The organism is Streptomyces phaeochromogenes, from assembly GCF_001418655.1.
GTDB lineage: Bacteria > Actinomycetota > Actinomycetes > Streptomycetales > Streptomycetaceae > Streptomyces > Streptomyces phaeochromogenes.
On the sequence record NZ_LIQZ01000067.1, the window covers coordinates 1 to 115,343 of the forward strand.

Genomic DNA, 115,343 nt, shown 5'->3' on the forward strand with positions numbered 1-115,343 from the left:
GGGAGAGGGAGGGGCAGGGGGAGTTGACTTCCGAAGGCGCTCGCGGGGGTCTCACACCCGCACGGCAGACCCGCGTTCGCTCATCTGCGGCGCACACAGCACCCGCTTCTTCCGTACGCGCTTGCCCTCGATCGCCGCGACCGTCAGCCGTGCCGCCTCCGCCGCGATCTGGGTGAGCCCCCAGTCCACGGTGGTCAGCGGTGGAGTGAGCACCCGTGACACCGGATGGTTGTCGAAGCCGACCACGGAGACGTCCCGGCCGACCTCCAGTGAGGCATCCGCGGCGGCGGCGTACACCCCGTACGCCAGTGAGTCCGAGAAGCAGAACACGGCGGTCGCGGGGCGGGCCCCGTCCAGGACGCCGCGTGCCACCGCCGTCGCCTCGCCCAACTCCTGCGGGCAGGGGACCAGTTCGGCCTGGAGGCCGAGGCGGTCGGCCGCCTCGCGGACATACACGTCGGCGGGCCGGTCCGGGGTGCTCGGGCGGGTCGGGGTCAGAACGGTCACCCGGCGGTGGCCGAGGCCGTGCAGGTACTCCAACACGGCGTCGATACCGGCCCGGTTGTCGAAGATGACCTGCCCGGCCGTACGGGCCCGGCTCAGCGAGTCGCCGACGGCGACCACCGGCAGCGAGTCGGCGATCGCGGCCCAGCCCTTCGCGGACGGATTCACGGGAGACACCAGCAACGCGTCGACCCGCTGGTCGCGCAGCTGCTTGGCGAGGGCCAGTTCACGGTCGGGGTCGCCACCCGCGTCGAGGATCAGCGCGTAGCGGTCGCCGGCCAGCAGCTCCCGGCCGATGGCCGCCATCAGCTGCTGCTGCCACAGGTCCTGGAGGTCGCCCGCGAGGACGCCGACCATGCTGGTACGGCCGCTGACCAGTGCGCGGGCGATGGGATCGGCCTCGTAGCCGAGTTCGGCCGCGGCCTGGCGCACCCGTTCCTCGGTCTCCTTGGAGACGTGTTTGCCGCGCAGGGCGTACGAGACGGCGGCGGTGGAGAGGCCCGTGGCCTCGGCCACCTCCCGAAGGGTGGTGCGCTTGCTGGGCCTGGCCATGCCCGGAAGCCTACCGGGACGCGTCCGCATTGTGGGCACACGGCCCGCCGGACGCCGCCGTGGTCCCGTCCGTACTCGGCACCGCTCCTCAGCGCGGGCCCTGTCGCCGCAGCCGACGCATGCTTGACAGCTCCGCTTGTTAATCGCTTAAGTTAACCGTATAAGTGAAACGCTTAACCTGGGTTGACCGCCCCTTCCTATCCCTTGCCAGCGTCTTTGCCAGCCCGAGGACCGCCGCGTGCCCACCGACGTCCACCAGCACATCTGGCCACCCGACTTCATCGAGTTGCTGCGCTCCCGCACGACACCGCCGTACCTCGACGGCTGGACCCTGCACGCGGGCAGCGAACCGCCCTACGAGGTCGACCCGGCCGACCACGACATCCCGGCCCGTACGCGTCTAGCCGCCACCGACGGCCTCGGCCTTGCCCTGGTGTCCCTGTCCAGCCCTCTCGGCATCGAGTACCTGCCGCCCGCCGAGGCCGCCCCGTTGCTGGCGGCGTTCCACGACGGCGCCCTCGCGCTGCCGGCCCCCTTCGGCGTCTGGGCCTCTCCCTGTCTGTCGGCACCGGACCCCGAGGCCGTCGAACGCGAACTACGGCGCGGCTGCGCGGGCCTCCAACTGCCCGCCACAGCCCTCCTCGACGCGGCCGGCTGGACCCGTTGCGCCCCCTTCCTCGACGTCCTCACCCGCCACGGCAAACCCCTCTTCATCCACCCGGGCGCGGTCCGGCCCACCGCCGACGCCCCGCCTTGGTGGCCCGCCCTGGTCCCGTACGTGCATCAGATGCACACGTCCTGGTTCGCCTTCCGCGCCTTCGGCCGCGCCCGCCACCCCCGCCTGCGCGTCTGCTTCGCCGCACTCGCGGGCCTCGCCCCGCTCCACGGCGAGCGGCTCGCGATCCGCGGCGGCGGTCGGGGGCAGGTCGACTTCGACGCGTTCTACGAGACCTCCTCCTACGGAACTCGCGCCGTGGACGCGGTCGTTCGTGCCGTCGGCATCGACGTGGTCGTCGGCGGCAGCGACCGCCCGTACGCACCTCCCGTCATCCCCGACCTCGGCGCCGCTGCCGCCGTCCACGCGCTGCGCACCACCAACCCCGCCCGCCTCCTGTACGGCCACGCCTGAGCCGTGTCCCCATGGCGGACCCGACCCGAAGGGAGCCACTCATGACGTACGAGTCCCTGCCCGACCGCACCCTCGACAAGCGCGAACTCCAAGTCCTCGTCGACGACCTCGCCACCCGCCCCGACCTCTGGCGCGAACAGGTCGCCTTCTCCGACGAACAGCGGCACTACGCGTCCTTGTACCGCGACGAATACGTCGACGTCTGGCTGCTCTGCTGGACCCGGCAGAACGACACCGGCTGGCACGACCACGACATCTCCTCCGGGGCCGTCGGCATCGTCCAGGGCGCGCTCCACGAGTCCAACCCGCGCATCGGCGGCAGCCACCTGTCCGTCACCGTCACCACCGGCGAGTCCTTCTGCTTCGGCCCCGAGCACATCCACCGGCTCACCGGCGCCACCGACGACGCCGTCTCGATCCACGCCTACTCACCACCGCTGTGGCGCCTCGGCCAGTACGACATCACCGAGGACGGCCTGATGCGCCGCATCTCCGTGTCGTACGCCGACGAGCTCCGCCCGCTGGACGCCCCGGCGGCCTGAGGCGGACTGGCCCGACCGATCGGCCCTCAGCTCCGACCCAGGTCGAGCGGAGCACTGAGGGCGAGATCTTCATCGAGCTTCGCGACCACGGCAGCGGCGATGGACGGCGTGTGACTCATGGCCCACGCCTCGACCGCACCGAGGAAACCGACAAGCCGATCCTGAACCGAGCCCAGGAGTCCCGGCAGTTGAGCCAGAGGGAGATCGACAGGGGGACTCTCCGGCCGCTCCCCGTCGGGCCACAGCCGGGCAACCGCCCCGGCATGCTCGACGCGCGGCGCGGGATCGTGGCCGAGCCACGGCTCGGCACCCTTCATCAGATCAAGCCAGTCCCGCCAGTCCTCCAGACCGAAGCAGCACCCGGGCACCGCTGTGACCCCGGTGGCCGTGTCCCGGATCCGCAGCCCACCGGGAGCGATGACGCACTCGGTCGCCAACAGACGGCCAACCTGCTCCAGGCTGTCCTCGGGTGCGCGTGGCCGGCGTTCACGCTGCCCCTTGTTGTAGCTCGTCAGAACCGCCATGGCGGTGCCGACTTCAAGCGAAGACAGCTCGCCGGACAGGGCCAGGAGCCGACCCGGAGGCGAATCGGCAACAGGCCACAGATCGAAGTCGGCGGCCACGTAGGTCTCCAGTACGGCATCCATGATCAGCACACCTCCAGTGTCGCCCGTCGCCGTCGGGATGCGGAGGCCGCAATCAAATCCCCCGTCTTTGCCCGTCCACCACTGCTCCTCGGCTCCGACCGCGGGGCATGTCAGTGGCAGGGGCGATGCTTCACCTGTGACGACCCATGATGAGCACCCGATCGCCGGTCCAGCCCAAAACTGCGACCTACCTGATCCGCGTTCCGTGATCGAGGACACCGACTGGGCTGCGTTGGACCATGCCTATGGGGCGGCGCACGACACGCCGATTCGCCTGTGTCAGCTCCTGGACGAGGATCCGGATGTCCAGGCCTATGCGTTGGAAATGCTGGACATGTCTGTGCTGCACCAGGAGTCCTTGTACAGTGCGACGCCGTCGGCCGCGCTGTACGTGGCCTCGATTCTGGACGACCCCCGCACCCTGGCCCAGCACGAGAACTACTCAACCTGGGACGACCGTCCTCGGCCGTTGCGTGCAGCCCTGCTGGACTGGCTGGGCCAGGTCGCGGAATCGGCAGCCTACGGCGAGACGACCGATGAGGCGGACGGCAACGCCCCGGGAGTCTCCGACGCCGTCCGGGTCGTCCGCGGCACGCTCCATACTGCCGTCTCCGCACATCTGTTGGCCCTGGACTCCACCGTCCGAGAAGCCGCCCTTGCGGCCGCCTCCGCACTTCTCCAGGCACCCGATCTGGCCGGGCGGATCACCGGAACCACCCGGCACCTTCGTCGGCTGCTGACCGAGAGCACCGACCGGCGTGAACGCGCCGCCACTGTCCTGACGATCGGCTCCTGGGGCGAGGACACGACCGGCTGGCTCGCCGACCCCGACCCGGCCGTCCGCGCTTGCGCGGCCCTAGCGCCCGGCTGTACGGGCAACAGCCAGGCAACACAGGTGATCTTCCACGCCCTGCTCGAACCCGCCGCCGTCGACGCCTGGTTCCGCGAACCCACAACCGTCGCCCCCTGGGTCGAGGACCCACTCCCGCAGATCGACGGCCGCCTGCGGTACGCCTTGCTGTCCGCGGCAGTCGAACGCGCCAACCACTTCGAGGAACTGCTCCCGGTCGCCATGGCCTCGGTGCCCTTTTGCAGCAACCTCACTGTCGCCGACGACTGGGGCCCGCTGCTCGCCGCGGCGTTCCCGACCGGCTACAGCCGGCATGCCGACCTCACGCCGGCCCAGCACCGCTACCTCAGCGCGCTCGCCGCCCGAGACGTCTGCTGGCGATACACCCACCTCATAGCGTCGTGGCTGCGGGACGTCGGCCTTCCCGCGGACCGGGATGCCATCAAGGCGCTGCTGGGGCGGGCCCGGTGAAGGGTCCTCGCTGTCATGTCGGAGGCTGCCAGGTCATCGGTCCGGTCCGAACTTGCTCGCCCCGGCGGCAGCGGCTAACGTACAACCTAATGATTGTACATCAAGAGTCTGCCGAGCGAGCCGATCGCATCTTTCATGCCTTGGCCGATGCGACGCGGCGCGAGATCGTGGCTCTCACACTGGCCGGTGAGTACTCGGTCTCGGACCTCGCGCGGCGGTTCCCGATGAGTTTCGCGGCCGTGCAGAAACATGTGGCGGTCCTGGAACAGGCCGGGCTGGTCACCAAGGAGCGGCAGGGCCGGGAGCAGCGAGTTCGCGGCAGCGCGGACTCCCTGCGTGAGGCCCATCGGCTGCTGGACCAGCTGGCAGATGTGTGGCGTGGACGCATCGACCGGATCGGCGCGATCCTCGCCGATCCCGATCCCGATCCCGATCCCGATACCCATCCGCATCCCCGTCCCGTTGCGGATGCCGGTGCCCACCTCGACCTCCGAGACGGCAAGGAGCATTGCCATGACCGTGATCGACGTTCAGAAGAATCCTGAAGCCCTCGCGCTGACGATCACCGCGCGGTTCGACGCGTTGCCGGCGCGGGTGTGGCAGGTCTGGGAGGACCCCCGTCAGTTGGAGAGGTGGTGGGGGCCGCCGACCTACCCCGCGACAGTCGTCGACCATGACCTGAGCCCCGGCGGCGCGGTCACGTACTTCATGACCGGGCCGGAAGGTGACAAGCACTACGGGTGGTGGCGCGTCCTGACCGTCGATAGCCCGCACGGGCTGGAGTTCGAGGACGGCTTCGCCGACGACACCGGCAAGCCCAACCCGGACATGCCGACCATGACCGTCCGCGTGCGGCTCACGGCGGACGGCGTGGCAGCCACCCTGATGACGGTCGAGAGCACGTTCCCCACGTCCGAGGCGATGGAACAGCTGGTGTCCATGGGCATGGCCGAGGGCATGACCGCAGCCATGGGCCAGATCGACACCCTGGTGGCCGAACCCGCAACCTGATGGCGGGCCGAGTCAGTCTTCGGTCGGCACGCACAGGACCGGAACGCTCGACAGGTGCAGCAGCTTGTGGGGAGTCGAGCCCAGCAGCGCTCCGCGCATCGGGCTCTCCCCCCAGCTGCCCACCACGATGAACCTCGCCTCGTGGCGTGACGCGGCGTCGATCAGCGCCTGGGCCGGCTTCTGGTCGATGATTTCGACGGTCGTCCGTACGTCGGCCTCGTCGGCCACCCTGACGGCGTGGTCGAGTGCGACGCGTCCGGCCTCGCGAACGGCTTCGTGGTGAGCCCCGTACTCCTCACCCAGGGTTCCCGGAGCCGCGGCGCCGTAGACCAGCACGAGCGGCTCGTCGAACGCGGCGGACACCTCGATCGCGACACGGAGTGCGCGTGCCGCGCCCGGTGACTCGTCGTATCCGAGGACGACCGACATCTCAGGACTCCTTGCCGTGGACGAGATCGGCGTCGGCCACACCTGGGCGTTCCGACCAGAAGACCGGCGACATCAGCCGCCGTACGACCATGAGCACCACACCGATGAGAGCGATCCCGATGCCGATGACCAGCGGGGGACCGAGGCCGAACCACGAGACACCGCTGTAGGAGTTCTCGGGGTCGGCCATGTCGGAGACCGATTCCACCAGCAGCCACGCCAGCAGCCCGGCGCCGACCAGCGGGCCCAGGCCGATGAGGACGAAGTAGCGCACGCTCTCGGTCAGATGGCGGCGGTAGTACACCGCGCAGGCGACACCCGTGAGCGCGTAGTAGAACGCGATCAGCAACGACAGCGCGGTGAGCGAGTCGAAGAGGGCGTTGGTGCTGATCTGGTTGACGACGAGGTACCAGGCGATGGCGATGCCGGCGACCCACCACGTGCTGACGTCGGGCGTACGGAACCGCGGGTGGATGTGGGCGAAGTGCTCGGGCAGCGCGTGACGGCGGGCCATGGACAGCGCCGTGCGCGACGCCGGGATGATCGTCGTCTGCGTCGACGCCAGCGCGGACGTCGACACCGCCAGCAGTACGACCCAGTCCCAGCCGCCCATCACCTCGGTGGCGAGCAGGGCGAAGACGAACTCCTCCTCGTCGGCGTTCTCGGCGAGGAAGGTCGTACCGGCGTAGGCCACGACCGCGAAACCGACCGACAGATAGGTCACCAGCAGCACGACCGTCGACCAGACGCCCGCCTTGCCGGGAGCGGTGGCGGAGTTCTCGACCTCCTCGGTGAGATTGACCGCCGATTCCCAGCCCCAGTAGATGAACACCCCCAGCAGCAGGGCTCCGGTCAGCGAAGCGCCGCCGGCTCCGAAGGGGTTGAGCCACTTGAAGGCGGGGTCGATGGAGTCGAAGGAGCTGGTGCCCGCGTAGACCCGGTAGAGCGCCACCACGACGAAGGCGATCAGACAGGCGACCTGCGCCAGGATGAGGACGTTCTGCACCTTGGCCGACACCTCGGTGCCGACGACGCACACGGCCGTCATCACGAGGATGAGCAGCACCGCGAGCGACTGGCGTACGAAGTCGTTGTCGGCCCAGCTGTCGAGGCCGAAGGCCAGCAGCGCGAAGCTCACGGCTACGTCCGCCAGCGATCCGACGACCAGAACTCCGGTCATCGCGATGGCCCATCCACCGAGCCACCCGGCCCACGGGCCCATGGCCCGGGTGACCCACGAGAAGGTCGTACCGCAGTCCTGGTCGACCTTGTTGAGGTAGTAGAACGCCGACGCGATCAACAGCATCGGCACGAACGACGCGACCATCACGCCCGGGGCGTAGATGCCCACCAGCGCCACGATCGGACCGATGACCGCCGCCAGCGAGTACGCCGGGGAGGTGGAGTTGAGACCGATGACGAGCGCGTCGACGAAGCCGATCGCGTTGGCCTTCAACCCGACAGGTGGGGGTGCGTCCGCAGTGTCGTTGGCCATGTTCCCTCGCTCCGGTTGTGCGTGAATCCATACAACAGGGCGTTGTGGAACTTTTTACGCTATTGAGGGCCTCTTGGATACGTATGTCACCTGGGCAGACGTCTCCGGGTACGTGAGCGGTGGCGGGAGGTCAGACGGCGGGGTCGTCGGACCCGGGCCCGGGTACGGGCGTGTCCTCGCGCATGCCCCACGGTGACCCGTACTCCGTCAGCAGGTCGAGGAACGGGCGGGGCGGCAGTGCCTCCGGGCCGAGTACTCCGCTGCCGTGCCACGCTCCAGACGCGATGAGTTCCAGAGCGGCCACGGGGTTGATCGCGGTCTGCCAGACCACGGCCTGGGAGCCGTACTCCCGCATCGACCACTGGTTGTCGACCACGTGGTAGAGGTACACCTCCCGGGGCCGGCCGTCCTTGGTGCCCTTGACCCAGGTACCGGCGCACGTCTTGCCGTGCATACGGTCCCCGAGGCCGGCCGGGTCGGGCAGGCAGGCGGCGACCACGTCCCGCGGGGAGACCGTGACCTTGCCCGTTCCGGCGCTGGTGCCGCCGTTCACGGTGACTGGGTCCGTGCGGTCCAGGCCCAGTTTGTGCAGGGTCTGGAGGATGCCGATGAACTCGTCGCCGAGCCCGTACTTGAAGGTGACCCGCCGGGCCTTCAACCACCGGGGGACCAGCAGCACTTCCTCGTGCTCGACGTTGACGCACTCCACCGGCCCGATGCCCTCCGGGAAGTCGAAGACCTCGGGCTCGCTGAAGGGCGGCGTGGTGAACCAGCCCCGCTCCGCCTCGTAGACGACCGGTGGGTTGAGGCATTCCTCGATGGTCGTCCAGATGCTGAAGGACGGGGCGAAGTCGTAGCCGTCCACGACCAGGTTGGCGCCGTCGCGGATGCCGATTTCCTCGATCTCGTCGAAGAGGACGTCGGCGGCGTAGCGGGCGAAGACGTCCGACATGCCCGGCTCCACACCCATGCCGACCAGTGCGAGCCGGTCCGCCGCCTCCCACTCGGCGGACCGCGCGAACTGCGCGTCACCCAGTTTCACGCCGCACTCCTGGTAGGGGCGGGTCGGGTGCGGCCGGGACAGGGACATCGCCATGTCCAGGTAGTGGGCGCCGTGGGTGAGTGCCGCGTCGAACAGCGGCAGCACGAAACGGGGGTCAATGGCATTGAGCAGGACATCACAGCGGTGCTCGGCGAGAGCGGCCCGCACACCGGCCGTGTCCGAGGCGTCGAGCTGCACCGCCGTGAACCTGCGTTCGTCCTCCCCGAGCGCCGCGACGGCCGACTCCGCCCGCGCCGGGTCGTAGTCGGCGACCACCATGTGCTCGTAGAAAGAACGCCGGGCCGCGATCCTCGTGATCGCGGTCCCGACGCCTCCCGCTCCGACCAAGAGAACTCGCATGGCGCGCACCCCTTCGTCCCGCCGTCACAGGGGGAGCCCCCTGCCTGTTCGGTGGGCCAGGACGATATCAGCCGGACCGCCCGGTGAGAGGTGACTGATCCGGAGATGTCGCGCCATGCTCGTTCGACTTCGTATGGGCAGGTCAGAAGCGGATTCTGCGGTGCCGCGTCGCCTAGATCACCGCTGCGCCGCGTGTGGCTGAGCGGGGCGTGGTGCTGGGCGGCGGTGTGGTGCTGTGGGCCTGGAGTTCGATGGCCAGGGGTGCGGCGGTGAACATCGAGGAGTACGTGCCCACGACGATGCCGATGAGCAGGGCGAGGGCGAAGTCGGTCAGGGAGTCTCCGCCCAGCAGGGTGAGGGCGGAGAGGATGAACACGGCTCCCATGCCCGTGTTCACCGTGCGGGGGAGGGTCTGCAGGATCGCGGTGTTGGCGAGGCGTGCGAAGGGTGTCCTACGGTCGCCTGCCGACAGTTCCCTGATCCGGTCGAAGACGACGACGGAGTCGTTGACGGAGTATCCGATGACGGTCAGCAGGGCCGCGAGGAACACTCCGTCGATCGGTTTGCCGAGCCAGGCGAAGACACCGACGAGGATCAGGGCGTCGTGTGCCATCGCCGCGACCGCGGATGTGCCGAAGGTCCAGCGGAAGCGCACCGCGAGATACAGCAACTGGGCGGCCAGTGCCGAGGCGAGGGCGATGAGAGCCCCTCGGCGCAGTTCGTCCCCGAGGCTCGGGCCGATGAGCTCGTCCCGGATCTTGTCGGCACCGCCCGCGAGGTCGCCGATCGTCTTGTCCACCTTCGCCGCCTCGGCGTTGGACAGTTGGTCCGTCCGTACGGAGAGGTCGCCGTCGCCGGAGGTCTGGACGACCGCGCGGGGCAGACCCGCGTCGGCCAGTGCGTCCCGGGCGCGGTCGGCGTCGACCGGGGCGGAGGTCGCGTACTCGATGAGCCGTCCGCCGGTGAACTCGACGCCGAAGTCCAGCCCCCGGAGCGCGATGCCCGAGGTGGCCAGGACGAGGGCGGCGGCGGATGCGGCCAGCCAGGTGCGGCGCCGGCGCATCAGGTCGGGATTGCGGCGGACGAGCCAGTCGCGGACCTTCCCGGTGTCCGCGATGCCGGTCAGACGGGGACGGCGTCGTACGGATCGACGGGCGACCGCGTAGTCGGCGAGTACGCGGGTGATGACCAGGGCGCTGAGCATGGAGGCGAGGACGCCTATGCCCAGGGTGACGCCGAAGCCGCGGACAGGTCCGGAGGCGAGGAAGAAGAGCAGGCCCGCGGCGATGAGAGTGGTGATGTTCGAGTCGGCGATGGCGCTGAACGCGTTGCGGAATCCGGCGGTGAGGGCGGCGCGCAGGCCCTTGCTCTGGCGGGCCGCGTACTCCTCGCGGGCCCGTTCGAAGACGAGCACGTTGGCGTCGACGGCCATACCGATGGCCAGGACGAAACCTGCGAGCCCCGGGAGGGTGAGGGTGGCGCCGAGCGCGGCGAGAGCCGCGTAGGAGATGACTCCGTAGCAGGCGAGGGCTACGGCGGCCAGGGCGCCGAGGAGCCGGTAGACGGCGATGATGAACAGGGAGGTCAGCGCGGTGCCGATGACGGCGGCCCGGGCGCTGGCCTCGATGGCCGATGCGCCCAGGGTCGGGCCGACGGTGCGCTGTTCGACGGTCTCGACCGGTACCGGCAGGGCTCCGCCGTTGATGAGCAGGCCCAGTTCGCGGGCCTCGTCACGGCTGAAGGAGCCGGTGATCTGGGTGGACCCGCCGTCGATGCCCGTACGGCAGGCGACGGAGGAGTTGACCTGCGGGGAGGAGATGACCTTGTCGTCCAGGACGATGGCGACGCGGCGGGCGGGATCGCCGGCGGGACGACACGCCGCCTCGCCCGTCAGGCGGGCCCAGGCGTCGCCGCCCGCTCCCTTGAAGTCGACGCCGACGTACCAGCCGACCCCGCTCTGCTGGTCGATGCGCGCCTCTGCGCTGTCGACGTCCGCGCCGGTGAGTGCCGACGGGCCCAGGCGCACAGGCTGACCGGATTCGTCGGGCAGGACGAGTTCCCCTGGCTTCTTGGGCAGCGGCTGACGTGAGGCTTCGCCGGCGTCCGCGGTGCCGAGGACCGGATGGAAGGCGAGTTGGGCGGTACGGCCCAGGACGTCGGCGGCCTCACGCGGGTCCTGGATGCCGGGCAGCTCGACGATGATCCGGTTGTCTCCGGAACGGGCGATGCTGGGTTCGGCGACGCCGAGCGCGTCGATGCGGTGGCGCAGTACCTCCAAAGTGCGGTCAGTGGCCTCCGAGTCGGCCTTGGCTGTGGGTGAATCCCGGGTTTCCAGGACGATTTGAGTGCCGCCGCGCAGATCGAGTCCGAGGCGGACCGGCACGGACAGGGTGATGTAGAGCGACAGGGCGAGAACGGCAAGGGCGAAGAACGCCCGCACGCGAATGGCGCGCGTCAAGGGTGCCTCCAACAGGCATACCGCAGCCGTGAGAAGGGTGCGGTGGGGATCGACTGGGTGACGTCAGATGCCGTTGGAGGGCGGCGGGCCCCGCCCGCTGTGACGCTCGGAGTGCTGTGGAGGCGTGAAGGTGCCCTGGGAGAGCGGCAGTTGTGGCCCGGACTCCGGCAGAGGGAGCACCAGGCTGGGCGGGACGGACACCCCGCCCGGAGTCAGAGTGTGCCATTCGCCCGGCGTGGTCCTGCCGACGCGGGGCTGCTGGCCGCAGGTGGTGGTGCACTTGTCTTCGGCGTTGCTACGGGTGTCGGCCTTGGTGGCGACACTTGTGGCCGGGGGGATTTCCGCGGCCGGTGCCGGGCTCTGGTGGGCGGCTGCGACCGACGCCGGTGTGACAGGGGAGGCCGCAGCCGGGATGCCCTGGAGGCCGAGTACGCCGAGGAGTGCGAACAGCGCCGACAGGAGCGCGCCGGCGATGGGGGTGAGGTTCCGGCTGTCGGAGGCGGAGGACGCACGGGTTTGCTGTGCCATGCGATGCCTCCTCCTCCACTGCTTCTGGTGGAACCTCCGGGCCCGGTCAGGGGCAGGGCCGCCACGGGTGGCGGCCCTTGAGGACAACGCATGAGGAACGCATAAGGTTCGCGCGGGACGGTACGGATGGCGAATCCGGTCCGGGGCTTCCTCAGCCGTCGTTCGTGTCGTCGTCGGGTACCCAGCGCAGTACGTCACCGGGCTGGCAGTCGAGTGTGCGGCAGATCGCGTCGAGGGTCGTGAACCGCACGGCCTTCGCGCGGCCGTTCTTCAGTACGGCGATGTTGGCGGGCGTGATGCCGACGGCAGCGGCGAACTCGCCGACCGACAGGTTGTGTCTGGCGAGCTGGACGTCGAGGTCGACGACGATCGCCATCAGACGACCGCGGCGATCTCGGTCTGCAGATCCGTCGCCTTGCGCAAGAGGCTTCGCATGATGACGGTGAGCATCGCGAACGCCGCTCCCACGCCGACGCTGATGATCGCGGCGCCCAGAGCGCTGAGTTCTTCCATACCGTCGTCGGGAGACGGGATGTCGGCCACGAAGAGATGTCCGGCGACCCCGATCGCCAGCAGCGTCGCCACGACGGAGGACCCGATGACGATGTCGACCCACCGGAAGGCCAACGGCGAGAAGATCGCGCCGCGTCGGACCATGGCGAGCAGCATCCACACTGCGACGAGGGCGACCTGGACACAGACGACGCCGACGATCGCCACCGTCACATACGGCGTTGCGAACGGTGCGTAGGGAGGGAAACGGTCGACCTCGTCCGCCGCTGTCGTCGGAATGACTACGATCTGGCCGAAGAGACCGAACAGGATCGCTGCGGCGATGCCGGCGCGGAGCGCGGCTATGAAGAGACGATGCATGCATCGATTATCGATTGGTATCGATCGAAAAGCAATCGATTCTGTTCGGATCTGGAGGCGTTGCGGGTGGAAGTCGATCTCGCGCGTCGGATTCTGACGGGAACTCACTCGGGAGGTGCGCCGTGTTGAGGGGACCTGGGTGGCGGATGTCGGGCCTGGCCGGGCTCGCCGTGACACGGCGCTCCTTCCGGCGACGGCGTCCTGCCGCACGTCCGATGCTCGATCTGCTCGAGCCGTGGGAGGAGGAGGTCGACGAGCAGGCCGCGCGCGTCCAGGTACTCACCGGGATCCGCGGGTTCCCGTACCGGCCGCGCCGAGCCGAGGACGTACCCGGCGATGCTCTCGCGGCACTTGGTCAGGCCGTTGGGGCCAGGAGGGTCGAGGACCTGTTCGTCGTTCCGGCCCAGGCCAGGCCCGGCCGTCTCGGAGGCGGCCGTCGGCAGATTCTGACGCCTGCCAGTGTGCTCGGGTTCGGATCCGGCGGTGTGGCGATGTGGGTCGGTGCTCCCGCTCTCCCCGGAGTGCGAGTAGTTCTCCGCCCGGAGCAGGTGGCCGCGATCGAGACCGAGCACATCCTGCTGTACGCCCGCCTGACGATCCTCGCCACCGACGCGCGGCTGAACATCCACTACAACGCCGTCGCCGATCGCGAACTGCGGCCTCTGCTGCTGTCCTTGCGCCGCTGTGTCGCCGGCACCGCGCTGGACCTGCCCGCTCCTGTGCCGAACGCCGGGCTTCCGTACAAATGGCGCCGACTGCTCACCTCGGGTGCGGCGTGCCTGGACGACGACGATACGGTCGCTGCGGTCGCCGGGGCCCTGCCCGTGCCTCGGTGGGGCGAAGCCGCGTACGCAGCTGTTGTGCTCACGTCCCGCGAGCTCGTCGTCCTCGCGGACCCCGTACACGCCGAGGGGGCCGGTGGCCGCCACGGCGTGGACACCCACTGCATTCCCCGCGCGAGGATCGAGCAGGTACGCGCGGATGGCCCGCTCCTGCGAGTCCGGGTTTGCGGAGCCGATCTCCAACTGCCGTTGGGCGGGGAGCTGTCCGCCCGGGTCGTTCAGGCCTTCGCTCGGCATCTGCCCACCGCTCAGTGACCTTCGGCCGAGGCGGGCATGTCTCGGGGCGGGCGAATGGGCGGGCGTACGGCTGCTGGTGTCCAAGGCATGTCGTCGCTACCGATGAGAACGTGCCCGGCGCTCAGTCTGCACTTGAGTACGCCTGTGGACGACGACGGGAGACGAGAGTGAGCAGATGTGCGAGCGGGGTGGACCGGTGGCGTCGACGGACGGCCCGGGTGGGGCTGGTGGGTGCGGCTCTGGCGGGGTTGGTGGCCGGGCTGGTCGTCGGAGGGCCGCCCGCCGGGGCGTCGGCGGAGGCGTCGGCCGCTGCCGGAGGACGGAAGACGATCACCGGTGAGATCGACGGGGCGGAGTACCGCGTCGAGCTGCCCGCCCGCTGGAACGGGACGCTGGTGCTCTACAGCCACGGGTACTTCCTGGCCGAGTGGGTGCCGGAGGGCGTCCAGGTGGCGAACCGGGTCGAGACCGAACAGTGGCTGATCGAGCACGGCTACGCGGTGGCGGCGTCGAAGTTCAAGAACGACGGCGTCGGCTACGGCGTCCAGGACGGAGTGACCGACCAGGTCGCGCTGCTCGACTGGTTCGAGGAGCACGTGGGCGAGCCGCGGCGGACCGTGTCCAGCGGCATGTCGCAGGGCGGTCTGATCGCGGCGCTGCTCGCGGAGCGGAACCCGAAGCGCTTCGACGGGGTGGCCGCGATGTGCGCGGAGTACGACACGCACGCGACGTGGAACTCCGGTCTCGACATCACGTTCGTGGTGAAGACCCTCCTCGCGCCCGGCGAGGACATCGAGTTGGTCCGGGCCGGCGAGGACGCCGCGGCCAGCCGGGACGCGTTGGCCGCCGCGATCGACCGTGCCCTCGAAACGCCGCAGGGGCGGGCCCGGCTGGCCCTCGCCGGAGCCGTGGCGAACATCCCGGGGTGGTACGCGGCGCACGAGCCGAAGCCGAGGACGACCGACGAACTGGTCGCCGCCCAGTCTCTGTGGACGAAATGGGCGTACAGCTATGGCATCGGCCCGGTCGGCCGGACCGAGTTGGAGGCCCGTGCAGGCGGCAACCCGTCCTGGAACACCGGCATCGACTACGGTCGGCTGCTCGCCCGGTCGAGCCAGCGAGACCTGGTCCGCGACGCGTACGCCGCCGCACCCGGCGGCGACCTGGGCGCCGACCTGAAGCGCCTGGCGAAGGCGCCGCGGATCCGGCCCGACGCGAAGGCGGTGGCCTACCAGTACCGCCACGGCATCGTCCGAGGTACGACGCCGGCTCCTGTCGTCACCCTGCATTCGACCGGAGACGGCGGCGCGGTGACCGACCAGGAGCGGTGGTACGCCGACCAGATCCGCCGCCACGGCAACTCCGCCTCGCTGCGGCAGCTGTGGGTCGACCGCGGTGGGCACTGCTCGTTCAGCTCCGCCGACGAACTGGTCATGCTGCGGACGCTGCTCGACCGGATCGACGACGGGCAGTGGCCGAGCACCACACCGACACGGCTCAACGCCTCGGTGAGCGCGATGGGCCCGGCGTACCAGAAGGTGCTGGACCTCGGCACCGGTGCGGACCTGCCGTTGGAGCCTGCGTACACCAACTTCACACCGCCGCGGATGCTCCGCCCGTCGCGGTGACTTCGGAATAACGGCTGATCAGCTCAGGGCTGCCTCATCTCCATGAGGCAGCCCTGGACGAGATCTCCGTGAGGGCAGCCCTGGACGAGGCACGTACCCTCGTCCAGGAACTGCCTCGGCACGGCACCCACAGGAGCTCTCGTGACGTATGACATCACCGCCCTCCGCGCCCAGTTCCCGGCACTGAGCGCCGGAACCGCGCACTTCGACGGCCCGGGTGGCACGCAGACCCCGCAGCCCGTCATCCGTGCCATCGCCGACGCGTTGGCGCAGCCCCTGTCGAACCGGGGGCAAGGGACGCCGGGGGAGCGGAACGCCGAGAGCATCGTCACCAAGGCCCGCCAGGCGATGGCCGATCTGTTGGGAGCGCAGCCGACAGGGATCGTCTTCGGCCGCAGTGCCACCCAGCTCACCTACGACTTCTCCCGTGCCCTCGCCAAGACGTGGTTTCCCGGGGACGAGGTGGTCGTCACCCGTCTCGACCATGACGCCAACATCCGGCCATGGATCCAAGCCGCCGCCCAGGCCGGGGCCACCGTGCGCTGGGCCGACTTCGATCCCGCCACCGGAGAACTGACCGCCGCCGACGTCCGTGCCGTCCTGTCCCCGCGCACCCGGCTGGTCGCCGTGACCGCAGCCTCGAACCTCATCGGCACCCGGCCCCCGATCGCCGAGATCTCCGGCCTGGTGCGCGATGCCGGAGCGCTCACCTATGTCGACGGCGTCCACTACACCGCCCACACGCTGGTCGACCTGGAGCGGCTCGGCGCGGACTTCTTCGTCTGCTCCCCGTACAAGTTCCTCGGCCCCCACCACGGAGTCCTCGCCGCCCGGCCGGAGTTGCTGGAAACGTTGCAGCCGGACAAGCTCCTGCCCTCCACCGACGCGGTCCCGGAGCGCTTCGAACTGGGCACACTGCCCTACGAGTTTCTCGCGGGCACGGAAGCGGCGGTCGAATTCCTCACCGGCCTCGCCGGCGTCGATACGGAGACCGCAGGAACGCGACGACAGCGCCTTGCCTCGGCATTCATGGCGCTTGAGGCGCATGAACAGGCCCTGCGCACACAGCTCGACAAGGGCCTGTCCTCGCTCCCGGGTATTCAAGTCCACTCCAGGGCGGTCCATCGCACTCCCACCCTGTTGCTCACGTTCGAGGGCCGCTCGTCGACTGAGGCCTATCGGTTCCTCGCGGAGCGTGGCGTCCACGCGCCGTCGGGGTCCTTCTACGCGATCGAGGCATCCCGTCGACTCGGCCTCGGCGACACCGGTGGCCTCCGGATCGGCCTGGCCCCCTACAACAACGGTGAGGACGTCGAACGGCTCCTGGAAGGCCTGTCCGAGTTCCTGACGCACTGAGGGGAGCCCTCGACCTCGTTCACGGGGCAGGCGGTAGCGCCGGATCCGCTCCCCACGCCGCCGCGCACAGTGACCGGTCGACCTCCTCGGTGTAGTGGGCCGCCGCGAGCCAGGCACGGGCGAACCGGTTGATGTCGGCAGGGACGAGACGGCCGAAGACGTCGCGGGACCGGTCCGCCGCTGCCGAATGGAGTTCGTCGAGGAGGTCCCCGGCGCAGGCGAGACCGTGGCGGCCCAGGCGCCGGCTGTCGGTTGCGCTGTCTCCGGGGAACGCGAGCACGCGACGGCCCGCCGAGGCCGCCTGGTGGACACGACGGCGCAGGAGATGCAGCGGCGCCTCGTCCGGGGCGGGTGAGGATCCGGCGGGTGCCGTCGCCGGGGCCGGCAGGTCCGCGTGCTGGAGGCGGTCGAGACCCAGGTCGAGATGGGTCCCGGGATCACGCGGGTGGTCGGTGGCGAGGAGCAGCGCCCGGGGCAGGGGAGACGGGTCGAGCCGGGCGACGACACGCAGTCGGGTGCCCGGAGCGGCCGAGAGGAGACGGAGGTTGTCGCGGTAGGGCAGCGCGGGGTGGTCATGGGCGGCGGAGAGGCGGAGCGTCAGTCCGTCGCAGTCGGCGAGCAGACAGTCCCCCGCCGCCTCGCGGACCGTACCGATGAGGGTCACGTCGAGGAACAGCAGGCCGTCCCCGCCGGTCAGGGCACGTGATACCTGATCGGTGACGGGCAGTTCCCACAGGCCGGCGAGAGGGTCCTCGCGCCAGGCGGCGCCGGACGCGCGCACCGCCCGTACGCCCGCTCCCGCACCCAGTCGGCCCGTCGGGGAGACGGTCGCGCCGGACACGGCGAGCCCGGCCCGTGACAGTTCGCGGTGGGTGAGAGCCGTGTCCCCGATGCGTACGGACCGGTCGGCCGCACCCACCGCCCGGCCGGGCCCTCCCGGGACGACATCCGACACCGTGTAGAGGCGGCCCTCGGCGTCGGCGGTCCAGGTGACCGCTCCCGCGTATCCGGTCGCCGTGAGGACGGGCTCGGAGAACAGCCCGTACAGCCGCAGGGATCCGTCCGGGGCGTACGGCTGTCGTGCCGTGCCGCGAAGGGTGGCGAGTTCGGGGCCGGTTGAGCCCGGAAGGCGATGGGCTGTCACGAGGACTTCGCGGAGAGCGGCGGTCAACTCGGCGAGACGGTACGCCGGATCGGCGCCGCGGGCGGCGCGCAGTTGCGTGACCACGGAGACCGCCGAGGCGGCGATCCGGGGCAGACCGCTGATCCGCGCGGAGTGAGCGGCGCGCAGCAACTCCGCCTGCAGCACGGCGCCTGACCCGTCCGTACCGGCTTCGAGTACGGCGGCAGCGGCGTCGTACATGGCTTGCGCGGCGGCGCGTTGGTCGGGGGTGGGCAGCTCGGGCTCCGTGGGTGACGCGGACCGGGTGTCCGGCGTGCCGGGCGCCTCCTCGCCGACCGATGCAGGCTCGGCGTCCGGTAGCGACTGCGACTGCGACTGGGGCTCGGGCTCGGGCTCGGCGATCGGTGCCGCCGAGGCCGCAGCCGCGCGGTGCAGGCAGTCCGGTGCCAGCAGGCAGCCGCAGCGGATGGCGTCCGTGCTGGTCACCGTGCCGCCGGGGGCGTGCAGTTCGAGATGAGTGTCGTCGTCGACGGCGATGCGTACGGTGTCGCCGTCGCGGACGGACGGTCTTCCCGCCAGCTTGGTGATGCCGGCGTCCAGCCGCTTGCGGAGCCGGGGCGTGAGCCCTTGGACGAGTTCGGCGGTCACGGCCGGGGCGACCGGAGGCAGGTCGAGGCTCAAGAGACTTTCTCCCCTACCCAGCGGGCGAGTTCGAGTGGGCTGAGGGCGGCGACGGGCATGCCCGCGGCGACGAGTTGGCCCGCGACGCCGGTCGAGTACCGAGGGCGGCCGGAGTCGTCCAGACTCGCGCAGCCGAGTACGTGGCAGCCTGCCCCGACGAGACTGCGGACTTCGGCGAGCAGACCACCGATGGGATAGCCCTCCTCGAAGTCGCTGATGACCACGACGAGGGTGCGGGACGGCACGGTGACGAGTTCGCGGGCGTGGCGCAGCCCGGCGGCGATGTGGGTGCCGCCGCCCACGCTGACCTCGAGGAGCAGCGACAACGGGTCGTCGACATGGCCGGTGAGGTCGATGACCTCCGTGGAGAAGGCCAGGAAATGCGTGGACAGGGTTGGCACTCCGGCCAGGACGGAAGCCGTGAGGGCCGCCCAGACCGTCGAGGCCTCCATGGACCCCGACACGTCGGTGACGAGGATCAGCCGCCAGTCCGCGGCGCGTTTGGCGCGCGAACGGAAGACGGGGTGCTCCGGGATGACCTGGACGGTGCCGTCCGGGCCGCGGCGCGCGGTCGCGAGGTTGGCGCGCAGTGTGCGGGGCAGATCGAGGCCGCCGCCCGGCCGTCGGCTGGGGCGCGGCAGGACCGCGCCGTGCAGCGCGGGACGCAGTTGTGTCGCCAGTTCCCGCGTCAGCGCCTCGACCAGGCGGCGGACCAGCGGGCGCAGGGCGGCCAGTTGCGCCTCGGGCAGTCCTCCCGCGTGCTGGAGCACGGTGCGCAGCAGGTCGACGGAGGGCCGCACGACGTCCGGGTTGAGCTCGGCTATCACGTCCTTGCGGCCCGACGCCGCTGCCGCCGCCAGCACCTCTTCCCGGATGCCCGGTCCGAACAGGGCGGCCAGTTCCTCGGACCACTCGCGCACTCCCGGGTACGAAGCCTCCCGGCCACCCCCGTCGCGTCGGCGAGGTCCGGTCAGGTCGCCCCTGCTGCCCTCGCCGCGTCCGCTGCCGTACAGCTCGTCCAGCGCGGTCGCGAACGCCGAGGCCGAGTGCGGCAGTTGATCCGTACGACGGCCGAGTACGAGCCGCCAGCGGTCGGCGGACGCGAGGACGTGATTCTCGGGGGAGTGCTGAGCACCTCGCTCGGTTGCTGAGGTTGCTTCGGTTGCCTCGGCTGGTTCGGTTGCCTCGGCTGGTTCGGTTGCTTCGGGGTTTTCGGGCGCCGGGACGAGGTCGTCCCCCTTGTACTGAGGCAGTAGCCCGAGCGTGCGCAGGGCGGCGCGGGCCGCGAGGTCCGCGCGGGTCCAGGTGGCGAGTGCGGCGGGGTCGACGCCGCCGGTGTCGGTCAGATGCGTGGTGGCGAGGCGCTCCTCGACGGTGTCGAGGAGCCGGTCGCGGGCCGCCGGACTGAGGCTGTCGAAGCCTCCCCGGAGTGAGGGGAGCCGGTCGAGGAACTGTCGGTCGGGCATCCCGACGATGCGGTTGAGCAGCGGTTCCAGGGCGGGAGCCGCCGCCTCCAGGAGCGGGCCCGCGGCGGTCAGCACCCCGATGAGCCGGTCGGTGAGGGCGGTCCGGGCCTCGGGAGTGTTCGCCGAGTCGACCCAGGAGGCGATGCGATCGCCCAGAACATGCGGGTCCTCGTGACCGAGGAGTACGCGTACGGCTCCGGCGGCGCCGCGCATCAGCGGGGAGCCGTCGGCGGCCAGCCGGGCGAGCGCGTCGGCGAGCCGTATGCCGCCCAAGAGGTCCGCGCGATGGGCGAGTTCGAGCAGCGCGTGCGCGTCGGCCCGGTCCTCGGAACCCGTGAGACCGTCCACCTGCCGCACCGCCGCGGCGGTCAGCAACTCGGCCACGGTGGTCACCGTGTCGGTACGTTCCTCGTCGGCACCGAGGCCTGCGACGTGACCTGCCCGCAGTCGGTCCAACAGGGCCAGGCCGGCGAGGAGTTCCGGCAGTGTGGCGGACTGCGGGAGCACGTCGCGGACGTCGGCGAGGCGTTCGTCCGTGAGCGTGGGCAGGCCGCACTCCGCCGCCTGCCGAAGGCCGTGCAGGGTCTGCGCGGCCGTGGGCCCGCCCTCGTCCCGCTCCGCGCGCCGGCGTTCGCGCAGCATCCCCTCGGCAGCCTGCGCGGGGGTGACTCCTCGGACACCGGCCGCGGTCAGCATGGCCGCCGTGGCGGGCGTCCAGCGCACCTCCCAGCGAGAGGTCAGCGCCTCGGACCCGCCTGCCCCGACGACCTCCTTTTGATCTCCGTACGGCACACCGCACACGGTCAGGCGCTGCAGCAGGAGCTCACGGCGGCTGTCCAGGTCGGAACGCAGCGGATCCAGACGCAGATCCCGCGTGGTGTCGGCGCCACGGCTGTCGGGTCCGGGCAGTCCCAACGCCGTCAACTCCGCCTCCACCGCCGGAGCGAGTCCGCTGCGGGGAGCTCCGGGCGCCGGGCGGCCCCCGCGTGTTCCCACGAGCACCCGCTCCATCGCCTGTGCGACGGCTCGGCCGCGCCCGTACGGCTCACCCTGTGTGAGTACGGTCTGCACCGCTTCGACCAGCTCGCCCCGGCCGGCCGCGGGAAGTCCACGCAGCCGGGCGAGGTCCCCCGCGAGACGGCAGATCTCCCGGGCGTCGGCGGGGCCCGACGGGTGGCCGAGGGCGCGCAGTTGGGCACAGATCTGTACGGCGGCACGGGTCAGGGCGTCCTCCAACGCGGCAGGGTCGCCCGCCGCGCCCAGGACCAGGTGCTGCCATTCCGGGTCCCGGATGCCCGCCGGGTAGCCGGACCGCTCGTCGAGAAGCGCGTATGTGTAGGGGATGAGCGACGTCGTCCATGCCGGGGCCTCGGCGTCCGGGCCGACGGGGACGGGCGATCGGGGTTTCGCCGGTGTGCCCGGTGACGTCAACGCCGGGGCGTGGAAGGCGCCGACGAGCACGGCGGCGCGTTCGCCGTTCGCGGTGGCTGCGGCCAGCCGGGCGCGCATCCACTCCTCGCGCCGCAGGTCCAGCTCGGGCACGCCTCCGGATGCGGCGGCGTCCTCACGCAGCGCCCAGCCCGTCAGGAGGGCGGCCCGCCGCAGCGCTTCGGGCGGCGAGCCAGGGGCGGTGGCCTCGACAAGGCGGTCCCACAGGTCGTCACCGGTACGGCCCGTGAGCCGGGCTCGTAGCGCGGTGGCGAGGCCGGTTCGGTGGGACGTCTCGTGGACGTCGACGGGATCGGGAGCGGTGGGTGTCTCGCCGGTGGTGCCTCGGTCGGAGGCGGGTGTCTGCGTTGATGGGCTGCCGGGGCCGCCGGGCGGCTGTGCGGACGTCGGATCGGTGGTCGGGCCGGGCTGCTCCGGAGCCGAGCCCTGGTCCGTACCGTCGTCCGGGCCTGCGGAGGCATGCCGTTCGGTACTCCACGCCCGGTCGGCGAGCGGCAGGTCGCACGCGACGACCGGCACGTCGTGCCGCGCGGCCCAGCGCACGGCGGCGAGTTCGGGCGAGAAGTCGGCGAACGGATAGAAGGCCGGGCCCCGGCCGCCGCCCCCGTCGCGGGGAGCGGCGGCGAGGGCGACCGGGGCCCGCGTCTCCTCGTGACCGAGCCAGGGCAGCCATTCCTGCATCTCGTCGGGGAGTTCGACGAGCAGCACGTCCGGCTTGGCCGCGTCCAGCAGCGCGGGCACGGCCGCGGCCAGGGACGGCGCGTGGTGCCGTACGCCGATGAGGTAGGGCGCCGCCGGGTCGGTGAGGGCCGCGACGGCTTCGTCGGGGGAGAGGGGCACGGTGGTCAGTCCTCCAGGACGGTGCGCAGGTCCCACAGGGTGCGCCAGGTGGCGGAGCCCTGCTCGGCGCGGCGCCTGACGGGGCCGTCCCAGTAGCCGCGCAGCCGGGCCGCGTCGGCGGGGTCGTCCTTGCGGACCACGCCGAGGAGGTGACCCGGCAAGAGTCCGAGGACGTCACGGTCGCCCGGGAAGTAGGCGGCGGCGAGCCCCAGCGCGCCCGCCACGGACACGGCTTCCGCGGTGCTCATCACCGTGGAGGGCCGCTCGACCTCCCACCCTTCATCGGACCGGCCCTCCCGCAGGTCCCGGAAGGCCGTGATGAGCGCTTCCAGTACGGCGTCGTCGACCCGGAAGGGTGCTCCGGCCCGCTCGACCGAGGCACGTGCCTGACTGCGTACGAGCGCGGTCTCGGCGTCGAGGTCCGCGATGGGACCGACGGTCTCGAAGTTGAAACGCCGCTTGAGCGCGGCCGACATCTCGGATACCCCCTTGTCGCGCAGGTTGGCCGTCGCGATGAGGCTGAAGCCGGGGGCCGCGTGGGCCAGGGAGTCCTCGGTGCCCGCCAGTTCGGGTACGGCGATGCGCCGCTCGGAGAGCAACGACACCAGCGCGTCCTGCACTTCGGGCAGACAGCGGGTGACCTCCTCCACCCGGGCGACCGCTCCCCGGGTCATGGCGGTCAGGACGGGCGAGGGCACGAGGGCCTGCCGGCTGGGCCCCTGGGCCAGCAACAGGGCGTAGTTCCAGCCGTACTTGAGCTGGTCCTCCGTCGTGCCCGCGGTGCCCTGGACGACCAGGCCGCTGGTGCCGCAGACGGCGGCGGACAGCAGCTCGGACAGCATGGACTTGGCGGTGCCGGGCTCGCCGACGAGCAGCAGTCCGCGCTCGCCGGCGAGGGTGACGACGCACCGCTCGACCAGGGCCCGGTCGCCGACGAACTTGCCTTCCACGACGAGGCGCCGCGGCACACCCTCGGGCGTCGGGGCGTCGTCGGGCAGCCGCAGGGCCCGGCCGTCGCTGCCCATGACGAACGTGACGACGGCACGGGGCGTGAGCCGCCACGCCGGTGGGCGCGGCCCGTCGTCGTAGGCGGCGAGGAAGGCCAGCTCGGTGGCGTGCCGGTCCTCGGGCGGGGTGATCTGGCGGGCCGTGTCGGCGGCCAGGGTGGTGGTCATCGGTGGTCCGTCCGGTCGGGTCGGGAGGTCGTCAGCAGGGGGGTCGTTGTACGGGGAGCCGTCATCCGGGGAGCCGCCGGCAAGGGTTCGTCCGGTCGGCTCGGGCGACGGCCGTCGGCGGCGGTCATCGGCGGCTGCCCTTCCGGGTGGCGCGGGTGGTGAGCTTCTCGTAGGCGGGCGCGTCGCCGTCCTGGACGCGCTGCCAGGCGCGGGCGAACAGGTCGGGCACCGGGAGGCGGGGCACGGCACGCGAGCGGTCGGGCACCGGGTAGAGGCCCTCCTTCCAGGTCTCCACCGGCAGGGCGGGGGACTTGAGGTCGCGCCAGCCGCAGGGCAGGAAGAGGGTGCGCCCGGCGCGCGGTCGCTTCGCCTCGACGACCAGGTCGGTGGCCGCCAGTTCGGTGCGGGCCTTCTTCAGCCTTGCGGGCTTCCAGCCGGTCCAGCGGGCGCAGTTGCGGTCCGTCGGATCGGGCAGGGCCAGCAACTGGAGGTAGAGCGCGGCCGCGTCCTCACCCAGACCGTGTGCCGAGGCCACTTCGGCGACCAGCGCGGGAGCGACGACGGTGGGGTCCTGTGCGTGACCGACGGGTCCCTCCGGGGCGAGACCGGCCGCCAGGACGCGGTCGAGTCCGTCGTCGAGGATCGTGCGCAGGGCCTGGAGGCCACCGTCGCGGTCCGGACCCACCAGGCCCTCCAGGAGCCCGAGAACCGCGTCGTCCGGACCGGTGATCGCGGCAGGGCGGAGCAGGACCGTCTCCTGATCGCCGTACCAGGGGCGCAGCACGAGAGCCTCCCCGACAGGCGTCAGACCGTGTGCGTCGGCGCCTCCGGTGGGGGGAAGCCCGTACGCCTTGCGCAGTTCGACCGCCGTCGAGCCGCCCTTGTCCGTCCACTCGACGTCGAGGTCGAGCAGCAGCCCGGGGTCGGTGAGACGGCGGCGCAGTGCGGCCAGGCCCTCGGGCAGGAGGGCGCGCAGCGGGTCCCCGTACGGCAGGCCGTAGGCGAGTGCGGTCAGCGAGGCGACGGCACGGGTCAGGTCGTACCGTCCGGGCAGCGCCGCGGGGTCCGCGGCGACGAGATTGCCGTCCTTGTCCGGCCGTTGCACCGTCGTGCGGCTGAGCCAGGGGGTGAGCCCCGGATTGAGCACGGCCTCGGCGGAGCCGGCGGGCAGACCGGCGAGATCGGCCGCGAGGTCCTCGGGCAGGCGGACGACGGAACCGAGGCGCTCGGCCCACACCCGGCCCGCTGCCGCGATGTCCGGTCCGGTCGTCCACAGATCGGCAGGGTCCTCGGGCAGCAGGGCGCTCAGGAGGGCGAACCGGTCCTCCCGGCCGAGCGACGACAGGCGGCCGTTGCCCAGGTCCATCTGCCGGGGCTTCAGACCGATCGTGGCGAGTACGTCGGCGCTGGGGTTCTGCGGACGCGCGGCGAGGAGCACGGTGGCCTGGACGGGGCCCAGACCGCCGTGGGTCGCGGCGGCGAACGCGGCGGGTGCATCGGAGTGCCAGGGGGCGGCGCCCTTGTCCCGGATCATCCGGGTGAGGGCGGCCAGCCCGTCGGCCGGGAACGCCGACGGCACTGCGGTCTCCTTGTCCAGGGTGAAGTGGGCGACGGCGCCGAACGCACCCGAGGGGTCGTGGTCGAGGGCGAGCCAACTGACCCGGTTGCGCTCGGAGTCGACGTTCTGGCAGCCGAGGAGGACCACGGTGCGTCCGTCCCGGCGGAGTACCTGACCGGCACGTTGCTGCTTGGTGTGCGGCTCGCTCAGCAGGATCTCGCGCAGCCCGTTTCCGGGTGCGGCCAGCGGTCCTTCGGCGACCGCCTCCAGCAGCAGGAGCAGGGATTCCCGTTCGGCGTCGGTCAGGGTGGGTGTGGCGGTCCGGAAGGCCAGCGGTCGCAGCACGGCCAGGATCGACGGCCACACGATGCCGATGTCGGGGATCGTGCGCTCCTCGCTCCGCCAGCCGTCACCGAGGGCGCCCGTCTGTGCCAGGTCGGGCAGCGGCTTGCCCTCGGCGGGCCGTCCGGACAGCACGTGGTTCACGGACCGGATCTGGCGCAGGGCGGTCCACGCGTGGTTGCCTCCCCACCATCCCCCCAGATCGGCGATGCCGGCGGTGACCGCGCGCAGGGTGCGGTCCTCGCCGTGCTTGGGGCGGTAGTCCGCGAACATCCCCTCGTTCTGGCGCTGTTCGGGCCGCTTCTTCTCGACCGGCGGTGCCACGAACGCGGCAGCCGTCCCGGCGAGGTGGAGCGCCGCACGGACCAGGGCGGACACGCCGATGAGCAGCCGCTCGTCGGTGAGGCCGGACAGGGCCCGCGACACGGCAGGCCGAATGAAGTCGTCCACCGACGGGACGACGGGCTTGCCGTCGACGGTGGTGTTGGCGGCGTCGCCGGCCTTGACGATCTGTGCCTCACGCTCGGTCAGGGCCTGGGCCGCGGCACGCAGCACGTCGGCCGCTGCCTCGTCGGTGAGCGCGCGCAGCACGGCGGACGCCCGTTCGTCACGGGGGCGCAGCGAGTGCCAGAAGGCCAAGGGCGGTACGAGCCGTGTGCCGGCGGCGTACTCCCCGCCCCGCTGACCGGGTGTCACCCGGCCGAGTTCGCCGGTGGCGGAGGTGTCCTCGGAGGCGAACAGCACAACATGCTGGTGGAGGTACGCGGCGACGGGCTCGGCACCTCCGGGCAGTCGGAGCGCCCCGAGAGGGAAGCCGGCCGCCCGCAGGGTGACGGTCCGGCCGTCCGGCGTACCGGCGGTCGTCCGAGCTTCGGCGCCTTCGCCCTCCGAGCGCACCCAGCGGCCGAGCACCGAGCCGTCGGTGCCGAAGGGGCTGTGTTCGAGGCCGGGTTGCAGCGGCAGGACCTCGCAGTGGTGCTGAAGGAGCGCGGCGTCCTCGCGGATGCCGGACCGCAGGAACGCGGGCAGGGACGCCCGTCCGTGCGTACCGGTGACCGGGTCGTACTCCAGCCAGACCTGCTGTCGGCCCTGCCTGCCCTGGCGCCAGCAGGTCGTGCCGTCACCTATGACGGACCGGCTCGGCGGCAGGACGGTGTCGCCGGCGTGCAGGGTGCGTCCGCCGGTGGCACGGCCGCCGCCGGTCAGGGGGATGGAGGGGGCACCGGCATCGTTGCCGTACCAGTGGGGCAGTTGCTCGCCGCCGAGGGTGAACACCTCGGACGGCCGGGCCGACCAGTAGCCGAACTGCTTGCTGTCCTGCCGCCACATCACCAGCAGTTCGCCGTCGGTGTAGCGGAACTGCGGTTGCTGCCAGCGGTCCAGCTCGACGGGCAGGCGCAGGTCGTGGTCGAGCAGCACCTTGTCCGGTCCGACGACGACGGCCTTGTGCCTGCGGGAGAGGATCAGCGCGGGCCAGGCCTCGGTCAGGCGCAGTGGGTCGTCGTCGCGGCTGCGCCTGCGCCCGCTCCTGGTCTTGGTGTTGGAGTCCGTGTCGGTATCGGTGTCGAGGAGGTGCAGCGCCTCGTCCAGGGCGGGCCAGCCCAGTTCGTCGGGGATGCCGGACCGCAGGGTGCGGCCGAGCAGCGGCGCGATCTCGTGCTCCGCGATACGCGCGACCGCTTGGGGGCTGACCCGGGCGGCGACCGGACGGAAGGGGCGCAGGCGGTTGAGTGCCGTGCGGGCGCCGGGCAGACCCGTCGAGGCGCGGAACGTCTCGGCCGCGTCGTCCAGCCACTCGCGCAGCACCTCGCCCAGTACGGGATGGGAGGCGAGGGCCTCCAGCACTCCGGCGAGTGTCCGGTCGTCGCTCAGCGCATCGATGGCCCGGTGCAGCAGGGGCCGGAAACGCGGATCCGCGGCCGTGGCGGTCAGGTCGCGCCCACCGGACTCACGATCGCGAAGCCAGCGGTCGAGGGACAGATACACGTCCTTGTCAGCGTCGGGCATGGCGAGGGGAACGCCCTGTGCCACGCACAGGTCCAGGAGGTCGAGGTCGGCACCGGCGTGCCAGCGGCCCGTGAACAGGTCCACGGCCCGGCCGTCGGCACGCAGCCGCGGCGCCATCCGTTCGACGAGCTGGAGAGTGAGCGGGGAGCGGCTGCTGACCGTGCCGCCGTGCTTGCGGTGGGCGGCCCAGCGGCTGAGCCACTCCGCCGCGTCGACGGCTCCCGTCTGCTCGCCGTCCTGACTGGCCCCACTGTCCTGACTGCCGTCGCCTTCCTCGCCGTCCTCGCCGGTGAGGAGGCGATCGGCGCCGCTCTCCGCGAGCAGCGTCAACCAGAACTCGTCGTCCTTGACCTCGCGTCCCAAGGTGGTCGGCATGATCTCCAGCAGCCGGGCCCGTACGGCCGGTTGCCGCTCGGCGAGGACCGCGAGGGTGGCTCGGTAGGCGGTCCAGAAGGAGACGGGCGCGCGCACAGCGGCGGGCGAGGCGACCAGGTCGGCCACCAGGGCACATTCCTCGGTGACCCGGGACAGCCCGGCGGCCTTGATCAGACCGCGGGCGTCCTGCGGCAGCGACGCGTACGGAGGCATGCCCGCCGCGCAGCGCTCCACACACAGCTGCCGGAACTGCGACCACGCCGTGGCGGCGTCGAGCCTGTGGGCCAGATCCTTCACATACTCCTTGAGCGCCTTGACCGTCAGCGCTCCGGCGAAGGCGAACTCCAGGAACACGGCGCGCTGCCGATCCTCGTCGACGGCGAGTGCGTGCACCCGCTCGGCCTCGCGGGCCTTGCCGAAGAAGGCGGCGGCGTACGTCGTGTTCTCGTGCTGGAGGAAGATCCGGGCGGCCTGCTCGTAGAAGGTGGGCAGGAAGTGCGGCACTGCCCGGCCGAGCCGCTCGCCGAGCTCCTCGAAGCCCTCTTTGGCGGTGCCGGGGCGGGACTTGGCCTGGCGTGCGAGCCGCTCGACGTCCTTGACCAGGGCCAGTGCGTGGTGGCCGTTGGCCGGGTCGTTGACCAGTGCCCAGGCGGGGAAGCCGAGGGTCTCCCGGCGCACCTGGCCGACCTCGGGGGTCTCCGGTTCGCGGGCCAGACCGAGGAACTCCAGGGCCAGGTCTTCTGCCTCGCCGAGGGTGCCCGGCACGAGACGGACGGCGAGCCGGCCGTCCAGCGCGGGGTGGGTGTACGTCCGTACGGTGAGGGAGTCGGCGTCCTCGCCGGTGGTCGTGCCCACGGGCAGGACTGCGCCGGCTTCCAGCAGCGCGGTCGCGGTGGTGTGTGCGTAGGTGGTCATGCCGCCTGCTCCTCGTCCTCGATGTCACGCCCGGCGAACAGTGCGGCAGCCATGCGCATGCCCTCCGACCAGGCGACGGGCCCCACCTGACCGAGCTTCAGCACCTTTCCGGAGCCGTCGGTCCACATGAGGGGGCCGGTCTCGGTCTCCTCGTAACCGTCGTAGTCGCCGATCCAGACGCGGGCCTCCACGCCGCGCGCGTCCTCCCGCACGGAGCAGACGGCGTTGCCGCCGCGCACGCGGTAGCCGAGCTGGGTGGTCCTGCCGTGCAGGAAGCGCAGTTGCTTGAACGCGCCGCCCGCGTAGTCCTCGACGGTGGTGGCCTCGGCGTCGAGGCCCGCGGGGCGCCGCCACACCTCGCGGAAGAGCTGCTGGGCCCGCTGCTCGACGCCGAGTTCGACGGCGAACTCCCGCAGATCCTCAAGGTCGTCGAGAAGGACGGGGTGGGGGAGGTGGACGAGCTCGGGGGCGATGCGGACGCTGTCTCCGTCGAGGTCGACAAGACCGAGCCCGCGCTCCAGGTCGGCGTCCCGGAGGAATCCGGCCACTTCGCCGTCCGGACCGGTGACGACGAGATCGCGCAGCGCGCTCTGCCAGGCGGGATCCGGCCACACCCGGGCGATGACGGCGAGGGGCACGGGAAGCGAGCGCACCATCCACTTCTCGACGTCGGCGAGGCACTGGCGTTCGTGCCGTTCCAGCCACTCGGCGAGCTGCCGCAGTCCCATGACCGCGGGATCGTCCGCGAGTTTGGCCGGTACCGACTTCAGCTGCCGCCCCGCGGCGTTGCGGCACACCACCTTTCCGCCGTCGAGGCCGACCTCGTAGTCGCCGGCCATGACCCACCCCATATGTGCCTCCCCGCACTTCACTGACCCGCATTTCACTGATCAAGTGACCGGAACTCTAGGTGAGACCACTGACAACGCCTGCTCCGAGCCCCCTGGGACCTGTCTCCGGGCCGACTTCGAGTCCGAAGTCGGTAAGTCCCCAGTACCCTGCGGACTTTCGAGGTGTCAGGGGAAACGGGGGGCGCGGGATGGGACGTCAGGATCTCGCGGACGCGCTGGACGACGAGCTGGGGAAGCGGCTGCTGCCCCCAACCGCGGTGCGGGCGCTGGGACGTTGGCTGGCCGGATCCGGCGCTCAGTACGTGACAGGTGCCGGCGGCCACGCCGTGGAGTACGTGCCCGCGCAGTGGTCAGGCATCGAGCCATGGCCCGTTGAACTACCCGAGCGGTCGCGGACAGGAACAGCGAGAATCAGCCGCGACCAGGTGGCCGCCTCGACCCGCGGGGCGGCAGAGCGCTCGCAATGGTCCGAGGCCCTGGTCGCGTCGTACGTATGGGGGCAGGGCCGGACCGGCTACGGTCCGCACCGTCTCAAGGAGATCCTGGCGGAGCCCACTGTCGACGACGCGTTGGCCGCGGCCGGTGCCACCCTTCGCGCGGAGGGAGCCGTCGCGGCGTACCACGGCCTCCGCGGGGCGGTGAAAGGACTGGGACCGGCGTTCTTCACCAAGTTCCTCTACTTCCTCGACCAGCGCCGCGTCCTCGACCATGGCTGCTCCCTCAACCTGACGGCGGATGCTCCGGCCGCTCCCCGCGCGCTGATCCTGGATCAGCGGGTCGCGCGGGTGATGAGGGCTCATGCCGCGTGGGTGGGCGCGGACATGGGACTGGCCACCGCGTCGGACGTGGCCGCCTGGATCTGGTCGGACAGCGGCTGGACCTCCCATCGGTACGGGGTGTACCTGGGGTGGATCCACTCCGCGACCGGGCAACTCGCCGCCGCGGGGATCGGATGGCCCGGGTCACGCCCGGACGTGCTGGAACTGGCGTTGTTCGACGGTGTCTGGATTCCCGCGTCCTGACATCTGGCACATCTGGCGCGGAGGAGTGCCTGACCTGCCTTCTTTCGCCCTGTTCGAATCTCGTGGACCGGCGGTCGTGTTCACACGCACTCTTCATTCGTCACAACAACCACACACCTCGGGAGAGACACCATGCGTACCCGCCGCCTAGCCCTCCTGTGCAGCACCGCCGTACTGGCCCTCGGAGGAAGCCTCGCGGTCGCGCCCTCCGCGAGCGCCGCGGTCGCCGAGACGAACTGCAACTACATCTCCGACACCGCCCGGCCCACGGTCCGTCCCAACGACGAGGGCAACGCGGTTCGCCAGGTGCAGTGCCTCATCAACTACTACAGCAAGTACTCCGACTGGCTCGACGTGGACGGGGACTACGGCCAGGCCACCGCGCGGGGCGTGTACTACGTGCAGACCTGTAACGCCACCGACGGCGGTGCCGACGGCATCGTGGGTCCCAGCACGTGGAACCGCCTCTACAACCCGAAGCCCGCTTGCGCGCTGTAGGGCACTCCTCCGTTCCACCGGCTGCCCGCTTCCCGACCGAAGGAGCGGGCAGCTTCGACCGGCCCGGCCCCCCCCCACAGGAGGAATCACGCGATGACGGTCCCGGACTCGAACCCCGAAGGCTCCCGGAGCACAGCCGGCACGGCGTCCCCGGTGTCGCGACGCGTGTTCCTGGGTGCGCTCGGAACCGCCGCCGCGTTGAGCGTCGTGCCCCGCCCATCCGAGGCCGCTGCCGCCTCCGCCGCGTACACCTTACGCACGCGCGCGGCCTGGGGCGCGAACGAGACGCTGCGGTACGCCGCCGACGGTACGGAGATCTGGCCGCCGGAGTACTACCCGGTCCAGACCCTCACCGTGCACCACACCGACGACGGGAGCACCGACCCGGACCCGGCCGCCGTGGTGCGCGCGATCTACCGCAACGACACCGTCGGCAAGGGCTATGGGGACATCGGCTACAACTTCCTGATCGACAGGAACGGCCTTGTGTACGAAGGGCGTTGGTCCGGTACCGACGGCGTGCCCGCGCACGACGCGTCGGGGCGGATGGTCACCGGAGCGCACGTCCAGGGATACAACAGCGGAAACCTCGGAATCGCCCTTCTGGGGACGCTGACGACCACGCCCCCGACGACCGCCGCACGCACCGCGCTCATCCAGCTCCTGGCCGAACTGGCCGAGCGTCACGCGATCGCCCCCTTGGGGAAGGTGTCCTACGTCAATCCGGTGAGCGGAGCCGCCCGCGTCGCGCCTGCCATCGGCGGTCACCTCCACTGGGCTGCCACAGACTGCCCGGGTACGGTCTTCGCAGACATGCCCGCCATACGCGCAGAGGTGGCCGCCCTGATCCAGGGCTGACAGTTCGGGCGTACACGGCACTGACCCCGCTGTGTGCGCCCGAAGGATGATCCGTTCCAGTCATTGTCTTCACGAGGGCCGGCGCGGCATCGTCTGCGGCACCGGGCAGGAATCACGCATGGGGGGACCGTGCTGCGTATCCACTTCACGTCGGAGGATCTCGTCCGAACGCGGCTCGCCTGCCGCCCCGACCCCTTATGGGAGATCGCCGCCAGTCTGCACCGGTTGCAGTCCCAGCTCGGGCGCTGGGCCCATGCCGCCTGGTACCGCGACGCCCGCGCCGCCATCTCCGCACAGCAACTGGGCTCCGTCGTACGGACGTTGCTGTTTCCGCTGTTCCCCCGAGCGACGTACTTCCCCGACTTCCTCACCCCGGCCGAGGCGGGCCATGGCCTGAAGAGCGGGCTGGACGCGATCCTCGATACACCGCCCGGCCGGGTCCGGCACGAGATCGGTCTGCTGGCACAGGTGAGGAAAGTGCCGACGGACATGTACCGCCTGGCCGACAAGGACATGCGCGGGGACCTGGTCGCGGCGCTGCGCAAGTACCACAACGCGGCCATCGCCCCCTACAGCGACCGTATGCAGGCCCGCGTCGACGCCGAGTGCGCCCGCCGGGGCCGCGATCTGCTGCTCGGCGGACCGGAAGGGCTGCTCGGGGGACTGGGTCCCGCCATGCGCTGGAGAGCCCCCGTCCTCGAAGTGGAGTACGTGGGCGGTGTCGATCGCGATCTGCACCTGGGTGGCCGCGGCCTGGTCCTGATCCCCTCGTACTTCTGCTGGCAGAAGCCGGTCTCCTTCGCCGACCCCGATCTGCCGCCCGTCCTGCTGTACCCGCTGGCATCAGGCGGTCCCATTCCCCAACAAAGCCCGGCCGAGGCGCCGTTGTCGGCGTTGCTCGGACGCACCCGCGCCGCGGTTCTGCTCGCGGTGACGTACGGCGCCACCAACTCGGAGATCGCTCGCGCGGTCTCGGTGTCCCCCGCCAACGCCAGCCACCACACCACGGTGCTGCGCGACTCGGGACTCATCGCCAGTCACCGCCACGCGAACACCGTCCTGCACACCCTCACCCCGCTGGGAGCGGCACTCCTCCGCCTTCCCGACCAGGACCGCCAGATCACGGCGCAGGACGGCTGAATCCCGGAGTTCGGTTCTCCCGGGGCGGCCGTGACGCCACCGGGCCGTCCACAGTACGGTCGCACGCAGGACGGGAGACGCCGGAAGAGGAACACCCCATGAGCCCGAACGCAGCTGACACCGCACGCCTGGAGGACGCGGTGCTCACGCGTGCCGCGCAGGCGGGTGACGTCACTGCCCTGGGGCAGCTGCTCGAACGGCACCGGGCAGGCATGCGCGCGGTGGCACTGAGCATCCTGGGACCGGGGCCCGATGTCGACGACGTACTCCAGGACGCGGCCGTGACCGCGCTCCGGCGGGTGGGCGACGTCCGCGATCCGGCGGCCATCGGCGCATGGCTGCGGATGATCGTGCGCAACGGGGCCCGTTCCCTGTTGCGGGGCTCCGTGGCCTTCCGGCCGATCGACGATCTGCACCTGCCCTCCACGGACGCCGGACCGGAGCGCCTGCTGGAGCACCATGCGATGCGGGACTGGATCTGGGAGGCCGTCGAAGAGCTTTCCCCCGCACTGCGACTGCCCCTGGTGCTGCGTCACTTCAGCACAGGGGTCACGTCCTACGAGCGGATAGCCGACGCGTGCGGAGTCCCGGTGGGCACGGTCCGCAGCCGGCTGAACCAGGGACGGGCCAAGCTCGCGACCGCCCTCGCCGCCACCGCCGACGCCCCGCACGGCGACACCGCGCGACGCACCCGCGCGAGCCGGGTCGAGGCGCGCGAGACCCTGGCCGCAGCCGAGAGCGGACGGTTCGGTGCGCTCCTGACAGAGCGCTGGTCGCCCGAGATCGCCCTGCTCAGGGGGAACGAACCGGTGGGTGACCGGAGCCTCCTCGTGCGCGGCATGGACGGCGACCTCGATGCCGGCGTACGGCAGCGCCTGGCCCATGCCGTGGCCGGCCGGTCCCTCGTCGTGTGGGAGATGGACCTCCTCGCCCCCGCCGACGATCCCGATCACTGCCCGCCCTCGGTGGCCTGGCTGATGACCCTGGACGACGCCGGCCGTCCGCACCGGCTGCGCCTCGTGCACCCCAGGCCGGTCCAGGCCCTCCAGGCGCTCGCTCCGATGTGACGGGCGTCACGTAGGCCGGGTCGAACTTCGTCCTCCCTCCGGCGTCCTGCCGGTGTCATCGACACCTGCCGGAAACGGAGACCCCATGACCACCTCCTCACTGACCAACCCCCTGGACGCCGGAACGCACACCGTCGAGATCGACGGAGTCGTGCAGCGCTATCACGTCCACGGCACCGGACCGGTGTGCGTCGCGCACCCCGGCGGACCGGGCATCTTCTGGGAGTACCTGCGCATGCCCGCGCTGGAGCGGCACCTGACGATGGTCTACCCGGAGCCGGTCGGCACCGGCGCCTCCGGCACACTGCCTTCCCACCCGCACGGCTACACCCGGCCCCGCTACAGCCGGTTCCTCGGGGCGCTGATCGACCACCTCGGCGTGCCCGAGGTGCACCTCCTGGGGCACTCGCACGGCGGCTTCGTCGTCCAGTACCACGCCCTGAACCACCCGGAACGCATCGCCGGGGTGATCCTCTACGACAGCGCCCCGCTGACCGGTCCCGAACATGGGGCCGAGGCCATGCGCCTGGTCCAGCTGTTCGCCGAGCGGCATGCGGACCACCCCGGACTCCCCGAGGTCCTCGCGGCCTTCCAGTCCATCCCCACGATCTCCGACGACGCACAGATGACAGCCGTCGCCAGGGGACTGCTCCCCTCGTACTTCGCCGACTACTGGGGCAGGGAGGAGGAGTTCGCCCCCCTGCGTGCCTCCGTGCGGGCCACGCACATCTCCGGGCTGGACGAGAACCTCGCCCCGCACGTCATCGACGACCGTGCGGACCTCGGCTCGCTCACCGTGCCCGCCCTCGTCGTCGTCGGCCGCCACGACGTCATCTGCGGGGTGCGGTGGGCCGAGGAACTGCACGCCCTGATCCCTCGATCGGAACTGCTGATCCTGGAGAACAGCGGGCACTTCGGTCACATCGAGGAACCGGAGGCCTTCTCACGGGCAGTCACACGCTTCGTGAACTAGGCCATTTGGCAGAAGCCCGTGCGGACGGTCCGACCTAGTTTGTACCTGCCCGGAAGCTTCCGACGAACAAGGAGCAATCGCATGAGCACCGTGAAGAACATCGTTCTCGTACATGGAGGATTCGTCGACGGCTCGGGCTGGCAGGCGGTGTACCGCCTTCTCACCCGCGACGGCTTCAACGTCAGCGTCGTGCAGAACCCGACCCACTCCCTCGAAGGCGACGTGGCGGTCACCCACCAGGTCCTCGACTCGCAGGACGGGCCGTCCGTGCTCGTCGGCCACTCCTACGGAGGGGCTGTGATCACCGAGGCCGGCCGGCACGACGGTGTGGCCGCGCTCGTCTACATCGCGGCCTTCGCACCGGACAAGGACGAGTCGGTCGGCACCCTGATCGCGGACCCGGCTCCCGGCGCGCCCGTTCCGCCGATCCTGCCGCCCCAGGACGGCTTCCTCTTCCTGGACCGCGAGAAGTTCGCCGCGTCGTTCGCGGGCGACGTGCCGCCCGAGGACGCGCAGTTCATGGCCGACTCGCAGGTTCCCTGGGGCCTGGGAGCCCTCAACGGAACGGTCACGGAAGCCGCCTGGCGTGCCAAGCCGAGCTGGTATCTCGTCGCGACCGACGACCGCATGATCCCGCCGCCGGCGCAGCGTGCGATGGCCGAGCGAACCGGAGCCACCGTCGGCGAGGTCGCCGGCAGCCACGCCATCTACGTCTCCCAGCCGGAAGCCGTGGCGGAGCTGATCAAGCAGGCCGCCGCCCACCAGGCGTAACCCCCGCACGGGACGGCCCGCCGCAACGAGCGAGAGCTCTCACGAATCCCGACGGGATTTCGTGCCACCAGAGATGCCGGCAGAAAGCAGAGAACCGAGAACATGCGCAAGAAGGTCGTACGTCGAGGAATAGTCGCCGCGGGCACCGCGGGTGCCGCGGCGGCTGTCCTCCTGACAACGTCGGCGTCAGCGGCGCCGACGGCCACCCCGAAGGACCCTGCCAAGCCGACGGTGGTGCTCGTGCACGGCGGCTTCGCCGACGCGTCCGCGAGCTGGAACGACGTGATCAAGCAGCTCCAGAAGGAGGGCTATCCGGTCGTCGCCCCCGCCAACCCGCTGCGTGGACTGCCGACCGACGCGCCCTACCTGGCGAGCGTCCTCAAGTCCGTCAAGGGGCCGGTCATCCTGGCCGGCCACTCCTACGGCGGCGCGGTGATCACCAACGCCGCGGCCGGCAACCCCAACGTCAAGGCGCTCGTCTTCGTCGCCGCGTTCGTGCCCGACAAGGGCGAGCAGGTCGGCGAACTCCTCGGCAAGTACCCGGGCAGCGAGATCCCCGACGCGGTCGACCCCGTGCCCTTCCCGAACCAGGACGGCAGCACCGGGTCGGACCTCTACCTCAAGGCCGACAAGTTCCGCAGCGCCTTCGCCGGAGACCTTCCGGTGTCGGTCACCAACGTCATGCACGCCGCCCAGAGGCCGTTCAGCGCGTCGTCCCTGACCGATGTCACCCAGGATGCCGCCTGGCACACCATTCCCTCCTGGGGTCTGGTCGCGACCTCCGACAAGGCCATTCCGCCGGCACTGCAGCGCTTCGAGTACCAGCGCGCCCACGCCCGTGGCACGGTCGAGGTCCGGGGCGCCTCCCACTCCGTCATGATCAGCCACCCGGAAGCCGTCACCAAGCTCATCGAGCGGGCCGACCGCGGCACGCGCCGATAGACAGTCACCACCGAGTGGCGGCCCGCCTGTTCCCCTCCGCAGGCGGGCCGTCCGGCGACGAGCAGTCACGGAGTCGAAGGCGTGCTGTCTTCAAGCGCAGGCGGCGAAGTCGACCGGGTCAGGCCCGTCAGAGCGTCGCGCAGTCCGGCGCGCGAGGTGACGTTCAACTTGCGGAAGACACTGCGCAGATGGGCGGCCACGGTTCGGGGAGACAGGAAAAGCCGCGCGGCTATCTGCTTGTTGGTCAGCCCGGTGGCGGCCAGTTGCGCCACCTGCCGTTCCTGCGGGGTCAGTTGGGAGGGCGGGGCCGTGCCGGGTATGACCGTCCTGATGGGGATGCCGCTCGCCCGCAGCTCGTTGCCCGCTCGCGCGCTCCAGGGAGCGGCTCCCAGGCGTTCGAACGTGCGAAGAGCGGCTTCGAGGTGCACGCGGGCCTCGACGCCCGCCTTGGCCCGGCGCAGCCTTTCCCCGTACGCCAGACAGATCCGGGCCCAGTCGAACGGCCATCGCTCGGCGCCGGGCGTGGCGATGGCGGCCTCGAACAGTTCATGGTCCACGAAGTCCGGGGTGGCGATCGCCTCGGCGGCATCCGTCAGCATGGCCAGGCGCGGCGAGATCGACGGGATGTCGGTCTTTCTGACCGCCGCGACGTGCGAGGCCGCTTCGGAGTGGCGGCCGGAGTGGGCGGCGGCCTCGGTGAAGTCCAGCAGGAGCCACAGGGCATGCGGCATGTGCGGCGGCAGTTGCCCGGGGGTGCCCACTTCGCCCAGGAAGCGGTAGGCGGCATCGAAGTCCGCGCTGCCGAGCGCCGACAGCGCCCGGATGTGGGAGGCGTAGACGCGGAGCATGCCCAGGCCCCGCGGGTTCCCCCAGGAGATGAGGCGGTCCGCGACCTGTCGTGCGGTGGTGCTGTCTCCTTGTGCGGCGGCCACCAGCCCTTGCAGGAACCGGGCAGTGCATCCCAGCACACGGTAGTTGTAGGTCGCGCACCACCCGAGACCTTCGTCCGTGGTCCTGCGGAGTTCGTCCCACTGTCCGCTGGTGTACGCGTCGTTCGCCAGGAGGAAGAGCGCCTCGATCGCCGAGGTGATGGCGCCGCCGTTCCGGCCGTCGTCGATGACGCGCCGCAACGCGCTGCGGCAGCCCGGCAGTCGGTCGACATACGTGGCGGAGACGGCGGCCCGGACGATGCGCGTGGGGTCGGTCTCCTGGTGCAGGCCGGAGATGAGCCCGTCGAGACCGTCCAGTACGGACAGTGCCGCGTGGGCCGGATCGCCGAAGGCGCCCCGCATCACCGTCAGCAGGGGATCCGAGGAGCACGGCCGGCATCGCGCGACGGCACGGTCGAAGGCGCGCCACAGATCGGGCCGTCCGCCGAAGAAGCACACCCCCAGCAGGGCGTGCAGCGCCTCGCGGAGGACGGTGTCGTCCGCCCCGTCGGGCAGGTCGCGGTGGTCGACGGCGCCGACGAGAAGCCGGTGGGCGGTGTCCACGTCGCCCTCGCCGTTGAGGAGTTGGCTGGCCGCGGCGACGGCGGCGGCCAGGGAGTCGGCGCCGACCGGATCGGCGCGGCCGGCCCGGTCCAGCAGCGCGCGTACGTTGCGGAGGTCGCCGGTGATGTTGGCGCCCAGGTAGGCCGCCTCGGCCAGCCTTCGACCCTTGGCCGTCCCCGTGCTGCTCAGCTCCGAGGCGCGCAGCAGGGTGGTGACGGCACCGACGGCGTCACCGCGGTGCAGGGTGCTGTAGGCCACCTGGTGCAGGAGGGCGGCCACCTGGTCGTCGGGGCCCACGGCCGCTTCGGCGAGATGCCGGGCCCGGCGTTCGGATCCTTCCGGGAGTTCCGCGGCCAGCGCCAGATGTCCCCACCGGCGTTCCGCGCTGGTCGACAGATCCATGACCGCGGACCGGGTGAGCGGATGCCGGAAGACCAGCCGGCCCGTCAGGGTGTCGACCTGCACGAGCCCGTTCCTCTCGGCAGGACACAGTTCCGTCAGACCGTCCGGGTCGCCCATGGCCTGCCGGAGGATGTGCAGCTCGCCCGAGCCGTCCAGCACGGCGAGCAGAAGCAGTTTCCGGGTGGCGTCCGGGAGCGCACCGACCCGCGTGGAGAAGATCCTCTTGAGACGCTCGGTCAACGGCAGCACCGTCGGCAGCGTTCCTCGCTCCGACTGCTGTGCGTCGTTGAGCGAGACGGGCAACTCCAGCAGCGCCAGCGGATTTCCCCGGGCTTCCGCGACAAGACGCCGGCGGACCCTGGCCGCCATGGCCGGAAACCGCTCGGTCACCAACTCGTTCGCCGATACGTCGTCCAGGGGCTGAACCTCGTACGCAGGTATCCCCGTGCTGCTCAGGAACGACTCGTCGCCGGTCCGGGACGCGGCCAGCAGAGCGATGGAGCCGGTGGGAATGTAGCGGGCGACCGCACTCAGAATCGCGGCGCTCGGGCGGTCCACCCAGGCCACGTCATCGATGACGAGAGCAAGAGGACTGCTCTCGGAGGCGGCCCGGGACAGGAGGATGTGCACGGCGTTGGTGACGGCCGGCAGTTCGGTCGGCCGCCCCTCGGACAGCCCCAGGACCACTTGCAGCGTTTCCGCCTGCCGCGCGGGCAGGGCGGCGATCTCTCCGGCCAATGGCTGCAATATCTGGTTCAGTGCCGAGAAACTGACACCCTCCTCGAACTGGGAGCCGACGACACGCAGTACGCGGAAGCCGGATTCGGAAGCGCGCAGTGCCGCGGCTTCCAGCAGCGCGCTTTTGCCTACTCCGGCCTCTCCGGTCAGCAACAGCGCGGTACCCCTCGCGATCGCGGTGCCGAAGAGCCCGTCGATGATCGCCATTTCCGCTGACCGTCCGATGAGGCGACCGACCGAGTTCACACAGGAATTGCCAGTGCGATTCCTGTCGCCTTCCGGGACAGGCGGTGAAGGGGGTGCCATGAAGCCTCCCGTGATGGTCGGGCACGGTCTCCCGCTTCGGCGGCATTCGTCTCCGTTCGGGAGGCGTTGCCGCCGAAGCGGGAGGGAAGTGAGTTCTCAGCCGGCCGCCGGAGGCGACGGAAGGCCCCACTGCGAGAAGTCCGTCTGGCCGTTACCGCTCTTCGTCAGGAGGTCCTTCTTGCCGGACGTCCAGGCAATCGCGATCTTCTCGCCACTCGAAATTTCGACGGTGCCCTTCACGCGGTCCTTGTTGTCCTCGACGCATTTGAGGAGGATCGACTTCTGCTGAAGAAGGCCCTCGCACGCCTGCCGCTTCTGACCGTCCGCGGACTGAAAGGCGAGCATGACCTTTTTCTTCTGGACGATCATCGCGACCTTGTCGACGTCGGATTCTCCGAGCCATCCGCCCTCAAGGCTGTCCGTCTGGCCGCTTGCGCCGGCCTTGCTCGGAGTTGCGGGGGTGCTCGGGACTTCCTGGACCGCGCTCGTCTCCGGCGTCGACGGCTTTTCGTTCGACGCGTCGTCGGTGGAATCGTCGCTCTGGCAGCCGGTCAGCAGGACGACACCGACTCCGGCGGCAACGCCGATCTTCATGAGGTTACGCATTCCGTGCGGACTCCTTCATTGGAATTGATTCGACTCCCGCGGTGGCGTGGCTGCTTGCGGGGCCGTTCTCACTGATTCCGAAACGTTGGTGGAACCTACGAAGCGGCCCCGGCGCATACCAGGCCGAGCGGCCGAGCAGTCGCATGGCGGCAGGCAGCAGCACTCCGCGTACGGCGATGGCGTCGATGAGGATGGCCAGACCGCTGCCGAGGCCGAACATCTGCATGAAGCTGACCTTCGCCGTGGCGAAAGCGAAGAAGCCGACCGCGAGGAGACAGGCCGCGGCGCTGACGATCTTCCCGGTGTGGCCGAGGCCGTGGACGACGGCGTCCTTGGTGCTCTCGCCCTCGTCGTGGAGCTCCTTGATCCTGCTGGTGACGAACACCTCGTAGTCCATGGACAGACCGAAGGCGATGCAGAAGAGCAGCACCGTCATGGACGTGTCCATCGGCTGGGCAGTGAATCCCAGCACGGAGCTGAGATGGCCGTCCTGGAAGATCCAGGTCATCGCGCCGATCGCCGCGGCCAGGCTGATGATGTTCAGGGCCAGCGCACGGACCGGCTGGACGATGCTTCCGGTGAAGAGGAAGAGCAGGATGAAGGTGGTGACGGCGACCAGGCCTCCGGCCAGGGGGAGCCGGCTCGCGATCGAGTCCTTGGTGTCGAGCAGCTCAGCGTCTCCGCCTCCGACCAGGACCTCCTTGGCGCCGGCGGGCGCCGCGACGTCCCGGACCGTCCGGACGAGAGACTGCGCGTCGTCCGACTTGGGCGGAGGGGTACCGATGACGGTGACCCGCTGCGCGTCGGGGCGCTCCAGGGCTTCGTTCGCCGGGCCGGGGGCCTGCGCCTTGCCCTGCGCGTAGGTGCCCGTCGCCGCCTCGACGCGAACGACCCCGTCGAGGAGCGACAGCTTCTCCGCGTACGCGTCGACAGCCTCGTAGTTCACGGACCCGTCGGCCACCACTTGGATGGCCGCCTCGTCATCGCCCGCGAAGTCCGCCTCAAGTGCCGTGGACACCTGCCGGCTCGCGGCGTCCTCGGGAAGGACCCGTTCGTCGGGGGTACCGAACGTGACGCCGAGGAGTGGAGCAGCGGCGAGCAGGAGCACCGCGAGCACCGGCACGCTGGTCAGCACCGGCCGGCGCATCACGGTCCCGGCCAGCCGGCCCCAGAACGGTGCGCGTCGGCGATGACGGTCGGCCTTGGGCCAGGGGAGCCTGCCGCTGTTGATGCGATGTCCCAGCAGCATGAGCAGGGCGGGCATCACGAAGAGGGTGCCGACGGCCGCGATGACGACCACGCCCACACCGGCATAGGCGAACGAGCGGAGGAAGTACTGCGGGAAGACCAGGAGCGCGGTGAGCGCCACCGCGACCGTGCCGGCCGAGAACACGACCGTGCGTCCCGCGGTGTGCACCGTCGTTCGCACCGCGTCGGCAACGCTCGTCCCCAACGCGAGCTGCTCCCGGAAGCGGCTGATCATCAACAGTGCGTAGTCGATGCCGAGTCCGAGCCCGAGGGCGGTGGTCAGGTTGATCGAGAAGACCGACACGTCGGTGACGCTGCCGAGGAGGGCGAGTTCCGCGAAGGTCCCGGCGACCGCCACCGTGCCGATGGCGAGCGGCAGCAGCGCCGCGACCACGCCACCGAACACGATGAGAAGGAGCAGCAGCGTCAGGGGGACCGCGATGATCTCCGCGAGGAGGAGGTCCTTCAGTACCTGCTCCGACAGTTCGGCGCCCACCGCCGTACCGCCGCCGGCCTTGACGGTGAGTCCCTCGTACCGGCCCGTGTAGGTGTCGATGATGTCGTGCGCGTGCTCTTCCCGCGTCGACTCGTCGCCCTTCACATGGGCGAGGACCATGGCCGAACGGCCGTCACGGGCAAGGAGCGAGTCGCTCTGCGTGTCCCAGTAGGAGACGATGTTGCCGAGTTCGGGTTCCTTGCGCAGATCGGCCACCAGTTGTCGGCCGTCCTGCTCCACCGCCGGGTCGGTGACGCGCTGCGTGCCACTGCTGACCAGCAGCACCAGGTTCGCTTCCCCGCCGAACTTCTCGTCGATGACCCGACTGGCCTGTGTGGACTGCGAGTCCGGGTCGTCGAAGCCGCCGCCCACGAGCTTCCCGAAGGCGCCCACACCCACGACGCTCATCGCAGCCACGAGGACGGAGGCCACCACAAGCACAGCTCTGGGCCACCGAACCGTCAATTCCGCAACGCGGTCAAACATGTCCATCCTTTGATCGAGGGGATCTCGCGGAGGCGGATCCCGGTACGACGCCGTTCGGCTGCGCGCAGACAAGACGCGGGACCGGCCCGGGAGTTCGATCCCGGCGACGTGAGCTGGCTCACAGCTGCGGGGTGGTCCGCGGCCGGCCTTACGATGAGGCGTGTCTTCCCGGAGCCAGGACCTCACGGTCTCCTCGGCGAGCGCCTGGGACGAGGTCTTCACCGGCCTCCACGGCGCGAGCCGCATCAAGGTGCCGGATCGCCGCGCTCCGTGGGCCGGTCGCCTGGAGTGGCAGCGGTCGAAGGTCTACGGCCTCGCCCTGTGCGCCGGCGGTGAGGAAGTGATCGACAGGGACACCCGGCACATCCGGTCCGACCCCCGGGGCACGTACGAACTCCTCGTACCGCTCGCCGGGACGGCCTGGGTGGAACAGGGGTCGTCGTCCGGTGAGATCGGGCCCGGCACCATGGTGCTGTGCGACATCGACCGCCCGCTGACGTTCGCGCACGGTGACGATCTCGTGGGGCTCTCCTTCCTCATGCCCGGCCAGAACGTCGTCGGACGCAGCCCGGTCGCGGCCGAGGGGCCGCACATACTCAGCGGCGCCGGCGGACTGGGCCGAGTCGTGCGGCAGTTGACGACCACACTGCACGAGGAGCGTGAGCAACTCTCCGAGTCGACCTTCGACATCGCGTGCGACCGGCTGCTGGACCTGGTGTGTCTGGCAGCGGAGGGCGGCAACGATTCGGCGCCCACCGGGCAGCGAGCGACGGTCGAGGCCGCGATCCGGAGTTACATCCGCGAGCATGCCTGCGACAGGGACCTGGACGTCGTCGGCGTCGCGCGGGCGCTCGGCTGGTCCGCGCGCTATGTCCAGCAGGTGCTGCAGGCGGCCAACACCACCTCGCGCGACCTCATCCGCCGCGAACGGCTGAACGTCGCCCGAGCCCGTCTGGCCGGCGCGAGTTGGGCCACGTACTCGATCGCGGAGATCGCCCATTCCTGCGGCTTCGGCAGCCATGCCTCGTTCGCCACCGCGTTCCGGTCGGAGTTCGGGATGACGCCCCGCGAGGCCAGACGCGGCTAGCCGTTGGACGGGCTGAAGTACCGGCGGGGATTGTCGACCAGCATGGTGGTGAGCTGCGCCTCGGTGACGCCGGCGCGACGCAGCGCCGGAAGCACCTCGTCGTGCAGGTGCGTGTAGTGCCAGTTCGGCGCGATCTGCTCCCGTACGCCGGGCGGGAACCAGTCGATGTGGCACGACGCGTCGTGCGACAGGACCATCCGCTCGGCGAACCCTTCGTGCGCGAGCGTCGCGACGGTCGCCACTCGCTGGTCGCCGGGCAGCAGGATGTCGAGGCCGAAGCGGTCCATGCCGACGTACGAGCCGTTGTCGATGAGCTGGTGCAGATAGTCCAGGTCGGCGGTGTCGCCGCTGTGGCCGATGACGACCGCCCCGAGGCCCACGCCTTCGCTCCGCAGGACCTCCTGTGCGACGAGGCCCGTACGAGCACCCGCGCTGGTGTGCACCGTGATCGGGGCCCCGGTCCGCAGATGGGCCTGCGCGACCGCTCGCATCACCCGCTCGACTCCCGGGGTGAGTTGGTCCTCGATCGCGCACTTCAGGAACGCGGCCCTGATGCCCGTGTCCGCGATGCCCGTGGTGAGTTCACGGACGAACAGGTCGGTCATGCGCTCGGGCCCGCCGAGCATCGTGCCCGGCCCGTGGTACCGGAAGAAGTCGGGGACGTCGGCCAGCGTGTAAAGGCCGGTCGCCGCCACGATGTTGAGGTCGACCTGCTCGTTCACCAGGGCGACTCGTGAGACATCGCGTCCGAGCCCGATGACGGTGGGGTCGACGATGGTGGTGACGCCCGTCGCGGCAAGCGCCTTGAGCCGGGTCACCGCGTCGCTGATGTGTTCCTGCTCGTCCCAGGTCTCCGGAAGGGCCTGCCGGAGTTCCTCGCTGAGAACGAAGACGTGCTCGTGCATCAGTACGGCGCCGAGGTCACTGGCCGCCACGGGGCCGCGGACAGTCTGTACCTGCGGGGTCGAGGTCATGCGGATCCTTCGATGCTCGCCCGGGACCGCCCGTCGAGCGGGCGGCCGGGGTGTGGTGGGAGAGGACTGCTGGCGGAACCGTCGCTCCGAGGACAGTCCCGGGTTCGGCCTGGTGACGACTCTCGCAGGGCCGTGGGACGCCGTCTTTCGCGTCGGCGCGCAGTCCTTTCGCACAGGCGTGATGCCCGGCGGGGCCGCCGAGACGCACAGGCGTGATGCGCGGCCGGCGCCGCCGAGCCGGACATCACGTCGACCGGGCCACAAGCATGAACTCCAGGACCTGCTCCGCGAGTTGACCTGAAAGGATCACCTACCGGCGGGAGTAGAGCCGATCTCCACCACGCGAGCCCACGCGGGCGGCGTGTCGGGGACGTACTCGGGATCGTCCTCGTCCCACGACCCGGAGGCGTACGGCTCGGAGTCGTACGACCGTGGGAACAGACCGACCACCGTCCGGCAGGACGGCTGCGCGCTCGGCCAGGGTGTCTGACCGTCGGTCAGGACCACGATGACGTCGGGCCGCGGCCGGGTACGGAGCGCCTTGGCGAAGCCCGTGCGCAGGTCCGTGCCCCCGCCGCCCAGCAGCGGAATCCCCTCGGCACGGCACAACGGATGCACGACCTCGGCGGACGCGTCGCACGGCAGCACGGAGACCAGGTCCCGCCGGCCGCCCACGGCACGGGAGATCGCGGCAACCTCTCTGAGAGCGCTGCCCAGTTCGGCGTCGCTGACCGAGCCTGAGGTGTCGATGATCACGGAGACCCGGGGCGGCCTGCGCCGAAGACTGGGGAGCACCACGCCCGGCAACCCGGCCGACCGGCGTGAGGGACGGCCGTAGCTGTAGTCCTGGCCCGCGCCGGAGCCCGAGGTCGCCGAACGGATCGCCGCGCCCAGCAACTCCCGCCACGCCTGGGGCGGTTGGAACGCCTCCTCGGCCCAGCGCTGCCACGCCTTGGGGGCGTTCCCCGGACGGCCCTTGATGCCCTGCGCGACCCGGAACCGAACCGCGTCGCGTTGCTGCGCGCTGAGGCCGTTCGCGCCGTTCGGCCCCAGCTCCCACTCCCTGTCCAGACCGTCCGCCCCGCTGCCGCAGTCCAGCCAGGCGTGGTCCTGTGTGCGCGGCCCGAGCCGGAACTGCCGCAGGTAGTCCTCCATGAGCTGGCCCTCGGGCAGCCCCAGGGTGCCCGGCTCGACGACGTGCTGGGGCCAGGCCAACCCATCGCCGTACACGTCGTCGTTGATCTCGCAGTCCGCGGCGATGTTCATCCGCAGCCGTTCCCCGGGGCCGGTCAGTCCCCGTTCCTTCGCGACCCTGTCACTGCGCCCGTGGTGGTCGCGCAGCAGGTGCGACACCTCGTGCACCCACACACCGGCCAGTTCCTCCACCGGCGTGCGATCCACGAACGCCGGTGAGACGTAGCACCGCCAGTGCCGGTCGACGCCCATCGTCGGTACTGAACGCGACTCCACGGTGTGCAGGGCGAACAGTGCCGTCGCCAGGTAGGGCCGGGCCCGCGCCGCCTGCAGCCGGGCGGCGAAGAGCTTGTCGAGGTCCAGCGCCCTCGGCGGCTCCGCGATCACCGGCTCGCCCTGGTGGCGACCGCGGCCCGGGCCGCCGCCAGGTCTGCCCGCCGGGAGATGGACACCGCTCCGGCAAGTCGTTCGATCGATGCCGGAACGTCCCAGTCCTGCTGACGCAGCGAGGCGAGTGTGGTCGCCGGGACGACCACCAGGTCCGGGGCTCCGGTGTCCAGCGCCCGCACCAGAAGCGCCCACGCGGCGTCCCAGCGCGCCTTGTCCGGGCGCTTGCGAACAGCGGCCACGACACCGTCGAGCACGGCCTGGCGCAGATCCCCTCGCTCGGGCAGGGCGGCGGACTCCGGGTCGGCGAGCAGCAGTTCGGGGTCCGGGAGGTCCATACGGTCCAGGCCGGCCAGCAGTTCCAGACCGGGGCCGTCGCCCACCGTTCCCCTGACGAGCAGGGACAGCACCTCCCTGGAGGAACCGGCCGCGGTCGCGAAGGCGATCAGGCACAGGGTCATCTCCCAGCTGCGGGGTGACGGCCAGGGTCCGCCCCGGCGCGTCTCGTTGCTGGGCAGCCGGTGTACGAGTCCGGGGCGGGCGGAGAGGAGTTCGCACACGGCACGACGGGCGAAGCTCACGGCCTCCGGCAGCCGCTCCGGATCCAGCCGCGGCAGGGTGGCCCGCGGCCAGGTCCCACCGAGGCCGCGAACCACCACGTCGTGGTCGTGGGTCCACTGGAGATGGACGAACCGGTTGGCCAGGGGCGGGCTCAGCTCCCAGCCGTCGGCCGCCGAGGACCGCGGATTGGCGGCGGCCACGATACGTACGCCGGGCGGCAACTGCAGGGCGCCGATGCGCCGTTCGAGTACGAGGCGAAGCAGCGCGGCCTGCACGGCAGGGGGCGCGGTGGACAGCTCGTCCAGGAACAGCAGCCCGCGGCCTGCCCGTACCAGTCGGACCGCCCAGTCCGGCGGGGCCATCGGGACGCCCTGTTCCGCGGGATCGTCGCCGATGACGGGCAGCCCGGAGAAGTCCGACGGCTCGTGCACGCTGGCGATGACGGTGGTCAGTGGAAGGTCCAGGGACGCGGCGAGTTGTGTCAGCGCCGCGGTCTTGCCGATACCCGGCTCGCCCCACAGGAGGACGGGCAGGTCCGCGGCGACGGCCAGTGTGAGGGCCTCCAGTTGGTTGTCGGGGCGCGGTTCCGTGGTGGTGTCGCGCAGGCGGGCCAACAGGTCGCCCGCGATGTCGAGTTGGGAGATGTGCGTCGGGTCGGAGGGTGCGCTGGGCGCGGCGAACGGGCTGTATGAGGGCATGTTTGATCACCTGAGGGTTCGTGGAGCGGCGAGTGAGGCAGGGCGAATGGAGGGAGGGGTGAGTAGAGGGGAGGGCTGAGTAAGCAGGGGTGAGTAGAAAGCGGGGAGAGATGCCCCTGGATCAGCGGCCGGTCGTGTGGCGTGGATGAGAGCGGTGGCCGGGAGGGCGAGGCAGGCTCGGGCGGACGCGGTCGGGTCCCGGGCCGGCGAGGTCCGCCCGGAAGAGCCCGTAGAGGATGCGCCGCCGCGCGGCCTTCTCCAGTTCGTCCCGCAGCGCGCCGCCGCGCAGCAGTGCGTCGGGACCCAGCAGGCCCTCGACGACGGCCAGCGCTCCGACGATGTCACCGTGGTGGAGGCGTTCCCGGACACCGGTGAGGCAGTCCGGATGACGGTGGGCCGTGTCGATGATCTGGAGGCAGGGGAGTGGTGTACCGGTCAGCTCGGCCAGGAGTTCCTCCCGGCGGATCTCGCCGGGGTCGTGGTCCAGCGGGGACAGGACGCCGTCGACCAGGCCGATCCGGTGCTGTTCTCCCCGGCACTCCACGAGGTGCGGTTGCCCTGGCAGGGCGGGCGCCCGCCCGGGGGTCCGGGAGGGACCTCTCGGGGAGTGGGAGTGGTCCGGTGCCAACGCCGAAGCGACCAGCGGGTGCAGTTGACCGATCTCGATCGAACCACTGCGGATCAGTTCCAGGTCGGGCAGCGTCCAGGTCGCCGCGTCGGGCAGGACCGGCAGCGCGGCGGTGGCCCCTTTCGTGGGCGCCACGGCGAGGGCGAACCCGGGCGACCCCGCGCCCTCACCGCCCGCGGCCAGGTCCAGCAGCAGCCGCTGCCCGGATCCCACCCGCACGGCGACGGTACCGGTGGACCGTCCCTCGGCGCGGAGCAGTATCCGGGCCTCTGCGGCCCACCGGTCGACGGCACAGCGCGGATCCCACGGCACCGGCTCCAGTACATGCGGGTTCACCAGGCGGAATGCCTCGCAGGCATTCACCAGGGCAAGGACCTCGCCGACCGCCCGATCGGCTCCCGACCGGACCCGTAGCTCATCGCTCCTGCGCGCGTCCCACAGATGACGGTGCAGATCGAGGCGGAACCGCCGGTTGGGGCGGGGATGCGGGTGACGGCGGGTGCCCGTGTCGGCATGGGACCCGTCCCACAGCGCGAGGCTGATGCGCTGACCGGCATCCGCCCAGGCGGGAGCCGTCCGGACCACCAGACACACCGTGCCGGGGCTGTCACGCGTGCCCGGGCCGTCACGCTCCTCCGCGTCGTACCGCGTCAGAGCGATCGTCAGACCCGGGCGCAGCAACCCGTGGGGAGCGATCCTCGGCATGTGCCAGCGCAGCAGGTCGGGCGCCAAGTGGCGGAGATCCGCGCGGACTTGGGCGGCGAGGTCCCGGCCTCGGGTACGGGCCAGGGACCGGAGATCGAGATCGACATCCACACCGGCGGCGGCGCACGCCCCGGCCCAGTCCCCGGCACGGCGACGGGCGGACGCGGTCTCGATCATGGAGGGCGGCACGGCGAACTCCCGCACGCGCGGCCAGAAGGAAAGGCGGAGATCCTCGTACGCGGTGTCAGTGAGCATCAGCACTCACCTTGCGCGGACGGGACCCCCATTCTGTCAACAGAGTGAGTCGTCATCGCGAGCGACAGTAGCGCCCCCGCGCCGACCTGTCAGGTGGTTTTCCGCGGCGGTCAGTTCGGGCCATCTGGATCCGCAAGGGCCTGGAGCACGGCGGCCACGGCCTGCCTCAGCCGCGGGGACGGGTCCGAGGCGAGGGCCACCAGCCGGTCGTGCAGCGCATCGCGGCCCGGCGGGGCGTCGCGGTCCTGCGGGCCATCGCCGTCCGTCGGGAGCGCGAAGCCGACCTTGAGCCACTGCTGCAGAGCGAGCGCGGCGCTGTACCGGACCGGCTCCTGAGGGTCGTCGAGCCCCCGCACCAAGCGGCGTACGTCCTCCTCGGCGCCGTATTTGTTGTGACCCGGGCCATCGAGGTCTTCCGGGACGAGCAGCGGGAGCACCGCGGCCCGGACCTCGTCGTGCACCTCGGTGCCGTCGGCCAGGCGGCGCAGGTCCGGCAGGGCATCAGGCAGCCCGATCAGGGCATAGCCCGTCCGCCAGGCGGTGCTCGGCTCGGCCGTGAGGCGATCGACCAGGGCACGGGTCACGGGCCAACGCTCCCACAGGCGCAGTCCGTTGTAGACGGCTGCGCCCAGGCCGTCGACAGCACCTGCCTGCACGTCCGTGTCCGGGTCGTCGAGCAGGGGGAGCAGCAGCCACACGGCGTCCCATCTCCCGCACTCGCCGATGGCTTTCGCGGCGGCGGCACGGGTCGGTGCCGGTACGGCCGTGTCGGTGAGGACGCCGCGCAGGTGCTCCACGGCGGCCCCGTTGTCCACCTCGCCCAGCGCGCGGGCGGCAGCCGGACCGGCCACGGCGTCGCGAAGCCATCGCCGAGCCGGGCCGATCAGCCGCTGGTCGCCCGGCTGTTCCAGAATGCCCAGTAGGCGCTCAGCCACGGCCGGGCTCCGCTCGGCGTCGAGCGCGGCGGCGAGGGCGTCACGAATCCGCGGTGTCTCCACGCCGGACAGTCGCCTCGCCACCGCGATCCGTACATCGGGTGACGGGTCGCGCAGCCCCGCGAGCAGTGAGTCGATGAGTCTCTCGGTGCACCGGCTCGGCAGCAACGTGAGTGCCTCTACGCGTGCGGCGCCGTCGCCGTGCCGGGCCGTCCGGATCACCTCGGCCTTCACGGCCGGATCGTCCCTCAGGTCGTAGATCAGACTCCGGGCCCGTCCCCACACGGCTCCGTCCGGATCGCCGAGCAGGCTCACCAGCGACGCGACATCGCCGGGCACGCCCAATGCCGTCAGGCCGACGAGAGCGTTGATGCGGACGTGATACTCCGGGTCGTCGAGCAGTTTCGTGAAGGCACGCACGATCCCGTCACCGCGCAGCTCAAGGTGGATCGTGGCGAGTGCGGCCCTGCGGCGTACCCATGGATCCATGTCGCCCATCAGGAGCGGCAACGCCTTCTCGCCCGCTTCCGGCACTCCGAGCCGGCCGAGGCCGATGGCCGCGGCCTCGCGGACCTGGGGCACCGGGTCACCGGCCAGCTCGGCGAGCACCCAGGCGTGCTCGCGACGGCCGACCTTGCCAAGCCCCTTCGCCGCCGCCACGCGACGCTGCGTATTCCGAACTGCCAACTCGCGCAGGAAGAAGGCGATCTGGTGCTCCGATCCCATGTCACACCCCGGAAAGGAAGACCTCCGAGCCGCTCGGAGGTTGTACGGCCCGACCGGGTCCGCCGAAGGTCACAGCGCGCGGGCGAAGGAGTCGAGGACGGCGAAGTCGGTGTCGAGCAGCCCGACCCGGGCGTCGACATGATGGAGAAGCGCCGGGCCCCCGTGGTGCGAGGCGACGAAAGCGCGGTCGGTGTCGTCGAGGTCGTCGTCGACCCAGGCGAACGGGCGGCCCTCGGCGTGCGCGACCAGGTGGCGGGTCTTCCAGAACGTGCCGTCCGGGCGTATGTCATGTGTCGTGGGCCAGTCCACCACCGGCAACTGCGGAAGGCCGATGACGGGCCCGATGAACGTGTTGGCCTCCGCGCCCCAGGTGGTCGCCCACACCAGGTCGTACCGCTCGCCCAACTCCCTTAGGCGGGAGCCATGTTCAGGGTTGAGCCACACCCGGAGCGGCTTCACGTAGGCCCGCGGCGTACGGGGGTGCTGGGCGATCCAGCCCTCGGGCTTCATCCGATGCGTGGCATACCCCGCGGGCCGCCGGTGCGGCTTGGCGGCGTAGGGGTTGAGCGGCCCGTCCACGTCGAGGTAGAGAAGCGGCCGGTTCATGCCGGTACCCCCGTTTCCATCGCTGCTCCCGCCCCCGAGGTTGGCTTGTCTACGCGACTCCCGGCCAGGTGGCGGTCACCAGCCAGAGTCGGGCTGTCAGCCGTATACCGGTGTCCGACTCGTAGGCGCGGAAGGCGTCGACCGCCGCAAGCCGGGCACGCTCCGTGGCCTCGGGGTCGGCGTCCCGCAGCCAGTGCCGCATGGGGCCCCAGCCGAAGAGGAAGGTCGCGGCGTCCTCCGCGTCCGCGCCCCACAACTGACTCCGTTCGACCGCCTCGGCGTCGGCATCCTCGAAGCCGGCGTCGCGCAGTACGCCCGTGGTGCGTTCGGGGTCGGCGAAGGAGGCAGGGCCGGTCTTCGTGTCCTGGGACAGGTCGGGCAGGGGCACATGCTCGGCGACGGCGGCGAGGATGACGGACTGTTCCATACGGCTGAAGGCCTGCGGACAGACGAAGGCGAGGCGTCCGCCCGGCCGCAGCGCCCGTCCGATGTTGGCGAACGCGGCCACCGGATCGGCGAAGAACATCACCCCGAAGCGGCTGAGCGCCACGTCGAATCCCCCCTCGGGAAAGGGATACACCTGGGCGTCGCCCTGTACGAAGGAGACGTTGTCGAGCCCTTCCTCGGTGGCGCTCGCCCTGGCCCGCTCCAGCATCGGCACGGACAGATCGACGCCGAGGGCACGGGCTCCTCGGCCGGCCGCGAGACGGGCGAGACGTCCGTTGCCGCAGCCGATGTCGAGTACCGCGTCCGTGTCCTTGATGCGGGCGGCGGCCAGGAGAGGCTCGTTGGCGGCGTCGTTGAGATTGTCGTAGCGCGTCTGGTGGGCGGCCCAGTGGGTGCCTTCATAGCCGTTCCAGGCCTCGGCCTGATGGGTGTTCACGATCGTCGCGTCCGTCATACGTACATGGTGACGCCCGGCTTTGTCCCATGTCACCGTCTGGGTGGGGTGGGGTGCGGCGGCGCGAGGGCGGCGGTGTCAGGGGGATGTGGCCGCCTGGAGCTGATCGCGGTATGCGCGGGCCGAGGTCATCAGACCGTCCAGGGCGTCGCGGGTCTGGGCGAGGTCCGCGATGTGAGCCGTGAGCCGATCACGTTCCTGACCCATGCGTTCGAGGGCGGCGTCCGAGTGTTCCTCGCTGGGCGAGTCGACGCAGGGGAGCAGTTCGGTGATGGTGCGGCTGGACAGTCCTGCCGCGTACAGCCGCTGGATGAAGGTGACGCGCTCGACCTCGTAGTCCGTGTAGTGCCGCTGGCCACTGGCGCTGCGGGTGCTGGTGAGCAGGCCCTGCTCCTCGTAGTAGCGCAGCGACCGGACGCTGACCCCGGCCCGTTCGGCGAGCTCTCCGATGCGCATGTCGTTCTCCCCGCTCCCGGCTGTTGCCTGTGCTGTTACCTACGACACAGGCCTTGCCTCTGACGTCAATGTCAGGTTTTAGCGTAACCGCTGTGCCCGGGACCCGGGCCGACGGATCGCGAAGGAGTCCTGAAGTGACGAGCCTGTTCCAGCGCCATCAGCTCGGCGAACTGACGCTGCCCAACCGCGTCGTGATGGCCCCCATGACCCGGGTGAGGGCCGCTTCCGGCGGCCTGGCGACACCGTCGATGGCGACCTACTACGCCCAGCGCGCGACCGCCGGGCTGATCGTGACCGAGGGCGTCCAGCCGAGTCTGATCGGGCAGTCCAACCCGGGCACGCCCGGTCTGCACACCGACGAGCAGCAGGCCTCGTGGCAGCAGGTGACGGACGCCGTGCACGCCAACGGCGGACGGCTCTTCGCCCAGCTCATGCACGGCGGGCGCGTCTCGCATCCCGACACCACGGGCACGCGGCCCGTCGGCCCGTCGGCCGTGCCCGCCGTCGGCGACGTGTTCACGCCGACCGGGCCCCAGCCGGCCCCCGTACCCCGCGCGCTGGAGACCTCGGAAGTCCCGGAGCACGCCCGCTCGTACGCCGACGCGGCACGCCGGGCCGTGGACGCGGGATTCGACGGAGTGGAACTGCACGGAGCCAACGGATACCTGATCTCACAGTTCCTCTCGTCCAACGCCAACCTGCGCACGGACGGGTACGGAGGCTCCGTGGCCCACCGGATCAGGTTCGCCGTCGAGGCGGCTTCCGCGACCGTCGAGGCGGTCGGCGCGGCGCGCACGGGCATCCGGCTCTCCCCGGGCGGGACCTTCTGGGGCGTGCGGGACACGGAGGTCACCGAGCTCTACACCGCCCTGCTCGGCGAGTTGGCGCGACTGGAGGTGGCGTACGTCCATCTCGAAGCGACCGCGGACGAAGAGGTGCTGGTGGCGCTCCGCCGTGCCTGGCCGGGCACACTCGTCATGAACCCGGTCGTCCCCATGGGCCCCAAGCAGACCGGCCGGTCCGAGGCCGACCACTGGCTCGGTCTGGGCGCGGACCTCATCAGCTTCGGCCGCGCCTTCATCGCCAACCCCGACCTGGTGGAACGCCTGCGCACGGGTGTGCCTGTCGCGCCCGTCGACGAGGCGACCTACTACCAGGGCGGCGACGCGGGGTATCTGACGTATCCGGCGCACCAGTACAGCGCCTGACGGCGGCGGTTCGACCGGGACCGGGCGGCGCGCCCGACGGCGCGCCGCTCACCGGCTTCCGAGCCGGGTATCCGGTCGCCTCGGTCAGACGATGGCGCGGTCCAGTTCGTCGAGTCGGCCGGTCTCCAGATGTGCGATGTCACCGTCCGAGTCCAGGGCCGCGTCGAGGAGGAAAGCGAGCGAAGTGCCGTACACCGGGACTTCGCTCGGCTCGTCGACGAGGTGGAAGCGCGGGCGGTTCGTGTCTTCACCGTCCGACGGCACCTCCTCGATCCGGCAGACGACCCAATGAGTGGTCCCTGCAGGGGAGTTGTCGACAGCGCCGAGACTCCGGCCGTCCGCGAGGTCGATGATGACGGCGATCGAGTGCGCGCGGTGGCCGCGCCACACCGTGCGGCGGTCGGCGATGGGCCGCAGCCGCCAGGCGCCGTCGAACAGTGTCGCCGAGCCGACACGACTGTAGAGGGCCACCACGTCCGCGCACCCCTCGAACCAGAGCCCGTCCGGTGACTGCGCGGGGGTGGTGGCATGGTCACGCACGATCCGGTCGATCACGTCGTCCATCTCGACCGCCGCCGACGCGAGATGCCAGCCCGCCACCGGCCGCAGCGACCCGTCGTCGTCCTGGCCGACACCCACGAGCCCGGCATGCAGGGCGACCACTCGATTGTCGCCTTCCACCCGGTCGTTGATGTGGACGATCAGCCGTGACAGGGTCGCCGGCACGTCGTCGCTGCGCACTCCCGGGCCCGTGTAGAACATGCCGTCGAGGGTCAGGTCGCGCGGTTCGTCGAGGGGGAGTTCCAGCAGTGGATTCGGCCTCGTGACGGCACCGTCGCGGGTCAGGTACGGATAGAACCGTGCGATCCACCCGGTGACCACCTCGCCGCCGTAGGCGTCGACCGGGCTGTAGATGCGGCGCCAGAACGCGGTGTCGATGTCGCCCGCCGCGGCACGGACGAACTGGTCGGCTATCGGGACGAGCGACCGGCACCACGTCTCCATGCCGAGATCGGCGACCGCGTCCAGTCGAGCGCGTATCCGCTGCCAGTCCTCGACCGTGCCGGCCAACGTGATCGACGGGATTCCGCAGACGAAGGTCATCCACAAGGCGAAGTACGGCGCGTACGCGTCGAGCATGACGATGCGCCCCGCGACCCGCTCGACGTCGGTACTGGTGGAGAAGTCGCACTCGAAGAGGTCGGCGGTCGTGCCGTTGCCGTCGATCTCCGCCGCGAGCAGTTTGTGGAACAACTCCACAGCGTCCTGCCAGGAGTTCGGGTCGTGCGGCATCGGCCCGTCGACGGTCACGGTGAGCCGCTTGCGGCCCGCGTGACGCACCAGCCGTGGCCGCAGTTCCTCGGCGTGCAGACGGATGTGCTGGGCGAGGCCCTGCGCGATCGTCAGCCACACCGCGTCCGGAGTCAGCACGAGCCGACGATGATCGGCGAACGCCCGCCCCACCGCCCCGAGCAGCGGATGCACACCGTTCGGCTCGACGACCGGCGTACGGGGGTCACCACCGACTGCGAGCGCGTCCACGACCAGGTCACCGAGAGGCCGCGTGGGCAGTGGCTCTGGAGCGGGCGTCACATCGTCGATCTCGAAGGTCACCATCGCGCGATTCTATTGAGTTCCGGGCTCCTCGGTGATCAGTAGGCTGACCCCGTGGACGCGGGCGAGCATACGGACGTCATGGGTGCCGGAGTGGACGATCAGGGCTGGTCCAACACCCGTGCCTGGGTGGAGAAGACGCTGGGTGAAGGCGATCGCATCAGGGCCGTCGTCCCGCTGCGTGGCGGCTGGACCTCGCAGATGCGCCGTCTCGACATCGAAGGGAGGAACGGCGAACCCCGGTCGCTCGTCCTGCGGTCGTTCGTCAAGCCCTTCTTCGTCAAGCACGCGCAGGGGCTGCTCACGCGCGAAGCGGACATGCTGAGGTTCCTCGCGGAGACACATGTGCCGGTAGCCGACTTCCATGGTGTGGATGCCCTTGCGGAGCACTGTGACCACCCCTCGCTCCTGATGTCCTTGCTGCCCGGACGCGTCAGGCTGGACGACGACGAGGACGTCCCGCGCAGGACCGAGCTGCTGGCTCGACAACTCCTCGACATCCACGGGCTGTTCGTGCCGACGGGGGCACGACCTCGTACGTACGAGGCCTGGACGGCAGCCGATCGCGTGCGGTTGCCCGAAGGCACGCGGCGGCCCGAGCTGTGGCGACGCGCCGTGGACGTCATCCGTCGTCCGCCCCCGCCCTACCGGCCTTGTTTCCTGCACCGCGACTTCCATCCCGGCAACGTCCTCTTCACGGGCCACGGCGCCGACTTGGCGGTCACCGGCGTCGTGGACTGGGTGGAGACCTCCTGGGGTCCGGCCGACCTGGACGTGGCCCACTGCTCCACCGCGCTCGCCCTGCTGCACGGCGTCGACGCCGGAATGCGCCTGGCCGACGACTACTTGGCGGCCGGGGGCATGCTCGACGGGGATCCCGGAGCTCACCTGTACTGGCGTCTGCTGGATGCCCTGGCCTTCGCACCGGACGCGGAGAAGGTCGCCGGGCCCTGGCGGGAACTGGGCAGGCATGACCTGACACCCGCGACGCTCACCCACCGGCTGGAGGACTACGTCCAGGCACTCTTCAGCCGCTACGGATGACTCCGCTACTGATGCTTCAGCTAGGGACGACTCAGCTACGAATGACTCCGCTGCGTATGACTCAGCTAGGGCCGACCCCGCTACGAATGACCGCGCCCGACCGCGCTCCGAGAACGGGTGACGTCAGCTCGGGGCGTCCTCCGGGCCGCCGTCGGTCTCCTCCACCGGTGGCATGAAGGCCCGCAGCCACCGTTCCGTCTGGGCGACGTGCGCCTCGGCCGCGCCGGCGGCGGCGCCCGGGTCGCGGTCGGCGATCGCCGTGGCGAGGACCCGGTGGTCCGCGTCGCTCTTGCGCCGCATCTCCGGGCCCTCGGGGAGGGTGAAGACCTGGTACTTGCGGGAGCGGGCGCGGAAGACCGCGAGCAGGGAGGCGAGCGTGGGGTTCTCGGCGGCCCGCGCCACCTCGGCGTGGAAACGGTGGTCGAGCTCCGAGGCCTCGGTGGGGTCCTCGGTCGCCTCCATGGACTCGATGAGCGAGTAGAGCGTCTTCACCGTCTCGGGGGTCCGACGCGCGGCGGCCTTGGCGGCGACGTGTGCCTCCAGCACCCGCCGGATCTCGTAGACCTCCAACAGGCCCGACAGCGGCAGGAGTTCAAGGGTCAGGGAGAGGCTCCCGATGACGTCCTCGGGGCGGAGCTGGGAGACATACGTGCCCGAACCGTGCCGCGGCTCCACCACCCCGAGCGCCGCGAGCATCCGTACGGCCTCACGCAGCGGACCCCGCGAAACGCCCAGTTCCTCGCCGAGCTCGGCCTCGGGCGGGATGCGGTCTCCCGGGCCCAGACGCCCCGTCGCGATCATGTGACGCAGACCGTGGAACGCCTTGTCGACTGCGGACATCCGATTCCTCCCCTGACGGGCCGGCGGCACCACCGAGACCCTCGGGCACTGTAGTCAGTCATCTGATGTCTCGGATGTATCGGCCGGGAGTCATCTGATGACTTTCGCTGCACGACCCTTGCGAGGCCGGAAAACGACTGCCAGGATGCCGAGTCATCATACGTGTCGCCGTCATCCTCTGATGTCTGGCGGCACTCGGGTTCGGTAGATGTGGAGTGATGTGAGCGAGACCGAGGTCACCACCGCCCCGCGTCCCCTGCTGCTGGCGGACGGCCGGCCCGCCGCCCGGGCGTGGTCGCTGGACCCCGTCATGAAGCACCTGAACCACGGTTCGTTCGGGGCGGTACCGCTGGTGGCGCAGGAGCGGCAGAACGAACTCAGGGCCGAGATGGACAGCTCCCCGGTGGTGTGGTTCCCCGCGCTGCCGCAGAAGATCGCCGACGCCCGGGTCGACCTCGCCGCCTTCCTGGGGGCCACCCCCGACGACCTCGCCCTCGTGCCCAACGCGAGCGCCGGAGTCAGCGTCGTACTCAACGCTCTCCCGCGCCGTCGCGGCGGCGCGATCGTCGTCACCGACCACGGCTACGGAGCCGTGACCATGGGCGGCGAACGGCTGGCCAGGCGCTGGGGCGGCGAGGTCCGCACCGCCCGGGTGCCGCTGGATGCGGACGAGGAGCAGGCGTACGAGGCCGTGATGGCGGAGGTCGACGACGCCACGGATCTCATCGTCGTCGACCAGATCACCTCGGCGACCGCCCGCCGGATGCCGGTCGAGCGGATCGGTGCGGAGGCCGCGCGGCTCGGGATCCCCCTGCTCGTGGACGCCGCGCACGCCCCCGGCCTGATCGCCGCCCCGCTCGACGGCCTGACGTGCGACTTCTGGGTCGGCAACCTGCACAAGTGGGGCTGCGCGCCGCGCGGCACCGCCGCACTGGTCGCCCGCGGCGAGCGGCGCGAGAACCTCTATCCGCTGATCGACTCGTGGGGCGCCCCCGACCCCTATCCCGATCGCTTCGACCAGCAGGGCACGGTGGACGTTACCGGCTACCTCGCCGCGTCGACGGCACTGGACTTCGTCGACCGGACCTGGGGCTGGGACACCGCACGCCAGTACATGGACGACCTGGCCGGCTATGCCGAGCGCCTCGTCGGAGCCGCCTTCGCCGAACTGGGCGCCGTCCCCGGCGTCGTCGACGTTGGCATGCCGGTTCCCGGGATGCGGCTGGTCCGGCTGCCCGAGGGGCTGGCCGGCAGCCGGATCGAGGCGGACGCGCTGCGTGACCGGGCCGCCCGGGAACTGGGCGTGGAGGCGGCCTTCACCAGCTTCGACGGCATCGGCTACATGCGGCTGTCCGCACACGTCTACAACACCGCCGCCGACTACGAGTACTTCGCCGAGGACTGCGTCCCCGTCATCGGCGAATGGGCCCGCGCGGCCCACTGACAGCCCGACGCGTCGACGGCGCGACACCGCGATTCCCCGACACCACGGCCCACGCACCAGGGCCCCCACACACCACGGCCCCCAGCCCCCGAAGCAGCAGCCAGCGCGCACGTATCAAGGAAGAGGTCGGCACGATGAGTAGAAGGACGGCAGCTCTCGCCCTCGGCACAGCCGCCACCATGGTCCTCACCGGCTGTTCCGCCATGAGCGGCGGAGAAGCCGACGGAACAGTCACCCTCAACATGGTCGAGAGCCTGACGAACCCCGCCCGCACGGACCTGCTGAAGGGCCTGATAGCGGACTTCGAGCAGCAGAACTCCAAGATCAAGGTCAATCTGATCTCGCCGCCCACCGAGCAGGCGGACCAGAAGATCCAGCAGATGCTCCAGTCCGGCAGCGGTGTGGACACCCTCGAAGTACGGGACACCACCGTGGGCCCGTGGTCGAACAACGGCTGGCTCTACGACATGAAGAAGGACCTCAAGCCCTGGAAGGGCTGGGAGGCGATGACGGAGAACGCCGTCAAGGCCTCCGAGACCGCCAACGGCAAGACGTACTTCGTCCCGTACGGCTTCTACGGTCTGAGCGTCTTCTACCGCACCGACCTGATAAAGGAGGCCGGCTTCGACAAGCCCCCGGCCACCTGGGACGAACTCCTCGAACAGGCCTCCGCCATCCACGATCCGGCCAAGCGCCGGTACGGGTACGCGTTCCGCGGCGGGGCCAACGCCAACGGCAACGCCACCGCCGTCATCGAGGCGTACGTCGCCGACAAGATCGACCCCGCCGACGGCTTCAAGGTGAAGGACGGCAGCACGATCTTCGCCGCGCCCGAGGCCGTCGACGCGATGAAGACCTACCTCAAGCTCTTCAAGGAGGCGTCCCCCAAGTCGTCGGTCTCCTGGGGCTATCCGGAGATGGTCGAGGGCTTCTCCAACGGCTCCACGGCCTTCCTGCTGCAGGACCCGGAAGTCATCGCCACCGTCTCGGAGTCCAAGTCGATCGCGAAGGACCAGTGGGACACCGCTCCGCTGGTGGCGGGGCCCAGCGGCAAGACCGTACAGCCGCTCGCCACCGCCGGCTGGGGGATCGCGGACGGCAGCAAGCACAAGGCAGAGGCCGTCAAACTGGTCGAGTTCCTCTCCGAGGGCAAGGCGTCGACGGCCTTCACCAAGAAGAACAGCCTGGTGCCGATCCTCAAGTCGGCGACCGAGGACCCCTTCTACAAGACCGGCCCCTGGTCCAGCTACGTCACCATGACGGAGAACCCGGACACGTACCTCAACGTCAGCCAGCCGCGCGGTGTCGCCTGGTGGGCGGAGTGGCAGCAGAAGGCCGACGCGGACATCCAGAAGATGGTGCTGGGCAAGACGACTCCCGAGAAGCTGCTTGACGGCTGGGACGCGTACTGGACCGAGAAGCGGCAGCAGGAGAACTGACCATGCCCACCGCGTCCGACACGACGGAAACGACGAAAACGGCGTCGGCGGGGCCCTCCGGAACCGGGGGCACCCCGCCCGGCCGCGGCACGCAACGAGGCCGCCGCAAGCCGGAGTTCACCGCCCGGCGCGGCTTCCTGATCGCCGCCTTCATGGCACCGGCCGCGGTCTTCGTGGCGGTCTTCACGTACTACCCGATGATCGCCGGCAGCCAGATGGCCTTCCGCAACTGGAAGCTGACGGACCTGACCGACACCTCCTGGGTGGGCCTGAAGAACTTCCGCGACGTCTTCGCCGACCCCGCCTGGGGCACCGTGCTTTCCAACACCGGGATCTGGGTGTTCGGTTCGATCGTGCCCCAGCTGGTGATCGGCTTCGCCCTCGCCCTGTGGCTGCGCAGGAAGTTCCGCTTCCGGGGCCTCTACCAGGCGCTGATCTTCTTCCCCTGGGCGATCTCCGGCTTCCTCATCGGCATCCTGTTCCGCTGGATGTTCAACAGCGAGTTCGGCGTCGTCAACGACCTGCTGCAGAAAGCCGGGTTGATCGACGAGCCGGTCGCCTGGCTGGCCGACCCGCAGACCGCGATGTTCGCCGTCGTGGTCGCCAACATCTGGTACGGCGTCACCTTCTTCACCATCATGATCCTGGCCGCGCTGCAGTCCATCCCCGAGGAGCTGTACGAGGCGGCGGCACTCGACGGTGCGGGCAAGGTACGCACCCTCTTCCAGATCACCATTCCGTACATCCGGGTCACGCTCGCGCTGACCGTGCTCCTGCGCATCATCTGGATCTTCAACTTCCCCGACCTGATCTTCGGGATGACCGGCGGCGGGCCGAACAACGAGACGCACATCGTGACCACCTGGATGATCAAGATCACCCAGCAGGGCGACTACGGCAGGGCCTCCGCGCTAGGGCTCATCGTCGTCGCCACGCTGCTGGTGTTCGCGGTCTTCTTCCTCCTGGCCACGCGCGAGAAGCGAGAGGTGAAGCCGTGATAGGCAAGGAGTCCACGGCGGGCCGGGCCACCAAGTTCACCTTCCTGGGACTGTGGCTGGTCTTCACCGTCTTCCCGCTGTACTGGATCACCATCACGTCCCTGAAGGCGCCCGGCGACATCTTCGCCTTCCCGATCGCCTACTGGCCCGAGCACTTCTCGCTGGAGAACTACAGCGGGCTCTTCGGCAAGGCCGACTTCGGCGTCTACCTCACCAACAGCCTCATCGTCGCGTTCGTGGCGGGCGCGGTGGCCACCGCGATCTCGATGCTGTCGGCCTACGTGCTGGCCCGCTTCGAGTTCCGCACCAAGTCCGCCCTGCTGATGGCCGCGCTGGTCACCCAGATGATCCCGACCTTCATCGCGCTGGGGCCGCTCTACCTGCTCATGACCGACCTCAACCTGGTCGACAACAGGCTCGGGCTCATCCTCGTGTACGTCGCCGTGTGCATCCCTTTCTGCACGGTGATGCTCCGCGGCTTCTTCGAGAACATCCCGGACGCGCTGGAGGAGGCCGCCATGATCGACGGCCTGTCCCGGTTCGGAGCGCTGTTCCGGGTACTGCTGCCGGTGATGCGCCCCGGGATCGTGGCCGCGTTCATCTTCAACTTCGTCAACTGCTGGAACGAGCTGTTCCTGTCGGTGACGCTGATGAACAGCGACAGCAACAAGACCGTCCCCACGGCCCTGAACGGCTTCATCTCCAGCTTCAACATCGACTGGGGATCCATGTCCGCGGCAGCGGTCCTCACCATCCTGCCCACGATGGTGCTGTTCGCCTTCGCCAGCCGTCACATCGTCCAGGGGCTCACCGCCGGAGCGGTGAAGGGATAGGCGAAGGCCTGAGGGACTGTCCCGGAGAATGGGCGCGGGCACAGGGCCGCGTGCGGCTCAGCCGCTGCGGCCCTCAAGCGCCGCGGCGATGTCGTCGAGGTCCTTGGCGATGGCTTTGCTGACCGCCCGCGCGCCCAGGCGGCCCATGATCTTGGCCAGCACGCCCGCGACGCCACCGGTCGCAACGGCCGAGAACGTCATGCGGACCGTCGTCGTCACCGGTCCGTCGGCTCGCAGCGCCCACTCCGAGATGTAGTGCGAGCCGTGGGACTCGGCCTCCACCACATACCGCTCGGGTGGCTCGCTGGCCGTCACCCACATCTCCTCGGTGGCGTCCTTGCCGAACATGCGCCGCGTCTCCCGCCACCGCGTACCGATGCCGAAGGCGCCCTCCGTGAGGACCTCGACCTTCGAGACGCTGCTGAGGACGTGCTGCATCCCGGCCAGGTCGGTGATGGCCTCCCACACCGGTCCCTGGGCCGCGGCGATGCGCCGCTCGACGACGACACTTCTGCTGGTCATGGTTTCCATGAAAGCACCAGGGTCGGACAACGGCCTGATGACCGCATGCGGGGCCCTGCGGCTCACCCTCGCCCCGCTCTCAGCTACCGACCCGACGGCCGGGCGCCTCCTGGGGCGCCCGGCCGCGGTGGTGGGTCAGCGAGTGATGCCGGTGGTGGGTCAGCGGGTGACGTCGAAGGACGCGGCGTTGGACACGAACGTCGTGTCCCCGTCCTTGGCCGCCGCGAGCGCCGAGACGTACCAGGTGCCCCGGTCCAGTTCGGCCGCCTCCTCCTTCGTGACCCGCAGTGTGTAGGTGCAGCGGGACGTCTCGTCCGTGGTGCTCGTGCACGTGGCGCTGTCCACGGACCGCAGGTCCGCCTCGGTCGGGTCGAGCTTCGAACTCGCGGGCCACGCAAGGACCTTGAGGCTTGAGATGCCCGAGTCGTCACTCACGTCCGCGGTGAAGGTGAGCTCGCCGGCGCCGCTGTCGGACGGAGCCACGTAGCGTGCCGAGCCGTTCTCCACGGTCGGCTCGGTGGCGGCGGAGGCCGAGGCAACGGCGAAGCCACCGGCGGTAATTCCGCCTACGACGAAAACACCGATGAGCGACGACACGAGAATGCGCTTGGACATGGAAGATCCCCCTGAATTCGTTTCGGAGCAGATGTTATTCACCTGCGGAAAGGCACGGAAAGCGATGCACGTAATGGCGGTTCGAGGAAAGGAAGTGAACCGCTGGTCGATCGCCTTCTCGATGGGATCGAGCCTATGGCGCGAGGCAGTGCGCGGTCCTCGCGCTGCGGGATGATTGCCGTCTCGAACCGGAGATAGAGAAAAGCCTCCGGGCAGTCCACCGGCCGTCCGTCATCCCGGCGCCGCCGCCTCTGTAACCCAGGTAAGAGAACGAAATCCGCCTCCAGCCGGAGCCGGGCCGCTCACCTGCGGCCATAGCCTTGATCCGCCATGAATCGAACTGACACCGACACCGACTCCGACACCAACCGCGGCGGTACCGGCACCGACGGCACCGGCATCGGCACCGACGACCGGCTGCTCCCGGTCCTGCTGATCTGCGCCCAGGCCGCGGTGTGGCCGGGCGCGGACCTGATGCGCGGCTCCGTCCCGCCCTCGTCCGCCCTACTCGTGGCGGCCCTGGTCGCCGGACTGGTGACCGCCGCCCTCGCGCTCCGCCGTACCCGCCCGGTCGTCGCCCTCGTCGTGGTCGCCGCCGTTTGTGCGGCGGGTGCCGGTCCGCTGCCCACCGGAGCGATGGCGGTGCTCGGAACCGCGGGTGTCGCGCTGGCCCTGTTCACCGTGGCGACCGAACGCGACACCTTCACCGCCGTGTTGTGCCTGGTGACGCTCGCCGTCTGGCAGTTGCTGTACGGCCTCACCCTGCACGGCCTCAGCGACCGGAACGGACTCGACCTCGTCCTGACGGCTCTGCTGTACGTGGTCGCGTGCGGCGCCGGTCTCCTCGTACGCAGGGCCCGTCGCGCCCGGCGAACGGCCGAACAACTGCTGAAGCGGGCCGAGACCGAGCGGCACCGCCTTCCGGCAGTCGAACGGCGCCGTATGGAAAGGGAGTTGCACGACGTCAGCGCCCACCATCTGACGGCCGTGGTGGTCACGGCCGGGGCGGCGCTCGGGCTGCGCGACCGGCGCCCCGAAATGGCCGACGAGGCACTGGAGTTCGCGGCCGAGACCGGCCGCGAGGTCACCCGGGCGCTCGGCGCGGTGCGGGCACCGGCGCCCACGCGGGAGGACCTCCCGTCGCCGGAGGAACGGCTGCGGGCTCTGGCCGCGGGCTTCCGTCGGCTGGACCAGGAGGTCGACTGCGAGATCGACCCCCTGCCGGACGGCGCCGTGGCGGACGCGGCGTACGGAATCGTGCGCGAGGCGCTGACCAACGTGGCCCGGCACGCCCCCGGTGCGCAGACGAGGGTGCTGTGCCGGTACGGCGACACGCGCACGGACGTCGTGGTCACGAGTGCGGCACCGCCGGCCGGTTCGGCGGCACACGGCGCGGGCCTCGGCGGCGGGCGCGGCCAGGGCTTCCTGCGGTCCCGGGCACGGGAGGCGGGCGGCACACTGACCAGCGGCCCGACGGCGGACGGCGGTTGGGAGGTGCGCGCGGTTCTGCCCGGCCGGACCGCCGCCCCGGTGGAGCGGTCCGCCGGGTGGAGCTACCGCCTGGCGCAGGTGACCGCCGCCGTCGGCCTGTGCGTACAGCCGCTGCTCCCGGTGCTGGTCATCCGTACGTCGACCACGTCGAGCAGTTCGCACGTGTCCGCGGGGGTCCTCTTCGCGTTGCTGGCCGCGGCACAGGCGGTCGCGCTGCTGTGGCTGCGCCGGGCGCCCCGCGCCGCCCAGGGCGTGCTGTTCGGTCTGGCCCTGCTCTGGCCGCTCGCGATGGCCACGGGCGAGTACACCGGCCCGGTCCTCCTGCCGCCGGTGCTGAGCATGCTCGCCACCTGCGCGGCGCTGGCCGCGGACGCGACCCGTACGGCTGCCGCTGCCTCGGACGAGACACGCCCCGCCGCAGGTCCGTCCCCTGCCGAAAACCGCCGGCGCGCACGTCTCCACGCCCTGCCGGTTCTCCCGGTCGCGGCCGTGGCGGTGCACGCGGTGGCGGCGACGGCCGCCGTCCTGGACCGGGGCACGACGATCCCCGCCTGGGTGGTCGCCGCGTCGGCGACGGCCGGGGCGTCCCTGGCGGTCGGCGCCGCCCGCCTGGCCGGAACCCTGCGTGGTCGGCGCGACCGGACCGCCCGTGGCACACAGGACGAACGCCTGGCCACCTGGACCGAGGAGGCCGTCCGGGACGCGTGGGCCGAGCGTCGCCGGATCGCCGCCGGGCTGGAGACCACCGTGCTGGCGCGCACCGCCGGGATGGTCGCGGAGGCGGAGGCGGGCCGCCTCGACACGACCGCCGAACGCGCCCGCGAGGCCCTGGCCGCGATGCGCGCCCTCCTCGACACGGTCCGGGAAGGTGAGACGGAGCCCGATCTACGGCCGCAGCCCACCCTCCAAGCCCTCGACCTGCTCGCCCACCAGAGCCGGGCCACCGGCCGCGACGTCGAGATACGGCTGACCGACCGCGTACCCGAGCGACTGCCCACCGCCGTGGACCTGGCCGCCTACCATGCCGCCGAGATGGTGCTGGCGGCCGGCGGGGACGAGCCCGCGATGCTCGAACTCGACGCGGACGAAGGTACGTTGACGCTCACGGCCACCGGAGTGCCCCGTGCCGCCCGCCCCGCGGTACGGGAGCGGCTGTTGGCGCGGGTCGCGGCGCTGGGCGGCACCCTGACCACCGATGCGCCGGACACGGTCCGACTCCGGCTGCCACTCGTTCCGGATCAGGGAGACGAAGAGCGGGGCCGCGAAGAGCAGAACCCCGAAGAACAGAAGCACGAAGAACAAGGCCACGAAGAACAATGCCACGATGAACAAGGCCACGAAGAGGGGGAGCGATGAGTCTCAGGGTGCTGGTCGTCGACGACCAGGGCGTCGTACGGGCGGGGTTCGCCGCCATGATCGACGCCGAGGAGGACATGACGGTCGTGGGTGAGGCCGCCGACGGCGCCGCCGCGGTACGCCTCGCCGAAGAACTGGCGCCCGACGTGGTCGTCATGGACGTCCGGATGCCCGTACTGGACGGCATCGCCGCCACCCGGATCATCACCGGCCGCCAGGACGCGCCCCGCGTCCTGGTGTTGACCACCTTCGACCTCGACTCGTACGTCTTCGACGCGCTGCGCGCGGGTGCCTCCGGTTTCCTCCTCAAGGACGTGCACCCCGCCGAACTGCTGCAGGGCATACGGGTGGTGGCCGCGGGCGAGAGCGTGCTCGCCCCGTCCGCGACCCGGCGGCTCATCGGCCACTACTCGTCCGGAGCGGGCGCCGGGATCCGGGCCGACACCGGCCCCCGCGAGCTGGACAGCCTCACCGGCAGCCAACGCAACGTCCTCACCCTGGTCGCGTCCGGGCTCAACAACTCTGAGATCGCCGGGGAGTTGGGCATCACCGTCGGCACCGTGAAGTCCCACGTGAACGCGCTGCTGCGCAAACTCGGGCTGCGTGACCGCGTACAGGTCACGATCCTCGCGTACGACCTCGGCCTCGCCCGCCCTAACCCGCCGGGCGCCCACCTGTGACTGCCCACTGGCACGCACGCCTCACGACCCGACCGGCCTGTCAGACTCGGGCGACGAGTTTGACCTCGACCAGTAGCTCGGGGAACGCCAGTCGAGGGGTGCCGATCATGGTGCTTGCCACCTGGGGGTCCGGCCGTCCGTAGGCTTCCTTGCGCACCGGTCCCGCCGCAGCGTCACCCGCGTCGGCATCGACCACGTAGATGACTTCGTCGACGACGTCGTCCAGCGATGCGTCGAAGCGCTTCAGCAATTCTGCCGCGTTGGCATAGCACTGGCGCAACTGATCGCCCATGTTGGCGAAATCAGTGACGAGTCCGTCCTCGTTCACCGGAGCGGGGGCGACGAGTTCCGTCCCGTCGTGTGCCACCTGGCCGGAGAGGTAAATGGTATCGCCGCGCCTGACCGCTTGAACGTACCCATAGCTTTCTTCCCAAGGGACTCCGAAGCTCTCTACCTGATCTGCATCTGCCCTGCTCATATCGCTCCGATCGTCAAGCGTGAGTTCCCCAGCAACGGTATGAGGCCGGATTGGCGTGGAACAGATGCAGCCGTGCCACTTTCAGCAAGGATCGTGCCGAAACCGCAGGTCAGGTCCGATACAGCGCCCGTGAGTTAGCCTGGAGAAGGGCGCGTGGGCGGTAGGGGGCGACAGAGACCAGGGGGCGCAATTGCGATCCAGAGACGACCGGACCATTGTCGCGATCCTTGCGATGCCGCGAGCGTATTCACTGGATGTCAGCATCCCGGCGCATGTGTTTGGCAGGCACCCGGGCTATCGAGTCCTCGTGTGCGGCGACCAGAATCTCGACGCGGTGGACGATGCGAGCGACCGGCCATCGGGCGTCGATGTGGCGGCGGACATCAGGCCGACCCACTCGCTCTCAGATGTGGAGTACGCCGATATCGTCGTGGTTCCGGGTTATGAGAACCCGAGTCGCCCCATCCCGGAGGGCTATTTGAAGGCGGTGCAGCTCGCAGGCGAGCGGGGCGCCCGAATGGTCGCCGTCTGCACGGGCGTTTTTGCGCTCGCGGCCAGCGGGATGCTCGATGGGAAGACGGCCACGACGCACTGGCAGTACACCGACCAACTCCGGACGACCTATCCCGAAGTCGACGTCGCCGAGAACCGATTGTTCGTCGAGGACGGGGCGATTCTCACGTCCGCGGGTGCGGGCTCGGGAATCGACGCATGTCTCCATGTCATCCAAAGCGAGTTCGGAACAACAGTCGCCGACGATGTGACGAAGGAGGTCGTCTCCTCCGCCGCCCGCAGTGCGAACGAGCCGCAGTACATGGACGTTCCGTCCCCTCCTCGCGCCGGACTTCAGGCGACCCGGGAATGGGTGATCGAAAACATTGGATCTTCGATCACCGTGCAACGGATGGCGGACCACAGCCGGCTCTCGCGGAGGACCTTCATCCGGCACTTCGTGCGCGAGACAGGTATCCCACCCATGCACTGGGTCGCCAGGCAGAGGATCCTCGGCGCGCGCCGACTCCTCGAATCCTCCGACTGGTCCGTGGAGAGGATCGCCGGAGCGACGGGGTTCGGCACGGCCGCGAACTTCCGGAACATCTTCCGACGAGAGGTGGGATTGACCCCGACCGCCTACCGGAAGTCGCACGGCCCGAGCAGTTCGGACAACGACTCGGTGTCGCCGCCGACGGTACGTCTCTAGCCTCGATCCTTCGTGAGGACCCACCCGAAATTCGGCGCGCGCCGTGCCACGCGTCTCCCGTGGAGAGGTGCGTCATTTCTCGGCCGGGGTGGGGGCTTGGGGGAGGCGTAGCTCGAAGCAGGCTCCGAGGGTCTGGGGAGTGAGGGTGAGGGTGCCTCGGTGACGGTGGGCCAGGTCGCGGGCGATGGCGAGGCCCAGGCCGGTGCCGCCTTGGTCGCGGGAGCGGGCGTCGTCGAGCCGGACGAAGCGTTCGAAGATGCGCTCGGCGTCCTCGGCGGGCACCCCCGGTCCGTCGTCGTGCACCGTGAGGACGACCCAGGCGTCCTGGTTCCGGACGGTGATCTGGATGCGGTGTGCGGCATGGCGGGCGGCGTTGTCGATGAGGTTGCGCAGGAGCCGTTCGCACTCGTCGGGGTTCCCGTGTGCGGGGGCCGGGGCGGTGCTGTCGCAGGTGAGGGTCAACGGGCGTTCGTTGAGGGGGTATTGCTCGGTCAGCCGGCAGGCGAGGGCTGTCATGTCGACGGTTTCGGGGCCGGCCATGGGGCTGCGGGTGTCGAGGCGGGCGAGGAGCAGCAGGTCTTCGGTGAGGGCCTGGAGGCGGCGGGTCTGTCGTGCGGCGGTGGTGGCCGCGGCGGGCCAGTCGGTTCGTTCCGGGTAGGCGAGCGCGACTTCCAGGCTGGCCAGCAGTGTGGTGAGGGGGCTGCGCAGTTCGTGGGCTGCGTCCGCGACGAAGCGGCGTTGCTGGGCGGCGGCGTTGTCGAGGCGTTGGAGGGTGGTGTTGATGGTGGTGGCCAGGGCGGAGATCTCGTGTCCCGCGGCGGGGACGGTGACGCGTTCGCGGGGGTCGTTCGCGGTGACCGAGGCGGTGAGGACGCGAATGGCTTCGACCGGCCGCAGCGCGATGCGGACGGCGAAGTAGGCGACGGCGGCGATCAGTACGAGGCTGACGAGCCCGGCCCGCAGCAGTCGGCGGTCGGTGGCCTCGGTGATTGCCCCGGCGATGTCCTCGGCCGCGTGCGGGAGCACCACCACATAGACCCGCAGTTGGGCGTCGGCGGCGACACCCAGAGCGGCGACTCTGTCGCTGCTCAGTTCATCGGCCCTGACATCGTCGTACATGACCAGGTAGGTCCCGCCGTCCTTGCCGAACCGGTCCCCGGGCTCGGAGTCGTGGCGCGCCGGTATGCGCATGGGACGGGTCGTATAGCCCCAGGCCGCCCCGTCATCCGGTGGGGCGGGCAACTCGGCCTTCGGCGGGGCGGGCAGCACATGGCGGGTGCCGGGATCGAACTCCTCCATGCCCCCGCCGTAGGCGACAGCGGCGCGGCGGTCGGTCGCGACGACCTCGTACGGCACAGTGCTCCGGCGAACGGGAACCACACCCTCCTCCAGTTGATCGACGAGAGCCAAGAGCTGTGCCTGCGCCTGCCCTTCGGCGATCTGCGTGCTCTCGCGGTAGACGTCGCGGTGTACCCACCAGCCGATGCTCACCAGGATGACGGCGGCGGCTGATGCGGCGGCCAGGGCCGTGCGGGCCCGTACCGAACGTGGCCACCAACGGCGGTGCGGCTCAGTCGCGTTCACGGTCGTCCACCAGTCGGTAGCCGGTACCCCGCACGGTCTGCAGTGACTGCCGTTGGAACGCGGCGTCCACCTTCTTGCGCAGTGCGCTGACGCGCGCCTCGACCAGGTTGGGATCCAGGGCTTCGTCGGGCCACGCGTGATAGAGGAGATCCGCTTTGGAGACCGCCTGGCCCGCCCGGCGGGCCAGCAGTTCCAGCACGGCGAACTCCCGGGGTGTGAGTTCCACTCGGGCTCCTGCCCGGCGGCAGACCCGGCCGGCGACATCCAACGAGAGGTCGCCCACGGCAAGGACGGGCGGGGCGACCGTGGCGGCGCGTCTGACCAGGGCCCGCAGCCGTGCGACGAGCACCACGTAGGAGAAGGGTTTGGCCAGGTAGTCATCGGCCCCTGTGTCCAGGGCCTCCGCCTGGTCCCATTCCCCGTCCTTGGCGGTGAGTACCAGGATGGGCGTCGCGTTGCCCTCCCGGCGCAACTGGGCGCAGACCTTGTAGCCGTTGAGTCCGGGCAGCATCAAGTCCAGTACGACAAGGGCGTATTCGCCGGTCCGGGCCATCCACAGTCCCTGCCGGCCGTCACGGGCGAGGTCGACGCTGTAGCCCTCGGCGGTCAGACCGGTGTGCAGGGTGTGGGCAAGGTCCACCTCGTCTTCGACCACCAGGATGCGCATGCGGTGCAGCCTCGCACAGCGCCGGCCCGCCTTCCTGATCGGCCGGTCAGGTTGGGTCAGCCTCCGGTCAACGAGGTCCGGGCACGCTGGCGGAGTCTTTTCGCCACTGCTGAAAGGCCCTGCCGCCGATGTCCATTGCCGATTTCGACATTATTGACGATACAGAAATCGCTCCTCAGGAGCACTCTCGGACAGTTCCCTCACTCTCACGCCGAAGATTCCTTACTCCTTTACTCTTGCCTGTTTCCCTGTCCGCCCTTCTCGGTGTATGGGGAATTCGCAGAGATGAGACCCTGTGGCATGACGAGGCTGTGACTCTCGAATTGGCATCCCGTAGCCTGCCGGACCTGTGGCAGACGTTGGGAAACATAGACGCCGTGCATGGAGCCTATTACTTTCTCATGCATGGGCTGTTTGGCCTGTTCGGGACCGACCTCCTGGTGCTGCGCCTTCCCTCTGTTCTCGCCGGTGCGCTGGCCACGGCAGGAGTAACGGCGCTCGGGGTTCGATTGTCAGGGACGCGTGCTGGAATACTGGCAGGCCTTTCCTTCGCCGTACTCCCAGATGTTCAAAGATATTCGCAGGAGGGGCGCTCGTACTCGCTGGTCTGCGCACTTGTGGTCTGGGCCACATATCTTCTTGTGAGGGCGGTACTTGGCTGTCGAGCCCCGGAAATTACTGGGCGTAGGAGCTCGATGGTGCCGTGGATCGCCTATGGTGCCCTCATGCTGGCAGCGTGCATTCTGCATCAGTTCGCTGCCTTTGCCCTGATAGCACATGCCTTCGCCCTGCCGGCTTGTGCACGGCGCCCTTGGGTGTGCACCGCACTGCTGGTTGCGGCAGGAGTCGCGCCCCTAGCGGCTCTTGGAATGGCGCAATCCGGGCAAGTCGCATGGATCGACGGTGTCACCGGTAGCGAGTACCAGCGCTTCGCGGTACTGGTTTCATTCGCGATACTGCTGTCCTGCCTCGCTTCGTCAGGGAACGCCGGCAAAGTTTCCCCTGAAGTGCCTGTCAGCCTACGGGTGATCGCCCTGCCTCTGTTCATATTGCCCACTGCGCTTCTCATGCTGATTTCTCTTTACAAGCCTCTGTATGTGGAGAGGTACGTGCTCTACGGTCTCGTCGGCCTGGCGCTCCTTCTGGGGGCGGTGCTGGATCGCGTGCCTGAACTAGGGCGCAACCTGCGAGTGGCGACACTGATTGTTGTCGCGTTGGCAATCGCGCTGCTCGTACCGGAGTCCCTCAGGCTGCGGGCACCGGAAAGCCGCTCGGACAATGTCACCGATCTGGCGATAACCCTGTCCAGGGAATACGCTCCTGGCGATGGAATCCTCTACCTGTCCGTGAAGAGGCGCGCATGGTCGCTGGCCTACCCTTCGGTAAGCAGAGGCATGTTCGACATTGCCCAGGAGCTCACCCCGGCAGCCTCGCACGACCTTTACGGCACCGAATTGCCATCCCCTCAGATTCGCGCACGCATGCGCAGCAGCCCACGGATTCTCGTAGTGACGGAACCCGTAGGTCATCGGGTCGAAAGTAGCGGGACGGAGATGATGAAGAAGAGGGTTCTGGCAGAATATTTCACCAAGGGCCGCACCATACGAATCAACGGGGCGCGAGTCATTATTTACAAGCCCCGCGCAACGGCTACTGAGGCTGAACTCGTGGTGCCGTAGGAGCCGACGGCCGCGCTGGGCCACCACCTACGTGACTGTCACTTGGTCACATACGCGTTGAGCGGCGACAGCCCGTCCAGGTCCACCTGGACCCCCTTCAACCTGGAGCTGTACAGGAACGTGCGCACAGGCACGTACACCGGAATGGCCGCCGCCTGCTCCATCACCCGGCGGTCGACGGTGGACCACTTCTCGCCCGCTGCCGCCACGTCGGCCGTGGCGTTGGCCTCGTCGATCGCGTCGTTGACCGCCGTGCTGTTGAGCCGGGAGAAGTTGGAGGTGGTCGGGTAGGTGTAGCGGCCGTCGAAGGAGTCAGGCAGGAACGCTGACGCCAGCGGGAGGCCGCTGATGTTCATCGGCAGGCGGGCCAGGTCGTAGGCGCCGTCGCCCACGTTCTCGTAGATGTCGGAGACGTCGACGTTCTTCAGAGTCACCCGGAAACCGGCCTTGTCCAGGGCCTTCTTCACCGCTTTGGCCCGTGCTTCGTCGGCTGTCGTCGCATAGGCGAGGGCGAGGGGGAAGTCAGTCTCGCCTGCCTCGGTGAGTAGCGCGCGGGCGGCGGCGGGGTCACCGTGTGCCCCGGCCCCGTACAGGTCGAAGTCGCGCGAACCGGGGATGCCAGGCGGCATGAGGTGGTGCGTGGCGACGCCGTCCTCGCCGCTCGCGGCCAGGACGTCCGCTGCCGGATACGCGGTGGCGATGGCCTGACGGACCTTCAGCTTCGGTACGCGTTTGGTGTCGATGGAGTACGCGTGGACGTAGGGCGCCGGTGACGTCACCCGGACCGTGCCGCTGCCGTTGGCGCCGTCCGTCGCGCCCAGTCCGTCCTTGTCCAGCGAGCCGGAGAACGTCATCACCGCCGACTTCGAACCGGCCGTGCGGATGCGGGACTTGATCTCGTCGAGGGTGAGCGAGCCGGTGATCTCGTAGCGGTCGGGGTACGCGGTGCGGACCGGGTCCGTGTCCGCGCGCCACTTCGGGTTGCGGGTGAGCGTGAGGTTCTTGGCGCCGGTGAACGAGTCGACCTGGTACGGACCCGTCGACGGCAGGAGCGTGGAGGTGCCGGAGATGTCGGCGACCCGCTCCGGCACGGGTGCGCCGTTCGGGCCGGCCAGGACGACGTTGAAGTCGGGGTGGGCGCCGTCGAGATGGAAGACGATCGTGCGGTCGTCCGGGGTCTCGATGACGCCCGGCGGCAGCTCGTGCTCGCCGCCGATGCCGTCCGCGTCCTCGGGACCGAGCAGGAAGCTGCGCAGTGTGCGGTCGCCCATCGGGAACTTGTCGGGGTCGAGGGCGCGCTTGACCGCGAACGCGAAGTCCTGGGCGCGTACGGGCGATCCGTCGTTGTAGGTGAGGCCGGGCTTGAGGGTGAACGTCCAGTCGCGGCCCCCCAGCGATGGCCGGCCGGTGTCCTCGGCGAGGTCCCCGACGAGGCGGACGGAGCCGTTGGGCAGCGTTTCCAGGGTGGTCAGGCTGCGGTAGACGAGGCGGGAGATCAACCGGTCGGCCCCGGACCACATGTTGCCCGGGTCGAGGGTGGTGATACCGCCCGGTTCGAGGACCGTGACCTTGCCGCCCTTGGCGGCGCCCCGTACCGCCGGGGCGGGCCCCTTGGCATCGGCGTCGGAGCCGAGCGTGAGCGTCTGGGTCTTCGCCACCGGGGCCACCGTGCCGGTGCCGGCCTTCGGCCCGCCGGGGCCGCTCTTCCCGCTTCCCTCGTCGCCGTCGTCGCCGCCGAACGGCTGGACGACCGAGAACACGACCACGAGCGCGGTGACCGCCGCGGAGGCCGCGATCCACATGACGCGCCGCCCGTGCGGACGAGCGGCCGGGGGAGCGGGCGGCTGCTTCGGGAGCGGCGGCGCGAGCAGGTACGAAGTGGGGTCGGGGCTGATGGTTGTGGCGCCCGCGGCGAGTTGCTGCGGGGCTGAGTCAGATGCGGAGTGCTGCGGCTCGGACGAGACGTGGGCCGGGCTCCCCGGTGCGGTGGAGGCGGAGTCCTGCCCCAAAGGAGGGGTGTGGTCCGCCAGTTGGGCTGGGCCAGGGACTTGCGGCGCGGGCAGGACCAGTCTCTCGAATGCCGCCCGCGCTTCCTCCGCCGTCGGCCTCTCCTCGACCGGCTTCGCCAGCATCCGACCCACCAGCTCGTCCCACTCGGGGGCGAGCCCCGGACGCCGTACCGACGGCTTCTCCGGTGTCTCGTACACATGGCTGTGCATCAGCGCGGGCGCCGACGTCGAATCGAAGGGCGGTGCGCCGGTGAGCATCTCGTACACCGTGCAGCCCAGTGCGTACACGTCCGTACGGCCGTCGTCCGCGCCCCGCGTGAAGCGCTCGGGCGCCATGTAGGGGAGAGTGCCGATGGGGGAGTCGGTGGTCGCGGTGAGCCGGCTGCCGGCCGCCGCGTCGAGGAACTTGGCGATGCCGAAGTCGAGCACCTTGACCGTGCCCTCGTCCGTGAGCATCACGTTCGCCGGTTTGATGTCGCGGTGCACGATGCCGGCCCGGTGCGCGGTCGCCAGGGCCCGGCAGACCTGTGCCGCGAGCTCCGCGACCCGCTCCGGCGGCAGCGGCCCCCCGGCCAGCAACTCGCCCACGGTCCGGCCCGAGAGCAACGGCATGACCAGGTAGGGGACTTCACCGTCCGCCCCGTGGTCGAAGACCGGCACGATGTACGAGCTGTCCAGTGCGGCAGCGGCCCGCGCCTCCCGCCCGAACATGGCGAGCAGCCGCTCCCGCTCGGCGCCGGCCGTGCCGGGTGGCAGGCTCAACAGCTTGACGGCGACCGGGCGTTCGAGCCGCGCGTCCCTGGCCCGCCACACCACACCCATACCGCCCGCACCGATCCGCTCCGTGAGCGTGTACCGGCCGTCCAAGACGGTGTCGCGCATCCCCGCCCCCACTCGCTCAAGGAATCAGCGGTCTCAATGTACCTATGCACAAGGGGAGTTGAGTGGTTCCCGAGTGAGGTGCGGGGGCTTGCGTGACCGGTGCCGACGTCCCATGCTGGCCGCAACGCCGAGGCAGGGGGGCCTTGAGATGCGATACGGGCGTGTCATACGAGCTGCCGCCTTGCTGGGTGTACTGGTGTGGGTGGCCGGCTGCTCGGACGGCGACGACGACGCGCGTGGATCGTCGCCCCCACCGACCGTGTCGACCCCGGCGACGACCGGGACCCCGTCGAGCAGCTCGTCCAAGCCGGCGTACTACGACAAAGACGACAACGTGCTGATGGCCAAGGGCGATTGCTATGGGCCCCCGAGGGGTGACGAGCAGGGCCATGCCGTGGAGATGCCCTGCGACGATCCCGACGCCATCGGCAAGGTCCTCAAGCGCGTCGAGAAGAAGACGACCGTGTATACGTACATCGACTGTTCCGACTCCACGGACGACGTGCTGGGCATCAGCGGCGATCCCGGATGGGAGGTCGCGGGCTCGCGCGACTACCTCGAGTACGTGGCCGGTGTGGGCTATGCCTGCGTACGCAACCTCAAGGCCCCGCACCCCGGCGAACCGGGCCAGGGCGGCATGGAGATCCGTGTGGGTGACTGCCTGGAGGCTTCGGACACGGGTGACAAGTACGAGGAAGTCCCCTGCGACGGCGAGGTGTTGCCCGACGTCAAAGTCATCGGACAGCCGGACCTGGACAACAACTGCCCGCGCAAGGACGACACCCAGCTGACGGAGGAGTCCATCCTGAACGTGTCAGGGCTGGGCGGTGGGCCGGTGTACTGCGCGAGGGCGTACGCGGAACTCTGAGGAGGCGGGCGGGGAGGCGTCGATCGTGCAGTCGACCTCAGCCTTCGGACCTCTTCACGCACATCAGCGTCTGCTGGCCGGTCGCGACGAGCGTCCGACTGCCACCCTCGACGCCGAACACCTCCAGCTGGCACACGGTCAGTGTCCGTCCGGGCTTCAGGACCTTGCCCACGGCCTCGATGTGATCGCCCACGGCGGGGGCTAGGAGGTTGATCTTGTACTCGACCGTGAGTACCGACGTGTTCTCGGGGAACAGCGTGAACGCCGCGTAGCCGCCCGCGCTGTCGGCGATGGCGCTCGTCGCCCCGGCATGGAAATAGCCGTGCTGCTGGGTCACTTCGGGGCGATTCGGGAGAGCGATGTGTACGCGGCCCGGTGCGATGTGCGTGATGTGCGCACCGAGATGGCCCATCAGCCCCTGGAGTCCGAAGCTCGTCCGGATGCGTTCCTGTACCTCGGGGCTTGCCTCTTCCTGCTGACTCTGGTGTTCCACTGCGCTCCTTGAGTCGGTGTCCCGGCCGGTTGGCTGAGGGAGGCGGGAGTGTTTCCCGGGGCCGAAGGCGGCGGGCCGTCATCCGGCCAGACGTTCCACGAGGAGGAACCCGCCGATGGCGATCATCATGGCACCGCTTGCACGAGTGACGGCTCGCGCGGCTGCCGGTCGGGCCTGCAGCACGGTCCGGGCCAGCAGGCCCACGGTGAGGTAGACGACGGCGCAGCCGACCATGTGGAGCGTGCCCAGCAGAGCGGTCTGAGCGGCCACGGGCCAGTCCGCCGCGGGGTCGATGAACTGGGGGAACAACGAGAAGTACAGCAGCAGTGCCTTGGGGTTGAGGCCGCTGATCCCGGCGCCCTTCAGCATGACCTGCCGACGGGAGCCGGCCATCACCTCAGTGGAGGCGCCGGGTGTGGCCGGCCGTGCCAGGACGCCCCGGCCGAGCCACATCAGATAGGCGGCCCCGAGGACGGTCAGTGCCGTGAGCAGGGTCGCGGAGCTCGCGACGATCACCACCAGGCCGGCCACGGCGAGCACGGTGTATCCGGCGTATCCGGCGACCAGTCCGGCCACCGCGGGGACGACCGACCGGTTCCGCAGCCCTGCCGTGATCGCGTAGGCCCAGTCCGCGCCGGGCGTGAACACCAGCAGAAGATCCACTGCCAGGAAAGCCGCCACTGTGCCCGCGTCCATGCTGAACCGATCCCTCTCTCACTCGTTCCTAGGGGAGGGAACGTTAGGCGGGATCTGCGCGAAAGTGTTTCCGTATTTTCCCCGGATTCGGGCTTCTGGGGCACAATCCTTCCTATGGATGACCTGGACCGGAAGATTCTTACCGAGCTGCAGCTGGACGGCCGTCTGACGGTGACCGAGCTGGCCGCCCGGGTGAAGCTGAGCGTCTCGCCGTGCCACCGGCGCCTGCGTGACCTCGAACGGACCGGCGCGATCCGTGGCTACCGCGCTGTCGTGGATCCGGCCGCTGTCGGCCTGGACTTCGAGGCCCTGGTCTTCGCCACCCTGCGCTGGGAGGACCGCGACACCGTCGCCGCCTTCGAGCAGGCCGTCGCCGCGGTCCCGCACGTGGTGCAGGCCCAGCGTCTCTTCGGCGAACCCGACTACCTCCTGCGCGTCGTCACCGCTGACCTGGCGGCTTTTCAGCAGCTGTACGACCAGCGGCTGGCCACGTTGCCCGGCGTCCAGCGCCTGACCTCAACCATCGTCATGAAGCACGTGGTCGACGACCGCCCGCTGCCTGCCTGAGACCGGTTTCGGAGACACCGGTCCCCGGCGAGCGCCCGGAATCGGCCAACGGGAGTGCGGGCCAGGACCGAGTGGGAGAATCCCCCTCCTGGGGCCGCGCGCTACGGCCAAGGGACGGTCGGTGCATATCTCCGTCGGCGCCCGGGAGGACCGGAAGGAACCGTCAGCGTGATCGAGTGGGTGTTTCTAAGCGCCGGGGCAAGGCCCGTCCCGCGACCGGTCGCCACCCCACTGGTGTGGGCCGCGGCTTTCGGCGGTGCCCTGTTGCTGGTGGCAACCCTCAACACCCTCGTCGGCCCCGACCGGCCGGCACTTGCGCTGACGGCGCTGTCCCTGCTGGCCGCCGTGCTGGGCGGACGTTCCCGCTTCACCGCCGCCCCCGGAACGGCCGCGCTGTGCTGGCTGTTCCTCAACGCCTTCGCCATCCCGCCCCTGGGCACCCTCAGCTGGGCCGGACACCGCGACACGTTCTGGCTCAGCTGTCTGCTCGCCGCCGCCCTCATCGGCACAGCGGTCGCCCGCCTCGTCCACGCCCGCGCCGCCTACCGACGCATAGCCGCCGGAGCGGGCCCCGCGGCGTGGGAACCGGGCGAGCGCCCGGAGGACGCCTGACCGTCAGCCCGGGTACGGACCCGCCGAGAGGGCGGGCTCTGACCGTGCGTGGCCCGTTCGCATGAAGCTTGTCTGTCCCGGGGTGTCAGAACCCTTTCCCCACCCCGTCCTTCTCCATCGTGAGCCCTGCCTGGGCCGGGGATCCTGCGCGTAAGCGCGTGCGCTCCCGCGCCTTTGGCATCCGGACACCAAGTGGCGAAGGGGCGTACCTGTGCAGACCGGCCGACGAGATGTCCTGCGTACCGGAGGGGCCGTCGTGGCTGCCGGGGCCGCGATCGCGCTGGGCGGCGGAATCAGTCCGTCCTTCGCCGCCACCCGCCGGACCTCCCTCGTCGGGGGAGCGGAGCCCGGCGCATGGCGCGAGCTGGCCAGGGGCCTGAGCCCCGCTGCCCGGCTGTACCGACCGGGGCAGCCGGAGTACGCGGCCCGTGCGACGGCCGACAACCAGCGTTACGCGTTCGTGCGCCCGGCCGGGGTCCTCGTCTGCGCGACGGAGAGCGACGTACAGACGGCCGTGCGGTGGTGCGCGAAACACGGAGTGCCGCTCGCCCCGCGCTCCGGCGGCCACAACTACGCCGGCTACTCCACCACCCCCGGCCTGGTGATCAGCCTGCGTGCGATGAAGCAGGTCGTGCCGCGAGGGCATGAGCTGCTGCTCGGCGGGGGCGCCACCAACTCCGACGTGTACGCCGCCCGCGCCGCGAACCTGTACTTCCCCGGCGGCCGTTGCCCCGAGGTGGGCGTGGCGGGCCTGACTCTCGGCGGCGGCCTCGGCTTCAACGACCGCAAGTGGGGCCTGACTTGCGACCGGCTCACGGAGACCCGTCTCGTACTGGCCGACGGCAGCCTCGTCCGCGCGGCCGAGGACGAGAACCCGGACCTGTTCTGGGCCTGCCGCGGCGGCGCAGGCGGCAACTTCGGCATCAACACCGCGTTCACCTTCGCCGCCGTACCCGTGGGCAGGCTGCGCGCCACCGTCTTCCACCTCACCTACCCCCTGCACGCGGCCGTCGACGTGCTGGAGGAGCTGCGGGACATCCTCGACACCGACCGGGACAACGACTTCGACGTACGCATCGGCTTCAAGCACGCCGGCGACGGCACGGCCGCGCTCGCGCTGCTCGGGCAGCGGCTGGGCGACGAGGACGGACTGCTCCGCCGGTTCGCACCCCTGCTGCGCCTGCGCCCGTTCCAGGCGGTCATCGAGGAACGCGGCTTCTGGTCCGCGCAGGAATTCCTGATGGAGACTCCCGGTCCGAAAGAGGCCTACGCCTCCAAGTCCCTCGTCCCCGACCAGTGGCCCGGCCCCGACACCGTGGCGGCCATCGCCGACTGGACCCGCAACTGGCGCCCGGGACCGGGCCGCAGCACCGGCTACGTGACCCTGTTCGCCATGGGCGGCGACACCGCGACACGACGACCGGACGAAACGGCCTACCCCCACCGGGAAGCCGCCTTCGTCATCGACATCGGCACCCACTGGAAGCCGGCCGCCCCGCCCTCCCAGGTGCGCGGCCTGCTGGAACAGACCCGCGCCGCCCACCACATGCTGCGCCGTCACCTGAACACCGACGCCGCCTACGTCAACTTCCCCGACCCGGATCTGCGCGACTGGCGGCGCGCCTACTACGGCGCCAACTACGACCGCCTGGTCGACGTCAAGCGCCGGTACGACCCCGCCGCACTGTTCCGCTACCGGCAGGCCGTCGGCCGTCCACAGCCCTGAGCCCGGGCCCTTACGGCGTGAGGTAGGTGTGGAAGACGTTCGCGGGGTCGTACGTGTCCTTGAGTGCCTGTAGCCGCTCCCAGTCCTTGGGGGCGTACGACCTGCGAGCCCGGGAGGCGTCGGCGCTGAGGTCGGCCTCGGCGATGTAGTGGCCGGTTCCGTACGGCTCTACGGCACGCATGGTGTCCCGGAGCCAGCTGATGTTGGCGCTGTCCGCCGCCGGGTCGTCCCAGATCGCGAAGGGGGCGACATAGGTCTCGCCCAGGACCGAGAAGGCCATGTCCTCGGAGAGGGAGCGGTCCCGGGAGGCGGGCCACAGGGGAGCGAGGATGAGCGACTGCTCGGAGGGGGCCCGGGCGAGCGCGGCGGCGAGGATCGGCAGCAGGGTCTCGTACCCGGTGTCCGACCACAGGGTGTCCACCGCGTTGCGGTGCTCTTGGGGCCAGAAGCCGGAGGACGTGCCGTACAGGTCCTCGAACGTCTTCGGCTCGTCTGTCTGTTGGAACAGCGCGCGTTCGGCGAACGGGCAGTCACGCAATGGGTCCAGGCAGCGGACGGCCTCGTCGCGCGTGCGGGCGAATGCGGCGCCGGTGAAGCTGATCACCTTGGGTCTCGGCGAATCCGCCGTGATGTCAGGGGAGGCGGTCGAGAGCATGAAGGACGCCTCGACATTCGCCGGGAGACGCTGAGCTGCTTCGGCGGCCCAGCGGGTGACCCTTTCGACCTCGGTCAGAGGGAAGGTGTACGTGGTCTGGGCGACCGCCGCCGGAAGGTCGTGCAGCGTCACATGGAAGCGGGTGGCGACCCCGAAGAAGCCGGGTCCCGCACCGCGCGCGGCCCAGAAGAGGTCGGGGTTCTCGCTTCGGCTGCAGGTGAGGGCGTCGCCGTCCGCCGTCACCACCTCGACCGCTTGCACGCCGGCGGCAGCCGGACCGTGCAGGCCGGAGTTCCAGCCGAGGCCACCGCTGAGGAGGTAGCCGCTCAGGGCGACGGGCCCACAGTGCCCGGCCGGGAAGGTGAGGCCGTGCGGGGCGAGGGCGGCGACGAACTCGCGGCCGGTGAGCGCGGGTTGCACGGTCGCGGTGCGCGCGGCCGGATCGATCTCGCAGGCGTTGAGCGCGGAGAGGTCGATGAGCATGCCGCCGTCGCGCAGCGGGGAGCCGCACCAGCTGTGCCCATGGGAGCGAATGGCGATCCGGAGCCCCTCGGAGCGGGCCAGCCGGACGGCCGCCCGGACATCGCGGTCCGAGGCGACCCGGACGATGAGGTCGGGAAAGCGCTCCGGCTTGAGGCCGTTCCACAGCATGGCCGACCAGGTGCTGTCGTAGGCGGCGTCGCCCCGCCGGACGATCTCCCCTTCGATCACTTCGCTGACCCCGCCGGCTCCGCTCATGACGCGCTCCTCAGTCGTGGTCAGTTGGTGGTGAGTCGGGGTCAGTCGGTGGTGGTCAGCCCGAAAATCAGGATGCACAGCCCCCAGCACAGCATCACGAGGGCCGCCCCCGCCACATGGGTCCGTACGGAACGCGCCCTGCTGGGCGCCAGCCAGAAGGCGAGAACCCGGTTCACCAAAGGCATCAGCAGCCAGGTCAGGATGGAGACGCTCAGCATGTTTCCGATGAACAGGCCGATATAGCCGGGCAGTCCGATGTCGTCCAGTTCGAAACCGACCGTCAGATTCAGGACCATCACGGTGGGATACAGCGCCAGCACAACGGTCATGGCCTGTTTCCAGCTGGGCGGGACCGCCTCGTCCGCGCCTTCCCCGAAGCGGAACCAACCGCTGAACGCCGACTCCACCTTGCGAACGTCGTAGGAGTAGAAGTAGTCCCGGCCTTCGGCAAGGAGCTTTTCGCGGGCGCCCGACGCGAGCCACTCGTCGAGGTGTTCGTGGGTGTCGAATCTGAATACGACGACCCAGTTGTCCTGGATCCCCTCGACCGGCTTGAACAACTCGGTTCCCATGAAACCCGGGTATTTCTCCTGGGCCTTGAGGGCCTTGTCCTGCCACCGCATGAAGTCCTCTTCGCGGCCGGGCCGCACCTCGTGGGAGATGACCGCCGTGACGGCTTCCTCGTCCGGGGGCGGTGGCGTGCCGCCGACCAGGACCTCCTGGGTCGGTGTCCCGTCGAACAACGGACGTCCCTGGGCAAGCAGTTCCTGGCGCTCGCCGGATTCCAGCCAGGCGGTCAGCAGGTCGATACGGGAGAAGCGAAAGACCACCACCCATTCCCGCTCTTCACCGGCGCCCGGGGGATATATTTCCGTCCCCTCGAATCCGTCGAATGCGCGGACGGCATGGTTGGTCCGCTCCTGCCATCGCTCATAGTCGTCGGCGCGGCCTTCCCGCACCTTCTGGGAGGTCACAACGGTCGCACCGTCGCCGGTCGGGGCACGGATTGCACTGACACCCATACGGAGTAGTCTAATTCCAAGGGGAGTTATCGGACAAGCGGGGCAATTTTCCTCGGTGATGCCGAGCGGAGGTCCGACATGAGTCACAAGGAGTTTCTGACCGAAGCGGTACGGTTGGCGACCGAATCCGTCGATGAGGGCTGGGGCGGTCCGTTCGGTGCCGTGATCACCCGGGACGACGAAATCGTGGCCCGGGGTCAGAACCGCGTTCTGCTCACCGGCGACCCCACCGCGCACGCCGAAGTGGAGACCATCCGCAAGGCCGTGCAGCTCCTGAATCCCGAGGCTCCCTCGATCTCGCCGGAACACCAGAACGAGAGCACACTCGAATATGTGCCGCGTCCCGAAGGGTCTCCCGACCCGGTACCGGAGCGGGCCCGAATGCTCAAGGGCTGCTCGATCTACATCAGCGGCGCCCCCTGCCCGATGTGCATGAGTGCCATCTACTGGTCGCGGATCGACAACGTCTACTACAGCTGCGATCTGAAGGCCACACGCGAGATCGGCTTCGACGACGCCTTCCAGTACGAGGACTTCCAGAAGCCCCTCGACCAGCGCCGCATCCACGTGGAGCAGATCCACCCCGAACTCGGCGCCCAGGCCTACGAAACCTGGTCACACAAGCCGGACCGGCATCCCTACTGAGGTTGTCAGGGCAGGCGCGATACCAGTACGGGATCAGCCGTCCTCCGGAATGCCGGTACGGGATCAGCCGTCGCTCGGGCGAATCCCGGCAGTGGCCTCCACCCGGTAGACCCGCGGCGCCACGCCCACCGCACGCTTGAAGGCGTTGCTGAAGGCGCTCTCCGAGGTGTAGCCGACGGAGCGGGCGAGTGCCGCGACCGGGGCGGTGTCCTGTCTCAGGGCCCGGGCGGCCAGGCTCATGCGCCAGTTCAGCAGGTACGTCAGCGGCGGTACCCCGGCCGCCTCCTTGAACCGTACGGCGAACGTGGTGCGGGACATCGCCGACGCCCGGGCGAGTTCCTCCAACTGCCAGGGGTGGGCCGGGTCGCCGTGCATCAGGCGCAGCGCCGGGGCGAGCCGTTCGTCGGCGAGGGCGCGCAGCCAGCCGGGCGGCAGCCCGTCCGCGTCGGTCAGGCAGATCCGCAGCACCTGCACGAACATCAGCTGCGCGAGCTGGGCCGAGACGAACTCGACGCCGGCCCGGCCGGCCCTCATCTCCGCCACCAACTGCCCGATGAGCCACCGCAGTACGCCTGCCTCGGGCGAGTCGGCCCGTACGTGGACCAGCTCCGGCAGTGCCCGCCGCAGCAGGTCGCCGTGGTCCCGGCTCAGGTCGATGTGCCCGGACACGCAGGAGACGTCCACCGCCTCGCCCTGGCCGAGCCGGGCCATCCGGGTCGCCGGGTCCATGACCACGTCATCGGGGGAGACCGGTTCGACTCCTGGCCGATTGCACAGTACGTACGGCTGGTCACCGTCGGAGACCACCACGTCCCCCTCGGTGAGCCGCAGGGGCTCACCGCCCGCCTCGCGGACCAGCAGGCAGCTGCCCTGCAGCATGGCCTTCACCTTGAGGCGGTGGCGTCCGCGCAGCTCGATGGCCCAGTCCCCGCCGGCCGTGAAGCCGCCGGAGAACACACTGCGGGCGTCGGCGACGGCGAGGGCGTCGGACAGTGGGTCTGCGGTCATTCTCGAACTATCACGCAAGTAATGCGGATTCTCAAGCATTCATCGTACGGATCAGTCGACCTACGGTGGTCTGGACAGCTCGTCCTGAGGCTTGAGGAGAGACCGGACATGACCACCGCACAGCAACCCCTGGGTTCCGGCTTCGGCGCCGCGTCCACCGCCGAGGAGGTGATCAAGGGAATCGACCTGACCGGCAAGGTCGCGATCGTCACGGGCGGCTACTCCGGCATCGGGCTGGAGACGGCCCGCGTCCTGCGCGCCGCCGGCGCCGAGGTCGTCGTACCGGCACGAGATGTGGAGCGGGCCCGGACGGCGCTCAAGGACATGCCCGGAGCCGAGGTCGAGCACCTGGACCTGCTGGACCCGGCGTCCATCGACGCCTTCGCGGAGAAGTTCCTGGCCTCCGGGCGTCCGCTGCACCTCCTGGTCAACAGCGCCGGGATCATGGCGACCCCGCTGGCGCGGGACGCGCGGGGGTACGAGGGGCAGTTCGCCACCAACCACCTGGGGCACTTCCAGCTGACCACCAGGCTGTGGCCCGCGCTGGTCGCGGCCGAGGGCGCGCGGGTCGTGGTGCTGTCGTCGCGCGGCATCCGCTTCTCAGGCGTCGACTTCGACGACCTGCACTTCGAGCACCGGACCTACGAGCCCTTCCTGGCCTACGGCCAGTCGAAGACGGCCAACGCCCTGTTCGCCGTCGAGGTGGACCGGCGCGGGCAGGCGCAGGGCATCCGGGCGTTCGCCGTGCACCCGGGGCTCATCGTCGACACCGGCCTGGTCAAGCACCTCGACCCGGCGGCGCTCCAGGCCGCGGGTGCTCTCGACAGCGAGGGCAGGCCTGTCCGTGACCTCAAGCGCCAGATGAAGACCGTGCAGCAGGGCGCGGCCACCAGCGTCTGGTGTGCGACCAGCCCGCAGCTCGACGGTCTCGGCGGGGTCTACTGCGAGAACGTCGACATCAGCCCCCTGGTGACCCCCGAGAACGAGGCGGTCTGGGCCGGCGGGGACGGCCCGGGTGTGCTGCCCCGCGCCGTGGACCCGGCGGCAGCCGCCCGCCTCTGGGAGGTCAGCGAACGGCTCACGGCCTGAACGGCCGCGTCGATGCGGGCCGGCTCGTCGGCGTCGAGGTTCCGGCCCTCCGGGAGGTGATGGTGACGCCGCATCATGCTTTCGTACTGACGAACGTCATGGCCAAGCGATGACACCACGCCCTGTCAGGTGAGTGTGAAGGCGGGTGAGGTGGATGCATGACCTCGATGCAGAGAACCTTGTCCCTCGCCCTCGCCGCCACCGTGGTGGGGGCGGCGACCGCGATTCCCGGAGTGTCGGTGGCGGCGACGCCGGACACCGTGCGGTGGGGCCCGTGCCCGGAGAAGATCGCCGCACCCCGTCTCGAATGCTCGACGCTCGAAGTCCCGCTGGACTACCGGGATCCGGACGGCCGGCAGATAGAGATCGCGATCTCCCGGCTGGCGAGCGAGAAGCCGTCGCAGCGCCGAGGCGTGCTGGTCACCAATCCGGGCGGCCCCGGCGTCACGGCACTCGGCTGGCCGGCCGTTCTCGCCGCCTCGGGGCTGCCGCAGAAGGTGCTGGACTCCTACGACGTGATCGGCTTCGATCCGCGCGGTGTCGGCCGCAGCGCCCCGGTGGCCTGCGATCTGACGCCGGAACAGCAGGCACGCGGCAACTTCCCGCGGTACGCGCACACCGCGGCCGATGTCACGCGGGAGGCGGGGAACGCGCGGGCCATCGCCGACCAGTGCGCCGGCTCGCGGACGGCGTGGATGCTGCCGCACACCACCACCGCGAACACCGCGCGCGACATGGACCGGATCCGGGCGGCGCTGGGCGAGCCGAAGCTCTCGTACCTCGGTTCCTCCTACGGCAGCTACCTCGGCGCGGTGTACGCGACCATGTTCCCGAAGCGCGGCGACCGGGTCGTGCTCGACAGCAACCTCGGGCCCGGCGGGTACGACGTCACGGCCATGCGGTTGTTCGCCCGCGGTATGGAGGACCGGTTCCCGGACTTCGCGGTGTTCGCCGCCGCGCATCCCCAGTACGGTCTGGGCACCACACCGGAGCAGGTGACCGCGAAGTTCTTCGATCTCGCGGAGCGGCTGGAGGCGACACCGGTCCAGGGCGTCGACGGGACGTTGTTCCGCGGGCTCACGTTCGACCGCCTCTACAGCGATGCGCTCATGCCCCGGCTGGCCGAGACCTGGCAGGCGCTCGACACGGACCGGCCGCTGCCGGCCGACCCGCCGTCGGGAGACATGGACAACTTCATGGCCGCCCGTTTCTCGGTGGTGTGCGGCGACACACGCTGGCCGGGGACGATCCGGGAGTATCAGCGGAACGTCGCGGTCGACCGGCCGGCATACCCGATGCTGGGCGGGTCCACGGCGAGCATCGGGCCGTGTGCGTTCTGGCCGGCCAAGCGGGTCGAGCCGCCGGTGCGCATCGGTGACCGGGGCCCGTCGAACGTGCTCATGGTGCAGAACGAGCGCGACCCGGGAACGCCGCTGGCCGGCGCCCAGGAGCTGCGGCGGGCGTTCGGCAAGCGGGCCACGATGGTGACGGCCGATCAGGGCGGGCACGGTGTCTATCCGTTCGGCGCCAACACCTGCGCGAACGACACGGTGACGGCGTTCCTGACCGCCGGTGAGCGCCCCTCGCGGGACCTCGCCTGCGCGGCCGAGCCGAGCAAGTAAACAGGGGTAGAGGCATGCTCAAGGAGTGGCGGCGTCATCGGGCCGTGCAGCGGGTCAAGCCCGGGGACGGGCGACCATTGAAGCGTTTCCGCTGGTGGCAGATGCTCACCCGCGCACTGTTCCATCTTCGGCTGATGAACGACGACGGCCGTCCGACGGTCTACGCCGTCGAGGTCAAGCACCAGAATGCGTCGGAGGGCTACGTCACGGCCCACCTGTACCTCGATGGCAGGCATCACGCCGAGTCCAAAGTCCCTGCCGTCTTCCCCGTCCGGGGCGGCACCGTCGAAGTAAGGACGAGTGGTTTCGGGCTCAAGCGCTGCCACTACGTCACCGCCGAGGGGGCCGAGCACCAACTCACCCCGGACCCTGCTTCCGCCGAGGGGCGCCGCGCGCGCTTCGACCGATCGCACCCCGCGCTGAGCCGCGGTATCGGTCTCTTCTCGGCGATCGTGCTCGTCATCGGCCTGGTGCTCCTGATCCTTCAGCTCGCCGAACAGGTCACCCGGGCGCCGGAGGGCGTCGCCCAGTACGTCGGGACCTTCACCTCGCCCGTTGATCTGTCGGCATGGGGCAACACCGTGCTCGGGATCGCAACCGTGGCGGCCAGCACGGAGCGGGCGCTGCGGCTGCGCTACAGCCGGCTGCTCGACGGCGCGGCGGGCTGAGCTCGACGTTCGACCGGGTGCCCGGCGGTTGAGTGCTGTGAGGCGCGTTCGGGACCGGGGGCCTGTCCGNNCGGACAGGCCCCCGGTCCCGAGGGGGCTCAGCGCTTGAGCGTGAAGGTGAAGTCGCCGGAGAGCCTGCCGCTCAGCCGGACCGCCGACACGAGGTTCCCCTCCGTGATCAGTCTCCCGACCTCGGCCCGCGAAAGACCGCAGCCCTCAGCGATCAGCCGCACCGGCCGGACAGGGATCCGCGCCGCGAAGCGGACCGACACATCGATCACATCGCGGTCCAGGTGATCCGATCCGCCGGTGTCGAGTCGCCAGGCGTTGTCCCAGTCGAGGGCGATGCGATTACGGCGCCGCACGACCGGATCCTGGAGCAACTCGGCTGCCAGGCCGGGGTCGTTGTCATGCAGCCGGTCCAGCAGCTCAGGCCGTACGGAGCGCACGTTCATCCGCTCCAGGACCGTGAGCTTGATGGTGTCCCCGCAGACGGTGCAGAGCGCGAGGAGCCAGGCGTCGATGACCTTGTGGTTGGCGTTGACGCGAAATTTGCCGTTCGCCCGGAAACGCTCGGACGCGCACGTGTGACAACGGCGGCGAACGAGCGGCAGGCAGGTGGGCATGACCACCCAGTTTTCGAGCACAGAAGAACACCGTTTCCAGTGAGAAGTCCGCAGCAAAAAGGAGCGCGGCGCACATGCGCGACGCGCGACGATTCAGCACTCGGGAGGTCTCACACGGTGTACAACGGCACGTCCTTGCCCAGACGACTTGGCTCGGCAGCACGGTAGTGGCGAACAGCGGCGCCGTTCCACTGGTTTTGGACCGGCTCACTGTTGGGTTCCGCCCCGCGGCGGACTATGAACGAAGCCGGCCCACGCGCGCCATCGAAGAAGGCATCGATCTGGGCGGGATCAGCCCCTGATCAGGTAGAAGGGGTGCCCGGCCGGGTCGGTCAGAACCCGCCATCTGTCCTCGTTCGGCTGGTGATCCGGGCCCATCAATAGCCGACGCGGAACGTCGCGTCCTGTTGTTCGGTGGACGTGGAGATCGGGTCGATGCGCAGCACGTAGTTGGCGTGGCGGATGTAGCGGGTCGGGTTGTTGTACGAGCGGAAGGACGACCAGGAGCCGTCCGCGAGGCCCGCCGTGCGGTAGAAGGTCGCGTCGCCCGCGTACGTCGACGTGCCGTCGTTGACGTCGAGTTGGAGCTGGTAGTTGTAGTGCCGCAGATAGCGGGTGGGGTAGTTGACCGACTGGAAGGAGACCCCGGAACTGTCGGCCAGGCCCGGGACGAGCTTCCACTGCGAGTCGGTGTACAGGTCGAAGGGGTACGTGTCGATGCGGGCCGCGTAGTTGGCGTGGCGGACGTAACGGTCCGGGAAGTTGTACGACTTGAGCCTGTTCCAGGTCGGCGCTCCCCACCTGGTGAGCAGGTTGTTGTACTCGGTCGTGGTGATCGTCGCTATGCCGCAGTGCTTGGAGTTGACCGGCTGGGTGTAGGTCTTCTGGTCCAGTGCGGTCCAGGTGCCCGATGCCAGGTTGGTGGACTGCCAGGCGTAGAAGACACCGTTCGGCGTATACGTGTCTCCCCAGAGGAACCATGTGTTGGACGTCAGCGACTTGAACACCGTCGGGGCCTCGGTGCCGCCGTGTGCGACGCCCGCGCTGAACTCGGTGAAGCTGCCCGGGTCGAGAGAGCTGGACCTCGCCGCCACCAGTGTCTGGTTCTTCTTGAAGAAGAGGTAGTTGACGCCGTTGACGCCGACGGCCATGTTGCCGTCGATGACGTCGTAGCCCGGGTCGAAGAAGACCTGCGGGGCCGAAGCGGTGACGAAGTCACTCGTGTAGTTCACCATGATCACGTTGTGGCCGCTGGAGTTGACCGAGGAGTAGATGACCGCGTACTGGCCCCGCCCGGCGTCCCAGAACGCCTCGGGGGCCCAGCTGTGGGTGGTCATGTCGTGGAGCTTGAGGCGGCGGTAACCGGTGAAGGTGCGCAGGTCGGCGGAGTCCCAGACATGGATGTACTGGCTGTTGTAGCTCCAGTCGGTGCCCTTGAGGTCGGTGGCGATGACGACGAAGGTGCCGTCCTGCTTGCGCATGAGGAACGGGTCGCGCAGGCCGAGGGCGCCCGCGGTGGGGGTGACCACGGGGTTGTTCTGGTTCAGCGGCGTCCAGTTGAGCGAGTCGGGGCTGACCGCGAGGTGCAGGCCGTAGTCGGTACCGGCGCCGAGGCTGGTCGACTCGGTGAAGTAGCACATCACGTACGCCGAGTCGGCCGCGTGGGCGGTGCCGGCGCCGAGGGTCAGTACGCCGGACACGGCCAGGGGAGTGGTGGCGGCCATGCCGAGGAACAGGCGGCGCGACGGCTGGGGTCTTGCGCTCATCTTGGTCTCCAGGCGGCGTACGAGGGCGGGTGAGCGGGGAGCGGCTGCGCGGCGCGGGGGACCGGGGACGGCGAAGTACGCAGCCAGGCAAGCGAGTTGGCCGAGATTTCGAACCAGGTTCGTAAATTCGATCAGAAGGTAGAGCGCTGTTCGGCGTGCGTCAATCACTCTGTCGAGGCTGTGGTGAATCTGTGCCGTCTGAGGCCGCGGGCCTCCAGTGGGGAGGGGGTGCCGCGTTCGACCAGTCGGCCGGATTCGCACGCCGGAGCGGGTAATTCCGGCCAGAATGTCCCCTTCGTGAATCTGGCTGAAGTCGATGTCGTCAGATAGGTGCCCGCGGCATCTAATGAAGATCGGTACGACGCATCCTTCGTCCGCGAGGTCTTCGATGACAGACATGACGGATACGGCAGACGTGAAGCCGCTCTCGGCACCCGTCGCCTTCCCCCAGGACCGCACCTGCCCCTTCCAGCCCCCCACGGGCTACGACCCCCTGCGTGAGGCCCGGCCGCTCGCCCGCGTGACCCTCTACGACGGCCGGGCCATCTGGCTGGTCACCGGCCGTGACCTGGCCCGCAGCCTGCTCGCCGATTCCCGCCTGTCGTCCGACCGCCTGCGCCCCGGCTTCCCGGCCACCTCGCCGCGCATCGTGGCGTTCCGCGACCGCCGGGCCGCCCTGCTGAACGTCGACGACCCCGAGCACCACACCCAGCGGCGGATGCTGGTCCCGAGCTTCACCCTCAAGCGCGCCGCCGCGTTGCGGCCGGCCATCCAGCGGATCGTCGACGAATGCATCGACGCGATGCTCGCGAAGGGCCCGCCCGCCGAGTTGGTGAACGCCTTCGCGCTCCCCGTTCCCTCGATGGTGATCTGCGAACTGCTCGGTGTCCCGTACGCCGATCACGAGTTCTTCGAGGAGCAGTCCCGTCGGCTGCTGCGCGGCCGGGACGTGGACGAGGTGCGGGACGCGCGGGACCAGCTCGACTGCTACCTCGGGGCGCTGATCGACCGCAAGTCCGAGTCGTCCGTCGGTGACGGTGTCCTCGACGCCCTGGTCCACGAGCAGTTGCGCGAGGGCGCGGTGGACCGGCAGGAGGCCATCTCGCTGGCCACGATCCTGCTGGTCGCCGGCCACGAGACCACCGCCAACATGATCTCGCTGGGCACTTACACCCTGCTCCAACACCCCGAGCGACTGGCGGAGTTGCGGGACGACCCGTCGCTGTGGCCCGCCGCCGTCGACGAGTTGATGCGGATGCTGTCCATCGCGGACGGGCTGATGCGGCAGGCCACGGAGGACATCGAGGTGGCCGGGACGACGATCCGCGCCGGTGAGGGCGTGGTCTTCGCGACCTCGGTCATCAACCGCGACGGGGAGGTCTACGCCGAACCCGACGCCCTCGACTGGCACCGGCCCACCCGCCATCACGTGGCGTTCGGCTTCGGCATCCACCAGTGTCTCGGCCAGAACCTGGCCCGTGCCGAGATGGAGATCGCCCTGCGTTCCCTGTTCGAGCGGGTGCCCGGGCTGCGCCTCGACATTGCGCCGGACGCGGTCCGCTTCAAACCGGGCGACACGATCCAGGGAATGCTGGATCTGCCCGTGGCCTGGTAGGGGGTCCACTCATGCACATCGACATCGACACGGACGTGTGCATCGGCGCCGGCCAGTGCGCGCTGTCCGCCCCGGCCGTCTTCACGCAGGACGACGACGGCTTCAGCACCCTCCTGCCCGGACAGGAGGACAGCGGCGACCCGATGGTCCGGGAGGCGGCCCGAGCCTGCCCGGTCGGTGCCATCAAGGTCTCGGAAACCGCGCGACCGTGACTGCGGTGGTGGCCCCTTGGGCAGGGGCCACCACGGCTGCGCCGCCCAGGCGCGCTCTCGTCCGGCGGGTCAGAAACCGACATCGGCATCCCGGTACGTCGGCGGCCGGCGCACGCGGGACGCCTGCTCGTAGGCGTAGGCGAGCCGGAGCAGCAACGGCTCGCTCCAAGCCGTACCCATGAAGGTCAGGCCGACCGGCAGGCCGAACGCGAAGCCGGCCGGGACGCTGATGGCGGGATATCCGGCGAGCGCGGCGGGCGTCGACGAGCCGCCGCCGTAGCTGTCCCCGCGGATCAGGTCGATCTTCGCCGGTGGGCCGGTGGTCGGCATGACGAGCGCGTCCAGGTCGAAGCGGCGCAGCACCGCGTCGATGCCCTCGGCGCGTGAGAGCCGGTGGTTGGTGGCCAGCGCCTCACGGTATTCGCGCTCGGAGAAGTCCAGCTCGTGCACCGCCTCCAGCCCGTCCTGCCGCACATAGCGGAGTTCGCGGTCGGCGTGCGCACGGTTGAACGCGATCAGCTCCGCCAGGCTGCGCGGATGGTCGCCGGGGGAGGCGGCCAGGTAGGCGTTGAGTCCGCGCTTGATCTCGTACGCCTGGACGACCATCGAGCTGGGCAGGTCCTCGAGTTGCTCGGCTGTCGGGATGTCGGCCGGGTCGACCACCGTCGCCCCGGCCTTGCGCAGGGTGGCGATCGCCCGCTCCGCGATCTCGTCGGCGTGGTGGCTGTAGCCGAAGTACACCGCTCGCGGTACGCCGATACGGGCGCCACGCAGACCGTCGGCGTCCAGGAAACGTGTGTAGTCGCGATGGAAGTGGCCACGGCTCGCCCCGGTCGCCGGATCGCGGTCGTCCACCCCGACGAGCGTGCCGAGCAGGATCGCGGCGTCGCGGACCGTGCGCGCGATCGGACCGACACTGTCCTGGCTCGGCACACCGGGAATCACGCCGCCGCGCCCGACCAGTCCGACGGTCGGTTTCACGCCGACGACGCAGTTGGCCGAGGCCGGGTCGATGATCGAGCCGTTGGTCTCCGTACCGATTCCGGCGACGCACAGGTTGGCCGCGGCGGCGACCGCGGTGCCTGAACTGGACTCGTTCGGTGACCGGTCCAGTTTGTAGGGGTTCCTGGTCTGGCCGCCGCGAGCACTCCAGCCGGCGTGGTGGGTGAGCGACATCCCGCCGGCCCACTCGCTGAGATTGGTCTTGCCGAGGATGACGGCACCGGCCGCGCGCAGCCTGGCGGCGACCGTGGCGTCCCTCGCCGGCCGCAGGCCCCGCAGGGCCAGTGATCCGGCCGTCGTGTGCATCCGGTCCGCAGTCTCCACCAGGTCCTTGAGCAGGATGGGCATGCCGTGCAGGGGTCCACGGCGATCCCGCTCGGCGTCCAGGCGCCGGGCTTCGCGCAGCGCGTCGGGATTGACCTCGATCACGGCGTGCAGGAGCGGGTCGACGCGTTCGATGCGCTCCAGGTAGTGGCGGGTGAGCTGTTCGGCGGTGAGCCGTCCGTCGTCCATCCGCCGGCGAAGCTCGACGATGCCCAGCTCGTCCAGTTCCGTGGCCGCCGTGTGTGCCGTGTCCGCGGCTCGTCCCGTGGTCGAGGCGTCGGCGCGGGCGGGGGCTGCGCCGAGCCAGGGTGCGGCTGCCGCGGCGGTGCCGAGCGCGAGCACTGTGCGGCGGTGTGGGGCGTTGATCCGGTCCATTCACTGCACGTTAGAGGCGTGGGCGAGGTTTCTCGCTCCGGCTGTCCCCCGGCTCTGTGGTGAGAGCAGCCCCCGGTCGATCCGGGGGCCGGCCGGAACGCCGTGCGGAGCAGACCTCGGTGGACCGTTCCTCCACTTGTGTGGATTCAAGTCGTTTGTCTGGTCCGGGTGTTGGGTCGCGGTTAGCGTGCCTTGACCGATGTGCCTCAAGGGGGAGCAGTAGATGCGTAAGACAGGAATCCGCGGGATTCTGGCGCGACTGGGCGTCGCGCTGCTGGCGGCCACAGGACTCGTCCTGACCGGACCGAACGCCGCACAGGCCAGCACCGTCGTCGACATCCCGGCACCCACGCCGGGCGGCGTCTCCATGACGATGAAGTTCTACGGGGCCGTCGTGCCCCAGCCCTACATCCCGGACCCGGACGCCGCGTACAACGAACCGAACACCTGCGAGCTGTACTTCCGGCAGTTCGACCCGTCCTCCGGCTGTGGTGGCTTCAAGCTCGGGACGGTGCTGCACAACGTCCGCGAGCAGCCCGGCTACAAGGCGGGACTGGCCGGCACCGGCTACTTCGACGCGTATGCCGACACCGACCGCACCTTCGGCTGCCTGCGTCCTGACGGCAGCTTCGACCACTCCACCGCCTTCGTCGTCCACCAGGACCAGCGCCGCCTGTCCCCGGTCTACGTCGAGGGTGGCGCCGCCAACCTCGTCCAGCGGCTCCGGGACTATCCCGACGCCGAATACGGGCCCAACTGGTTCGTCAACTTCACCCCGATCGTGGACGTCGACTGCCCGGCCGGCATGACCCCGACCCAGTACGGGCTGAAGATCAGCAACGTGCGGATCTCGATCGACGACCCCGAGATCTTCGGTACGACGACGTGGGCCCACCCGGGTCCGTTCTACGCGTAGAACGGCGCAGAACCGGCGTGTACGAGGGCCTGCCCGGCCCTGAGAGGCCGCCAGGCCCTCGTACGTCACCCGGCCGGTCGGTCCGGGACGACCCGAACTGTCCCTCTCTCCGCTGGAGTTGACACCTGCGTCCGGGCAGCGGTGCGGGCATGGTGCGGCAAACTCGTGCGCAATCTGTGGTTGATTGCGCAACAAGGCGTATGGCAAGGTCCTTTCACAACTGTCGGGCGTGCCGTTTCATACCGCAGGCCTGATTTCCCTCTTGCCCCCACTCGAGTGGAGTCCGCGTGCCCAAGAGCTCGCACCCTGGCGTGGACAGTGCGCGGACGGCGGTGCGACGGCCGCGTATCGCGTACGAACAACGCCTGATGCCCTGCTGATCGAATGCGGAGCCGCCCGCTCGACGCGGCCGATGACGGAAGCTCCCCGAGTGCCGGCCGCCGCCTTGCAGGAACGGCTCCCGCGCATACTTTCCGGCAATCAGGCCATGAACACTCGACCGGGTCCTTCAGGTGAAGGACCGTCAGGTCGGCCCTCCCCCTTTTGTCATGCCACCGCTGACTGAAAGCACCCCACTCCGTGACCATCTCCGTTTACGAGGGCCAACCGGCCGGTCGGCACGCAGCCATTCCCCAAGGCAGCCTGCTCCGCCGGGTATACGCACCCCGGGCCTTCGACGCGCTCGCTTTCTCCATGTGCACCTACGCCATGCCGCTCCTGGTGCTGGCCACGACCAAGTCCGCGTCCCTGACAGGTCTGGCCTTCGCGCTGGAATGGCTTCCGCGGGTGGCGGCCTTCGGCCTGGCGGGCGACCTGGTCGACCGGCGTGGAGCCGCGATCGTGTTCTTCCTCGCCTCCCTGGCCCGGGCGCTGCTCGTGGCGGCGGGAGGCGTCGCCCTGTTCATGCTCCCGAGCGGGACGGCCGAAACAGTCACCGTGATGGCGCTGGCCGCCGGAACAGGTGCCCTGACACAGTTCAGTTTCATCGCCAACGAAGCGGTGGGCGCGATCGTCAGCCGGCGTACGGCGGGTCAGGCGCACAAGGTGCAGGCCGTACTGATCGGGATCGACCAGACCGCCACCCTCACCGGGCCCGCGCTGGGAGGTGTGCTGCTGCTCGGCGGGCCGAGCCATATGCTCGCCGTCCTCGGGGTGTTGTCCGTCCTCGCGGCCTGTCTCGCCCTGCAGACCCCGCCCACGCCACTGCGCGGCTCCGCCAAGAACGGAGCGCGACGGCAGGCAGGGCTCAAGACCGGGTGGAACACGCTGAGTTCACTGCCTGTGCTGAGCTGGCTCGTGGCCGGACTGGTCGTCTCCAACCTCGCGCTCGGGCTGCTGCAGGCCGCCAGCCCGATCATCGTGATCGAACGCTTCGGACTGACCTCGGCGGCCGTGGGCACCCTCTGGTCGGCGGCGGCGGCATCCACCCTGCTCGCCATCGCGGCCTGCCGGTTCGCGCTCAACCGGCTGGGCCTGTGGGGTGTCGGCGTGGTCTGCTCCACCGTCGCGTCCGCGGCCTGCCTCGCCCTGGCGCAGGCGCCCACCTACATCTCGTACGTCCTGGTCATGGCGCTCTTCATGGCCGCGGACGGCGGCCTGACCGTCGTGTTGCGCACCCTGCGCTCGCTTCTGATACCCCCGGCCGCCTTCGGAAGCACCCTCTCCCTGACCATCCTGCTCCTGCTGCTGCCCTTCCCGGTCGCGGGAATCGTGGTTGCTCTGACACCGTTGTCGGCGCTCCAGCACGCCATCCTGGTGTGCGGCATACTCCAGGCCCTCGCCCTCGGCCTGGCGTTCATGCGGTTGCGGGGCGATCCGGTCCTGCGCGGTTCCGGGAACATGACCCGGGCGACGGCCTGACCACTGACCTGACGGGTATCGGCGTCCGGCCACGGGTCGGGCGCCGATACCGCTGTCCGGAGCCCTACTCCTTCGGCTGGGTGAAGCGGATGCTGTTGCCGAAGGGGTCGCGGAGGCCGCAGTCGATTCCGTACGGACGCTCGGTGGGCTCCTCGGTGAACTCGACACCCCGGCCCAGCAGCTTCTCGTACGTCTTGCGGCAGTCGTCGGTGGTGAAGATGAGGTGGCCGCCCATCGCCCCCTTGGTCAACAGCTCCCGTACCTGCTGCGCCGTCTCCTCGGACAGCGCTGGAGGGCCCGGCTTCTCCAGCAGGATCTGGCGGTCGGGGTGACCGGGTACGTTGACGGTCAGCCAGCGCATGAAGCCCAGGGACACGTCGGTGTTGACCTCCAGTTCGAGCTTCCCCACGTAGAAGTCGAGGGCCTCGTCCTGGTCGAGGACGTAGATCTGCGAGTGCGTGATGGCGGTGAACATGTCCATCACGCTATCGAGCCGGCCGGGCGAAAACTTATCCAAAACTGCTCAGCCGAGGGGCTGGTACAGGCCGTGAGGGCGGTCGGCGGACCGTCAGTCGCTGGGGCGCATCCACGCCATGGCGAAACACGTCGGTACGGCCGCGGTCACCGATTCGCGGCGGTATGCCCTCGGTGACCGGCCGACGATGTCGCGGAACGTGCGGCTGAAGGTTCCCGGGCTGCCGAAGCCCACCTGGAAGCAGATGTCCGTCACGCTGCGGTCGGTCTCCCGCAGCAGGAACATCGCACGCTCGACCCGGCGGCGCTGCAGATAGCGGTGCGGTGTCTCGCCGAACGTGGCCCGGAAGGTGCGTGCGAAATGCGCCTGGGACAAATGGGCGATCCGGGCCAGGGCCGGGACGTCCAGCGGCTGCGCGTAACCGCGGTCCATCGCATCCCGCGCCCGAAGCATGCGACGGTTGCTCTCTTCTGCGGCACGACTCACGACGCCATCACATCACGGGACCGCGCGGCCGGATTGTTTTACGTTGCCTTTGCCATTCGGGAACCCTGGTGGCGGTGAGGAGCGTTCATCTGTCGCGGGGCGTGAACCAACGCGACCGATGATTCAGGACCGGACAGGCAACAACAAAAGCCGAGGTGGCAGTAGTGGCGATGTGGGACCGGCTCAAGGACCAGGCCAAGAACCTCCAGCAGTCCCAGAGCGGCAGGGGATCGGGGGGACAGGGGCAGGCCCCTCACGGCCAGGGCCAGGCCCCCTATGGGCAGGGCCAGTCTCCGTACGGGCAGGGTCAGAGCGGTGGCCATGCGCCCGGTTCGTCCTCCGGTGGCTCCAAGGCCAAGCTGGTCGGGCTGCTCAAGTCCCAGCTCGCGTCGGTCAAGACCGAGCTCAAGAGCGGCGCCTACCGGGACGCCAGCATGGCCATGTGCGCGCTCGTGGCCGCGGCCGACGGACATGTGGATCAGGCGGAGAGGCAGCGTGTCGAGGAGCTGATCGTCTCCAACGAGGTATTGCAGAACTTCCCGGCGGACCAGCTTCGCCAGCGCTTCAACAAGCACCTGGACCAGCTCATCGCCAACTTCGAGGTGGGCAAGGCCGAAGCGCTGCGGGAGATCGCCAAGGCCGCCAAGAAGCCGGTGGAGGCCCGCGCGGTCATCCAGACGGGCATCGTGGTCGCGGGGGCCGACGGGCACTTCGACCAGTCCGAGCAGTTCGCCATTCGTGATGCCTGCGCCGCCGTCGGTCTGTCCCCCACGGAGTTCGGCGTCTGACAGCTGCCGCCGACGACTCAGCCGCCGACTCCACCCCCCGGAGTCGGCGGCCCGGTGAAGTAGTCGGCCTCGTGGTCACGCCGAAGGGGATCCACGGCGCGAACCCGTTCCTCCTCCGTCCTACGCGCCTCTGTCCCGAGGGCGAACTGGCCGGTATACAAGTTCAGTCACCATGCACGGGCGCGCCGTCGGCGCCCCGGCTCGCGGTGTTGGACCCAGGGGGGAATCTTGAAGAACCGTCGCACCCAGTCCGGCAGCACGGCAATGAACCGCCGACGGGCGACCGCCGTGGGAGCGGCGGTCAGCGGCTGCGCCCTCGTCGTCGCGTCCGCGGCACCCGTCGCGGCGCACGGCGGCGGCCACGGCCGGGGCACGGACTACGTATCGCTCGGAGACTCCTACACCTCGGGACCGGGGATCCCGACGCAGGTGGACGCGAACTGCGCCCGCTCCGACCACAACTACCCCTCGCTCGTCGCCGCGGAGCGCAGAACGTCCACGTTCAAGGACGTGAGCTGCGGAGGCGCCACGACCGAGCAGATGTGGAAGGCACAGGGGACCAACCCTCCACAGCTCAACGCCCTGCAGCGGGACACCGACCTGGTGACCGTCCAGATCGGCGGCAACGACATCGGGTTCAGCTCCATCATCAGCACCTGCGCCCAGCTGAGCTCGCAGGACCTCACGGGGGACCCGTGCCGGCGTCACTTCAGGTCCTCCGGGGTCGATGAGCTGACGCTGAGGATCCTCGACACGGCACCCAAGATCACCCGCGTGCTGCGGGCCGTGCACGCCAGGGCGCCGCACGCCCGCGTGCTCGTCGTCGGCTACCCCGCTCTCCTGCCGGACGACGGCAGCGGCTGCTACCCCTCGGTGCCGTTCGCGGCGAAGGACTTCCCCTATCTGCGCGACACCGGCAAACGCCTCAACCTGATGATGCGCGTGGTGGCGCGGTTGAACGGGGCCGAATACGTTGACACGTACGGACCCACGATCGGACACGACATGTGCAAGGCCCCGGACATCCGCTGGGTCGAACCGCTGCGACCGGCTTCGCCGGCGGCCCCGGCCCACCCCAACGCCAAGGGCGAGGCGGCCATGGCACGTGCCGTGCTGCGGAGCCTGGGCAAGGGGCACGGGCACTGACGGGCCTGCCACGAGGAGCCCGTCCGCTCGCCTCATCGGAGGATCACCACGTGCGAAGGAGGGACTCAGGGGGCAGAGGGACCGTGGGAAGACAGAACGTGCGCGGCCGGTGAAGGGATGGACATCGTGGTACGACCGAAGATCCTGGTGGTGGGAGCGGGCTTCGCGGGAGTCGGGTGCGTCCGGCGCCTGGAGCGCAAACTCGGATCCGACGAGGCCGACGTGGCGCTGGTGACACCGGTCTCCTACCAGCTCTATCTACCGCTCCTCCCACAGGTCGCCTCCGGAGTGCTGACCCCGCAGTCGATCGCCGTGTCGCTGCGCCGCAGCCGCAAGTACCGCACCCGCATCATCCCGGGTGGTGCCATCGGTGTGGATCCGAAGGCCAAGGTCTGCGTCGTCCGCAAGATCACGGGCGAGATCGTGAACGAGCGGTACGACCACATCGTGCTGGCACCGGGCAGCGTCACGCGCACCTTCGACATCCCGGGCCTCACCGACAACGCCCGCGGTATGAAGACGCTCGCCGAGGCCGCGTTCCTCCGTGACCACGTCATCTCGCAGCTCGACCTCGCCGACGCCAGTCAGGACGAGGCCGAGCGGGCGGCGCGCCTTCAGTTCGTGGTGGTCGGCGGCGGCTACGCCGGTACGGAGACCGCCGCGTGCCTGCGGCGCCTGACGCAGAACGCAGTCAAGCGCTACCCGCGGCTCGACCCGAAACTGATCAAGTGGCACCTGATCGACATCGCACCGAAGCTCATGCCCGAACTGGGTGACAAGCTCGGCCGCAGCGCCCAGGAGATCCTGCGCAAGCGGGGCATCGACATCTCGCTGGGCGTCTCCATCGCGAAGGCCGGTCCGGACGAGGTGACCTTCACCGACGGCCGGGTGATCCCGACCCATACGCTGATCTGGACCGCCGGAGTCGCCGCGAGCCCGCTCATGGCCACCCTGGGCGCCGAGACGGTCAAGGGGCGGCTGGCCGTCAGCTCGGAGATGTCCCTGCCCGGTCACGACGGCGTCTTCGCGCTCGGCGACGCCGCCGCCGTACCGGACGAGGCCAAGGACACGGAGGGCGCCGTCTGCCCGCCGACCGCTCAGCACGCGATGCGCCAGGGCAAGCACGTCGCCGACAACGTCATCGCGTCGCTGCGCGGGCAGCGGATGACCCCGTACGTCCACAATGATCTGGGACTGGTCGTGGACCTCGGTGGCCTCGACGCCGTGTCCAAGCCGCTCGGTTTCGAGCTGCGCGGCCTGCCCGCCCAGGTCGTCGCCCGTGGCTATCACTGGTCGGCGCTTCGCACCAATGTGGCGAAGGTCCGGGTGGCGACGAACTGGGCGCTCAACGCGGTGGCCGGTCACGACTTCGTGGCTACCGGACTGCTGTCCCGTTCGTCCGCGAAGCTGCGGGACTTCGAGCACACGGGCGCGTACCTGACCCCGGAGCAGATCCGGGAGCGCACCGCGAATGGGTGACGCGAGGGGCGCGAGCGTATGTGTCCCGGCGGGGACACACATGCGGCCCGACGAACACGCGAGTGGCCCGGAGCGATCCGGGCCACCGGGTGTGGACGGCGATACGCGGGGGCAGTGAGCCTGTCGGGCTCAACTCGTTGGAAGGGCCGACGAGTTGGCCGATCCGGAGGAGGATCCCCGTGAGCAGCACGTCTCGGCTGGGCAAGGTCCGCAGAACGTTCGTCATGACCGGCTGTGCGGTCGCACTGGTCTTCGGGTCGACGTCCGCACTCGCCACTCCCGGCAGCGGGGTCACCGGCACGATCCTCGCCCAGGGCACGTCGGCCGGAACACTGAAGGTCAAGGCCAAGGGGCGTACGGACGTCATCGTGCGGTCCATCACCATCGCACCGGGCGGCACGACCGGCTGGCACTATCACCCGGGCCAGCTCATCGCCGTCGTCAAGTCGGGGACGCTCACCCGCACGTTGCAGGACTGCTCAGTGGAGGTCAGCCAGGCGGGCACATCGTTCATCGAGCCGGCCGGGTCCCGTCACGTCCACGTCGGCCGCAACCTCGGGACCGAGCCGGTGGAGTTGTACGTCACCTACCTCGTGCCCGAGGGCAGCCCGCTGTCGCTCGACGCGGACGCTCCGGCGTGTGCCGGGAGTTAGGCACACGCCGGAGAATTCGTTCCGTAGCGCTGTGTTCTCAGGGGACCTGGGGAGCGGTCCCGAGCTGTGCTTCCGCATCCGTGAGGATCTCCGTCACCCGCAGGCCGAAGGCGGCGTCGCACGGATGCGGGCGACCGGTGCGGGCGGCTTCGAGGAGGGCGTCGGCGGCCCGGGTGAGAGCCTCGACCGCCCCTTCGGCGGACCCCGGCAGGACGGTGACCCCGGCCTTGCCGCGCAGCTCGACGGCGGCTCCGGCGGCGGCGGGCGGGGCCGTCAGGCTGAGCGTCAGGGTGCTCGACGCCCCGCTGACGTGGTGGAGCACCAGGTGAACGGTGTCCTTCGGGCCCCGCGCGGCGGCTGCCACCCGCTCGACGTCACCGAGCACCGGCATCAGCACGGACAGGGCGTGCGGGCCGACGTCCCAGAGGCCGCCCTTCTCCTGCCGCCAGGGCGACGCGGCGAACGGGCTGTCACTCGTGAACACGGCGCCGAGCCACTCGGCGCGCGCGGTGAACCAGCCCTCCGTAGCGGCCTGATCGGCGATCCAGGCCTGGATCTCGGGCTGGAAGCGGCTGGTGAAGAAGACGACCGAGGCGACCCCGGCCTGTTCGACCGCCTCGACGACGGTGCGCCCCTCCGCCACGGTCGCCGCGAGAGGCTTGTCCAGCAGCAGATGGCAGTTCGCCCGCGCGGCGCGCGCCGCGAGCGGGGCCTGCACGGACGGGGGCAGGGCAATGGCGACCGCGTCCACCTCGGCGAGGAGGGCGTCGACATCCTCGTACGCGCGCGTCCCGTGACGGTCGGCCAGCGCCTTGGCCGCGTCGGCGTTCCTGCCCCACACCCCCACGAAGTCCAGATCGCGATGCCCGCTCAGGGCGGGAGCGTGTGCCATGTCGGCCCAGGGCCCAGTACCGAGCAGTCCGATGCGCATGCCGCCACCTCTCGTCGTGCCTGTCTCGTACGGTGGCCGCCGAACGTGATCGTCCGGCGCCACCCGGAGAGCCTTTCACGCAGGCCCGGACGCTGCCCAGCCCCACCCACCGCACCGGACACCGCGAGTACGCGGTCCCGCGGGGCTAGCGCCGGCTTCGTACCAGCAGATAGAGGAAGTACGGGGTGCCGATGACCGCCGTCATGAGGCCGGCGCCCAACTGGGCGGGGGCGATGACCGTGCGGCCGAGGAGGTCGGCCGTGCAGACGAGCGCTGCGCCGAGGAGGACGGCGACCGGCACGACCCGTACGTGCCGCCGGCCCACGAGGGCACGTGCCGCGTGCGGGGCCACCAGGCCCACGAAGCCGATGGTGCCGGCCGAGGCGACGGCGGTCGCGCTGAGCAGGACGCTCACCACCAGGAAGCCGAGCCTGGCCGGGGACAATCGCAGGCCGAGGAGGCGCGGGGTGTCCGCGTCCAGCGAGATGAGGTCCAGCTCGGTGCGCCGGGCGACCGCGACGACAAGGCCGAGCACCAGCACGAGCGCGACGGGCAGGACGTCCGGCATGGTCCGGCCGTACGTCGAACCGGACAGCCAGGTCAGCGCCTTGGTGGCGTTGAACGGGTCGGTGAGCACGATGAGCAGACTGACCAGTGCCGTCGTACCGGCGGCCATGCCGATGCCGACGAGGACCAGCCGGTTCTGCTGGTAGCCGCCCCGGGCTGCCAGCCCGAAGACGATGACGGAGGTGATCGCGGCGCCCGCGAACGCGGCTCCCGCCACGCTCCAGGTGCCGGCGACGGGCACGGTGGTGACGAGGAGTACGGCGCCCAGCGCGGCTCCGCCGGACACGCCCAGCACCCCCGGCTCCGCGAGCGGGTTGCGGGTCACGGCCTGCACCAGCGTGCCGGCCAGAGCGAGCGCCGCGCCCGCGCACAGGGCCGCGAGCACCCGGGGCATCCGGGTGTCGAGAACGAAGGACACGGTCTGACCTGCCCGCCCCTGCGCCCAGTTCACGACATCGCCGAGCAGGAGCTTGCTGTCGCCCAGCAGCGCGCCGGCGATCGTGACGCCGACGACCACGGCGACGAGGGCGGCCAGCGTGACCAGGAACGCCGTCCGGCTGGGGATGCGCAACCGGTCCGGTGCCTCGGCCCCGGACGTGTCCCGCAGCCGCAGGGCCATCACCACCAGGAACACGGCGCCGATGAGGCTGGTGACGACGCCCGTGGGGACGGCGACCGCCGTGTCCGAGGGCACCAGGGCCCGCAGCAGCACGTCCGACCCGAGGACGAGCCCCGCGCCGACGACACCGGCCACGGGCAAGTTCGTACGGGTGCGGACGAGGCCCCGGAACCGGCGGGCGAGCGGACGCACCAGGGCCGGTGCGCACAGGCCGACGAAGCCGATGGGCCCGGCGAGCGTGACCGCAGCCGCGGACAGCAGCGTCGCCAGGACGACCACGGTCACGCGCGTGGCGCGGACCGGGACGCCCAGTCCGCGCGCGGCGTCGTCGCCGAGGGCGAGTGCGTCGACCCGACGGGCGGTCAGCAGCAGGCCGACGAGTCCGATCAGGGCGACGGGCAGCATCTGCAGGACGCCGTCGAAGCCGTTCTGGCTGATGCTGCCCTGGTTCCACTGGTAGAGGCCCTCGGTCTGCTCGGGGAACAGCAGGAGCAGGCTTTCCGTCATGGAGGTCAGGCCCAGCGCCAGAGCGGTGCCTGCGAGGACCAGTCGTACGGTGCCCGTGCCGAGGCCGGACAGGGCGAGTACGACGGCCGCGGCCAGGAGCCCGCCGGTGAAGGCGACCCCGGAGGAGGCGAGCAGCGGGAGCGAGACGCCGGTGGCGCCGACCAGCCCGAGCGCCAGATACGAACCGGCGTTCACCGCGAGGGTGTCGGGAGCGGCGAGCACATTGCGGCTGACGGCCTGCAGTACGGCGCCCGCCACGCCGAGGATGACGCCGACCAGGATGCCGGCGGTCATCCGCGGCAGCCGGGAGGCGATCACGACCGACGCGTCGGACGGATCGGCCTGCCCGGTGAGGGCCTTGAACACCTCGGCCGGTCCGACGGCCGCGGTGCCCTGGGTGATGTCGACGACGGCGAGGACGGCGACCAGGAGGACGAGCCCGGCCGCCACCGCGACCGCGCCCGTCCGGGACGCGGCCGTCGGCGGACGGGTGACGGGGGGCGTTGTGGTGACGGCCATGGCTCCGCTACTTCGTCTGCTTCTGGTTCTCTGCTTCCTTCTGGGTCGTCTACTTCGTCAGCGCGTCGACGACGGCGTCGATGTACGCCTCCATCGACTGGGGGCCGCCGAACATCCAGATGCCGTCGGGCAGTCGGTGCACCTTGTCGGCCTTCACGAACGGCAGGGACGTCCATACGGCGTTCTTCGCCAGCGCGCCGGTGAAGGGCGTGCTGCCCTTGTCGCCGTCGTTGCCTATGTAGGCGAACTGGACGTCCTTCGGCAGGGCGGTCAGGCCCTCGACGTCGGTGGTCCCGAGGCCGTAGGCCGCGTCGCCCTTGATCTTCCAGGCGTTCTTCAGGCCGATCTGCTCGTTGACGGCCCCGATGAGCGAGCCGCTGGTGTACGGGCGCAGGGAGACCTGGTTGGAGGTGACGTAGCCGTCGGCGAAGGCGAAGTCCGTGCCGTCGAGACCGGCGTCGGCCAGGGCCTTCTTGCCGTCGGCGACCTTGGCCTCGAAGTTCGTACGGGCGGTCTTGGCCTTGTCGGTGGTCCCGGTGGCCTTGGCGATGAGGTCGAGGTTCTCCAGCATCTGGCCGACCTGGTCCGAGGCGTCGGCGGACTTGATACCCAGCACCGGGGCGATCTTCCGCAGCTGCTTCACGGCCGCGGGCGGCAGGTCGGAGGAGGCCACGATGAGGTCGGGCGAGAGGGAGGCGACGGTGTCCATGCTCGGCTCGCCGCGCGTGCCGATGTCCTTCGGCTCGTTCTTCAGCGGGACGGCGGTGTCCCAGGTCTTGTAGCCCTTGACGTCGGCGACGCCCACGGGGTCGACGCCGAGGGTGATGAGGCTCTCGACCTCGTTCCACTCGGTGGCGACGACCTTGGTGGCCGGGCCGTCGAGCTTGAGCTTCGCGCCGGTGCCGTCGGTGAGGGTGATGGCCTCCGACTTCTTCTCGGACTTGTCCGCGGCGGGCTCGGTGGTGCCGCAGGCGGCAAGGGCGAGTGCCGCGGCGGTGGTGGCGGCCGCGGTGAGGAGGAGGCGTCTCATGAGGTGGTGCCGAGCCTTTCGGTTCGAGTGTTTCGTGTGTGGTGGCGGCCGATCGGGCGGGTGCGCAGTCGGCCGGTGAGGGGGTCTGTGTCGACGTCGATCCGGATGCCGTAGACATCGGTGAGGCGTTCCGGTGTGAGGACGTCCTCGGGCAGGCCGTCGGCGACGATCCGGCCCGCTTCGAGCAGCGTGATCCGGTCGGCGATGGCCGCCGCCTGGTCGAGGTCGTGCAGGACGACACCGACGGCGATCCCGTGGTCGTCCGCCAGGTCGCGGATGAGGTCGAGGAGTTCGATCTGGTAGCGCAGGTCGAGATAGGTGGTCGGCTCGTCGAGCAGCAGTACGCCGGTCTCCTGGGCGAGGCAGCTGGCGAGCCACACCCGCTGCAACTGGCCGCCGGACAGGTGGTCGGCGCCCCGCTCCGCGAGGTCGGTGACACCGGTCAGGGCGAGCGCCCGGTCGACCGCGGCCGACGCGTCCGGATCGGGCCGGCCGAAGCGGCCCCGGTACGGGTAGCGGCCGAACTCGACGACGTCGCGCACGGTCAGCCCGCTGGGTGTGGGGCGGCCCTGGGTCAGCAGGGCGACGTGGCGTGCGAACTCACGGGCACTCAGGGCGAGGCCGTCGGTGTCGCCGTCGATCCTGAGCGTGGCGTGACGGCCCCGCTGCAACCGGGCGATCGTCCGCAGGAGCGTCGACTTGCCGCTGCCGTTGGGACCGACCAGAACGGTCACCTCGCCGGGCCGGAGCGCGACCGCGGCGTCGTGTACGACGTCGACGCCGTCGTACGACACGGTCACACCCGTGGCCGACAGTTCATGACCGCGCAGACGCGGGGCGTCGGCTGCTTCTTCACCAGATCTCACGCGGTGAAGGTTAGCCTAACCTAAATTCGCCTTGACAGGGGTGGTCGGGAACTGGTTCGGCCGGTCTGCCAGGACGCCGGATTCCACACTCCCGAGCGGCGCAGCGACTGCGGGCAGTGCAGGTAGATCTCGTCGATCTCCAGGACCAGGGCCAGCGTGGGGCGCTGATCGTCCAGCTTCATCGCGTCGAAGAACGGGGCGTCGGTGAGGATCCGTGCCCGGCCGTTGACCCGCAGAACCTCCTTGCTGCCGGGTATCAGGTACAGCAGACCGGCGTGCGGGTTGTCGAGGATGTTGTGGAAGCTGTCGCCGCGCCGGTTGCCCGGCCGGTCGGGCAGGGCGAGCGTGCCGGAGTCGATGACGTACGTGAAGCCCGGGGCGTCCCCGCGCGGGGAGACGTCACAGTTGCCGCGCGCGTCGGACGTGGCCAGCAGGCAGAAGGGTGAGCGGGCCACGATGTCCCGGTCCTTGTCGGTGAGTTGGCCGTGAACCTTCTCGATGACTATGGGCCAGGGCTCGCCCAGCAGCTCACGCAACTCGGCGCTCGACCCCAGCTCGACCCAGCCCTCCTCGGTCGCGGCGTCCGTCCCGTTCCCGGCGGTGTCGATCGTGTGCGGCAAGGCCGACTCCCAACGTGCGTGCGTCCAGCGAGTGGTTGCACATGGATCATTATCCCGAACTTAGGATCACCTTACTTTGCGGTGCGGACGAGAACGCGGGGGTGCGTGGGGCTGTCCTCGCGCCCCCGGGGTTCCCGGCTCTGATCAGCCCTGAGCGGCGGCCGGCCGCACGACGGTCAGGCCGCACCGGTACGGCTCGTCGAGCTCGCCGTCGGGGAAGAGCCGCGCCAGCGCGGTGCCGTTCGCGCCGAGGAGGTGGGTGCGCTCGGCGGGGTCCATGACCACGAAGTGAGAGTGCGTGGCGAGGTTGCGGATGTGCTCCTCGATGGTGATCCGGCGCGACCAGGTGATCTCACGGGTGGCCACCCGGACCGGGAACGGGGCGAACGATTCAGCCACCGTCGTCGGGAAGCCGCGAGTGAAGGGCGCGAGCCGGTCTTCCTCCGCCGCGACCCACGGGACGCGGATGTCGGCCTGGTTCCACCACAGGGCCAGTACGCCGCCGGGGCGCAGCACGCGCAGTGCCTCGGGGACGGAGTGAACCGGGTCGGTCCAGTGCCAGGCCTGCGCGTAGGCGACCACGTCGAAACTGCCGGCGGCGAAGGGAAGGTGGTTCCCCTCGCCCCGCACCAACAGGACCTCGGGTTCGGCCCGGCGCAACTCCGCGGCCATACCGGCGCCCGGCTCCATCGCGACGACACGGGCACCGCGCTCGCGCAGGAGCCGGGTGGCGATGCCGGTGCCGGCTCCGCAGTCCAGCACGTCGGCGTCGGCCAGTGGTCGGCCGGTGAGCTCCTCCATGGCGTCGAAGAGGGCGGGCGGATAGTCGGGGCGGGTGGCGGCGTACTGCGCGGCAACGGCGTCGAAGGACAGGGCGCGGGGCTGGTTCGCGGGTAAGGCCATGCCCATGATCCTCCCGGGCGGAGGGTGGAGTTGTCAGCAGCCGATCCGCCATATCGGCACAGCCCGCCTCTGTGAGTACCTCTCTCCACACCTATCCGCTAACATAGAATAATTAGCTATAGGAATAGCCTAGTGGTGGCGAGGAGTGGCCGTGGACTTCGGGCTGACCGACGAGCAGGACATGTTGCGCGCGACGGCACGGCAGTTCGTCGCCGATGTGTGCCCGGCCGAGAAGGCGAAGCAGTGGGACGAGGAGGGCGTCGTACCGCCCGAGCTGTTCCGGGGCATGACCGAACTCGGTTGGTTCTCGCTGCCGTTCAGCGAGGAGGAGGGCGGCGACGGCGGGGGCCCGCTGGAACTCGTCCTGATCGCCGAGGAACTCGGGCGGGCCAGTTTCGACGTCGCCATGTGCTACATCGGCGTACTCATTCCGGGGATCACCGTGTTCCGGTGGGGCAACGAGGCGCAGCGCGACTTCATCCGCGAGCAGGTCATGACCGGCCGCCACCGGCTGGCGGTCGGCCTCAGCGAGCCGGACAGCGGCTCCGACGCCGCCGCGCTGCGCACCACCGCGGAGGACCACGGCGCCCACTTTCGCGTCCGCGGCCAGAAGGCATGGTGCACCGGCGGCGGGCTCCCCGACACGACCATCGCGACCTATGTGCGGACGGGACCCCGCGAACCCAAGCACGGCGGCATCAGCCTGCTGCTCGTCGACCCCGCGACCGACGGTGTCGAAGTACGCCGCACCCCGACCCTGGCCCGGCACATCCTGGGCACCAACGAGGTCTTCTTCAACGACGCCCTCGTACCGAAGGAGAACCTCGTCGGGCCGCGCGACGAGGGCTGGAAGGTCATGCTCTCCAACATCGAACTGGAGAAGGTGATCATCAGCGGGGGCTATCTGGGCGCCGCACAGGCCACCCTGGACGAGATGCTGGAGTACGCGCGCACCCGGCACGCCTTCGGCCGTCCGATCGGCAACTTCCAGGCGCTCGCCCACGCGATGGCCGATCTGCAGACCGAGATCGACTCCGCCCGGCTGCTCGCGTACCGCGCTGCCTGGCTGCTCGCCCAGGGCAAGCCGTGCACCCGCGAGGGCTCGATGGCGAAGCTGAAGGGTTCGGAGACGTACGTGGCCGCTGCCAGGCTCGGAATGCAGGTCTGCGCCGGGCACGGGTTCTCGACCGAGAGCGTGATGAGCTTCCGCTACCGCGAGTCGATCGTCGCCACGATCTCCGGCGGGACCAGCCAGATCCAGCGCAACGGGATAGCCCGCAGCATGGGCCTGCGCTCCTACTGACCGCCCCCTCCCGGCGTCCTCGGCAGGGCCTGTCGGTCTCACCGGTCCTCGGCGTCCCCGCCCTGTCCGGCCAGCCACTGCGCGTGCCGCGCGTAGTGGCTCTGGTCGCGTGTCACCCAGATACCCGAGGCGCGGGCCAGTACCGCTCCGCCCGGCGGCAGCGTCAACTCGCCCGCGATGTACCAGCGGGAGCCCTCCCTCCGGTCGGCCCACACCCGCAGTTCCAGGGGCCGTTCCACCGGTACCGGCTTCACGAAGCTCACCGTCAGCTCGGCCGTCACGCTCATCACGCCGTGCAGCAACGGGAGATGGCCGAGGCAGTCGTCCAGGACGGCAGCCGTCCAGCCGCCGTGCGCGACATCGGGGCCGCCCTCGTGGGAACGCGGACAGCTCAGCTCGAACCTCGCCACACCTTCCTCGTCGAGCCGTTCGCGCTCGACGCCGAGTCGACAGGAACCGGCGGCGCGGCACCCACCGCACAGGGTCACGCCCCCGGCGGTACGGGGCGGCTCCGACAGGCCCGACCCCGCCCAGTGCCCGTTCGGCGCCGACGCGTCGGTCTTTCCGGTTCCAGTCGTCGACATGGCGGAACTCCTCGTGTCAGACATCGGCAAGCAGCGGGCGCAGCTTCCCGGCGATGAGCTGGACCTGGCGGGCGACCATCTCCTCGGGCATCCCGGCCAGTGAGGCCCACAGGAACACCCCTTCGACCGGCAGCCCCGCCACGTACTCCTTGATGGCATCGGCGGTCTCCTGCGGTGTGCCGTACAGGAACTGACCGACGCCGGTCGCGCTCAGTCCCGTCTCCCGCCACTTCTCGGGGTTGATCGGGCGGGGGGCCGGCTGCTCGGTCCCCTCCACCATGTACCGGCGGTAGCTGTCCCATTGGTAGGAGAGATGCTTGCGGACCACCGGCCAGTCGCCCTCCGGGTCCTCGGTGACGAACGTGGTGAACGAACCCTGCATCCGGCCCGCCGACACGTCGTAGCCGCTCTCGGCGAGCCCTTCCCGGTACGGCTGCAGCAGCGCGGGGTTGAGCGACAGCAGCCCGGTGCCCAGTCGGCCTGCCCGGCGGGCGCCCTGCGGACCCTGGTAGCCGAGCCAGATCGGCAGCGGGTCCTGGACCGGTCCGGGAGTGACCAGGGACTCGGCCCACAGTCCGCGGATCTCCCGCACCCGTTGGTCGGTCGTGGAGTAGCGCTTGGTCAGGTCGGCGTCGTACAGCCGGTATTCGGGCACGCGATAGCCCGTGCCGAGTCCGAGGTCCAGGCGGCCGTCGCTGATGATGTCCACGAGCGCGGCCTGCTCGGCGATCTCGGGCGCCGCGTGCAGCGGTGCGGGGATGACCGCGGTACCGAGGCGGATCCGCCGTGTGCGGGCCGCAGCCGCTGCCGCCATCGTGAGCGGCTGCGGGAGGTATCCGTCCTCGAAGCCGTGGTGTTCGGAGAACCAGACCGAGTCGATACCGAGCCGGTCCGCCTCCTCGCACATCTCCAGGGCGAATCCGTACACCCGGGACCAACTCTGCCGCCAGGGCGGGGGATTGCGCATGTCGAAGTAGATGCCAACCCTCACGAGGGGCCACCTTTCCTTGTTTCGTCGGCGAGCCGGATCGTCGCGCGGGTGACGGCGACCCCGTCCCCGGGCGGCAGCAGCCGTATCGGACGCAGCTCCATCGCCTCGATCTCGGGCAGGTCCTCGACCATCGCGGAGATCCGCAGCACGGTCTCCTCCAGCGTCGCGAGGTCCACGCCCGGGCCGCCCACCCTGCCGTCCAGCAGCGGAGCCGCCCGCAGCGAGCGGACCATCTCCCGGGCGTCCCGGTCGCTGAGCGGGGTCACCCGGTGGGCGACGTCCGTCATCAGGTCGGCGTAGTCCCCGGTGAGGCCGAAGGCGATCACCGGGCCGAACACCGGGTCGGCGCCGACGGAGAGGAACGCGTCCGGGCCGGAACCCAGCCGAGACCCCGACTCAGACGCCAGTTCGGACCCGGGCTCAGACCTCGGCTCAGAGCCCGGCCCGGAGCTCGGTTCGGCGTCCCGTACGGCGATCCCGTACGAGCCCAGCAACTCGGTGGCGATACGCGGCGGTACGGGTCCGGGGGCGCATCCGGCGAGCAGCGACCTGGCCCGCTCGGTGTCGACTCCAGGGAGATCCGGGATGACACCCGCGGGCGTACTCCGCCACGCCTGATAGGCCGCCGCATGCCCGAGCGAGACCGCCGCCGACTCGGGGAACGTGTAGGTGGGGACGACGAGTTCGCCCCGGTGGAGGAGATCGGCGACGCCCGCGCCGCCCAGGAAACTTGCCACCACCGGCTTCGAGGGCGCGGCCTCGGCCGCGTCGAGGATAGCCGCCGCCACCTCGTCGGGCTTGTCCGCCAGCGGGGGCATGAACAGGACGACGGCGGCGTCGATCCCGTCGTCGGCAAGTACGGCGTCGAGTGCCTGTCGGTAGTGCGCGGCGGTAGCCATCGGGGTGAGGTCGACCGGGTTGGCGACCTCCGCCCCGGGGCCGAGGGCCGTGCGGAGCGTCTCGCGGGTGCGCTCGCCGAGCGGGGGCACCCGCAGGCCGCTGGCCACGCACGCTCCGACGGTCAGTGCCGCGGGGCCGCCCGCGTTGGTGATCACGGCGACCCTGTTGCCGGGCGGGGGCGGCTGGTGGGCGAGCAGCAGCGCCGCGTCGAACAGCTCCTGGAGGCTGCGCGTACGGATCACGCCGGACTGGGCGAACAGCGAACTCACCGCCGAATCCGATGGACCTGGCGGATCCGCATGCCCAGCCGAATCCCCGCGACCTCCCCAATCCCCGCGACCTCTCGGGTCCCCGAGACCTCCCGGCTCTCCCCGAAGCCCCGAGCCTCCTCGCCCTCCCGGATCCACCTGACCCGTCGCGTGCCCGTGCCCCGGGTGGACCGCGATGATCGGCTTGCGCGGTGCGACCCGGCGGGCGATGCGCGCGAACCGGCGTGGATTGCCGAAGGTCTCGACGTGCAGCAGGATCACCGAGGTCTCGGAGTCCTCCTCCCACCACTGGAGGAGGTCGTTGGTGGACACGTCCACGGCATGGCCCACCGATACGAACCCGGAGAAGCCCAGTCGCAGCCGCCGGGCGAAGTCGAGCACCGCGAGCCCCAGCGGCCCGGACTGGCTGGACATCGCCACCCGGCCGGGCGTGGGCAGGGCGGGCGAGAAGGTCGCGGCCAGCCTCGCCGCGGGCGTCGTGTTGACCACGCCCATGCAGTTCGGGCCCACCAGCCGCATCCCGGAGGCGCGGGCGAAGCGGGACAGCTCCAGCTCGGTCGACCGCCCGACCGCGCCGGTCTCCCCGAAGCCGGTGGAGACGACGACCACCGCCTTGACGCCGGCCTCCGCACACTCCCGTACGACATCGGGCACCGCCTCGGCCCGTACGGCGATCAGCGCAAGGTCCGGTGTCTCGGGCAGCTCCCGGACGCTCGGGTACGCCCGGGCTCCCGCGACCTGCCCGGCCCGTGGATTGACGGGGAACACGCTGCCGCGGAAGCCGCCTCGCAGCAGGTTGGCCACGATCTCGTGGCCGATCGTCAGGGGACTCCGGTTGGCGCCGATCACCGCGACCGACCGGGGTTCGAGCAGGGGGCGCAGCGAGCGTCGTACGGCCGTGTGCTCGCGACGCTCGGCCCGGGCGACCGCCTGGGCCTGTGGGTCGACGGCGATGTCGAAGTGGACGATCTGTCCGGGCGGCCCGGACTCGACCCGGTAGCCGGAGCCGAGGAACACGTTGATCATGCGGGTGTTGTCGGCGAGGACGTCGGCCTTGAGGACCCGGATGCCCCGGGCACGGGCGGCAGCGGCGATGTGTTCCAGGAGCAGCCTGCCGAAACCCTCGCTCTGGTCGTCGTCCCGGATGGTGAAGGTGACCTCCGCGTGGTCCGGGTCCTCGGTGTCACGGACGTAGCGCACCAGGCCCGCGATCTCGTCGCCGGCCAGCGCGACGAGTGCCAGCTCGTTGAGGTAGTCCACGTACGCGCCGCGCCGGATCACGTCGTCGCGCGCCCGGATCACCGGGCCGAGCGAGCGGTAGGCCAGGGTCGCCCGCGACAGACCGCCGACGAAGGCGACCAGACGGTCGGCGTCCTCCGGCCGGATGGGCCGGACGAAGGTCGACCGCCCGGTCCTGACGAGTCCGGGCTGTTCCAGGTCATCGGGGTACGCGGGCTGTTGCAGGTCCTCGGGATACGGGGGAGTGGTCACTGTTTCGTCCGGGGTCCTCGCGTCGCCGACGCCGCTCAGACGGCCGCCTCCTGGGGAGTCTGCTCGGGAAGCCGGAACAGTTCGTTGAAGGTGCCGCGCGTGACGCGCTCGCGGATCTCGTCGGACACACCGTCGAACAGCTCGTGCAGCGTGGACTGCGTGTGCCCGTACGTGCCTTCCAGGTGGGGGTAGTCGTCGCCCCACATCACATTGCGGTAGCCCGTCGCCTCGACGATCTCCACCGAGCTCTTGTCGTGCTGGAAGGAGGCGTACACCTGCTGCCTGATGATCTCGCTGGGCAGCCGGCTCAACTTCGGCCGTACGAACATGCCGTGCTGGCGGTAGGCCTCGTCCATCCGGTCGCCGATGGCCGGCACCCAGCCGGCGCCGCCCTCCGCGATGAGGATCTTGAGGTCGGGGTGACGGTCCAGGGCGCCACCCGCGACCATGTGCGAGACCACGCGCATGCCCGGGTAGGTCGTCTCCATGTAGTTGACGACGGCGCCGCCGGGGCCGCGGAAGACGACGTTCTCGCCGCCCGTGCCGATGTGGAAGCCGAGTACGACACCGGCCCGCTCGGCCGCGGTCCACAGCGGCTCCCAGAGGTCGAGGGCGTACTCCTCACCGGGCCGGGTGGAGCACGGCAGGAAGACCGACTGGAAGCCCATCTCCGCGACCCGTTCGACCTCGGCGACCGCGTCCTCGACGTTGGTCGTCGAGACGCAGGCGGGGGTGATGATGCGCTTCTGCTTCCCGAGGACCTCGGAGTGCGCCCAGTCGTTCCAGGCCCGTACGGTCTCCCGCGCGAGCTCCCGCTCGGTGATCGAGCACAGCCAGAACCCCATGGAGGGGAAGGCGAGTTGGCCCCAGACGCCCTCCTGGTCCAGGTCCTTGAGGCGGACGTCGAGGTCGCGGGCGCCGGGCGGTCGCATGGCGTCCATGAAGTCGTTCAGCTGGCGGTCGATGCGCTCGCCGTCGATGTAGAGCACCTCGTACTTGTCGCCGCGTTCGCTGCGCGGCGCACGGTCGGCGAGGCGCGGCGGCAGCGCCCGGATCCAGAGGTCGTCGGGTTCCATCACGTGGGAGTCCCCCGAGTTGACCCAGATCTTCGTCATGGCGCTCCTTCGGGTCAATGGATGCAATCAGTTAGCTATTTTAGTCGTATCGGTCTCCGGGCGGAAGGCCGGGAGGGGTGGAGATCAGCTTCGGCGCCGCTCGATCTCCTCCACCAGCTGCGGGAGCACCTGGAAGAGGTCGCCCACGACGCCGTAGTCGGCCAGCTCGAAGATGGGCGCGTCCTGGTCCTTGTTGACCGCGACGATGGTCTTGGAGGTCTGCATGCCCGCGCGGTGCTGGATCGCCCCCGAGATGCCGGCGGCGAGGTAGAGCTGCGGGGAGACCTGGGTGCCCGTCTGGCCGACCTGGTGGCTGTGCGGGTACCAGCCCGCGTCCACGGCGGCGCGGGACGCCCCGACGGCCGCGCCCAGGGTGTCGGCGACGCGCTCGATGACCGCGAAGTTCTCGGCGCCGTTCACGCCGCGGCCTCCGGAGACCACGATGTCGGCCTCGGTCAGCTCCGGCCGGTCGCCCCGTTCCCTCGGTGAGTGGGACAGGACCTTGGCGGCGGCCGAG

Annotated in this window: 97 protein-coding genes and 1 pseudogene (1 of these 98 running past the window's edge); 44 read left to right on the forward strand and 54 right to left on the reverse strand. The window is 70.3% G+C overall.

From position 1 onward, the window contains the following. Positions 1-51: 51 nt before the first annotated feature. Positions 52-1,056, reverse strand: coding sequence for a LacI family DNA-binding transcriptional regulator (locus AOK17_RS09495; protein ID WP_055611914.1), 1,005 nt, complete (start codon positions 1,054-1,056; stop codon positions 52-54). A 238-nt stretch (positions 1,057-1,294) separates the two neighbouring features. Between AOK17_RS09495 and AOK17_RS09500 the strand changes: the two genes are divergently transcribed. Both AOK17_RS09500 and AOK17_RS09505 read left to right on the forward strand, forming a co-directional pair. Beyond that, positions 1,295-2,185, forward strand: a complete 891-nt coding sequence (locus AOK17_RS09500; protein ID WP_055611915.1) for an amidohydrolase family protein — start codon at positions 1,295-1,297, stop codon at positions 2,183-2,185. A 41-nt stretch (positions 2,186-2,226) separates the two neighbouring features. Continuing rightward, on the forward strand, positions 2,227-2,727 hold the full coding sequence (locus AOK17_RS09505; RefSeq protein WP_063997193.1) for a cysteine dioxygenase: 501 nt from the start codon (positions 2,227-2,229) through the stop codon (positions 2,725-2,727). Positions 2,728-2,753: 26 nt separating this feature from the next. On the opposite strand, the gene AOK17_RS09510 is transcribed toward AOK17_RS09505, so the two are convergent. Then, positions 2,754-3,374: a hypothetical protein gene (locus AOK17_RS09510; RefSeq protein WP_245697077.1), complete on the reverse strand. Its 621-nt coding sequence runs from the start codon at positions 3,372-3,374 to the stop codon at positions 2,754-2,756. Positions 3,375-3,699: 325 nt separating this feature from the next. On the opposite strand from AOK17_RS09510, the gene AOK17_RS09515 reads away from it, so the two are divergent. From AOK17_RS09515 to AOK17_RS09525, 3 genes are all read left to right on the forward strand, one after another. Continuing rightward, positions 3,700-4,695 (forward strand): HEAT repeat domain-containing protein, encoded by a 996-nt coding sequence (locus AOK17_RS09515; RefSeq protein WP_245697073.1) that lies wholly within the window; start codon positions 3,700-3,702, stop codon positions 4,693-4,695. A 140-nt stretch (positions 4,696-4,835) separates the two neighbouring features. Then, positions 4,836-5,240, forward strand: a complete 405-nt coding sequence (locus AOK17_RS48205) for an ArsR/SmtB family transcription factor (RefSeq protein WP_245697074.1) — start codon at positions 4,836-4,838, stop codon at positions 5,238-5,240. Next, a complete protein-coding gene (locus AOK17_RS09525; protein WP_055611920.1) occupies positions 5,209-5,706 on the forward strand; it encodes an SRPBCC family protein in 498 nt (165 codons plus the stop codon). The genes AOK17_RS48205 and AOK17_RS09525 overlap by 32 nt, the downstream gene beginning before the upstream one ends. Before the next feature lie 12 nt (positions 5,707-5,718). On the opposite strand, the gene AOK17_RS09530 is transcribed toward AOK17_RS09525, so the two are convergent. The 7 genes from AOK17_RS09530 to AOK17_RS09560 form a co-directional block, all read right to left on the reverse strand. Next, positions 5,719-6,135, reverse strand: coding sequence for a universal stress protein (locus AOK17_RS09530; RefSeq protein ID WP_055611921.1), 417 nt, complete (start codon positions 6,133-6,135; stop codon positions 5,719-5,721). A gap of 1 nt (position 6,136) precedes the next feature. Beyond that, positions 6,137-7,630, reverse strand: coding sequence for an APC family permease (locus tag AOK17_RS09535; RefSeq protein WP_055611922.1), 1,494 nt, complete (start codon positions 7,628-7,630; stop codon positions 6,137-6,139). 130 nt (positions 7,631-7,760) lie between these two features. Then, positions 7,761-9,032: a saccharopine dehydrogenase family protein gene (locus AOK17_RS09540; protein WP_055611923.1), complete on the reverse strand. Its 1,272-nt coding sequence runs from the start codon at positions 9,030-9,032 to the stop codon at positions 7,761-7,763. A 172-nt stretch (positions 9,033-9,204) separates the two neighbouring features. Further along, positions 9,205-11,490, reverse strand: coding sequence for a protein translocase subunit SecD (gene secD, locus AOK17_RS09545; RefSeq protein WP_055611924.1), 2,286 nt, complete (start codon positions 11,488-11,490; stop codon positions 9,205-9,207). 63 nt (positions 11,491-11,553) lie between these two features. Continuing rightward, the gene (locus AOK17_RS09550) at positions 11,554-12,018 is read right to left on the reverse strand and encodes a hypothetical protein (RefSeq protein WP_055611925.1); all 465 of its coding nucleotides are present in this window, start codon (positions 12,016-12,018) and stop codon (positions 11,554-11,556) included. Between the two features lie 151 nt (positions 12,019-12,169). Then, entirely contained in the window at positions 12,170-12,394 is a 225-nt protein-coding gene (locus AOK17_RS09555) for a helix-turn-helix domain-containing protein (RefSeq protein ID WP_055611926.1), read from the reverse strand. Then, a complete protein-coding gene (locus AOK17_RS09560) occupies positions 12,394-12,891 on the reverse strand; it encodes a DUF2975 domain-containing protein (RefSeq protein ID WP_055611927.1) in 498 nt (165 codons plus the stop codon). Before AOK17_RS09560 ends, AOK17_RS09555 begins: the two co-directional genes overlap by 1 nt. Before the next feature lie 215 nt (positions 12,892-13,106). Here AOK17_RS09560 and AOK17_RS09565 point away from each other — a divergent pair, with 215 nt between their 5' ends. The 3 genes from AOK17_RS09565 to AOK17_RS09575 all read left to right on the forward strand — a co-directional run bounded on the left by AOK17_RS09565 (position 13,107) and on the right by AOK17_RS09575 (position 16,954). Next, positions 13,107-13,988, forward strand: coding sequence for a hypothetical protein (locus tag AOK17_RS09565; RefSeq protein WP_157881293.1), 882 nt, complete (start codon positions 13,107-13,109; stop codon positions 13,986-13,988). Between the two features lie 149 nt (positions 13,989-14,137). Further along, the gene (locus AOK17_RS09570; RefSeq protein ID WP_157881294.1) at positions 14,138-15,598 is read left to right on the forward strand and encodes an alpha/beta hydrolase family protein; all 1,461 of its coding nucleotides are present in this window, start codon (positions 14,138-14,140) and stop codon (positions 15,596-15,598) included. A 141-nt stretch (positions 15,599-15,739) separates the two neighbouring features. Further along, positions 15,740-16,954, forward strand: a complete 1,215-nt coding sequence (locus AOK17_RS09575; protein ID WP_055611929.1) for a cysteine desulfurase-like protein — start codon at positions 15,740-15,742, stop codon at positions 16,952-16,954. 19 nt (positions 16,955-16,973) lie between these two features. On the opposite strand, the gene AOK17_RS09580 is transcribed toward AOK17_RS09575, so the two are convergent. The 5 genes from AOK17_RS09580 to AOK17_RS09600 form a co-directional block, all read right to left on the reverse strand. Continuing rightward, on the reverse strand, positions 16,974-18,758 hold the full coding sequence (locus AOK17_RS09580) for a hypothetical protein (protein ID WP_055611930.1): 1,785 nt from the start codon (positions 18,756-18,758) through the stop codon (positions 16,974-16,976). Beyond that, positions 18,755-22,513: a DUF5682 family protein gene (locus AOK17_RS09585; protein WP_107102341.1), complete on the reverse strand. Its 3,759-nt coding sequence runs from the start codon at positions 22,511-22,513 to the stop codon at positions 18,755-18,757. The genes AOK17_RS09580 and AOK17_RS09585 overlap by 4 nt, the downstream gene beginning before the upstream one ends. Positions 22,514-22,518: 5 nt before the next feature. Continuing rightward, positions 22,519-23,688: an ATP-binding protein gene (locus AOK17_RS09590; RefSeq protein ID WP_055611932.1), complete on the reverse strand. Its 1,170-nt coding sequence runs from the start codon at positions 23,686-23,688 to the stop codon at positions 22,519-22,521. 124 nt (positions 23,689-23,812) lie between these two features. Then, the gene (locus AOK17_RS09595; protein WP_055611933.1) at positions 23,813-28,885 is read right to left on the reverse strand and encodes a hypothetical protein; all 5,073 of its coding nucleotides are present in this window, start codon (positions 28,883-28,885) and stop codon (positions 23,813-23,815) included. Then, a complete protein-coding gene (locus tag AOK17_RS09600; protein WP_055611934.1) occupies positions 28,882-29,736 on the reverse strand; it encodes a DUF4132 domain-containing protein in 855 nt (284 codons plus the stop codon). The genes AOK17_RS09595 and AOK17_RS09600 overlap by 4 nt, the downstream gene beginning before the upstream one ends. 188 nt (positions 29,737-29,924) lie before the next feature. Between AOK17_RS09600 and AOK17_RS09605 the strand changes: the two genes are divergently transcribed. The 8 genes from AOK17_RS09605 (at position 29,925) to AOK17_RS09640 (ending at position 37,007) form a co-directional block, all read left to right on the forward strand. After that, positions 29,925-30,758: an 8-oxoguanine DNA glycosylase OGG fold protein gene (locus AOK17_RS09605; protein ID WP_055611935.1), complete on the forward strand. Its 834-nt coding sequence runs from the start codon at positions 29,925-29,927 to the stop codon at positions 30,756-30,758. Positions 30,759-30,890: 132 nt separating this feature from the next. After that, positions 30,891-31,256: a peptidoglycan-binding domain-containing protein gene (locus AOK17_RS09610; RefSeq protein ID WP_055611936.1), complete on the forward strand. Its 366-nt coding sequence runs from the start codon at positions 30,891-30,893 to the stop codon at positions 31,254-31,256. Positions 31,257-31,349: 93 nt separating this feature from the next. After that, the gene (locus AOK17_RS09615) at positions 31,350-32,114 is read left to right on the forward strand and encodes an N-acetylmuramoyl-L-alanine amidase (RefSeq protein WP_055611937.1); all 765 of its coding nucleotides are present in this window, start codon (positions 31,350-31,352) and stop codon (positions 32,112-32,114) included. Between the two features lie 129 nt (positions 32,115-32,243). Further along, positions 32,244-33,254, forward strand: coding sequence for an ArsR/SmtB family transcription factor (locus AOK17_RS09620; protein WP_055611938.1), 1,011 nt, complete (start codon positions 32,244-32,246; stop codon positions 33,252-33,254). A gap of 98 nt (positions 33,255-33,352) precedes the next feature. Continuing rightward, the gene (locus tag AOK17_RS09625; protein WP_055611939.1) at positions 33,353-34,321 is read left to right on the forward strand and encodes an RNA polymerase sigma factor; all 969 of its coding nucleotides are present in this window, start codon (positions 33,353-33,355) and stop codon (positions 34,319-34,321) included. 85 nt (positions 34,322-34,406) lie between these two features. After that, positions 34,407-35,294: an alpha/beta fold hydrolase gene (locus AOK17_RS09630; RefSeq protein ID WP_055611940.1), complete on the forward strand. Its 888-nt coding sequence runs from the start codon at positions 34,407-34,409 to the stop codon at positions 35,292-35,294. A gap of 81 nt (positions 35,295-35,375) precedes the next feature. Next, entirely contained in the window at positions 35,376-36,065 is a 690-nt protein-coding gene (locus AOK17_RS09635; RefSeq protein WP_055611941.1) for an alpha/beta hydrolase, read from the forward strand. 102 nt (positions 36,066-36,167) lie between these two features. Beyond that, positions 36,168-37,007, forward strand: a complete 840-nt coding sequence (locus tag AOK17_RS09640; RefSeq protein WP_055611942.1) for an alpha/beta fold hydrolase — start codon at positions 36,168-36,170, stop codon at positions 37,005-37,007. Between the two features lie 65 nt (positions 37,008-37,072). Here AOK17_RS09640 and AOK17_RS09645 read toward each other — a convergent pair whose 3' ends face one another. From AOK17_RS09645 to AOK17_RS09655, 3 genes are all read right to left on the reverse strand, one after another. After that, entirely contained in the window at positions 37,073-39,946 is a 2,874-nt protein-coding gene (locus AOK17_RS09645; protein ID WP_063997194.1) for an ATP-binding protein, read from the reverse strand. A gap of 96 nt (positions 39,947-40,042) precedes the next feature. After that, the gene (locus AOK17_RS09650; RefSeq protein ID WP_055611944.1) at positions 40,043-40,552 is read right to left on the reverse strand and encodes a hypothetical protein; all 510 of its coding nucleotides are present in this window, start codon (positions 40,550-40,552) and stop codon (positions 40,043-40,045) included. Continuing rightward, complete coding sequence (locus AOK17_RS09655; RefSeq protein ID WP_055611945.1) at positions 40,545-42,782, reverse strand: MMPL family transporter; 2,238 nt, start codon at positions 42,780-42,782, stop codon at positions 40,545-40,547. The genes AOK17_RS09650 and AOK17_RS09655 overlap by 8 nt, the downstream gene beginning before the upstream one ends. A gap of 160 nt (positions 42,783-42,942) precedes the next feature. Here AOK17_RS09655 and AOK17_RS09660 point away from each other — a divergent pair, with 160 nt between their 5' ends. Beyond that, positions 42,943-43,869 carry a helix-turn-helix transcriptional regulator gene (locus AOK17_RS09660; protein ID WP_055611946.1) on the forward strand — a complete coding sequence of 309 codons (927 nt, stop codon included), beginning with the start codon at positions 42,943-42,945 and terminating at the stop codon, positions 43,867-43,869. Here AOK17_RS09660 and AOK17_RS09665 read toward each other — a convergent pair. The 8 genes from AOK17_RS09665 to AOK17_RS09700 form a co-directional block, all read right to left on the reverse strand. Next, positions 43,866-44,843: a phosphotriesterase family protein gene (locus AOK17_RS09665; RefSeq protein WP_055611947.1), complete on the reverse strand. Its 978-nt coding sequence runs from the start codon at positions 44,841-44,843 to the stop codon at positions 43,866-43,868. The genes AOK17_RS09660 and AOK17_RS09665 overlap by 4 nt on opposite strands. 306 nt (positions 44,844-45,149) lie before the next feature. Further along, entirely contained in the window at positions 45,150-46,424 is a 1,275-nt protein-coding gene (locus AOK17_RS09670; RefSeq protein WP_055611948.1) for a vWA domain-containing protein, read from the reverse strand. Further along, positions 46,421-47,683 (reverse strand): AAA family ATPase, encoded by a 1,263-nt coding sequence (locus AOK17_RS09675; RefSeq protein WP_055611949.1) that lies wholly within the window; start codon positions 47,681-47,683, stop codon positions 46,421-46,423. The genes AOK17_RS09670 and AOK17_RS09675 overlap by 4 nt, the downstream gene beginning before the upstream one ends. Before the next feature lie 121 nt (positions 47,684-47,804). Next, complete coding sequence (locus AOK17_RS09680; RefSeq protein ID WP_055611950.1) at positions 47,805-49,271, reverse strand: hypothetical protein; 1,467 nt, start codon at positions 49,269-49,271, stop codon at positions 47,805-47,807. Between the two features lie 110 nt (positions 49,272-49,381). Next, entirely contained in the window at positions 49,382-50,932 is a 1,551-nt protein-coding gene (locus AOK17_RS09685) for a HEAT repeat domain-containing protein (RefSeq protein WP_055611951.1), read from the reverse strand. 69 nt (positions 50,933-51,001) lie between these two features. Continuing rightward, complete coding sequence (locus tag AOK17_RS09690; RefSeq protein WP_055611952.1) at positions 51,002-51,538, reverse strand: HAD domain-containing protein; 537 nt, start codon at positions 51,536-51,538, stop codon at positions 51,002-51,004. A gap of 49 nt (positions 51,539-51,587) precedes the next feature. After that, positions 51,588-52,439, reverse strand: a complete 852-nt coding sequence (locus AOK17_RS09695) for a class I SAM-dependent methyltransferase (protein ID WP_055611953.1) — start codon at positions 52,437-52,439, stop codon at positions 51,588-51,590. 78 nt (positions 52,440-52,517) lie between these two features. Then, a complete protein-coding gene (locus tag AOK17_RS09700; protein WP_055611954.1) occupies positions 52,518-52,895 on the reverse strand; it encodes a MerR family transcriptional regulator in 378 nt (125 codons plus the stop codon). Between the two features lie 134 nt (positions 52,896-53,029). Here AOK17_RS09700 and AOK17_RS09705 point away from each other — a divergent pair, with 134 nt between their 5' ends. Next, a complete protein-coding gene (locus AOK17_RS09705; protein ID WP_055611955.1) occupies positions 53,030-54,103 on the forward strand; it encodes an alkene reductase in 1,074 nt (357 codons plus the stop codon). An 84-nt stretch (positions 54,104-54,187) separates the two neighbouring features. Here AOK17_RS09705 and AOK17_RS09710 read toward each other — a convergent pair whose 3' ends face one another. Then, complete coding sequence (locus AOK17_RS09710; RefSeq protein ID WP_055611956.1) at positions 54,188-55,720, reverse strand: DUF4419 domain-containing protein; 1,533 nt, start codon at positions 55,718-55,720, stop codon at positions 54,188-54,190. Between the two features lie 78 nt (positions 55,721-55,798). On the opposite strand from AOK17_RS09710, the gene AOK17_RS09715 reads away from it, so the two are divergent. Further along, positions 55,799-56,761 (forward strand): phosphotransferase family protein, encoded by a 963-nt coding sequence (locus AOK17_RS09715; RefSeq protein ID WP_055612032.1) that lies wholly within the window; start codon positions 55,799-55,801, stop codon positions 56,759-56,761. 123 nt (positions 56,762-56,884) lie between these two features. Here AOK17_RS09715 and AOK17_RS09720 read toward each other — a convergent pair whose 3' ends face one another. After that, the gene (locus tag AOK17_RS09720; RefSeq protein WP_055611957.1) at positions 56,885-57,601 is read right to left on the reverse strand and encodes a FadR/GntR family transcriptional regulator; all 717 of its coding nucleotides are present in this window, start codon (positions 57,599-57,601) and stop codon (positions 56,885-56,887) included. A 220-nt stretch (positions 57,602-57,821) separates the two neighbouring features. Here AOK17_RS09720 and AOK17_RS09725 point away from each other — a divergent pair, with 220 nt between their 5' ends. From AOK17_RS09725 to AOK17_RS09740, 4 genes are all read left to right on the forward strand, one after another. After that, on the forward strand, positions 57,822-59,045 hold the full coding sequence (locus tag AOK17_RS09725) for an aminotransferase class V-fold PLP-dependent enzyme (RefSeq protein ID WP_055611958.1): 1,224 nt from the start codon (positions 57,822-57,824) through the stop codon (positions 59,043-59,045). A 134-nt stretch (positions 59,046-59,179) separates the two neighbouring features. After that, positions 59,180-60,484 carry an ABC transporter substrate-binding protein gene (locus AOK17_RS09730; RefSeq protein ID WP_055611959.1) on the forward strand — a complete coding sequence of 435 codons (1,305 nt, stop codon included), beginning with the start codon at positions 59,180-59,182 and terminating at the stop codon, positions 60,482-60,484. 2 nt (positions 60,485-60,486) lie between these two features. Continuing rightward, a complete protein-coding gene (locus tag AOK17_RS09735) occupies positions 60,487-61,482 on the forward strand; it encodes a carbohydrate ABC transporter permease (RefSeq protein WP_055611960.1) in 996 nt (331 codons plus the stop codon). Then, positions 61,479-62,315 carry a carbohydrate ABC transporter permease gene (locus AOK17_RS09740; protein WP_055611961.1) on the forward strand — a complete coding sequence of 279 codons (837 nt, stop codon included), beginning with the start codon at positions 61,479-61,481 and terminating at the stop codon, positions 62,313-62,315. The genes AOK17_RS09735 and AOK17_RS09740 overlap by 4 nt, the downstream gene beginning before the upstream one ends. A 57-nt stretch (positions 62,316-62,372) precedes the next feature. Here AOK17_RS09740 and AOK17_RS09745 read toward each other — a convergent pair whose 3' ends face one another. Both AOK17_RS09745 and AOK17_RS09750 read right to left on the reverse strand, forming a co-directional pair. Next, a complete protein-coding gene (locus tag AOK17_RS09745; RefSeq protein ID WP_055611962.1) occupies positions 62,373-62,837 on the reverse strand; it encodes an SRPBCC family protein in 465 nt (154 codons plus the stop codon). A 159-nt stretch (positions 62,838-62,996) separates the two neighbouring features. Continuing rightward, on the reverse strand, positions 62,997-63,452 hold the full coding sequence (locus AOK17_RS09750) for a DUF5707 domain-containing protein (protein ID WP_055611963.1): 456 nt from the start codon (positions 63,450-63,452) through the stop codon (positions 62,997-62,999). A 330-nt stretch (positions 63,453-63,782) separates the two neighbouring features. Between AOK17_RS09750 and AOK17_RS09755 the strand changes: the two genes are divergently transcribed. Continuing rightward, the gene (locus tag AOK17_RS09755; RefSeq protein WP_079052906.1) at positions 63,783-66,299 is read left to right on the forward strand and encodes a sensor histidine kinase; all 2,517 of its coding nucleotides are present in this window, start codon (positions 63,783-63,785) and stop codon (positions 66,297-66,299) included. Continuing rightward, a complete protein-coding gene (locus tag AOK17_RS09760; RefSeq protein ID WP_055611964.1) occupies positions 66,296-66,979 on the forward strand; it encodes a response regulator in 684 nt (227 codons plus the stop codon). Before AOK17_RS09755 ends, AOK17_RS09760 begins: the two co-directional genes overlap by 4 nt. A gap of 40 nt (positions 66,980-67,019) precedes the next feature. Here the strand turns inward: AOK17_RS09760 and AOK17_RS09765 are convergent, their stop codons facing one another. Then, the gene (locus tag AOK17_RS09765; protein WP_055611965.1) at positions 67,020-67,457 is read right to left on the reverse strand and encodes a Rid family hydrolase; all 438 of its coding nucleotides are present in this window, start codon (positions 67,455-67,457) and stop codon (positions 67,020-67,022) included. A gap of 190 nt (positions 67,458-67,647) precedes the next feature. On the opposite strand from AOK17_RS09765, the gene AOK17_RS09770 reads away from it, so the two are divergent. After that, positions 67,648-68,658: a GlxA family transcriptional regulator gene (locus AOK17_RS09770; protein ID WP_245697075.1), complete on the forward strand. Its 1,011-nt coding sequence runs from the start codon at positions 67,648-67,650 to the stop codon at positions 68,656-68,658. 72 nt (positions 68,659-68,730) lie between these two features. Here the strand turns inward: AOK17_RS09770 and AOK17_RS09775 are convergent, their stop codons facing one another. Both AOK17_RS09775 and AOK17_RS09780 read right to left on the reverse strand, forming a co-directional pair. Further along, positions 68,731-70,242: a sensor histidine kinase gene (locus AOK17_RS09775; RefSeq protein WP_055611967.1), complete on the reverse strand. Its 1,512-nt coding sequence runs from the start codon at positions 70,240-70,242 to the stop codon at positions 68,731-68,733. Then, complete coding sequence (locus tag AOK17_RS09780) at positions 70,229-70,909, reverse strand: response regulator transcription factor (RefSeq protein WP_055611968.1); 681 nt, start codon at positions 70,907-70,909, stop codon at positions 70,229-70,231. Before AOK17_RS09780 ends, AOK17_RS09775 begins: the two co-directional genes overlap by 14 nt. Before the next feature lie 128 nt (positions 70,910-71,037). On the opposite strand from AOK17_RS09780, the gene AOK17_RS47720 reads away from it, so the two are divergent. Next, a complete protein-coding gene (locus AOK17_RS47720; RefSeq protein WP_079052907.1) occupies positions 71,038-72,588 on the forward strand; it encodes a glycosyltransferase family 39 protein in 1,551 nt (516 codons plus the stop codon). Positions 72,589-72,626: 38 nt separating this feature from the next. Here AOK17_RS47720 and AOK17_RS09790 read toward each other — a convergent pair whose 3' ends face one another. Then, entirely contained in the window at positions 72,627-75,479 is a 2,853-nt protein-coding gene (locus tag AOK17_RS09790) for an ABC transporter substrate-binding protein (RefSeq protein ID WP_055611970.1), read from the reverse strand. A gap of 148 nt (positions 75,480-75,627) precedes the next feature. On the opposite strand from AOK17_RS09790, the gene AOK17_RS09795 reads away from it, so the two are divergent. Next, on the forward strand, positions 75,628-76,347 hold the full coding sequence (locus AOK17_RS09795) for a hypothetical protein (protein ID WP_157881295.1): 720 nt from the start codon (positions 75,628-75,630) through the stop codon (positions 76,345-76,347). A gap of 37 nt (positions 76,348-76,384) precedes the next feature. On the opposite strand, the gene AOK17_RS09800 is transcribed toward AOK17_RS09795, so the two are convergent. Together AOK17_RS09800 and AOK17_RS09805 are read right to left on the reverse strand one after the other, a co-directional pair. Further along, positions 76,385-76,840: a PaaI family thioesterase gene (locus tag AOK17_RS09800; RefSeq protein ID WP_055611972.1), complete on the reverse strand. Its 456-nt coding sequence runs from the start codon at positions 76,838-76,840 to the stop codon at positions 76,385-76,387. Between the two features lie 78 nt (positions 76,841-76,918). Further along, positions 76,919-77,536, reverse strand: coding sequence for a LysE family translocator (locus AOK17_RS09805; protein ID WP_055611973.1), 618 nt, complete (start codon positions 77,534-77,536; stop codon positions 76,919-76,921). 114 nt (positions 77,537-77,650) lie between these two features. On the opposite strand from AOK17_RS09805, the gene AOK17_RS09810 reads away from it, so the two are divergent. The 3 genes from AOK17_RS09810 (at position 77,651) to AOK17_RS09820 (ending at position 80,441) form a co-directional block, all read left to right on the forward strand. Beyond that, on the forward strand, positions 77,651-78,103 hold the full coding sequence (locus tag AOK17_RS09810) for an Lrp/AsnC family transcriptional regulator (protein WP_055611974.1): 453 nt from the start codon (positions 77,651-77,653) through the stop codon (positions 78,101-78,103). Between the two features lie 168 nt (positions 78,104-78,271). Beyond that, positions 78,272-78,715, forward strand: coding sequence for a hypothetical protein (locus tag AOK17_RS09815; protein ID WP_055611975.1), 444 nt, complete (start codon positions 78,272-78,274; stop codon positions 78,713-78,715). Positions 78,716-78,971: 256 nt separating this feature from the next. Beyond that, positions 78,972-80,441, forward strand: coding sequence for an FAD-binding oxidoreductase (locus tag AOK17_RS09820; protein ID WP_055611976.1), 1,470 nt, complete (start codon positions 78,972-78,974; stop codon positions 80,439-80,441). A 10-nt stretch (positions 80,442-80,451) separates the two neighbouring features. Here the strand turns inward: AOK17_RS09820 and AOK17_RS09825 are convergent, their stop codons facing one another. Together AOK17_RS09825 and AOK17_RS09830 are read right to left on the reverse strand one after the other, a co-directional pair. Next, positions 80,452-81,834 (reverse strand): FAD-binding oxidoreductase, encoded by a 1,383-nt coding sequence (locus AOK17_RS09825; protein ID WP_055611977.1) that lies wholly within the window; start codon positions 81,832-81,834, stop codon positions 80,452-80,454. A 41-nt stretch (positions 81,835-81,875) separates the two neighbouring features. Continuing rightward, a complete protein-coding gene (locus tag AOK17_RS09830; RefSeq protein ID WP_055611978.1) occupies positions 81,876-82,856 on the reverse strand; it encodes an antibiotic biosynthesis monooxygenase in 981 nt (326 codons plus the stop codon). A gap of 78 nt (positions 82,857-82,934) precedes the next feature. Between AOK17_RS09830 and AOK17_RS09835 the strand changes: the two genes are divergently transcribed. Beyond that, complete coding sequence (locus AOK17_RS09835; RefSeq protein WP_055611979.1) at positions 82,935-83,501, forward strand: nucleoside deaminase; 567 nt, start codon at positions 82,935-82,937, stop codon at positions 83,499-83,501. Between the two features lie 63 nt (positions 83,502-83,564). On the opposite strand, the gene AOK17_RS09840 is transcribed toward AOK17_RS09835, so the two are convergent. Further along, positions 83,565-84,509: an AraC family transcriptional regulator gene (locus AOK17_RS09840; protein ID WP_055611980.1), complete on the reverse strand. Its 945-nt coding sequence runs from the start codon at positions 84,507-84,509 to the stop codon at positions 83,565-83,567. Positions 84,510-84,617: 108 nt separating this feature from the next. Between AOK17_RS09840 and AOK17_RS09845 the strand changes: the two genes are divergently transcribed. From AOK17_RS09845 to AOK17_RS09855, 3 genes are all read left to right on the forward strand, one after another. Then, positions 84,618-85,598: an oxidoreductase gene (locus tag AOK17_RS09845; RefSeq protein WP_055611981.1), complete on the forward strand. Its 981-nt coding sequence runs from the start codon at positions 84,618-84,620 to the stop codon at positions 85,596-85,598. 167 nt (positions 85,599-85,765) lie between these two features. Then, complete coding sequence (locus AOK17_RS09850; protein WP_055612033.1) at positions 85,766-87,220, forward strand: alpha/beta hydrolase; 1,455 nt, start codon at positions 85,766-85,768, stop codon at positions 87,218-87,220. 14 nt (positions 87,221-87,234) lie between these two features. Further along, the gene (locus AOK17_RS09855; RefSeq protein ID WP_055611982.1) at positions 87,235-87,888 is read left to right on the forward strand and encodes a hypothetical protein; all 654 of its coding nucleotides are present in this window, start codon (positions 87,235-87,237) and stop codon (positions 87,886-87,888) included. Between the two features lie 98 nt (positions 87,889-87,986). Here AOK17_RS09855 and AOK17_RS09860 read toward each other — a convergent pair whose 3' ends face one another. Continuing rightward, the gene (locus AOK17_RS09860; protein ID WP_055611983.1) at positions 87,987-88,535 is read right to left on the reverse strand and encodes a DUF1062 domain-containing protein; all 549 of its coding nucleotides are present in this window, start codon (positions 88,533-88,535) and stop codon (positions 87,987-87,989) included. A gap of 356 nt (positions 88,536-88,891) precedes the next feature. After that, entirely contained in the window at positions 88,892-90,280 is a 1,389-nt protein-coding gene (locus AOK17_RS09865; RefSeq protein WP_055611984.1) for a glycoside hydrolase family 43 protein, read from the reverse strand. Positions 90,281-90,668: 388 nt separating this feature from the next. Here AOK17_RS09865 and AOK17_RS09870 point away from each other — a divergent pair, with 388 nt between their 5' ends. Together AOK17_RS09870 and AOK17_RS09875 are read left to right on the forward strand one after the other, a co-directional pair. Further along, positions 90,669-91,895, forward strand: coding sequence for a cytochrome P450 (locus AOK17_RS09870; protein ID WP_055611985.1), 1,227 nt, complete (start codon positions 90,669-90,671; stop codon positions 91,893-91,895). Between the two features lie 11 nt (positions 91,896-91,906). Then, entirely contained in the window at positions 91,907-92,107 is a 201-nt protein-coding gene (locus AOK17_RS09875) for a ferredoxin (RefSeq protein ID WP_055611986.1), read from the forward strand. Positions 92,108-92,176: 69 nt separating this feature from the next. Here the strand turns inward: AOK17_RS09875 and AOK17_RS09880 are convergent, their stop codons facing one another. Further along, a complete protein-coding gene (locus tag AOK17_RS09880) occupies positions 92,177-93,808 on the reverse strand; it encodes an amidase (protein WP_055611987.1) in 1,632 nt (543 codons plus the stop codon). Positions 93,809-94,031: 223 nt separating this feature from the next. On the opposite strand from AOK17_RS09880, the gene AOK17_RS09885 reads away from it, so the two are divergent. Together AOK17_RS09885 and AOK17_RS09890 are read left to right on the forward strand one after the other, a co-directional pair. Beyond that, a complete protein-coding gene (locus AOK17_RS09885) occupies positions 94,032-94,724 on the forward strand; it encodes a hypothetical protein (protein WP_055611988.1) in 693 nt (230 codons plus the stop codon). 579 nt (positions 94,725-95,303) lie between these two features. Beyond that, positions 95,304-96,584 carry an MFS transporter gene (locus AOK17_RS09890; RefSeq protein ID WP_055611989.1) on the forward strand — a complete coding sequence of 427 codons (1,281 nt, stop codon included), beginning with the start codon at positions 95,304-95,306 and terminating at the stop codon, positions 96,582-96,584. Positions 96,585-96,648: 64 nt separating this feature from the next. Here the strand turns inward: AOK17_RS09890 and AOK17_RS09895 are convergent, their stop codons facing one another. After that, on the reverse strand, positions 96,649-97,059 hold the full coding sequence (locus AOK17_RS09895; protein ID WP_055612034.1) for a VOC family protein: 411 nt from the start codon (positions 97,057-97,059) through the stop codon (positions 96,649-96,651). 93 nt (positions 97,060-97,152) lie between these two features. Continuing rightward, on the reverse strand, positions 97,153-97,545 hold the full coding sequence (locus AOK17_RS09900) for a helix-turn-helix domain-containing protein (protein WP_206190716.1): 393 nt from the start codon (positions 97,543-97,545) through the stop codon (positions 97,153-97,155). A gap of 164 nt (positions 97,546-97,709) precedes the next feature. Between AOK17_RS09900 and AOK17_RS09905 the strand changes: the two genes are divergently transcribed. The 4 genes from AOK17_RS09905 (at position 97,710) to AOK17_RS09920 (ending at position 101,611) form a co-directional block, all read left to right on the forward strand. Continuing rightward, complete coding sequence (locus tag AOK17_RS09905) at positions 97,710-98,333, forward strand: tellurite resistance TerB family protein (protein WP_055611991.1); 624 nt, start codon at positions 97,710-97,712, stop codon at positions 98,331-98,333. A gap of 264 nt (positions 98,334-98,597) precedes the next feature. Then, a complete protein-coding gene (locus tag AOK17_RS09910; RefSeq protein WP_055611992.1) occupies positions 98,598-99,479 on the forward strand; it encodes an SGNH/GDSL hydrolase family protein in 882 nt (293 codons plus the stop codon). 117 nt (positions 99,480-99,596) lie between these two features. After that, the gene (locus tag AOK17_RS09915; protein ID WP_055611993.1) at positions 99,597-100,958 is read left to right on the forward strand and encodes an NAD(P)/FAD-dependent oxidoreductase; all 1,362 of its coding nucleotides are present in this window, start codon (positions 99,597-99,599) and stop codon (positions 100,956-100,958) included. 224 nt (positions 100,959-101,182) lie between these two features. After that, positions 101,183-101,611 carry a cupin domain-containing protein gene (locus AOK17_RS09920; RefSeq protein ID WP_055612035.1) on the forward strand — a complete coding sequence of 143 codons (429 nt, stop codon included), beginning with the start codon at positions 101,183-101,185 and terminating at the stop codon, positions 101,609-101,611. A 37-nt stretch (positions 101,612-101,648) separates the two neighbouring features. Here the strand turns inward: AOK17_RS09920 and AOK17_RS09925 are convergent, their stop codons facing one another. From AOK17_RS09925 to AOK17_RS09950, 6 genes and pseudogenes are all read right to left on the reverse strand, one after another. Then, positions 101,649-102,542 (reverse strand): Gfo/Idh/MocA family protein, encoded by an 894-nt coding sequence (locus AOK17_RS09925; protein ID WP_055611994.1) that lies wholly within the window; start codon positions 102,540-102,542, stop codon positions 101,649-101,651. A 145-nt stretch (positions 102,543-102,687) separates the two neighbouring features. Further along, positions 102,688-104,757, reverse strand: a pseudogene (locus tag AOK17_RS09930) (iron ABC transporter permease); the annotation flags it as partial. A gap of 46 nt (positions 104,758-104,803) precedes the next feature. Then, the gene (locus AOK17_RS09935) at positions 104,804-105,784 is read right to left on the reverse strand and encodes an ABC transporter substrate-binding protein (protein WP_055611996.1); all 981 of its coding nucleotides are present in this window, start codon (positions 105,782-105,784) and stop codon (positions 104,804-104,806) included. Continuing rightward, a complete protein-coding gene (locus AOK17_RS09940; RefSeq protein ID WP_055611997.1) occupies positions 105,781-106,650 on the reverse strand; it encodes an ABC transporter ATP-binding protein in 870 nt (289 codons plus the stop codon). The genes AOK17_RS09935 and AOK17_RS09940 overlap by 4 nt, the downstream gene beginning before the upstream one ends. Before the next feature lie 20 nt (positions 106,651-106,670). Beyond that, positions 106,671-107,270, reverse strand: coding sequence for an MSMEG_1061 family FMN-dependent PPOX-type flavoprotein (locus AOK17_RS09945; RefSeq protein ID WP_055611998.1), 600 nt, complete (start codon positions 107,268-107,270; stop codon positions 106,671-106,673). 144 nt (positions 107,271-107,414) lie between these two features. After that, positions 107,415-108,173 (reverse strand): class I SAM-dependent methyltransferase, encoded by a 759-nt coding sequence (locus tag AOK17_RS09950; protein ID WP_055611999.1) that lies wholly within the window; start codon positions 108,171-108,173, stop codon positions 107,415-107,417. A gap of 151 nt (positions 108,174-108,324) precedes the next feature. Between AOK17_RS09950 and AOK17_RS09955 the strand changes: the two genes are divergently transcribed. Beyond that, positions 108,325-109,476: an acyl-CoA dehydrogenase family protein gene (locus AOK17_RS09955; RefSeq protein ID WP_055612000.1), complete on the forward strand. Its 1,152-nt coding sequence runs from the start codon at positions 108,325-108,327 to the stop codon at positions 109,474-109,476. 38 nt (positions 109,477-109,514) lie between these two features. On the opposite strand, the gene AOK17_RS09960 is transcribed toward AOK17_RS09955, so the two are convergent. The 5 genes from AOK17_RS09960 to AOK17_RS09980 form a co-directional block, all read right to left on the reverse strand. Beyond that, a complete protein-coding gene (locus AOK17_RS09960; RefSeq protein ID WP_079052909.1) occupies positions 109,515-110,060 on the reverse strand; it encodes a PaaI family thioesterase in 546 nt (181 codons plus the stop codon). Positions 110,061-110,076: 16 nt separating this feature from the next. Next, entirely contained in the window at positions 110,077-111,051 is a 975-nt protein-coding gene (locus AOK17_RS09965) for an LLM class flavin-dependent oxidoreductase (RefSeq protein ID WP_055612001.1), read from the reverse strand. Next, positions 111,048-113,711, reverse strand: coding sequence for a bifunctional acetate--CoA ligase family protein/GNAT family N-acetyltransferase (locus AOK17_RS52100; protein ID WP_055612002.1), 2,664 nt, complete (start codon positions 113,709-113,711; stop codon positions 111,048-111,050). Before AOK17_RS52100 ends, AOK17_RS09965 begins: the two co-directional genes overlap by 4 nt. A gap of 35 nt (positions 113,712-113,746) precedes the next feature. Beyond that, a complete protein-coding gene (locus AOK17_RS09975) occupies positions 113,747-114,826 on the reverse strand; it encodes an amidohydrolase family protein (RefSeq protein ID WP_055612003.1) in 1,080 nt (359 codons plus the stop codon). Between the two features lie 84 nt (positions 114,827-114,910). Continuing rightward, positions 114,911-115,343, reverse strand: partial view of an electron transfer flavoprotein subunit alpha/FixB family protein gene (locus AOK17_RS09980; RefSeq protein ID WP_055612037.1) — the end only. Its footprint extends 530 nt past the window's final position; only the last 433 of its 963 coding nucleotides appear in the window; the start codon falls outside the window, past its right edge — the gene reads right to left on this strand; the stop codon is at positions 114,911-114,913.

Coding starts and splice junctions, on each gene's coding strand:
- AOK17_RS09560 (WP_055611927.1), bottom strand. CDS start 12,891: ATGCATCGTCTCTTCATAGCCGCGCTCCGCGCCGGCATCGCCGCAGCG.
- AOK17_RS09510 (WP_245697077.1), bottom strand. CDS start 3,374: ATGGATGCCGTACTGGAGACCTACGTGGCCGCCGACTTCGATCTGTGG.
- AOK17_RS09495 (WP_055611914.1), bottom strand. CDS start 1,056: ATGGCCAGGCCCAGCAAGCGCACCACCCTTCGGGAGGTGGCCGAGGCC.
- AOK17_RS09735 (WP_055611960.1), top strand. CDS start 60,487: ATGCCCACCGCGTCCGACACGACGGAAACGACGAAAACGGCGTCGGCG.
- AOK17_RS09690 (WP_055611952.1), bottom strand. CDS start 51,538: ATGAACCGGCCGCTTCTCTACCTCGACGTGGACGGGCCGCTCAACCCC.
- AOK17_RS09870 (WP_055611985.1), top strand. CDS start 90,669: ATGACAGACATGACGGATACGGCAGACGTGAAGCCGCTCTCGGCACCC.
- AOK17_RS09835 (WP_055611979.1), top strand. CDS start 82,935: ATGAGTCACAAGGAGTTTCTGACCGAAGCGGTACGGTTGGCGACCGAA.
- AOK17_RS09795 (WP_157881295.1), top strand. CDS start 75,628: ATGCGATACGGGCGTGTCATACGAGCTGCCGCCTTGCTGGGTGTACTG.
- AOK17_RS09810 (WP_055611974.1), top strand. CDS start 77,651: ATGGATGACCTGGACCGGAAGATTCTTACCGAGCTGCAGCTGGACGGC.
- AOK17_RS09865 (WP_055611984.1), bottom strand. CDS start 90,280: ATGAGCGCAAGACCCCAGCCGTCGCGCCGCCTGTTCCTCGGCATGGCC.
- AOK17_RS09605 (WP_055611935.1), top strand. CDS start 29,925: ATGGGACGTCAGGATCTCGCGGACGCGCTGGACGACGAGCTGGGGAAG.
- AOK17_RS09975 (WP_055612003.1), bottom strand. CDS start 114,826: ATGACGAAGATCTGGGTCAACTCGGGGGACTCCCACGTGATGGAACCC.
- AOK17_RS09635 (WP_055611941.1), top strand. CDS start 35,376: ATGAGCACCGTGAAGAACATCGTTCTCGTACATGGAGGATTCGTCGAC.
- AOK17_RS09755 (WP_079052906.1), top strand. CDS start 63,783: ATGAATCGAACTGACACCGACACCGACTCCGACACCAACCGCGGCGGT.
- AOK17_RS09915 (WP_055611993.1), top strand. CDS start 99,597: ATGGACATCGTGGTACGACCGAAGATCCTGGTGGTGGGAGCGGGCTTC.
- AOK17_RS09535 (WP_055611922.1), bottom strand. CDS start 7,630: ATGGCCAACGACACTGCGGACGCACCCCCACCTGTCGGGTTGAAGGCC.
- AOK17_RS09855 (WP_055611982.1), top strand. CDS start 87,235: ATGCTCAAGGAGTGGCGGCGTCATCGGGCCGTGCAGCGGGTCAAGCCC.
- AOK17_RS09590 (WP_055611932.1), bottom strand. CDS start 23,688: ATGACCACCACCCTGGCCGCCGACACGGCCCGCCAGATCACCCCGCCC.
- AOK17_RS09680 (WP_055611950.1), bottom strand. CDS start 49,271: ATGCTCACTGACACCGCGTACGAGGATCTCCGCCTTTCCTTCTGGCCG.
- AOK17_RS09665 (WP_055611947.1), bottom strand. CDS start 44,843: ATGACCTCGACCCCGCAGGTACAGACTGTCCGCGGCCCCGTGGCGGCC.
- AOK17_RS09675 (WP_055611949.1), bottom strand. CDS start 47,683: ATGCCCTCATACAGCCCGTTCGCCGCGCCCAGCGCACCCTCCGACCCG.
- AOK17_RS09790 (WP_055611970.1), bottom strand. CDS start 75,479: ATGCGCGACACCGTCTTGGACGGCCGGTACACGCTCACGGAGCGGATC.
- AOK17_RS09825 (WP_055611977.1), bottom strand. CDS start 81,834: ATGAGCGGAGCCGGCGGGGTCAGCGAAGTGATCGAAGGGGAGATCGTC.
- AOK17_RS09935 (WP_055611996.1), bottom strand. CDS start 105,784: ATGAGACGCCTCCTCCTCACCGCGGCCGCCACCACCGCCGCGGCACTC.
- AOK17_RS09515 (WP_245697073.1), top strand. CDS start 3,700: ATGCTGGACATGTCTGTGCTGCACCAGGAGTCCTTGTACAGTGCGACG.
- AOK17_RS09765 (WP_055611965.1), bottom strand. CDS start 67,457: ATGAGCAGGGCAGATGCAGATCAGGTAGAGAGCTTCGGAGTCCCTTGG.
- AOK17_RS09720 (WP_055611957.1), bottom strand. CDS start 57,601: ATGTCCGCAGTCGACAAGGCGTTCCACGGTCTGCGTCACATGATCGCG.
- AOK17_RS09710 (WP_055611956.1), bottom strand. CDS start 55,720: ATGGTGACCTTCGAGATCGACGATGTGACGCCCGCTCCAGAGCCACTG.
- AOK17_RS09600 (WP_055611934.1), bottom strand. CDS start 29,736: ATGGGGTGGGTCATGGCCGGCGACTACGAGGTCGGCCTCGACGGCGGA.
- AOK17_RS09650 (WP_055611944.1), bottom strand. CDS start 40,552: ATGCGTAACCTCATGAAGATCGGCGTTGCCGCCGGAGTCGGTGTCGTC.
- AOK17_RS09610 (WP_055611936.1), top strand. CDS start 30,891: ATGCGTACCCGCCGCCTAGCCCTCCTGTGCAGCACCGCCGTACTGGCC.
- AOK17_RS09805 (WP_055611973.1), bottom strand. CDS start 77,536: ATGGACGCGGGCACAGTGGCGGCTTTCCTGGCAGTGGATCTTCTGCTG.
- AOK17_RS09530 (WP_055611921.1), bottom strand. CDS start 6,135: ATGTCGGTCGTCCTCGGATACGACGAGTCACCGGGCGCGGCACGCGCA.
- AOK17_RS47720 (WP_079052907.1), top strand. CDS start 71,038: ATGTCCATTGCCGATTTCGACATTATTGACGATACAGAAATCGCTCCT.
- AOK17_RS09695 (WP_055611953.1), bottom strand. CDS start 52,439: ATGACGGACGCGACGATCGTGAACACCCATCAGGCCGAGGCCTGGAAC.
- AOK17_RS09885 (WP_055611988.1), top strand. CDS start 94,032: ATGCGTAAGACAGGAATCCGCGGGATTCTGGCGCGACTGGGCGTCGCG.
- AOK17_RS09595 (WP_055611933.1), bottom strand. CDS start 28,885: ATGACCACCTACGCACACACCACCGCGACCGCGCTGCTGGAAGCCGGC.
- AOK17_RS09895 (WP_055612034.1), bottom strand. CDS start 97,059: ATGTTCACCGCCATCACGCACTCGCAGATCTACGTCCTCGACCAGGAC.
- AOK17_RS09880 (WP_055611987.1), bottom strand. CDS start 93,808: ATGGACCGGATCAACGCCCCACACCGCCGCACAGTGCTCGCGCTCGGC.
- AOK17_RS09920 (WP_055612035.1), top strand. CDS start 101,183: ATGACCGGCTGTGCGGTCGCACTGGTCTTCGGGTCGACGTCCGCACTC.
- AOK17_RS09655 (WP_055611945.1), bottom strand. CDS start 42,782: ATGTTTGACCGCGTTGCGGAATTGACGGTTCGGTGGCCCAGAGCTGTG.
- AOK17_RS09625 (WP_055611939.1), top strand. CDS start 33,353: ATGAGCCCGAACGCAGCTGACACCGCACGCCTGGAGGACGCGGTGCTC.
- AOK17_RS09850 (WP_055612033.1), top strand. CDS start 85,766: ATGCAGAGAACCTTGTCCCTCGCCCTCGCCGCCACCGTGGTGGGGGCG.
- AOK17_RS09550 (WP_055611925.1), bottom strand. CDS start 12,018: ATGGCACAGCAAACCCGTGCGTCCTCCGCCTCCGACAGCCGGAACCTC.
- AOK17_RS09615 (WP_055611937.1), top strand. CDS start 31,350: ATGACGGTCCCGGACTCGAACCCCGAAGGCTCCCGGAGCACAGCCGGC.
- AOK17_RS09555 (WP_055611926.1), bottom strand. CDS start 12,394: ATGGCGATCGTCGTCGACCTCGACGTCCAGCTCGCCAGACACAACCTG.
- AOK17_RS09840 (WP_055611980.1), bottom strand. CDS start 84,509: ATGACCGCAGACCCACTGTCCGACGCCCTCGCCGTCGCCGACGCCCGC.
- AOK17_RS09950 (WP_055611999.1), bottom strand. CDS start 108,173: ATGGCCTTACCCGCGAACCAGCCCCGCGCCCTGTCCTTCGACGCCGTT.
- AOK17_RS09845 (WP_055611981.1), top strand. CDS start 84,618: ATGACCACCGCACAGCAACCCCTGGGTTCCGGCTTCGGCGCCGCGTCC.
- AOK17_RS09640 (WP_055611942.1), top strand. CDS start 36,168: ATGCGCAAGAAGGTCGTACGTCGAGGAATAGTCGCCGCGGGCACCGCG.
- AOK17_RS09505 (WP_063997193.1), top strand. CDS start 2,227: ATGACGTACGAGTCCCTGCCCGACCGCACCCTCGACAAGCGCGAACTC.
- AOK17_RS09525 (WP_055611920.1), top strand. CDS start 5,209: ATGACCGTGATCGACGTTCAGAAGAATCCTGAAGCCCTCGCGCTGACG.
- AOK17_RS09760 (WP_055611964.1), top strand. CDS start 66,296: ATGAGTCTCAGGGTGCTGGTCGTCGACGACCAGGGCGTCGTACGGGCG.
- AOK17_RS09875 (WP_055611986.1), top strand. CDS start 91,907: ATGCACATCGACATCGACACGGACGTGTGCATCGGCGCCGGCCAGTGC.
- AOK17_RS09730 (WP_055611959.1), top strand. CDS start 59,180: ATGAGTAGAAGGACGGCAGCTCTCGCCCTCGGCACAGCCGCCACCATG.
- AOK17_RS09830 (WP_055611978.1), bottom strand. CDS start 82,856: ATGGGTGTCAGTGCAATCCGTGCCCCGACCGGCGACGGTGCGACCGTT.
- AOK17_RS09685 (WP_055611951.1), bottom strand. CDS start 50,932: ATGGGATCGGAGCACCAGATCGCCTTCTTCCTGCGCGAGTTGGCAGTT.
- AOK17_RS09700 (WP_055611954.1), bottom strand. CDS start 52,895: ATGCGCATCGGAGAGCTCGCCGAACGGGCCGGGGTCAGCGTCCGGTCG.
- AOK17_RS09780 (WP_055611968.1), bottom strand. CDS start 70,909: ATGCGCATCCTGGTGGTCGAAGACGAGGTGGACCTTGCCCACACCCTG.
- AOK17_RS09645 (WP_063997194.1), bottom strand. CDS start 39,946: ATGGCACCCCCTTCACCGCCTGTCCCGGAAGGCGACAGGAATCGCACT.
- AOK17_RS09745 (WP_055611962.1), bottom strand. CDS start 62,837: ATGACCAGCAGAAGTGTCGTCGTCGAGCGGCGCATCGCCGCGGCCCAG.
- AOK17_RS09910 (WP_055611992.1), top strand. CDS start 98,598: ATGAACCGCCGACGGGCGACCGCCGTGGGAGCGGCGGTCAGCGGCTGC.
- AOK17_RS09960 (WP_079052909.1), bottom strand. CDS start 110,060: ATGTCGACGACTGGAACCGGAAAGACCGACGCGTCGGCGCCGAACGGG.
- AOK17_RS09715 (WP_055612032.1), top strand. CDS start 55,799: ATGGGTGCCGGAGTGGACGATCAGGGCTGGTCCAACACCCGTGCCTGG.
- AOK17_RS09565 (WP_157881293.1), top strand. CDS start 13,107: ATGCTCGATCTGCTCGAGCCGTGGGAGGAGGAGGTCGACGAGCAGGCC.
- AOK17_RS09630 (WP_055611940.1), top strand. CDS start 34,407: ATGACCACCTCCTCACTGACCAACCCCCTGGACGCCGGAACGCACACC.
- AOK17_RS09925 (WP_055611994.1), bottom strand. CDS start 102,542: ATGCGCATCGGACTGCTCGGTACTGGGCCCTGGGCCGACATGGCACAC.
- AOK17_RS09540 (WP_055611923.1), bottom strand. CDS start 9,032: ATGCGAGTTCTCTTGGTCGGAGCGGGAGGCGTCGGGACCGCGATCACG.
- AOK17_RS09750 (WP_055611963.1), bottom strand. CDS start 63,452: ATGTCCAAGCGCATTCTCGTGTCGTCGCTCATCGGTGTTTTCGTCGTA.